This window comes from Sutcliffiella halmapala, from assembly GCF_050107295.1.
Lineage (GTDB): Bacteria > Bacillota > Bacilli > Bacillales > Bacillaceae_I > Sutcliffiella_A > Sutcliffiella_A halmapala_A.
In genome coordinates this window covers 632,542-718,026 of sequence record NZ_JBNIKR010000001.1, presented here as the reverse complement: position 1 = coordinate 718,026, position 85,485 = coordinate 632,542, and the positions used below count along the sequence as shown (strand labels likewise).

Genomic DNA, 85,485 nt, shown 5'->3' with positions numbered 1-85,485 from the left:
CAGTCCCAGTGTGGCCGATCACCCTCTCAGGTCGGCTACGCATCGTCGCCTTGGTGAGCCGTTACCTCACCAACTAGCTAATGCGCCGCGGGCCCATCCTTAAGTGATAGCCGAAACCATCTTTCAATAAGGAACCAGGAGGTTCCTTATATTATCCGGTATTAGCTCCGGTTTCCCGAAGTTATCCCAGTCTCAAGGGCAGGTTGCCCACGTGTTACTCACCCGTCCGCCGCTAACTTACAAAAGCAAGCTTTTGTAAGTCCGCTCGACTTGCATGTATTAGGCACGCCGCCAGCGTTCATCCTGAGCCAGGATCAAACTCTCCAATAAAGAGTTTGAGCTTATGCTCAAATGTTGACTAGCTTATGTTACTTTTTCGTTCTTTGTTAATCCCTATAAGATTAACGTGGACGCTGTTGTTTTGTTTAGTTTTCAAAGATCATTTCAATCAGTTAATCGCTCAGAAGCGACTTTATTAATATAACATGTTTGATCATTTTAAGTCAACATGTTTTTTAACTTTTTTTCTTTCGTGTGTCTCGCAAGATGTTTTCTCTTGCGGCGACGAATACTAATATAACATGGATTCTTTATACCCGTCAATAACACTTTTAAACTTTTTTAAAATAATTTTTCAGAGCCCCTTTTCACAGTGAAACTCCAGAAGTATTCTCCATTTTATAATATGTGCTCAATAAGTGGTACTTCTGGAGTTCTTAGCTTGGAATAACTATATCATTATCCTACTACCTTATATTTTCGGTGGTACACGCCCTTGCCCTTCGTTTCGACCTGTTCTACTTCGATGTACCCTTTTTCAACCAGATAGCCAACAAGAACACTTAGATCTACAGAGTACTTGGAAAGCTCGGGATGATGCAACAGCTCATGGTAGGACCAGGAGTCCTCTTTTTCAACCATTGCCTCAAACAGGTGCTTGGCCCCTGTTTTGGTTCTGGAATAGATAAGAAACTCACTTGCCAGGAAAAGAAGCTCCAGCCTTTTATCAATTGGTTCCTCTCCTGCTATTAATTCTTCATATAGTTTATATATTTCCGGCTCGATTTTTTTAACCTGGCTCCAGACAGTAAGCTCCGGATGGAAACCATGATCGATTACTGCAAGCCTTGCGAGATGATGCAAGGAATGCACGATATGGTTATAGGCATCCAGGTAGTGCTTGGAATCAAAGAAATCCTTCCCTTCCAGATATCTTCTGATCAGTTTTGAAAATTCGATGCCGATTTTCAATTTTCTATCCTCTAAGGGAAAATCAAGAAGCTTGCCGCGAAGTAGATGGATATATTCATTTCGGTCAAACAGGACCTTACCATTGATGATCCAGTCTATCACACGACGGTTGGTTCCAATGGTAATCCATTCGTGAAGTTGTTCACTCGTGGCTATATAGAGGGCAGCCTTTTTATCTTGCATTTCATAGTGCTTTACAAACAAAGGAACCTCTTGCTCACGGACGATCATGAAAAGGATGACATCAAATTTATCTGTATTGGGACTGATTGGGTTTTTCTTTTCTATCATTAAGATTCCTTGAGTATTCGCTTGGCTTGCACGTTCTTGGTATATGGGACGAAGTAAATCTTCCATGATTAGACCTCCATTTAATAAGAGTTTCCCCCTACTATTCGACACTTTTTATAAAAAACCTTCTATATAAATGTAATCCAGAACTTTCTGTTAACTGCATTGTCATAAATCTGTTGGATATATGTAGAAGGTTGCCATCTACTTTTTGTCCTTTTTTGTGATATTATAGTGATTTAGGAGGTTATGTAGATGGCAGGTAAATATTCCAATAAAATAAATAGAATTAGAACCTTCGCATTAAGCCTTGTTTTCATCGGATTTTTCGTCATGTATATCGGGATTTTCTTTAAAACGAATATGCTTGTGATGACTTTGTTTATGATTCTGGGCTTATTATGTATTATTGGTTCAACCGCAGTATATTTATGGATCGGTATCATTTCGACAAAGGCGGTCCAAGTAGTTTGTCCGAGTTGCGGGAAGGTTACCAAAGTACTTGGAAGAGTGGATATGTGCATGTTTTGCAACGAGCCGCTTACGATGGATCCGAGCCTGGCTGGTAAGGAGTTTGACGAAAGCTATAACCACAAAAAAGAAAGCTGATAGGGATTCCTATCAGCTATTTTTATTTAGTTGAAAATCAGCTTTAATGCGCGCCTTTATCGCATTCAGGACATACACCGTAAATCTCCATTCGATGGCGACTTACCTTGAATCCTGTTACGTGGGCCGCAAGAGCTTCCACTTCATCGAGACCCGGATAGTGAAAATCGACAATCTTGCCGCAGTCATCACAGATCAGATGGTAGTGATCGGTTGTCACATAATCGAAACGACTAGAGTTATCTCCGTATGTTAGTTCTTTTACCAAACCAACCTCACGAAACACGCGTAAATTGTTATAAACGGTAGCGACACTCATGTTAGGGAATTTCCCTTCAAGTGCCTTATATATATCATCAGCTGTTGGGTGAGACATAGATTGAATAAGATACTCTAAAATCGCATGACGCTGTGGAGTGATTCGAACTCCAGTTTGCTTCAATGTCTCGAGCGCTTCCTTTAATTGTTCGTTTGCCACAGTCATGCACCTCACTTTTCATAAAGATTCTTACTTTATAATATTTATAATTAGTGTACCTCGGAATTCATCTTTTTGTCAATCTCCTTCTATACTATTGTTATTATGACAACTCAGGTTTTAGTATAGGTTCTTCCTGTTTCAACTGGTTATTGACGTACCTTGCAACCACAAAAAGGTAGTCGGAAAGACGATTCAGATAGGCAAGGACATTCGGGGAAAGCTCTCCACTCAGGCTGACCGCCGATCTCTCAGCTCTTCTTACGATGGTTCTTGCACAATGCAGGGCAGCACCGGCTTTTGTTCCACCAGGCAAAATGAAGTTTTTTAGTGACGGCAGTGTAGCATCCAACACATCCAGCTCTTCTTCGAGCTTCGCAACATGTTCCTCTTTCAGCTTCCAGCGAACTTCCTTCCCTGATGGTGTAGCAAGCTCCGCTCCAACATGGAATAAGATGGTTTGAATCGTTTGGAATGATTGAAGCAGTTCATCCTTCTTATCGAATTTTTCCTCCCTTAAATAAGAGACTGCCAATCCAATCATGGAGTTCGCTTCATCGCAAGTACCGTAGGCTTCCACTCTGTCGTGATTTTTGTCCACTCGCTGTCCATATACTAGAGAGGTCTGCCCTTTGTCACCGGTTTTCGTGTAGATTTTCATGTTTAGTATCCCCTTTTCACATCAATTATGTTTTGATAATCGGAACCACTATGCAAAAACACATGTAAGTTATGCTCGAATATTTCAAGTGCACGCGTCTGATAGCCTTTTGTTCTGCTTGATAAGTGAGGTGTAACGGTTACATTTTCCATCTTCCAGAAAGGGTGGTCCTGCGGCAATGGCTCCACTTCAAATACATCAAGGATGGCATGTGCTATTTCACCACTTTCTAATGCATGTATCAACACGTCTTCGTCCACTAGATCTCCACGACCGACGTTAAGAAATACTGCACTATTTTTCATCATGGAAAAGTGCTTATCTTGAAGGATTCTTTTCGTTTCTGTTGTGCTGGGCAGCACGCTGACGACAAAGTCGGCTTGAGGCAACACAACTTCAAGCTCGGTCAAGGTGTACATTTCATCTATGAACGGAACAGAACGGCCACTGCTATTTACGCCTAGGGTTCGCATGGAAAAGGCGGATGCCAATCGGGCAATTTCTCCGCCGATGGCCCCGGCACCCAATATCGCTATTGTCCTTCCATGGAGTTCGGATATCGGTGTGTTCCGATCCCATTTTCCTATCGCTTCATTTTCAATCAGCTTTTTGGTGCTGCGTGCAGTTTGAAGCATCATGGATAAGGTATACTCAGCCATCGGTATTTTATGTATGCCTTTTGCATTGGTCACCAATATGTTTCGTTCGTCCAATTCTTTAAGAGGCATGAGTTCCATTCCGGCTGAAGTGACCATGATCCATTTGAGGGCGGAAGCTTCGTGAATATGGTGCGGAGCCATATCCTCCCCGTAGGTTATCAATACTTCGGCGGAAGCCCAATCCTTGGAAGGGACTAGATCTATATTTTCATAAAAAGAAAAGGTGACAGCAGGAAATCGGTTTTCCAACCTCTCAATCAGCTCCTGTTGTTCTGGTACAAATGTGGATACAACTAGCATGTCTCCATCCTCCATAAAAAAGTGCTTTTCTTTTATATAAACAAAAAACCGCCTGCATGTCCAAAGACAAGCAAGCGGTTTTTGATTTATTTTATCCTACATAGTCAATCGGAGCGTTCGGTCCAATTGGAAGACCTGTCAGCATCCAGATGATCAGCATTGCCACCCATACGATGGTAAAGAACACAGAGTATGGAATCATTGTAGAAATCAATGTTCCGATTCCCACTTTTTTATCGTATTTCTGCGCGAACGCGATCACGATTGCAAAGTAAGGCATCAAAGGTGAAATGATGTTTGTTGTAGAGTCAGCTACACGATAAGCCAATTGAGTCAGCTCAGGTGAATAGCCAAGACCCATCATCATCGGTACGAATACCGGTGCCATGATCGCCCATTTTGCTGATGCACTACCAATGAACAGGTTAATGAATCCTGTTACGACGATGAATGCAAGGATAAGGAGAATACCCATAAATTTATTTTCGCTATCAAAGCCAAGACTTTGAATCAGTTCCGCACCGTTTACAGCAAGGACGATTCCCAGCTTTGTTTCATTGAAGTAAGCGACAAATTGACCTGCTACGAAGGCAAGCACGATATAAGCACCCATTGTTGCCATCGTGTCGGACATTTGGTTTGCTACATCCTTGTCATTCTTGATCGATTTTGTAATCAATCCATAAACAAGACCTGGAATAAAGAACATGATAAGAATGACTGGTACTAGCGTGTGGAAGAATGGCGCTTCAAGAATAGTTCCATCACCACGTAATGGTCCCCAAGACGGAACAACCAATAATGCCAATACTGCAATAGTTGCTACAAAAGCAAAAAGTGCAGCCCATAAACCTTTCTTTTCTTCAGGTTTCAGATAGTTGACATCACCTTGGTATGCACCTTTGTATTCGCCAAGGCGCGGCTCGACAATCTTGTCTGTTACAAATGTACCTACAATAGTAAGCACAAACACGGAAATGAACATGAAGTAGAAGTTCATCATATAGTTCATGTTTTCCGCGTACTCTGGGTTAACTGTAGCAGCTGCTTCTTGTGTAAGTGATCCTAATAGTGGATCCAGGGAAGTCAAAAGAAGGTTCGCACTGAATCCAGCGGAAACCCCGGCAAATGCTGCAGCTAAACCAGCTAAAGGATGACGCCCAAGGCCGGCAAAAAGAACAGCCCCAAGCGGAGTCAATACAACATAACCTGCATCTGCAGCCATGGAAGACATGATACCACCGAATACAAGAGCAGCAGTCATAAGCTGTCTAGGTACAGACGTTACAAGCCCTCGCAATCCTGCGCTGATCAGTCCTGATCTTTCAGCAAGTCCGATACCGATCATTGTTACAAGAACCGTTCCAAGCGGAGCAAATCCTGTAAAGTTGGTTACGGCACTTTCAAAAATATACTTGATTCCTTCAGCGCTAAGTAAGTTCTTAACCTGTAGAACCTCGCCTTCGTTTACCGGATCATCTACTTGTACACCCATGGCGGAAAATACGCCGGAAAGCACAATGATCATAAGCGCAAAGATGGCGAATAATGTTACCGGGTGTGGAAGCTTGTTACCGGCACGTTCGATCATATCCAACGCACGCATAACAAATCCACGTTTCTTTGTTGTTGATTCCATTGTGTGATACCCCTTTCTCAATCTAGCAAATTTTCAAAAAACGATGAATAAAAACCAGATTTCAGTATAATAAATTTCTTTTACGGATGGAAGGGTTCTTGGAAATCGCGGAAAATAACCAATTTTAGAAATAATTAGTATGTTTGTCAAATCACCATCTCAGTGCCGATTCAATACGGGTGGAAATCTTCCTCGTAAAATTGATATATCCACGAAAATTTCCATATATCAACGAATTGGGACCGGATATCAACGAAAATAAAGATATATCAACGGTTTCTCCCATATATCCACGAAAACGCACCGCATATTGATAAACCGCACATTTCGACAATTTCCACAGACACATTTGTGCATTCACAAACACATGCCTGACGATTAAAAAAACCAACAAAAAAAGGAGTGCAAGCTATGATCGCTTGCACTCTCTATACACGTCAACTTTTGAGGAGGTATGCCCTACACTATAAGGTACTCCGAGGACAGCCTGTTGGAATTAGACGTTTGCCTTATTTATGAAAAAATAGGCTAAACTCAGTTCAGGTTTTCCTTAATATAGGTCAACGCTTCCTCCACGTGCCCCTTCACCTTTACTTTTCTCCATTCCTTAGCAAGCTGGCCTTCTTTGTCAATGATGAAAGTGCTACGCTCGATTCCCATATATTCTTTTCCAAAATTCTTCTTTAACTTCCATACTTCAAAAAGCTCAGCAACCTTGTGGTCCTCATCGACAAGCAGCAAAAACGGCAGACCGTGCTTTTCGATAAACTTTTCGTGCTTGGCCTGCGGATCTGGGCTTACTCCCAGTATGACTGTATCCAATTCGGAGAAATCTTCATGCTTGTCCCGGAAATCACATGCCTGCGTTGTACACCCGGGCGTCATGTCCTTCGGGTAAAAATAAAGGACTATATTCTTCCCCTTGTAATCGGATAACTTGATTTCTTGTCCTGTATTGGCGAGCAAAGAAAAGTCAGGTGCTTTTTTCCCTGTTTCCACTGTCATATAAATTCGTCCTCCTTGATATAATTCTTCTATGTAATAGTAGCGTATCGAATTCCATAGCCCTTTTCAACTTTTCAGCCATCCGAAACTCTCTACCTACTCCTGTACGGCCACGAATGTATCATTTCTTCTTCGCCTCCCTTCCGTCCATATGCAGCACCACGCGAACAACAAATGCTGCCGGCATCACAAAGCCGATCAGTGCTTCCGCCATCGCGATGACACGCCCTATTCCGATTGGTGTGACGTCCCCGTACCCCACCGTCAATATCGTCACCGCACTGAAATAGACGGAATGAGTAAAAATCGTAAAGTAGTCCCCAGTCAGCTCGACCCCATTTTCCACCAGGACCGGAATTCCTTCGATATGCAGCACTGTATATAAAAGTCCAAATGAAATGAGCAAAGTAAAATAAATCAGAAGTAACAGAAGCAGTGTTTCCTTGGACACATAAGGCATACTTCTGCTGTCGGAAGCGAAAACATTCGAAAAGCTTATGCTGATTGCAACAAAAATAAAGAGAATCACCAATAAATAGAGCATCCTACTCCCCCAATTTGCGGACATGCCATCATTACAATATACGCAACGGATGTGGAGGTATGCTTTTTAAATTTATTTATAGAGTGGGAGGAAATTTTATAGAAGCTCTTTTTCATGTTAGAATAACGTATTATGCGTATTTGAAGCTTAGGAGGATACATATGAATTACACAAAATCAGAACAAATACATGAAGAAGCATTGAAGCATATCGTCGGCGGGGTAAACAGCCCATCAAGATCCTATAAGGCAGTGGGAGGCGGGGCTCCTGTTGTCATGGAGCGAGGCGAAGGCGCCTATTTCTGGGATGTGGACGGCAATAAATACATCGATTATCTCGCTGCATACGGACCTATCATTACCGGTCATGCGCATCCGCATATCACCGAAGCAATCGGACGCGCGGCGAAGAACGGGGTCCTCTTCGGAACTCCGACTCCCCATGAAGTAAAGTTCGCCAAAATGCTTAAGGAAGCGATGCCTGCAATGGACAAGGTCCGCTTTGTCAACTCCGGAACCGAGGCCGTCATGACAACGATCCGCGTTGCACGTGCATATACAGGGCGTGATAAAATCATTAAATTTGCAGGCTGCTATCACGGGCATTCTGATCTTGTACTGGTTGCAGCGGGGTCTGGCCCCTCTACTCTAGGTACACCGGATTCCGCTGGTGTCCCTAAAAGCATCGCAAACGAAGTGATCACGGTTCCATTCAATGATATTGAGCCATATAAGGAAGCGCTAGCTAAATGGGGCGACCAGATCGCAGCAGTTCTTGTGGAACCGATTGTCGGCAATTTCGGGATCGTGGAGCCGATGCCAGGCTTCCTTGAGCAGGTCAATGAACTGACACATGAAGCTGGTGCGCTTGTCATCTATGATGAAGTCATTACAGCTTTCCGTTTCATGTATGGTGGTGCACAGGATATGCTCGGAGTGAAACCTGACTTGACTGCACTTGGCAAAATCATCGGCGGCGGACTTCCTATCGGGGCATACGGCGGACGAAAAGAAATCATGGAAAAGGTAGCACCGCTCGGTCCTGCGTATCAGGCAGGAACAATGGCCGGCAACCCTGCCTCCATCCTTTCCGGAATTGCATGCCTGGAGGTCCTGAAGCAGGAGGGCGTGTATGAGCATCTTGATCATATCGGAAGCCTGTTGGAAAAAGGAATTCTTGCGCGAGCGGAAAAATACGGGATCACCATTACCATCAACCGCTTAAAAGGTGCACTTACCATCTACTTTACTGATGAAAAAGTCGTGAATTATGAACAGGCAGAGAACACTGATGGCGAGAAATTCGCGAAGTTCTTCAAGCTGATGCTGAACAAGGGCATCAACCTGGCACCTTCGAAATATGAGGCATGGTTTGTGACAACTGCCCATACAACAGAGGATGTTGCGGTTACTCTTGATGCAGTCGAGCACGCATTCAAGGAATTGGCGAATGCATAAATATACATCGAGGAGTGTACAAGAACACTCCTCTTTTTTTACGAAAACTATTGAAAACGCTTACAAATAAGCGCTTTTTTCAATCATCAAAACTAGGCCTCCCCTCCCCTTCTTTGTATAAAAAATTGATTTTTCCGTAAGGAAGTGATAGTATATAGATTAAAGTCTGAAAATTCCCTTTTTTGACAAATATATGTCCATTCGGAATATTAGACAACCGCAACCTAATCAGCGCATTGCAATTGCGCTCCCGCATTTCTACTATATACTACAGGAGGTGAATGGCTAGTTAGGGTCCCCTCTTATATCCCTAGTTTACAGCCAAGTAATTATGACAAATTGGAGTCCAAGTACATTCAAAGATTTTCACAATGCCGAGCATGATGCATGTGGGATCGTATCCGCTATCGAAAAGAAAAAAATCCCTACAAAGAAAAATATCGATGATTGCATAGATGCACTAGTGAAGATGAACCACCGTGCCGGTTTCATTAATGGTGAAGGTGACGGTGTAGGCATTCACATCGATATCCCACGCGACTTGTGGAAACAGAAGCTAGAAAAAAGTGACCAGGATCCTTCTCTCGCAGACAGAGAAGATTTCATTGTTGGCCACTTTTTTATTAACCACCACGTGGATGTGGATGCAGTCAAAAACGAGATTACCAGTCTATTGGAAAAAGAGTCTTTCAAACTGGTCTTTTCATCCGACACCGTGACTTCCTCCGAAGCTCTTGGTCCGATTGCCGTTATCCAGGATCCGGTATTTTGGCAGGTGGCAGCCGTTTCTACAAAAGAAGTATGCACACAGGAACAGCTTTTCCAATGTGCCATTGATATCGAGAAAAATGATGATGTTCATGTTGCTTCCCTATCAAACTACCATGCCGTCTACAAGGTAATGGGTGCCGGGGATATTCTACCGAAGTTTTACCATGACCTTGCCAACCCGTTGGTTGCGTCCTCGATGACGCTTGGGCATAACCGCTATTCCACCAATACACTTTCGAACTTTTTTCGTGTGCAGCCATTTAGCGTCCTTGGCCACAACGGAGAAATCAACACGATTGCAAAGCTTCGTGACGAGGCAACCATGCTTGACGTCCCTCTCACAAAAGGCGGAAGTGATTCACAGGATTTAAATAGAACGATTGAAACATTGATTGCCAGAGACGGCTTTACCCTCTTCGAAGCGCTGGATATTGTGTTTCCACCAATCATTAATGAAATCAAGAGCTATCCATCCCACCTACAGAACCTGTATGCCTACATCCGTGAAACATGGGGGCACTTCTCCCAAGGACCTGCCGGGATCATTTCCCGCAACAAGGATGAGGCGGTATTCGGACTCGATGCTCTGGGATTGCGTCCTCTCTGGATGCTTCAGACCGAAACTTCCTATTATTTCTCATCAGAACCTGGGATTATTCCAACCAGCGAGTATACAGCTGAACCGAAGCCTTTCTCCCCCGGGGAAAAGGTCGGGATGAAGTGGCATGGTGAAGAAATCAAGGTGTATGACTATCACGCCTACCAGGAGGAAGTCTACACACGCTTCAGCGATAAGTTTGAAGTGAAAAATTTTGCCGCAAGATTGCAGACACCACAATTGGAGCCGATTGTCACTGTTTCTCCGCTTCCAAAGGTCCATAACGGACATTACGCTGCATTCGGCTGGGATCGCGAGCATATTCAGCTTGTGGAACAGATGGCGGAAAAAGGTGCAGAACCGATCCGTTCCCTCGGACATGATGTGCCACTTGCTGCGATGAACCCTGGTAGAAACAATATAGCAGACTTTATCAAGGAAAGTGTGGCTGTTGTCACAAACCCTGCCATAGATCGTGATCGTGAGACGGAACACTTCTCCACCAGAACGGTCCTTGGTGCAAGACCCCTTTTACGAAAAGATGACGAGGTACCGAACGATTATACATTGGAGCTTCTCTCTCCATTAATGATCGAAGGACAGGTTGGCGCAGATTGCGTGCATGCCTTGGAGCAGCCATCCTATGACCAGGTTGTGCACCAGTTCCAGACCAGAAAATTAACCTATTATCTAAATGCAACCTGTTTGGATGGCGAAGAGATCTCCTCTGCTTTAGTTCGTCTTAAATCAGAAGCAGTCGATGCGGTGAAAAACGGAAAGACGCTTCTTGTAATCGACGACGCTCAGGCGCATAAGGATGGCCAGTTATGGCTCGATCCTCATCTTGTAACTGCTGTCGTGAACCAGGAGCTGGTAGATCAGCAATTCCGCCGCCAATGTGCACTCGTTCTTCGCTCAGGTGCCATCCGCTCCCTGCATGATGTGATGGTGGCCTTGGGACTGGGAGCAAACGCGATCAGCCCTTACCTCCTATTCGGAACGGTAAGTGATGAAACAGCCACTCCAGTCGTGAATCTATTCCAGGCTTTAACAAAAGGAATGGAAAAGGTCATTTCCACCATTGGAATTCATGAGCTGCGCGGCTATGGCCGTCTGTTCTCCGCGATCGGCTTACATGTGGAGTTGGAAAAAGCTTTAGGAATCGTCAACTTCCTCGGCTCCGATCAGCTTGGCTACAATTTTGCAAAAATGAAAGAAGATGCAATAGAGCGTGCAAAGGAATTTGAAGACGAGAAATCACGCCCTGGCAAATCGTTCCACCTCTTCCCTCGTATCTGGAAGGCAATTGGGGATGTTGCAAAAAATGGGACCTACGATGACTATCGCGAAAAGCTGAACGAACAGGAAACAACCAATCCCATTACCATCCGTCATCTTACCGACTTGAAGGTATCCGATAAAAAACTGCCTAAGGAAAAGGTGAATATCGGGGTGGGTGCACATAGTCTGCCATTTGTGATTGCATCGATGTCATTCGGTTCACAAAATGAGGTGGCTTTCAGAGCCTATGCCGAAGCGGCGGATCGATTGAATATGATCAGCCTCAATGGAGAAGGCGGGGAAATCAAGGATATGCTGGGTAAATATCCGAAAACCCGCGGACAACAGGTCGCATCCGGGCGTTTCGGTGTCAATGCGGAGCTCCTGAACTCCTCGAACCTTCTGGAGATAAAAATAGGTCAAGGGGCAAAGCCTGGTGAGGGCGGACACTTGCCAGGATCAAAAGTAACGGCGAAAATCGCAGAGGCACGTAATGCAACAATCGGTTCCGACCTGATCTCGCCATCGAATAACCATGACATCTATTCAATAGAAGATTTGGCACAGATGATCGCCGAATTGAAGACTGCCAATGACCAGGCGAAGGTCGCTGTAAAAGTTCCTGTTGTGCCGAACATTGGAACAATCGCAGTCGGTATCGCAAAAGCAGGTGCAGACATTATTACGATCAGCGGTTTTGACGGAGGAACAGGTGCTGCGAGAATTCACGCCCTGCAGTATGTTGGTCTTCCTGTGGAAATCGGCGTAAAGGCAGCGCACAATGCGTTAATCGAATCCGGCTTGCGTAACAAAGTGGAAATCTGGGCGGACGGTGGAATCAAGAGTGCACTTGATGTCATGAAAGTAATGCTGCTTGGTGCAAACCGCATCGGCTTCGGCACCCTTTCCATGATTGCCATCGGCTGTACGACTTGCCGCGGCTGTCATCTGGATACATGCCACGTCGGGATTGCGACTCAGATTGAAACGGAAGCACAGGCAAAGGATCATGGCCTGCGCCGCTTCGTACCACGCCAATCCGATCTTGCAGTACAAGGGCTGATGAACCTTTTCACTGCCTTTGGCGACGAGCTGAAAGCACTGACAGGTTCACTCGGCTTCAACAACCTGCAGGATATTGTGGGCCGCTCCGACCTGCTTGAGCAGGTACGTGGAACAGAAGCACTCGACTTATCTAACCTTCTGCACACATTGAATGTACCGCAGATGGCACAAAAAGAAGTCGCAGCAAGCATGGAAAAAGAAAAGCTGTTGGTTGCTGCTGGAGCAGAGTACCTCGATTATCAAGAGGATCAGCTGCACCAATCCAGACAGTTTGACGCTGTAACAGCAGAGCAGCGCGTACTTGGCAGCAGAGTTTCCTGCCACCGTGTCCGAGGTCGCTTGGACGGCTCCTACCTGCAGCTTCCGGATGTGGAGCTGAGCTACAGAAAAGGATCGATTCCAGGTAACGGCCTTGGCGCCTACAACTCCAGCGGCATCAACATCGTTGTCGAGGGTGGCGCACAGGATGGAATCGGTAAAACTGCCTTTGGCGGAAGCATTTCCGTCTTTAAATACAAAGGCAAGGACGGTACCCTCTATAACGGCTCTGTCGGAAAAGGCTTTGGCTATGGCGCCCAAAAAGGCGCGCTTGTGGTTCAAGGGAATGCAGATGCCCGTGCAGGAATCCGCCTTTCCGGTGCCGACATGATCATTGGCGGGAAAGTGACAACGCCGATTCCAGCAAAAGAGCACGGTAACCTTGGAGTCAACGCCAATATCAAAGGCTTTGCTTTTGAATATATGACAAATGGCCGTGGGCTTGTCATGGGAGACCCTGGTCCTTGGATCTGTGCCGGTATGACAGGCGGCGCCGTCTATCTTCGCCACCAGCCGGAAATGGGCTTAACAAAAGATGCCCTACAGCGCAGAATTGCCAAGGGGGCAAAGGTAAGCATCGAACCATTGAATGTAACAGGTAAAAAAGATGTAGCCGAGCTCCTCTCCATCTACCATGATTCCCTGCTCAAGCAAGGGCAGTTCGAGGAGGCAGATGAAGTGAAGCAGATGCTCGAAGATCCAGGCAGCTACTTCCTTCAAGTGAATCCGATGAAAGAACAGGCAGATCCGGCAGTTTCGACGGAATAATAAATTTGATGAGGTCAGTCACCAATTTGGTGCTGACCTTTTCTATTTTTGTTGAGCATTTGGATAAATCATCACTTGGAATGGGATAGTAAGAAAGATTACTTATTTAAGGCGGTTGATACAAGTGGAGAAATTGATGATTCGCGGTCTATTATTATTATGTGTTTCCCTCTTCCCTTTTGCTGTAAAAACTCCCAAGTATAAAGAAATGCTTATTGTTTTCTTTTCCAAAGGTGTAATCTCTATTTTGCTTGATACATACGTGGTGAATACAGGCAGAGTAAAATACCCGATACGGCCTATGCCAAAAATCTTTAGCACCAATATTCTTTACGATCTATTTTTTTTTCCTTTACTCAGTATCTTTTGGGTGAGGCAGACCTATCATGATAAACTTCCATACATATTATTGAAAAGTCTGACTTGGAGTGTACCTATGAGCATCCTGCAATGGTTCATGGAGAAAAAGACCGATCTGTTTGAATGGAAAAAATGGAGCATCCTCCATACTTTTGCAACTGTAAATTTCACCCTGTTCACGATACGAGCTCTTGTTGGTCTTGTTAAGAAATTCAGCAGGTACTCTAGATCGGAAGAACCTATCACATTGGAATAAAATCGGTAGTAAAAACAGAACGTTGGATTTTTTCGGCGATCTGTTTTTTTATGGCGATTTTCTCAGAAATTGTTGCTTTGACGAATACAACATCAACACATAATTTTACTTAACATCGTGCTCTTTTCATCGTAATAGTACTTCACTTTTTAAATAATGCTTAGTTTATTTCGGTAAAAAATCCAAAAGCCTATTTTTTACGGTCATAAGCAATAAACTTTACGAAAAGAGCTTTTTTATTTTCCATTAACTTATTGCAGGACACATGGAAACCGTGTATAGTACATTAGTGTTCTAGGGACACAATCAAATTTTCCGAAAATCTTACATAAAGTTTGAACTGAACTAAAGAAGGTTATATTATTCGGAAGAACAGGAAAGGAATTACTTTACCATGAAACTTGGTGCCAGAATAGTCAAGACCGGTATAGCTATCACGCTCGCATTGTTCGTAGCGCAATGGCTAGACGTACCAACCCCGTTCTTTGCGGGAATTGCGGCGATCTTTGCTATCCAACCATCAATCTACAAGTCCTACCAATCCATTATTGAACACGTGCAGGCAAATCTGATTGGAGCCTTTTTAGCAATCATTTTCGGTTTGATCTTCGGACACGACCCGTTCATCATTGGATTGACCGCAATTTTTGTTATCGGAATCAATTTAAAGTTGAAAATAGAAAACACCATTCCATTGGCATTGGTGACTGTTATCGCGATCATGGAAAGCCCCGGCGAGAATTTTTTGGAATTCTCGTTAATCCGCTTCTCCACTGTCATGATCGGTATCCTTTGCGCATTTCTCGTGAACCTGATCTTCCTGCCACCAAAGTATGAAACAAGGCTATACTATAAAGTGAAGGAAACAACCGAGGATATTTTAAAATGGATCCGTATAAGTATGCGTCACGCATCCGAACACAATCTACTTAAAACAGACATTGAAACGCTCCGCCAGCGACTATCAAAATTAGAGCAGTTATTCCTACTATATAAAGAAGAAAGAACGTATTTCCCAACAAGTAAAAGTGCAAGCTCGAAGGCTCGTAAGCTTGTCATTTTCCGGCAGTTGATCTTGACGAGCAACCGTGCGCTTCATACATTGAAAATGCTGCATCGTTTGGAAAACGAGCTTCACCACATGCCAAGCGATTATCAGCATTATCTAAAAGCCGAGCTTGATCACCTGGTCAATCTGCATGAACAGATTTTGCTTAAATTTATAGGGAAAATCAAGCTTCACAATACATCCGAAATGTACGAAGAGGAATTATTCAATAAACAGCAGTTCATTGATGAATTTATGCTTCATAAAGAGGAATATCAAGGGTGTGAGGAAAAGTGCGACGTCTGGTATCACCTGTTCCCTCTTGTTTCCAAAATCATCGATTACAACGACCAGCTATTGCATTTAAATAAGCTGATCGACAGCTTCCAGATCTATCATAAGTCCGAAAATGAATTTGAAATCGGGCAGCGTGAAGAGGAATAGGTTAAACGAGGCACTTCCCATGGCGTTGGGGAGTGTTTTTTTATGGTTTGAAGGGTGTTGGTGGGTAGCCGCGGTGAGTTCGTGCCGAACGCCCCTTAGTTGATGCCAAACTGAGGCAAGTTCGTGCCGAACCGGGGCAAGTTCGTGCGAAACTGCATTGAGTTCGTGCCGAACGCCCCCTAGTTGTTGTTGACCAACACATTGCTCATTCCTCGGTCGGAATAAAAAAACCCCCGGCAACAAAACGTCGCCAAGGGCATTCACACTACATTTTAAATTATACAATCTCCTGAATATTGAACAGATGATAATAGTTACCCTGCTTTTTCATCAATTCCTCATGGCTGCCGATCTCGACGATTTCTCCATGCTCCAGCAGTACGATTCTGCTTGCATGTGTAATTGTCGACAATCGGTGTGCCACAACAAAAGTCGTCCGGTTAGCCGCAAGACGCTCAAGCGATTCCTGGATCAGATGCTCGCTTTCCAGATCCAGTGCAGAGGTCGCCTCATCCATCACAAGGATCGGAGGATTTTTCAAGAATACCCGGGCGATCGCTACACGTTGCTTCTGCCCGCCTGAGAGCTTCACTCCCCGCTCTCCCACCTTCGTTTCATAGCCCTCAGGCAGGTTGGAGATGAAGTCGTGGGCATTGGCTGCTTTTGCTGCTTCTATGATTTCTTCCATTGTCGCATCCGGCTTCCCGAGTGCGATGTTTTCACGCACTGAATCACTGAATAGGATATTATCCTGGAGAACAATTCCGATCTGTTTACGAAGAGACTGGACCGTTACATCGCGAATATCCACTCCATCGAGCTTTATGGAACCCTCCGTCACATCGTAGAATCTCGGAAGCAGACTGACCAGGGTCGACTTTCCGCCGCCGCTCATGCCGACAAGGGCGATTGTTTCCCCTTCATCGACCTGCAAGTTGATATCCTTCAAAACATAAGGCTCCTTTTCCTCATATCTAAAGGACACATTTTCAAAGCGGACATCCCCTCGTGCTGTCTGGCTTTCTTTTGCATCGGTCTTATTGGTGATGTCATATTTTTCATCCGCGAATTCAAAGACACGATCCATTGAAGCTAGTGACTGGGTTAATGTCGTCGACGAGTTGATGAGACGTCTTAATGGATTGTAAAGGCGGTCAATATATGCCACAAACATGACCATCTCCCCGACTGTCAATCCTCCGTTGATTACCTGATAACCCGCATAGCCGATTACCAAAAGTGGTGCAATATCGGTGATCGTATTGACTACAGCAAATGTTTTGGCATTCCAGCTTGTATGCACAAGGGCTTTTGTCAGGAAATTACTGTTTTGCTTTTGAAATTGCTCTTGTTCATAATCCTCGATGGCCATGCTTTGAATGACAGGCATCCCTTGGACCCGTTCATGCAGATGCCCTTGAACCTCGGCCAATGCCTGTGAACGGACACGGGTCAATTCCCTTAGGCGGCTATAAAAGTACTTTATGGAAAAGCCGTACAAAGGGAATAGGATGATAGACACAAGTGTCAGGGTAAAGTCGACCTGGAACATGATGATGATGACGACAAGGATGGTAGCAAGGTCTAGCCAAAAGTTCATCAATCCCGTAATGACAAAGTTCTTTGTTTGTTCCACATCGTGAATGACACGTGAAATGATCTCACCTGCACGATTGTTTGAATAGAATCGCAGGCTTAGTCGCTGTATGTGATCAAACAGCTTGTCCCGCAAGTCATATAGGATTTTGCTCGCTGTCCATTGGGCGAAATACTGTCTGTAATATTCAATCGGTGGTCGTAGTACAAGGAAGACAGCAAAGATCGATCCCATTATCAGGAGCAGTTCATTTGTTTTTTCCGTTGCGGATCTGCCATCTGTAAGTAAAATGTCGTCCACAATATATTTCAATAATAAAGGTATCAATAAGGGCAAACCGAATTTCATTAAACCTATAAGGATGGTACCGACAATTTGCCACCGATACGGTTTGACAAATTTCATGTACCGTTTTACACTGCTCAAAGGTATTTCTCCTCCTTGAAAAAGCTCTTTCTATCTAGTTTTTTCTATTGTAATCAATTCATCCAAATAAACACAAAAAAGGCCTGGCAAGTGCAAAAAAACTTGTACCAGCCGCCTTTTCTTTCCCGCCATGCCTATTTATCCACGGTACGTTAAATAGCGCTCATACCATAGGTCGATAAAGTCTGGTGCAAAAGGACCTTTTCTCTGACGTATCCACGAAATCAATGTGTTTACATTTGTTTTAAGGATCTTGTCGATGACATCTGGATATTTCATTTCACTGCGGTGCTTTTCATATTCATCCTCATCGAGCAAAATAAACGTCATATCCGGGAATACTTTAATATCCAGGTCATAATCAATATATTTAACCGCTTCATCATCTGCTATGAATGGTGAGCTGATATTGCAATAATAATACACACCATCTTCTCTGATCATGCCAATGATGTTAAACCAATGTCTAGCATGGAAATAACAAATAGCAGGCTCCCTTGTCACCCAAGTTCTCCCGTCTGATTCCGTAACAATTGTTTTATCGTTTCCACCAATAACAAGGTTTTGCGTCCCTTTTAACACAGTAGTCTCATCCCACACCCTGTGAATGAGTCCGTTGTGCTTGTAACTATGTATTTGAATCGTTTCTCCTTCTTTGGGACAACCCATCCTTCTCCCCTTCTTTCATTTGTGCCGCCTCATCTCTAAAAAGCAACCTTTTCTATTATTATAACGGTAACTACCAGATTTTAAAACAAAAGAGCCATCTTTCTGTGAGAGAAGATGCCCCTTTTTGAATATTATTCACGCTTTTCATAGAAATTTTACAGATTTGAGCCACGATTTCAGCTTGATTGCTGAAACTGGTAGGATTTTATCGCTTCCTCTGTCTGGTTTTCAAATACCAACTGAATGTCACTCAAATCCTTTTTCATCTGCGCAATATCATCTTTGAGCTCCCTCAGCTTATTGGCCGCCTCCTGAATTTCATTAAGCTGACGCTCCACCTTCTGGCACCGCTCTATCTCAGACTGCAAATACAGCAGCCTATCCATCGTCTTCAACTGCTCCGCCACCGCCAAATCAAACCTATCCATACACATGCCTCCCACCATAATTCTCCTCCTATGTATCATTCTTCCCCCACCCCTCAAACCCTTTGACAACATCTGTAGACACATCAGAACTTTTGTCGATAGAGAAAAAAATATATAAATTTCAAATAGGGGCCAGACCCCGGCAGGAATTTCCCCCTCCATCACGAAGAAAGGCACTCCCCATCGGTATGATAAGGAGTGCCTTGTTGTTACATATTAAGAGTTTTGTTGGTTTTGTTGGTTTTTTTGAGCTTGAGATTGAGCGTTTTGTTGTCTTACTTGTTGAGCGTTAGTTTCGCTCGCGAACTCAGCACCATACTGTTGTTGTTGGTTTTGAGAAGCGTTTTGTTGTTTTACATGTTGTACGCTTGTACCAGATGCAGTTTTACCTGCTTGATTTTGTTGGTTGTTGTTTGCCATTGTTTATCACCTCCACGAAATTTAAGATAACCAAGAGATGATAAAACTATGACAAAAAATTTAAAAATTCTTTTGGTATATTTTTAGACGAGTAGGGACCTACCGCCATCCACTATAATTGTCTGGCCACGGATCATGCTTGCCTGATCGGATAAAAGGAACAACACGGTGTTTACCAGATCTTCAGGCTCCACCATTCTTCCAGCAGGTGTATTTTTCTTAGCATCTTCCAGTAATTCTTCACGGTTCGGGAAATGCTTCAGCGCATCCGTATCCACCGCTCCACCGGAAACAGCATTGACTACAATATTCTTGTCTGCCAATTCAACCGCCAGGTAACGAGTCAGCGCTTCGATTGCCGCTTTGGACACACCAACAGTCGTATAGTTCTTCAAATAACGGATGGAACCCAATGAACTGATGCTGACGATTTTCCCGCCTCCAACAACCTCCATGCGCTTAGCAGCTTCCTGTGCAAGGAAAAGGAGTGCCTTGGAGTTGATATTCATAGTCCAATCCCAGTGAGATTCCTCCAATTCCATCACATGACGAAGAACGCCGGACGCGGCATTGCTCACCAATAAGTCGAGGCGGCCAAACTCCTCATCGATCTTTACAAACATTTCCTTTATTTTCTCCGGCTGTCCAACGTTCGCTTTGACAATCAGCGTTTTCACACCCAACTGCTCAATTTCCGTAGCCGTTTCCTGTGCAGCCGTTTTGCTTCGATTATAGTTGATCACAATGTTATAGCCCTGCTTTGCGAGCTCAAGGGCAATCTTTTTCCCAATTCCTCTACTGCTTCCTGTAACTAAGGCAACTTTTTCAGTCATATACCATGCACTCCTTTATGTAAAAAAACTTACGTAATATCTTTCAGTATAGTCTTATTTGTTTCATCGAACAATAAAGGGGTAAATTTTTAATAAAGATCAACTTGAAAAATTCTTATCTAATAGAGGAGGGGCAAACCATGTACGTAGGCAGAGACATGACCGAATTATCCATGATGGCAAAAAAGGAATGGAAGGACAGCGAGTTGGCATATTTCCATCACTCCCTACAGCAAATGGTTCCATATCTGAATGTGGAAGGACAGAGCATTCATCGCGAGATCGTTGAAGAAATCGAAGCACGCGGCGGTTTGACTCGGAATGAAGCGGATTATACGCATGGAACGAGAATGAGCTACGATTGAGCAGCTTATGGGCAGATTTCGGCGGGCATAAATTGTTTCCAATGAGTGTTCGCCGTGCCACCTTTACGTCTTCTAGCGATTCCACTTCCCCCATCAAAAAAAGACCCGCCCCATCAAAAGGCAGATCCTCATAAAATCACTTCTTATATTCTTTCCACATGTTCTGATGTGAGACCGGGAAGGCATATTCCAGCATCGCTTCCTCTGTAACGAGCACGATATCCTTGCGATCCGTTGGCGGGGTACCATGAAACTTGCCAACATACACGTTGATATCCCACACTAGATGGGTAAAGACATGGCGGATATCACAGAGATAGTCTCCCATCTCCACATCGAGACCATACTCCGTCTTCATCAAACTCTCAAGTTGTTGTTTGGAAGTACCCAGTTCGTCCAATTTAATAAAGTTCGGAAACACCCATAAGTTAGCAAGCAGCCCTTCACTCGGCCTTTTATGAATCAAATATTGACCGTCTTCATTTTTGAATATTCCAGCTACGAGGGAAACCTGCTTCGCTGATTTTTTCTTGGACTTAATCGGTAGCTCCCTCTGAACTCCCTCATGAAATGCCCGGCAATGCTCCTGCACCGGACAGAGCATACAGGACGGCGATGTCGGCGTACAAACGATCGCTCCGAGCTCCATCAGCCCCTGGTTGAAGAATGAAGGATTATCGCGGGAAATCATGTCCCTGATCACCGCTTCAAACAGCTTTCGCGTTTTCGGCTTGGCGATATCCTCCCTGATGTGCAGCACACGCGAAAGCACCCTCATGACATTACCATCAACAGCCGGCTCCGGTACACCATAAGCGATGCTCAATATTGCACCTGTCGTATATGGTCCCACACCTTTTAAGCTTGAAATTTCCGACGCATTATTCGGGACGATACCACCGTAGCGCTCGTGGACCTCCCGAACCGCACTCTGCAGATTTCTCGCGCGCGAGTAGTATCCTAGCCCCTCCCAAGCCTTAAGCACCTTATCCTCAGCTGCATACGCTAAACTTTCAATGTTTGGGAACTGCTCAATAAAGGAATTAAAATAAGGAATGACTGTATCTACCTTTGTTTGCTGGAGCATGATTTCGGATACCCATACTTTATAGGGATCCTGATCCTTTCTCCATGGCAGATCACGTTGTTCCTGAATGAACCAATTGATTAAATCGTTGCGAAAGCCTTCAATTTCAAAACCCTTAAGCAACTCGTGTTGTGTTTGTTTGTTATCCAAAATAAACCTCCGGGATTAGCTGATAATTTTTAAACCGATGTATTGTATCGCACCTCTTCTCGTATCCATACATTGTGAGAGGTCATGGAATACACCATCACTTGCCGAAGCCCTCAGCTCCTTCATTGCAAAATAATGGGACTCGGTCGGCAATAAAAAAGTTTCCGTATAATAAGTGTTACCGCTGTTCTTGTATGATATTTTCGTCCAGCGAATCTCTTTTGCACCAAGTTCTTTCATGACACCTATGACATTTTTCATCGTCGCTTCATATTTTTGTATGACAGTATCCTTTATAGGATATTCGATGAAAATTTGCAACGGTTTTGTTACCATGTTTGAAAACACCCCTTTTGTTTAACAATAACAAGAAAAGAAAGTTCGTACAGCAAGGAGAAAAGTCACACTATAAAGGAGGCCGACCATTGGATACTGGAACACATGTGGTGATGGGAATAGCACTTGGATCCATGGCGACCATCGATCCTTATGTTGCTAGCAATCCCGAAACCGCTACAGCGATAATGATTGGAGCTATCATCGGATCTCAAGCTCCTGACATGGATACCATCCTAAAATTGAAAAACAATGCAAAATATATACGAAATCACCGCGGCATCACACATTCCATTCCGGCAGTTTGCCTTTGGCCGCTCGGAATTACTGCTGGAATCTATGCATTCCTCCCACAAGCCGATTTGCTCTATCTATGGATTTGGACATTTATAGCCGTTATCCTGCATGTTTTTGTCGACATTTTCAACGCTTATGGGACACAGGCGCTCCGTCCTTTTACACACAAATGGGTGGCGCTTGGAATCATCAATACATTTGACCCGATAATCTTCGGTCTGCATATTGTAGGATTTATTCTGTGGGGATTCGGTTTTCATCCAGGCTACACCTTCCTGGTGATTTACATCATCCTTGTCGGGTATTATGTGCTTAGGTATTGGATGCAGCAAAGGGTGATCCAGCAGGTGCGGAAAGTGATTCCTAACATGACGAATACCATTATCTCGCCTACACTTTATTTCAATCAATGGCATTTGGCGATTACTGCAAAAGAAAGCTTCTATGTGGCCCGTGCGGTGAAGAATCAAATTATCATCCATGATACATTTGAAAAAGTCCCTTTACCGGAGACGGCCGTCATCGAGGCGGCAAAATTCGATGACAATGTCTCTGCCTTTCTATCCTTTTCCCCTGTTTATCGTTGGGAGATGGAAGAATTCTCGGATCATTACGAAGTCCGCTTTATCGATCTTCGCTATCGGAGTAAGGACTACTATCCTTTCGTTGCAGTGGTACAGCTCGACTTGAATCTGCATATCGTCAGCTCCTACACAGGTTGGATATTCAGTGAGGATAAGCTTAGAGAAAAATTGGAGATTATCCCAAATTAAAAAGAATGACCCGATCCTACTCTTTCCAGGATCGGGTATTTATTAATGGGAAATCGAATCTCCCTCGTCCTCGAGCAAATGCTTGTATTTCGGATTTGTCGAAAGGAATTCATGAAGTGTCTCACCGTGACGTTCAATGATGCCCGCCACCATTCTTTCTGTCATTTCTTTTCCTTTATATTCGTAACCGGCCTTTGCATAAGTGCTTTCAAAATCCTCCCACAAAAGCTCGACCCACGTACGGGCCTTTTCATACGTCAACGCAGGATTCTTCGCCAAAAGCTGCTCTGCCAGGCGCTCAAAATATACTTCCAATAAAAACACCTCTTCTGGTTTCATTTGACTGTCCCTATCATCACATATTTCGGGGGTGAAAATCCAATATTAATGATAGGGGCCTGACCCTCACCGCTTTAAAGCGCTAAGAGGGTCTGGCCCCTATCTAAAGGGAGGCGATACGATTGAGGAACAAAGCGAGGAACTTTCCTAACCCGAATGACAATAAGTTTGAAGGGGAAGGCAGAGCAAAAGCGGAGTTTGCATCTAAACGCGCGAACGGGACGATCAACACACATCCTCAAGAGAGAATGCGTGCGTCTGGCGCAAGGGAAGATGGCACCTATTAGATTTCTTCTATCCTAGGAGGGACTTAGCATGGGCAAACAATCAGGTAGAGCCTTTTACAACAATCAATCCGCAACAAAAGCAAATCCGTTTCCACAGCCTTTTGCGAGCGTGAAGCATGCGTATAACCAAGTGAACGGCCAGACAACACAGGCCCAAAATACGCAGATCCTGGAAGTTCAGACCCGCAAAAGATCTTAACAGTAGGCTCTTTTCTTAAAGTTAGTTGCTTTTGTCCTTGTTATAAGAACAAAAAATTCAAATAAGAAAAAAGCGAGCAAACCGGAAAAGAGCACGAAAGTAAAGTAGGTTGCGTGTGTATGTTGCATACGTCAAAAGCACAATGTATGCGAAAACATCTTAACAGGAAAGAGTAGCAATAGGGGCAAATCCCCTCTTTGCTACTCTTTTTTCATTAACATCGAAATTGGAAGTCCCTCTTCTTCCCTGCTGACCACATTTCCTCGAACTCTGTGTCCCCATGCAAACACACCGTTCATATATTCTATTTCAAAGTATACACCCGGATCTCCTTCGATTTCGTACATTTCTCCAGTCTTGTAGTCATCCGGATTAAGCATATATGCCTTTGCCATTGTGATCTTTCGTTCGAGTACGGCAAATTCATTGACTATGCCGAGTTGCTCAGCTTTTCTCGCCTTTTCCTTCAATGTTGAAATCTCCTGATGCAGTTCATGCGGTGTCATTTGACTATAGCGTTTATCCTGTTCCACTTGCTTTCCCCCTACGTTTTCTATATAAAGTAAGAATAGCACGCTTAATAGGCAAAACAAAGCTAAATTGCCTAAGAAGGATTTTACATAGAGGAGTGTTGCACAAAATGAAAACCATTCTTATTACAGGTTCCGGGACAGGCCTCGGGAAAGAGCTGGCCCTTGGATATGCAAAAAAAGGGCATAAAATCATCCTGACTGGAAGACGGATCGCACCTTTAAAAGAAGTACAACAGCTTATCCATCAAGAGGGCGGCCATGCGGAGGTATTCACCCTTGACCTGACCAAGCATGAAAATGTCCACAAGACAGTTTCCACCATCATAAAAAATCACTCTGTATCCTATCTTATCAATAATGCCGGCGCCGGCTGCTTTGGTCCTTTATCGGAGCTTTCAATAGAAGACATCGACCTTGCCTTACAGACCAATGTTCTCGGCACCATCTACCTGACAAAAGCACTTCTTCCTCACCTATTGGAACAGAACGAGCCGAAGATCATGAACATCATCTCGACTGCCGGGCAAAAAGGAAAGGTCAATGAAAGCGTATATGTGGCAAGTAAGTTTGCTGTACGCGGCTTTACCGAAAGTCTTCAAAAGGAACTTGAAGGCAAGGTTACCGTTATAGCCACTTATATGGGAGGCATGGACACACCATTCTGGGATGAAACAGACCACATCAAGGACAAGTCACGCCTGAAATCACCACAACAGGTGGCCGATATCATCATAGGTCAGGACAGTCAGTTGGAGATTAATGTGTAAGGAATCTTGAAATCCCTATCATTACAAAGAGGTCTTTATCGATGAGATGAAGACCTTCTAGCAATTATTCAGCCGCTTCATTTTCCTCCAGCCATCTATCAATCAAATCAATTGTGAAGCCCTTGCGGTAGAGGGCTCCCTTCATTTTCATCTTATACTCATAGCCCTCAAGCTTCGCGTATTTGCGATGATATTTTTCCGCCTGTTTGCTTATCGCATCCCACTCTTCCGAATCATCCTCTGCGAGGGCAGCTTCCTCTATGGCCACCTTGATGACTGAAAAAGAATAGCCCTTTCTCATTAATGCCTGCTCAACCTTTTGTATCATAATTTTAAAGGCATCATTTTTGTATTTCGGGCTGTATTTATGAACCAATTTTATCGCATGCTCAAGCTCCTCTTCTTCCCTGTATTCCATCAAGGCGTCTTCTATCGTATTTTTCGCTACACCTTTTTCCACCAATTCCTGTGAAATGACCTGTCTTCCCTTTAAAGTTGTCTGGACCTGGGTCCGGACATAGGCAACGGCAAACTCTGCATCATTCAAATAGCTCTGCTCCTTCAGCTTGACGATGATTTCCTTTATGACAAACGGTTCGATTTCCTTTTCCTTCAGATACACCTCTATCTCCTTCTCCGTTCTCATGCGGAAGGAAAGATAATGTACAGCTGACAGATAGGCCTTATTGATCTGATCGCTGTACAGGATTTCTTCTATATCAAGCTCATCAAGTTCTTTCCCTTTTACAAGCTGGAACTTCAGTAAGGTCGACTCGTATACGGCAAATGCGTATGCTCCATCGAGGAAAATATTGAAGCGTTCCTTGTTTTTTTGCTGAACCGATATTTTTGTTATTTTTTGCATAAGGTTCACCTCGTTTTGGTATGTAGCACATTGGTACGTATTGAATAAAGGATATTTAGGGAAAAGAACTAATAGTATAAGTAAGATATTTTCACGAGAGGATGAATAACATGAAGATCGCGATTGCAGGCGGAACTGGCCTTGTAGGATCAGCCTTGACGGACTATTTAGTGGAAAAGGGACATCATCTATATATTTTAACGCGAAACAGCTCGAATAAAAAGCAAAAACCTAAAGTACAATTTGTGGAATGGCTGAAAGATGGCACCACTCCGGAAAAAGAATTGGAAGGAGTCGAGGCTTTTGTCAATCTGGCTGGTGAATCCATCAACAGTGGACGCTGGACCGATGAACAAAAGCGCAAAATTCTCGAGAGCAGAATCAACTCCACCAAGGAAATCAACCGGATAATCGAATCACTTGGCGAGAAACCGGGAGTCTTGGTCAACGCAAGTGCCATCGGTTATTACGGAAACAGCGATGACAAAACTTTTACAGAAAGTGATACCACGCCAGGATCCGGCTTTTTGGCGTCAACTGTTCTTGCGTGGGAAAAGGAAGCGGAGCATGCCAGGCAGCTTGGAGTCAGAACCGTCTTTACCCGATTCGGGATAGTGCTGGATAAAGAGGAAGGCGCGCTTCCGAAAATGCTGCTCCCCTATAAAATGTTTGTTGGCGGAAAAATCGGAACCGGTGAGCAATGGATGTCATGGGTGCACATCCAGGATGTTGTCGGTGCGATTGCTTTCTGTCTTGAAAACAAGGAAGTGGATGGCCCCGTCAATGTTACGGCTCCCACCCCGTTGAAAATGAAGGATTTCGGGAAAATACTTGGTGGAGTGCTTGGCCGTCCGCATTGGTTCCCTACTCCTGGCTTCGCTCTTAAAATCGCTTTAGGAGAGATGAGTGAGCTTGTGTTGGAGGGACAGAAGGTACTGCCGGTAAAACTGGAGCAGCACGGCTATAAATTCTTTTATATTCATCTTGATGAAGCTCTGTCCGACATATTAAAATCAAAGTAACGACAAAAAGTAGGAGTTTCATAATGAGTATAGTTATTTTTAAGCATGCGACCGTCTATCCGATCACTTCACCGCCTCTATACGATGCAGATGTGAGAGTCGAAAACGGTAAGATAATGGAGATAGGAATCGGTTTACCGGTTCCGCCTGAAGGGGTAGTTATTGATTGTAAGGGGAAGTATCTGTTCCCCGGCTTCATTGATGTCCATACACATCTTGGCCTTTATGATGAAGGAACGGGGTGGGCCGGCAATGATGCCAATGAGACCATCGAGCCGCTTACTCCCCATATTCGGGCATTGGACGGGGTTCATCCACTTGATCAAGGGTTCCAGGACGCGATCCAGGCAGGCGTGACGACCGTTCACATCATGCCGGGTAGCGCCAATGTAATCGGCGGCACCACCTCTGTCATCAAGACTCGGGGTGTTAATATTCAAAAGATGCTGATGAGGGAGACTGCCGGGTTGAAGATCGCTTTTGGGGAAAATCCAAAACGCATCCACAGCCATGGGAACAAGGATTCCATCACAAGAATGGGTATTATGGGTATGCTTCGGGAAGCTTTCCATCAGGCAAGGCACTACGATAATACGGATAACCTGCGCGTCAAGCCAATCATTATGGCATTGGAACGCAAGATTCCTGTAAAAATTCATGCACATAGAGCGGATGACATCATCTCTGGTATCCGTTTTGCAGAGGAATTCGATCTCAGATTTACGATTGAGCATTGTACAGAAGGGCATTTGATTGTAAATGAACTCAAAGACAGAAACTTGAGGGTCTGTGTCGGACCTACCCTTACCCGCAAGTCCAAGATCGAGCTGAAAAATAAAAGCTGGAAGACCTATCAAAGCCTTGCGGACAATGGTGTCGAGGTTTCCATTACCACCGACCATCCATATACTCCGGTTCAGTACTTGAATGTCTGTGCCGCCCTGGCAGTGAGAGAGGGCCTAGATGAGCAAAAAGCACTGGAAGGAATTACGATCACGGCTGCCAAAAACATTGGTGTAGAGGATCGGGTCGGGAGCATCGAAATTGGCAAGGATGCCGATTTGGTCCTATGGTCCCATCACCCCTTCCAATTCCTCGCAAAGCCTGTCGTGACAATGGTTCAAGGTGAAATAATTTACCAAAAATTTTAACAAAAAAGTAGTATCTTTTTCATATCAAATCGAGTATGATACGTAGGTAAACAAAATTAAATCAACTAACAATTTGTTTCTAAAATGTTAGGGAAGGCAAATGGTGCGCCACCAGTTTTATCTGGTTCTAGTGGGTTCGATTCCCACCCCGAAATTTTTTGTAATTTAAAAAATTTCGAGGGTGGGCCAGTCTTCACGTTACGTGACATTTCTGCCCTCAATTGGAGGGAAAAGACATGCTTAAAAAACGTGATACTCACGAATCTCAGGCTCTTTATGAGTTGATGGTGCACCCTGAAGTCTTCCCTTTTGTGCGTCAAAAAGCGTATTCCCACGATGAGTTTGTGTTCTTGACAAAGCAGACAATCGAAGCGGAAGAGCGCGGAGAATTGATTTCACGTACCATTCTTGATGAATGGGGCACTCCAATTGGGACAATCAATTTATTCGATGTACAGGACGGAGCAGGATTTCTTGGCACTTGGCTCGGCAAGCCATACCACGGTAAAGGCTACAATCAGATTGCAAAGGATCAGTTCTTTGATGAATTGTTCTATGAACTGGACATCCAATCCATTTTCATGCGCATCCGCAAAGTGAACATCCGATCCATGAAAGCTGCGGAAAAGCTACCCTATGTAGTCCTGGCTAACGAAACACGCCAAAGCCTCCTCGACGAAATCAACGGCGGCGAAGACATTTACAACCTATACGAAATCTCAAAAGATCTCTATACCCTACACAAAATGCGTACGCATCACGAAGTTGTCGAAGAGCACCAGCTTCGCGAAGCTTAAAGTTAACCATAACGGGGCCTGACCCTCATCGCTTTAAAGCGGTGAGGGTCAGGCCCCATTTTTAATTTTTTAGTATATTTTCCCACAATTTAGAGGAAACTGTAGGTAGTACATATTCAAAGGAGGGTTTTGAAATGGTTGAGAAGAAACGCAAGGAAAGAGTGAAAAACTCATTGAGCAGCATGCAGGAAGTGACCTACTCCAGAGAATTCAAAGCGGCTGATCGCGTTGGCGGCTATTCGCAGAAGCGGCGTTAAAACAAGTTAAGAACCATTAACTCCCTCTTATCACGACAAGGATTATTGGTGAAGCTACAGTGGAGGACATGTAGGAATCTTCATATGTCCATCACCGTCTCTGGAGGGATTCGAATGGGCCGTTCACGTGGACACAAATCAGGTGGAAGGAACAAATCTTCTCTTCCACAAGTACCAAAAAACATGAAGACTGCAAACCAAGATGTCGAATTTGCAAAAGAACACGGTGCAGATAACGAGATTTTGGAAGCTCAGGCCCGTGCAGCAGCTGCAGGCATTAAGCGCAACAGTAAAAAGGATACATTCAAATAGGCAAGACAAAGACACCACCCAACGATTTGGGTGGTGTCTTTTTATTTAATGGGTGGTCACGTGTTTGTGGTTAATGGTATGATCCTTATTCTTTCGGCGATCTCCCATTTTTTCCTTCAGTACACGGATTGCAAATCTATCTACACCGTAGAAGTGAGCCGCTGTACCTGCCGCCAGTAGAAGGATAGCTGCAGTGTAAAGGATTGGGTTCGTGCTTACGGTACCGGCCAACAGGAAGTTCAAGTTCATGAATGCTGCTGCAATCAATGCCGGTACGGTCGCTAGGCCAAGGATGAGTGCTATTCCGACTAATACTTCTCCCCATGGGATGAGAATGTTGAATAAGGCTACATTTGGCAGTGCAACATTTTCAAGGAATCCAGCATACCATCCTTGTACTGCTGGGTGTGCTCCCTCCGCCTTTGCAATGGCACCGTGTAAGAATCCTTCAGCATCAAAGCTGCCGATCTTCGGTAGTCCTGCCTTCAACCATTGAATACCAAGCCAAACTCTCAATACTGTCCATAGAATTGCCATTTGGGGTCCTCTTAACCATTTCATAATTCATTCCTCCTAAGGATTTATATGTGAATGTTTTCACATATACCCGTAAAAAAATATGAAGTTGGTGATTAGCCGGCTAGCTGATTATTTACTCTAGAAAGTTTGTGAAGTTTTTCACTTACTTTCTATCTTTACTATATTCCTTTTTTTCTGTTCTTACAATGGGTTTGAGCAATAGTTCACAAATAGTTCAAAATATTTATTTTTGTTAACAAGTGTTGTCCACACTATTGTGGATAGTGTTAATAAATTGGATAAGACCTATTATATCAATATATAATAAAATTATGATTGTGAATAATATTTTGTGGAAAACAGCACTCCATCCTGTTGATAATGTGGATAAACGTGTGTATATCTTATTTCCCAGCACATATGCTTGTTGATAACTTAAAGAAACGCTGATAATGACCAAATTCACCTCTTTCTCCAATGCTACTTTTTACCTATTTCGCAATAATTATAAATTTTCTAACTATTTTCCAGTCATACTAAAAATATATCAGTCAAACAAAGAGAGAGATTGCCCAATTTAAGGTAAAATAGGAGTATCAATTGAAATTGCAAACGGAGTGTAACTATGAGCAGATTTATGATCGGACTAGATATCGGAACAACCACCGCAAGCGCAGTTATTTTCACCCCACAGGGCGAGGTCGTTTCGGAATATGAATGCGCCTATTCCACCTATCATCCTAAGCCCAGCTGGTCGGAGCAAAACCCTTTGGAAGTGGAGAAAGCGGCACGTGAAGCCATTACCAATTCAATGAGGCAGAACAAACTCATTGCCTCTGACATTATCGGATTAAGCATATCAAGTTCCATGCATTCTTTATTATGTATAAATGAAAAAAACGAACCTATTTCTCCATTGATGATCTGGTCTGACAGCAGAAGCTATCCTCAGGCTGCCATTATGAATGAGACCTATGGAAAAGGGATATATGAAAATACAGGCACACCCGTTCACCCAATGTCTCCTTTCGTCAAACTGATCTGGATGAAAGAATCGCAGTATGTGCCATATTATGAAGCAAGCCGATTCGCATCCATTAAAGAATATATTATATACAAATGGTGCGGACAATGGAAGGTAGATTATTCCATCGCTTCTGCAACCGGTTTATTTAATATTCATACTTTAGAGTGGGACAGCGAGGCCCTGGCGATCGCAGGCGTCCATCCGAACCAGCTTTCAACAGTCGTTCCTTGCACAGAACAGGTTGGCCCATTAGCGGCAAAGGTTGCAGATGAGTTGATGCTTAGGTCGGAAACACCCATTATCATCGGCTCCAGTGGCGGTGTATTAGCCAATATCGGAATCGGGGCCATTCATGATGCTGAAACAGCCCTGACAATCGGATCAAGCGGAGCGATAAGAAGATTTACAACAGAACGCAAAACTGATAATCACCAGCGCACCTTTCAATATGTTTTCACAAAAGAGCACAGTATAATTGGTGGTGCTTCGAACAATGGAACTGTTGCCCTAAAATGGCTTGCACGACAATTTTCCACCCTTACCAAAAGGGATACCATAGAGACGATTGACCTGGAGGCGCTGGCTGCCACATCAAGTGCTGGTTCAAACGGACTTTTCTTTATGCCCTATCTCGCTGGGGAGCGCGCACCAAAATGGAATGCCAAAGCAAAAGGCGGCTGGATCGGGCTGACTCTTTCCCATAACAGTGCCGATATGATCCGAAGCGTGATGGAAAGTGTCATTTTCAATATGTATGAGATACAGGAAGCGTTAACAGAGAAAGCAGGACCAACCAAGAAACTTCTCATCAGCGGCAGCTTTGTCCGCTCCCCGCTATGGGTGCAGATGACAGCCGACATCTTTCATAAAACCGTGCTGCTTCCAAAAAGCGACCACGCAATCGAATGGGGAGCAGCATGGCTCGGGCTCTATGCGCTCGGGAAGGTGAACTCCATGGATGAAATAAAGCAGTACATTCCTATCTGGCAGGAGGTTCTACCTTCTGTAAAAAACGTCGTCATCTACGAGGAACATTATCACCTTTTCAAGGAGCTTTATGTGAAAAATAAACCGTTGTTTGCGGATTTGGATCGCTTGCAGCAATAGAGAATAGTCCATATTTCATTTTATAAAAAGGCTGTTTTCGCATAAATTGTTGCTTTTGACGTACTCAAAATTAACACGTTATATAACTAGTCCTCGTGCTCTTTTCTGTGTAGTAGATTCTTTATCACTTTGAATAATATGGAAATAAATGCTGTAAAAAATCCAAATGCCGATTTTTTACGGGCGTAAAGCAACAAATTTTAAGAAAAGAGCCTATAAAAAAAATCGTATCAAACCGCCTCCATGAGACTGTTCGATACGATTTCCCCGACCTATATTATGCCTCTTCAACTTGCTCGCGCTTTTTGATACTGATTCCCGTAAATCCATAAAACACGCTAATCAACGGACTGAGCAGACAGAAGAATGCAAACGGCAGGTATTCCAACACCGGCACTCCAAGTACTCCTGCCATGAATACGCCGCTGACTCCATAAGGGATCAGGGGATTGATGACCGTTCCAGCATCCTCTAAAACCCGGGCGAGATTCTTTTTGGAGATTCCCTGCTTTTCAAATTCCTTTTCAAAGGCATGGCCTGTCAATATGATGGACATGTATTGCTCGCCAATTGTGACATTCACTCCGATTGCGGTCGCAATAGCCGCGAAGACCAGCTTTCCTGTTGAGGAAATGAAGGATTGCATCATCAGCATCACCTTGTTGATAATACCAAGCTTCTGAATCAGTCCGCCCATGCTCAATGTCAATAGCACCAGGGAAACGGACCACATCATACTTTGGATCCCTCCGCGGGAAAGGATGCTATCGATGCTTTCCTCCCCTATTTCACTCTTGTAGCCATTTTGCATCACATTCATGAGCTGCGTGATCGTCGTTTCAGGCTGCAGAATAAATGCCACTACCGTTCCAGCCAGAATACCAAGGATCATGACAAAGATTGCCGGTACTCTTTTCATGGCAAGACCGAACATGATAACTGCCGGCAGCAAGGCAAGCGGATGAACCAATCCGGCTGCTTTCAGTTTTTGTGGAAGCTCGGAAATCTCTCCCACTGCCCCGATCTCAGCGGGTTTCCCGATAAAGCTGAACAGTACAACACAAATAATAAATGCAGGAACCGTCGTCCACAGCATATGCTTGATATGGTCGAACAGGTCCACCTTGCAGACCGCGGATGCGATATTCGTTGTATCCGATAATGGGGACATTTTATCTCCTAGAAATGCTCCTGAGATAATGGCACCAGCCACAATGGCCGGATTAAAGCCCATTGCCGTACCAAGTGCAATAAAAGCAACACCAATAGTCGATGCAGTCGTAAAGGCACTGCCGATACAGGTCCCGATGATTGCAGTCACGATAAACACGCTTGGTAAAAAGAAATCCACCGAAATGATTTGACTGCCGAAGAAAATGAAAGTCGGAATGGTGCCGGACAGCATCCAGACCCCTATCAATATTCCAATCAGAATAAAAAGGAAAATCGGAATGAGCCCTTCCTTCACCCCGCTTTTCAATCCCTCTTCAATAAAGGCCCAGGACTGCTTCTTAATCAAAGCGTATACCATCAGCACGATGATGGCCACAAAGATGGGAATGTGCGGCTCCGCTTTAAATGAAAATAATGATATCCCGATTATGAATAGAATAAGTGCAATAATGCCTACCGCCTCAAAACGGCGGATACGAAATGCTGTATGATGCTGTTCCATGTTGAATCCTCCAGTTAGAATAAAAATAGTTTGTCCTACATCTATAAGTTCACTCACATGATCATGCCAATAAAAAAAGCCCCTCCATCCCTAGAAAATAAGGGACGAAGAAGCTCCGCGGTACCACCCTAATTAGCAAAAATACTTTGCTCACTCAGTAAAATCGATAGCTCGTGAAAACTATGTACGGTAATTCATCCATCACTGGCCTAGATTCACACTACCCATCTAGTCTCTGTCCGCTGCCCACATGATAGACTACTAAATACAAACGCTATCTTCCTATATTCCATTGCTCTACTCGGCTCAACTAATCTCTGAAAAAAGTTCACTAACACACTTAAACGCTTAAACGCTTTTAGGTGTTAAAGTATATGTTTAAAGATAGTATAGATTTTCGGGGTTGTCAATGGGGAATTTTAAATAGGGGCCTGACCCGCTCTGCGTTAAAGCACTAAAGCTGCGTGCTTCTCGCAAGAAGTGGTTTCCAATATAGCAGTTGATTTTTCGGTATAAAAAAAGGGCTGATCGATCAGCCCTTTCTTGCTTTTAGTATTATTTTTATGACCTTGGCGAAAAGAGCATCACAGATACTCCGATCAGACAGATACCTGCTCCGATCCAATCGTAGAGGTCAGGGGCCTTTCTGTCAATTCCCCATCCCCATAATACGGAGAGAACGATAAATACCCCACCATATGCAGCATAGACCCGTCCGAATGTCGGAAAGGCCTGATAGGTTGCAATTATTCCATATAGGACAAGGGCTCCGCCACCAAAAACGGCCCAATACCATGGCTTGCCTTCCCGGAGTGTGAGCCAGATCAGGTATCCCCCTCCTATTTCCGCTAATCCTGCTAATAAAAATAAAATAATGGCGCTCAGCAAATACCAACACTTCCTCTATCTAAGTTCAAACCTTCACTAACACCGGTACCTTTACAACAAAGCTTGTCTGTTCTTCCGTGGAATGGCAATAGATCTCCCCTTCATGCTTCTCAATCAGTTTTTTGCAGATATAGAGCCCTATTCCTGTTCCAAGGTCCTTTGTTGTAAAAAACGGCTCAAAGATGGCATGAATGACATCTTCTGTTATTTTCGGGCCATTGTTGATAATTTTCAATTCAATATCATGTTGCACTGCCTTACATTCCACTTTAATCACCCGTAGATCTTTCTTTTGCTGAAGCGCATCGATGCTATTCATGATAAGGTTCAAAAAAACCTGTCTGAGTTCATCCTTGTTGCCGTTGATGGTCAGCGTCGGATCGGCATCTAACTGAAGGGTAACGTCCCCACTCAATAGACTCGGATATAAAAACTCTGTCAGCTCCTGCAGCAAGAAGGACAGGTTGACTTCCTCCTTCCTGCTTTCAATCAAGTCTTTACGTGAAACGTGCAGAAATTGGGAAATTCGATAGTTCAATTGATCCAGCTCATGCTGCATGATGTCCAGATAAGGCACATGAGGATAGTCATTCTGAAGTAGCTTTGTAAATCCGATAATGGCTGTTAGGGGATTTCGGAATTCATGAACAAAGCTGGAGCTCATCTGTCCTAGTATCGTGAGGCGCTCCTTGTGGGTCTGATGGATATAGGAATCCTTTTCCTGGAGCTGCTGTTCCTTGATTTCTGTATATTTCTTCACAGTATGATAGGAAAATTCATCAAATAGCGTATTGATTTTCTCAAAAAGCGGACGCAAATCGTGGAGGTCGATTCCAGAATTTCCTACCCATCTGATAATCTCACTTTTTCCAATATTAACGTTATAGACAAACTCACTGATATTAACATTCGCCTCTACCCGTTCCCTTGCCAGTTTATAGGCAAGCTGCTTCATTTCCTCCTCTTTCAAAGGCTTTTTAAGCGCCAGTTTAACAAGCTGAAACATTTGGATACCGTTTCGAATCACTTCTTCCCGATACGGATCATCTTCGGAAATAACACTTTTTTTGCGCCAATTATGTATAAATTCTTCCGCATTCTGTTCTAAAAATAATGTTAATTTTTCCGAAGCATCCATCATCAACCAGTCACCCTTTTTTATTATTTTCTTTCTTACATCATAACAGAATTCGTGAAAAATATAGGACTTTTGTGTGTTGCTTCCCTACTTTTCTCCTTGAAAATTTCAGGAGTTTTGAATCATGATGAATTATTTGTAAAATTCCCAACTTTATGCTTGACGATAGAGCTCGGATATATTATTCTATATTCATAGCAGAAGAATTTTCGCTGCGCTAACTATAATACTCCAAAGGGGAGTAGCTTACAGTTATGTCGACAATACGTGATTAATAATCACCGGCCTAACTGGCAACCTAAACGTTGTTTGCGAGACCTTTGCCAATAATGGTAAAGGGATAACACTGTACTTTTCAAACCTTTACCAGCATCTTGGTAAAGGTTTTTTGTCGTCTATAAGGAGGAGAAAAAAGATCTAGAAACCATCCAAAGCGGGTATTTAACTATTAATCTATCTACCATTACACTAAAGGAGAAAATGAACTAATTGACCATCGATTTGCAAAAAAGATTACTAGTTTGGTTGACATTTATCGTCACAATAAAATTGTTCCTTGTTTCAATGATAACATTGGAGGCGCATAACCCGCCAAGAAACCTGTCCTTACATTCGCCTACTAGTTAAATGAACCTTGTTTTACATGATATGCAAAAATAAACCACTATAAATGGAGGTACTTTTTACATGATAAAAAAAGTGATGAGCTATATAAGAGGCGGTTCCCCGAACGTGGACCTGATCTTGAAAAAAAGTGAAATGAAACCTGGCGAAACCGTGACCGGCGCATTCCACGTGGAAAACGGATGGAACAGGCAAGAAATCAAAAGATTGGAATGTGACTTGGTGAAGGAATTGCAAGGAGACAAGGTGGTAACTGTGGATTCTGTCACGACCATCCTGATGTCCGAGACTATGGAAGCAAAGGAAAAGACAGAATATCCTTTTAGCTATAGGCTGCCTGAAGACCTGCCCCCTACATCAGAAGGGCTCACTTATCGCTTAAATACCAGACTTGTGTTAGAAGATGATATTAAGAGAAACGACCATGATGAAATTGTCGTACTTGGCTAAAAAACAATTAGGAGGAAGATAGATGGACATTGGATTATTATTGGAATATGGATGGGTGCTGCTCATCCTTATCGGGTTGGAAGGAATTCTTGCTGCAGATAATGCACTTGTCATCGCAACGATGGTAAAGCATCTGCCGGAGAAACAACGAAAAAAAGCTTTGTTCTATGGATTGGCCGGGGCTTTCCTGTTCCGCTTCGGATCTCTATTCATCATCTCGTACCTTGTGCACATTTGGCAGGTGCAGGCGGTTGGTGCACTATACCTGTTGGGAATCGCCATTTACCATATTTTGAAAAAGCATGTTCTTCAGCCGAAGCTTATGAAAGCGGCTGGAAAGAATAAAGGATCGGGCTTCTGGATGACGGTTGTAAAAGTCGAGCTTGCAGACATCGCCTTTGCTATAGACTCCATTCTAGCTGCAGTTGCCCTTGCGGTTATGCTACCTGAAACCGGACTTCCTACTGTCGGTGGATTGGACGGCGGCCACTTTGCAGTCATCCTTGCAGGTGGAATCATCGGACTTGTCATTATGAGATTTGCCGCCGGCTTTTTCGTTGAATTGCTCGACAAAAGGCCTGGCCTCGAAACAGCAGCCTTCTTCATCGTAGGATGGGTAGGTGTGAAGCTTGCCATATATGCCTTGTCCCATCCCGAGCTTGCTATCCTTTCAGAAGGATTTGCCAAAGGGGCACCTTGGAAGATCACCTTCTGGTCAGTACTTCTTCTCATCGGTGTCACCGGCTGGTTCCTATCGAAGGAAAAGCCGAAAGACTCCGGTGAAGTCAAGCAAGTTGTTTAACCTATTATCGTATGATTGCGATTAAAAGAGGGCCAGACCCCATCCAATTGGGGTCTGGCCCTTCTCTATCTATTACTTCCCATGATGGAAAGGGCATTTCCCCTCCATCGGCTTCGAGTCATCCCCGATGAAGTACATCTTCCATTCGCGGTGCTCCGGGTCGCCGTAGTGACTGATGTTAGGGTGTTTGGGCAGCTGATCCCATTTTTCTACGCGCTCCCTCACTTTTTCACGGGACATGGCGCCTCCTTGGGAAGTACCTTCCAAGCCTTCAAAAATACGTCTTGGTTGAAAACCGAGAACCAGGCTGTTGCCAAGGTCCCTTGTTTTACGCTGCTTATATGCCGGAGCGTTTCCGAACACAAAGTATGGCTCACCAGCGAAGGAAAAGGCCCACAGATAATGATCAGGGTCAGTAGGATAATCCTTTGGCCATGGCATGTCATCCTGTTGATGCAGATATTGCAGGATATCCCAGAAATATTGTCGATAATGCGGAATGGATTTTTCTTCATTTTCCGGCTCCACAAATAAAAACAGACCATGCCTGATGAGCGGTTTATCGGGATCGAATAACGCATTAAACTCCTTCAGCGTTTCAGGGAGATGCTTCCGATCATCGTGTGTAATATACGAATAACGCAATTCCCCCTTCTTCTCTCCAGCCATTCCGAAATAGCATGGAAAGGTTTTGTCAGTTACAACTTCATGGAAATTCCTATATTCACGAATGACCCAATCGGGTACAAGACCCGGGTCTGTCATATTTTCTTTTGTTAATAGTTTACCTTTCGTCCCTTGAACTGCCGCTTCCATTTCATCACCTCAGGATTTAAATTTATAGATATATAGATACCTACGAAAATACCCTGAAGGAAAATATGCTAAACATCCATAAGCATTCCAAATTAGATAAAGCCATAAACTTAAGGTAAAATGAAACGGAGGAAAGTTTTACTAATTTTATAGAATGAAAATGGTTTACCTGAGTCTCTGACAGGGTATTAATAGTGAGGGCTATTCCGTTACAAATAATAGAATACATAGATACAGTAGAGGAGAAAACATACATGGGCATTTTAATTGTGGATGACAATCAGGTGAATCTGTTTGTCATAGAAAATATATTAAAAAGAGCCGGCTATAAAGACTATCAATCTTTCACCTCTGCCAAAGAGATGTTCGATTATTTGAAGATTGATAGTTCGGGACCATTGGAAAAGCCGGTCGATATCATTTTAATGGATATTATGATGCCTGAGATCGATGGAATCGAGGCATGTCGCAGGCTCCAGCAAATACCCCATCTAAAAGACATTCCGGTTGTTTTTGTCACCGCATTGGAGGACTCCAATAAAGTGGCGGAGGCGTTGGATGCGGGAGGGCTGGATTATGTCATGAAGCCCATCAACAAGACCGAGCTGCTCGCACGTATGCGTGTGGTGCTCCGGCTTAAGCATGAAAAGGACAAGAACAAGAAGCAGGCGGAGAAAATCAGGAACCAGTTGGATCTCTCCATGCAGGTTCAAAACAGCCTGCTGAGCGAGCCTATTTTCGAGGATCACCTGACCGTCAGAGCTTCCTATATCCCAGCCTATAAGCTGGCCGGAGATATGTATTACTGGTATAAAATTGATGATTCCAAATATGCTGTGATGATATTGGATATGATGGGACATGGAATATCCGCATCTCTTGTCTGTATGTTCATCTCTTCTGTTCTCCGCGACTCCATCCGGAATTGTGCAGACCCCGAATATGTGATGAGTGAGCTGAATCGGTGGATGTATGCACTGAATACTCGAAACCAGCAAATCCCTTACTATTTCACCGCCATTTATCTCGTGATTGATACGAAAGAGAAAACGATGGAATATGTAAATGCCGGACATCCCGCCGGATTCGCCCTGGTGGATGAGGATGAAGTGGTGGAGCTATCCAACCGGACATGTGCTGTCGGCTTTTTCGAAAAGGTGGAAATCACCAAAACGACTATTTCCTACCGGGATTCCGTCCAGGTCCTTCTTTATACAGATGGTGTGGTGGAGACCATGGAAAAAGTCGGGATCAACCAATATCCGCAGTTCCTGAAATCGGCCTCGAAGTTGTGGGATCTTCCCAATATCAAGGAGCCTATTAATCTAATTCTTTCAGAGGAACTGCAGTCAGAAGCGGCTGATGACATGTGTGTTGTGTTTATACAGGCGAAGTGACCATTACATAACCAAAAAGCTGAGAGCTAAGGGAACAACCCCTTAGCTCTCAGCTTTTTTTCGATAGATTTTATCCATGGTATCAAACTCCTCAAAGCTCGGATGAACATCGGTCCTGAGGACTTCCTTGCTGCCAAGGCCAAGGAATCCGTCAGGACTCAGGCTGTCCCGGAAAAGCTCGATGACGTTAAACTGCAGGTCCAGGTTGAAATAGATCAGGACGTTGCGGCAGACAATAATATGAAACTCGTTGAAAGAACGGTCTGTGACCAGGTTGTGCTGGGCAAAGACAATTTTACTTAACAGTTCCGGATGGAAATAGGCAAATTGATGATCGGTATGATAATACTCAGAGAAGGAATTCTTCCCCCCTGCTTGCATATAGTTTTTCGTATAGGCCTGCATTTTGGAAAGCGGGATGACGCCTTTTTTTGCCTTATCCAGTATTTTCTCGTTCATATCGGTCGCATAGATTTTTGTTTTATGACCCAGCCCTTCTTCATGCAGGAGTATGGCCATGGAATAGGCTTCTTCGCCTGAGGAACAGCCTGCGTGCCATACCCGTATTTCCGTCAACTCTCTTAGTCTCGGAATCACTCTTTCCCTGAATGCCAAAAAGAATGATGGATCTCGGAACATTTCGGTCACGTTGATGGAGAAGTCATCAAGCACTTTGTTCAAATAGGTTTCATGATGGATAACTTTTTCAGTAAGCTGGCTGATATTGTCCAATCCTTCAAGACGGAGACGGTTCTCGATTCTTCTTGAGATGGATGAAAGCATATATTTTCTAAAATCGAAGCCTGACAATTTGTAGACGGCCTGCAGAAACAACTCAAGTTCTAAATCCTCTTTGTTCACGTTTTTTCCTCCAAAAAGCTCAATTCTTGCAAAAAGGAAACGGCTACCTCATCCAAAGATTTGTAACCGTTCCCTCGTATTTATACCTAATTTTTTGCAACCCAAACGCGCATCGCGGAAAGAAGCTGATCTAATTTCAACGGTTTGCTGATATAATCGGAAGCGCCAACTTCCAAGCACTTCTCTCGATCACCTTTCATCGCTTTCGCAGTAAGGGCAATTATTGGAACGTCTTTATGTTTTTCCAGGTTGCGGATGGTCTTGATCGCTTTGTATCCATCCATCACCGGCATCATGATATCCATCAGGATGATGTCCACACGCTCTGTTTCATGCAGGATATCCAGACACTGCAAGCCATTTTCAGCTGTCAGGATGTTCATATCCTCTTTATTCAATGCATTGTTCAGCGCATAGACATTTCGATGGTCATCGTCCACCACAATGACCGTCTTTCCTTTCAGAATATTAGACAGGTCTTCCTCTGCAGGCACGTAGCTTTGAGCTTTGACTTCCTCCGCTCCAAATGCCATATTCATGAGCCTGTTTTCTTCTTCTAGAAGTTCAGTGTCGCTACCCGCTGCCACTTCCTGCCAAGCTGCCTCCACTTCCTCCATTTGGGGCATTCCGTTTGGAAGGCTCGGTATAACAAGTGTGAAGGTACTTCCTTCGTCCTCTTCACTTTCCACTTGCACCACTCCGCCAAGAAGAGTAGAGAATTCCTTGGAGATGGATAATCCCAGGCCAGTTCCGCCATATTTCCTCATCGTAGCTCCATCCCCTTGATGGAACGCTTCAAAGATCAGTCCAAGCTTATCCTCGGATATTCCTATACCGGTATCAGTTACAGAGATTTTCAACCATGTCTCTGCTTCGACCGGAACTTTTGCCCGTAGCAAGTCCCGTCTGTTCGCCTTTTCAATCTCTACTGTCACTTTTCCTTTTTCAGTAAACTTGAAGGCATTCGATAGCAGGTTCTTCACAATCTGTTGAAGGCGCTGCTCATCCGTATAGAAAACGTCCGGCAGGTTTTCCCCTTGGATTATTTCGTAGTCCAATTTCTTATGCTTGGCGATATGAGTGAACTGAAGCTCCAAACGGTTCACAAACTCCATCACGTTCACTTCACCAAACATGACCTCAAGCTTCTTCACCTCCACTTTGGAAAGATCTAAAATATCATTAATCAGGTTCAACAGGTCCTGTCCTGAGGAATTGATGACTCTCGAGAATTCCTTTTGTTCTTCTGTCAGATTCTCATCGATGTCTTCAGCCAGCATCTCGGATAACAGCAGAATACTGTTCAATGGCGTTCGCAGCTCGTGGGACATATTTGCCAGGAACTCGGATTTATATTTGGAGCTGAGCTGCAGCTGCTTCGCTTTTTCCTCAAGCTCCGTTTTCGCCTTCTGCAGGTCGGTTGATTTCTGTTCCGCATCACGTGAGCGCTCTTCCAATTGCTCATTGATCATGCGCAGTTCTTCCGCCTGTGTCTGAAGCTCCTCGGATTGAGCCTGAAGCTCCTCGGACTGGGACTGCAACTCTTCTGTTTGTGCCTGCGATTCAAGAAGCAGTCGCTCTACTTCCATTCTTCCTAAAATATTGGTAATGGCGATGCCGAGTGTTTCAAGTACTTTCTTTAACAGATTCTTGTGTGTTTCGCTGAACTCTCTCAAGCTCGCCATCTCGATGACAGCAATGACTTCATCCTTTATGATGACCGGAGCAATGATGATGCTCTTCGGTTTTGTATTCCCAAGGCCGGTCGTAATTAATGAATAGCCTTCCGGAACATCTTCAAGCAGGATGGTCTTTTTATCCCAAGCGCATTGTCCTACCAGTCCTTCACGCAGCTTGAATGCCTCTCCACCAACATCCTCGGCACCATCTGCATAGGTTGCCACTTTATTAAATGTCGAATGCTTGCCCTCCCCATTCGACAGATAGAAAGCTCCAAGCTTCGCATCCATTAACGGAGTCAATGTGCTGATGAACTTCTCGGCGAGCGAGTCGATCGAGACATTTCGGTGATATAAATTGATGATGTCACCGGAATTCGTCTGCACCCAATTCTGTCTGCTGATTTCCTCAGTGTATTGTTTTTCTTTTACATGATAGTTTTCAATGGAGGATGCCATCGTGTTGAATGCATTCGAGATCTCCCCTATTTCATCCTTGATCGTGGTATCCAATCTTGGCAGGGAGGAAAGATTGTCATAGTCTATGTTTGTAATCCCGGATTTCACTTCATCCAGGCGTTTGTTTGTACTGCGAATGACCCACAATGTCGTACCGACTATCACTATCAAGGAAACTAGCACTGTTAGGAGTAGTGAGCCAATGAGTTGTTCATAAGTTGTATTCGCCTCTTCCAGATTGGCTTCCATAATGCCTTCCTGCAGCTCTTTGAATTCAGAAATACTCTCTAATAGAACTTGTCTGCTTTCAAGTTGACCGTTATAAATAGCTTGAACTTCGCTGTTGGATGCCCCGGCATTAATTTCGGCAACAATGCTTCGTTCCATTTCCCAAAATGTATCATAGCTCCCTTGAATCTCTGCTAGAAGCACCTTCGTATCGTTTCTATCCAGTGTAGCACCAAGCTCTGTGATTTGCTGCCTTACTTCTGTTCTGTCATTTTCCAGGTTTGTAAGGTTTTCCTCAATATCTTCATTTTCATCTCTATTAATCACATACAATAGCTGTCTATCGGTCTGGTAGAATAGCTGTCTTATTTCCATTGCCTTACTTACCTTATAATAGCGGTCCTCCACTATCTCGAGCATATTTGTTTTCATGGAATTGGCCATAATAATAATTACAGATAATAGAAATACAAGAAAAAAGACCGTTATCCCTAATCCAACAAATTGCTTTTTCCTAAAGCTCACCGTAACGCCTTCTCTCATCATTTATTTCAAGTCATGTTCATATGTCTCCATGTTCCTAATATAACAGGTGTTGGTAAATGGTGCTAATTTAAATGGGCTATTATTTTGTTTTGGGGTAGTTTATTATTTCTGTTCGGTTATGATGAGCTTTTTCATAGATTTCGAGGTGCGAAAAGCTCATCATCTGCTTTATGATGAGCTTTTTCACTGATTCCGGAAGGCAAAAAGCCCTTCATCGACGTTATGATGAGCTTTTCAATAGATTTCGAGCTGCAAAAAGCCCTTCATCGGAGCCATGATGAGCTTTTCCACTGATTTCGAGCTGCAAAAAGCCCTTCATCGATGCCAGGATGAGCTTTTCCACTGATTTCCGTAGACAAAACACGCTTAATCGACGCTATTCCACTCGTCCCTCCACTTCCACCTTATCCAAATAATAAACAGCGAGCTCTCTATTCAACTCGAGCTCCAGCTTCCCTTTTTCGCTTATCGTATAGGTCCCCCTCTTCACCCTCTCAAACCAGCGATAGTAATTTTTGGTCAGGATCGAAGAGGTTTTGTCCCCTGTGCCCATTTCTTTGAGTTTCTTGGGTGACAAGGGGCCGTATTGTTCAAGGTAGCAGGCGATCCTGATGCAGTTTTCCTTGTAGGCGGTCATGATTTTCGTTTTGTTGCTGCCGCCGATATTCGAATCCGAGCTGCGCCCATCCATTTCTTTCAGGAGCGCTTCTCTTTTCTTTTTGTTTTGGCGCATACTTTTTCCCCTGTCAAAAGGAGTGGGATGAAAAACGATTTCCGTTGTCTTGCGGTTACCGGAAAAGGAAACAATGATCAACCCGAGCTCCAGACGACGGATAAGGTGGCATAGATCTGTCCACCTCTTCGTTCTTCGGTTGATATTTGGCTTTGGAATGGCGATATAAACAAGGTCTGTCAGCTTTTGCCGTTTGGTCGCCTGGATGAGCAGGTTCACATTCAGTGTGAGCTTCAGTTCCACCACAACGACCTCATCCCCCTTTACCATGGCGATATCGCAATCGTTCACTTCCCCGTACACCTGATAGCCTTCTTTTACAAAAAGTTTTTGGATCGGTTTGTATAGATCTGCTTCATAGATTTTTTTCTTTTCTGCCATTTCTAACACCTGCCAACCTTCTATATCTTAAGAATTTCTCGAATATCCTCTTCTGTCAAAGTCGAGGACACCTTCTCCCCGGGGTCTATGATTTCTTCCACAAGATGTCTCTTTTTGTCTTGCAGTTCATTTATCTTTTCTTCAATCGTGCCGTGGGAAACAAGCTTGATGACCTGGACTACATTGGTCTGGCCGATACGGTGTGCCCTGTCTGCAGCCTGCTCCTCAACAGCAGGGTTCCACCATAGGTCATAAAGAATGACGGTGTCAGCACCTGTCAGATTGAGGCCAGTCCCTCCCGCTTTCAAGGAAATCAGAAAATAATCGCGTTCTCCCTGGTTGAACCGCTGGCACGTTTCCACCCGTTCCTCCGAAGGTGTCTGCCCATCTAGGTAAAAATAGGGAACCCCTTGATAGGCCAATTCCCTGCCGATCAGCTCCAGCATTTTCGTGAACTGAGAAAAGATCAGTACCCTTCTGCCGGACAGCTTGGATTCCTCTAAGATCCGCAAGAGCATATCAAATTTTGCCGACCCGCCTGAGTAACCATCCACAAACAGGCCAGGATGGCAGCAAATCTGTCTTAGTCGGGTCAATCCTGCCAGTATCCGGATCTTGTTTTTCCGAAGCGTGTCCTTGTTCAGATGCTTCAACGTATCTTCGCGGAGCTTGGCCAAGTATGCTGCATACAGTTTTTTCTGTTCCGGAAGAAGCTCTACGGATTCGATGCTCTCCAGTTTTTCAGGAAGTTCAGCCAGCACGTCCTCTTTCAGCCTTCGCAGCATAAACGGACGAATGCGTCTGGCAATCTGTTTCCGCGTAAGATTGCTGTAATCACGCAGTCCCATGAATAACTCCGGAAAAACCACATGAAAGATTGACCATAGTTCCTCTATCGTGTTTTCCACTGGTGTCCCTGTCAATGCAAAACGATGATCCGCCTGAAGCCTTTTCACCGCACGCGCGGTCTGGGTGACAGGATTCTTGAATGCCTGCGCCTCATCAAAAAACACTGTATGAAAGCTCATGGTTTCAAACCACTTCGTATCCCTTCTTAGCAACGGATAGGAAATGATGACGACATCCATTTCCTCCACCTTTTTCAGAAGCTCATCTCGTTCTTTTTTCACGCCGTCGATGACAATTGCTTGGATCTGCGGGGCAAATTTCATCAGTTCGGCGAGCCAGTTGTAAGTTAGCGAGGACGGGCACACAATGAGTACGGGATGCTTCCTCTTACGGATATTGACGAGCTCCGATTGGATGAAGGTGATGCTCTGGACAGTCTTCCCAAGCCCCATATCATCAGCAAGTATCCCGCCAAACCCATAGTGCGCCAATGTTTTCAGCCATTTATAGCCTTGAACCTGATAGTCTCGTAAAATGGATTCAAGTTGCTCTGGCACCTCAAAATCCATGCTGCCGGGGTTACGGATTTCCTCCAGGAATTGACGAAAGGATGATTCCGCCTTAAAGATACTCTGGTCATCAACAGTTTCAAGCAGCTTCAAGCCTTGGATGACCGGAACATTCAAGCCGCTTTCCAGGTCCTCCTCCTGTACGGGGACAGCGTGAAGAAAACGCTGGATCTCCTCTATTTCCCTCGTTTCAAGTGACATGAGGGAACCGTTTTTCATCCGGTAATACTTTCGCTTCTCTTCAATGGCGTGAAGCAGCTCCTTGATTTGTGACTGCGGAATGCCGTCTATATCAAACTTGAATTCCAGCCAGTTCGTCCGTTCCTTTTTGACACGCACCCGGATCTTGGGTTTTGCAGGCTCACGGGCAATCCGATTTCTGACTGCAGTTGTCGCATAGATCTGCACCAGCTTTTGAACTTTCGGCAGTTCATGATAGAGGAATTCATATTCAAGCTCTTCATTATGCAAGAAGAAACCTTCCTCGGTCTTCGCAAATTCACCTTCTTCGAAGAATTGTAGGATTCTTTCCTCTTTCTCCTTATCACGCACTATTTTAGCGGCCCCAATGGGATCACGGGTTTCCAAAGGATTGACGATGATGTTGTCGTAATGAAATTCCAGTCCTGCGAGCAGGCGGTTTTTCACACGGTCCAAATACAGTTTGGCCACGAGCTTCGTCTTGGCAAGCTTTTGTAAAATGCTATCTGAAAACTGTACCGTTCCAAGCTTACGCAGTCCAGGTACCACCTTTTCCAGAAACATCTTCAGTTGATCCTCGTGTATCGGGATGTGATTGGTGCCAGAGGCATCTAGCAGCTGCTTCAGCTCGAAAAGCCGCTTGCATTCATCAGTCTTCACCCTTATCAGCTTTCCGTAAAGTGAGAGAATCATGTCGTATGCGGGCAGCACAACCATCGTCTTCAAGCCAGTGACGGACAGCCGGTAGCCACCTCCGTCTTTTTCTGTAAAAACAAAATGCAATGAAAGGGCTTCATTCGTTACATAAAGTTCGTCATAAATCTGACCGTCCTGATCCAGCTTTACGCTAGGAGCTTTTTGGAGATGAGGGAGCATTCTTTCCCATGCAGAACCTTTAATCGAGAGACCTTCACCGCTCTGCTCCTTATCTTCCTCTGCAAGCTGAATAAGACATTGTAATACAGCGTCCGTTTCATTATCAAAGCAATGCATACTCGGATCATAATTTACTGCTGGAAATGGAATACCTTTTTCCACACTATGTAAAAATTCCCGGATGTTCTTCACAGGTGTTCCACCCAGTTTCAGCTCCATCGCAAATAAACGCTGTTCCACCAGCTTGCAAACAAACGTCACCTCGAACATTTCCCTTTTTTCAAAATGACGCTGATGCCCGCTTTTCGGTTTAGGATTCTCCTGAAATAGCGTAAACACTCCTTCTGTCAGCGAATTCCGGAAAGTGGTCTCCTGCCCCTGTTCGCCAATCGCAAGCAGTACAGCGGCAACATGCTGACAGTCCTTTTTCACCGAAGCAAGTTTAGGGCAGCTGCATGTTGCAACAAAGCCACCGTCCACCTTGCCTTCGATTGACACATGGAAATCCTCCACTCCACTTACAGTCGCTTCACATCGTTCGGGACTGTAGTATTCAATTGAAACCTTATCTGCCCGGTAAAAGGCTTCGCCTCTCTTGAAGGAGACGTTCCCGCACCGATTCTGGATAATCTTTTTCGTTAATGTAATATTCAACCGTCTTGCCCCTTCTTCCATTTCGTACATGTCATTAGTACGATTGTAACATAGAGAGGAATTTTCTTATTAGTGTGTGCAGAAGAAAATTCTCTCACAGATTATATAGAAAAATATGTTAAAATGGATAAATATAGATATCGAGGGGGAATTGGATGGATAAATGGCAGCGGTTAGGTTTGTATGCTGGTTTTCTTGTTTTCTTTGCGGTGATCTTAATTGTCGGTTTAAGGTACCAAACTTACTTGTATTCCCAAACAAAAGAGTATTACGATATACTCCCATTCTATCGATTCCGCACCTTTTTCTTTGTAACCATTGGCATGATGCTCGCCCTCCCCCACCTTTTTAGGACTCGCTCCATGTCCGGAAGCTGGAGCTTTGATTGGCTGAAGCTAACCGTATTTGGGTTACCTTTATTCTATGCCTGGGTGGTTCCACTGTTATTTTTTAATGAGTGGGCACCTAGCGTAAAACTGCCATTCGCCTCTTTTCTTACAGGAGGGTATTTCGGCACAGTAGTTTCCACCTCCTTTGAAACCATCATCGGAGTGTTGTTGGGATATGTGATAGTGACTAGTGTGATTAAAAGAAAGAAGTTTTAAATCTGTTTGTTTAATAGACATATTAAAAAAAAGAAAGTGAGCCACATGTCTCACTTTCTCTTTTTCTATAATTCCTTTGATGTAAAAGGGAGAAACAGCTTGATTCCCCGCTTATTGAACGGCAAAATTTTCAGGTCTGCCACCAGATGACTGGTATAGGCTGCCAGACACGTATAGAAGACCCCTTCAAATTGCAGGGAGGCCTCCAAATGATAGGCGATGAATCCGAAGAACACTGTCCCTAAAATGGAATGTGTGTAGCTTCGATGCGAAACAAAGGAAGCGATGATGATGTATGCGCCAAACAGGATCATCCATAGCTCCTGCAGGGACACTCCCCCTATCAGCACACCGATTCCGGAGATGGTGAGCATATGCTTCTGTTTGATAAAAGAAGAGATAATCAGCATCAACGCACCGATCCCGATTCCCCTCAAACGCTCCAAATAGGTTCCTTCGTATAGACTATACAATATCATCAGTACTCCGATTACCTGTGCAACTGTCCGCGTCACCTTATGAGATAACGTAATTCTTCCACGCAATGTCCCGTCGATATCCAGATCGGGAATCAAACCCACAACTCCGCCCAGTCCCACCAGAATGAGTGTTTCCATGGAAGTCGGTTCGAATTGATAGGTATTGGCTACCACAAACCCTGCTGCCGCTCCAATTGCTGTATGTGCTGTACCATTCACGTTTGTGTCCACCTTTAAAGAAAATAGTTATCAGTTTATTTTACACCAAAACATTTGTTCTGTTTAGGGATGTAGAGGGAAATGGCACTATAGTCCTTCTAAATTTTTCGATACTTTTTCAACGCAGCCACATTCACCGCGCATAGTACTAACGCAATCGCTACCAATACTAACAGATCAAACTGGATCGCTTCCAATCCCTGGCCGCGGATCATAACCGCCTTCAAGGCATCTCCCCCGTAGTATAGCGGCATGATTTTCGCAATGACTTGGAGCCATCCCTGCAGGGCATCCACCGGAAGCAAACCGGCAAAGAAAATTTGCGGAACCACGACAACCGGAATGAACTGCACCATCTGCAGTTCGGAATCGGCGAAGGTGGAAAGCAATAATCCCAAACTTAATGCAACGAAAGCGATAAGTCCATTTGTCAAAAATACATACCAGATGCTTCCGGCTATTTGAATATCGAGCACATACGTACTGTAGGTGACAACAAGCAATGTCTGGAGGACGGCAAAAATCCCGTAACCCAACAGATAGCCGAGCACGATTTCATAACGTTGTATCGGGGTGGCAAGCAACCGGTCCAGCGTCCCTGTTGTCCGCTCCCGTAAAAGGGAAATCCCTGAGATCAGGAAGACAAAGAAAAATACAAAAAATCCGATGAGAAACGGGCTGATCGTGTCAAAAAAAGTGGTATCCTCCGATCCATGAACATAGGATTCATCCAGATCAAATGGTGCTGGAATATCCTCAGGCGATACCGCTCCCTGAGCAACTGCCTGCCCAAGCACTTCCTTCACCTCTATCATGAACCCTTGCTGCTGAATGCCGCGCAGCTTTGCTTTTATTGCCCCGACTGTGGTGGTGGCCGTTGCATCATAGGTGACAAGCAGCTTCGAACCGTCCCACACAAGGAAAGCATCGAGTTCATCCTCTATGATCCGTTCTTTGATATCCTTTGAATTCTCGTACTCTACAACCTTCATATCCATCTCTTCCATCTGATCTACAAGGATCTCAGGCAAGGAAGTTGCACCAACGGTCGCTTCATTGTCAGCGTTCGTTTGAAAAAGGAAATAGACGAGCGTCAGAATCAGTAGTGGTGCCAATAGCATCAAGGCTAGTGTTCGTTTATCGCGAATCAGCTGCTGCATGATCCGTCCTCCGATGGCAAAAGTACGCATCAGCCTTCACTTCCTTTCTTTTGCAGGAAAATGGCCTCAATGGAATCCGTTTGAAATCTTTCCTTCAACTCAGTTGGTGACCCTGACGCTAAAACTGTACCATCAAGCAAAAGCACAAGCCGGTCGCATCGTTCCGCTTCATCCATTACATGTGTCGTAACCAGAATGGACTTTCCCTGCTCCTTCAGGGACGTCAGCTCTGCCCATATTTCTTTTCGCAGTCGTGGATCAATGCCGACGGTGGGTTCATCAAGTACAAGCAAATCCGGATTCTGCAGCAGAGCCATGGCAAGACTAAGCCTGCGTTTCATCCCACCAGAGTAGTTCATCACGCGCTTTTTCATTTCTTTTTCCAAGTCAACCAACTTCATGGCAGCAAGGATCCGGTCCTTCCTTTCGTTCTTCGGAACCTTGTATAGCTTCGCAAAAAACATCATCTGCTGCTCTGCACTCAGCTCCAGGTATAACGCATCGGATTGGGCCATATACCCGATTCTGCCCAGCACTTCCCGGTTGGGCATCTCTTTATCAAAGACGGAAACATTACCAGCATCCACCTTCTCCATACCGATGATCGACTTGACTAGTGTCGTTTTGCCAGATCCTGATGGTCCAATCAGGCCGACAATCTCCCCCTGATTCATTTGAAAAGTTATATCGTGAAGCACGACTGTTTTGCCAAAAGATTTACCAACATCATTTATTTGAATAACACCCAATTTACATCCCTCACCTTCCTGGCTTTGTAAAAAAAGGAACACTTGCTTATTCAACACTCTGTTCATTAATATTATAGGTAGAGTTGCAAAAGTCCTTCAATATGTAGTTTTATGAGTTCTGTTGATTAATAGACATTCAGTAGATTATTGTTCATTAAAGGTGGAGATAACGTGGAGGAAAAACAGGATTTGAGAGTGGTAAAAACAAGACGGGCTATTCGGGAAGCGCTCCTTAAGCTTGTAAAAGAAAAGAGTTTCGCCAAGGTAAGTGTACGCGATCTTTGTGTCTATGCAGAAATTAATCGGGGCACCTTCTATCTTCACTACCAGGATAAATTTGATTTACTCGAACGCATCGAGCAGGAGCTGCTTGATACCCTTAGGGACCTGATGATAAAACGAATGGCAAACAAAATGGAACATTTCGTCAGCCATCCGGATTTTTTGCTTCGGTTTGCGACCGAGCTCTTTCGGTATGTAGATAACGAGGCAGAGGTTTTCAGTATGTTGCTTCTTGACTCTGTCAGTCCAATGTTTCCAAACAAACTGAAAGATCTTATACGCGAGAATTTTCTTCGTGCCCAAAAGAAAGAGTTCGACCCGGCCACTCTGCCTATCCCTTTTGACTATCTCATGGCATATGCCACAAGTGCCAACGTCGGCCTGATGCAGCAATGGCTGGCAGAAGGAAGAAAAAATCCGCCGGAAAAGATGGCGGAGGTGCTGGTAACTATCACGTTGATGGGGCCTGTTCGGGCAATGGGGGTTAAATAAACTTTTAAAAAGTCTTCAAACTCAAATAATCCAAGGTCTCATTGATGCTTTGCATGTCATAGATGCCTCTTTCCAAAAAGAAGCGGATTGCCAGGTCATATCTTTCGCTTCCAGAAAGGGAGTAGCCAGCAGCGTTCAGGAATCCTTCCGCGTCATCGGGATCAAGTTCCAAGGCCAAAGCAAGCGCAATGATCGTCGTTTTTCTGGGTTTGTAGTCTGGGTTGGATCGAATTTTCGAGAAATGCTTGCGGTCCATTCCAGCTTTTTTATAAACATCAGCATCCTTCAGCTCCCTGTCGTCGATGTATTGAAAGAGGAGCTCCTGCAGGGCAGGCTTTTTATGTTTATTTATAAAATCATCTATTTCAAAAGAATGGCATTCCTCTAGTATCGGCTCCGAATACTTGAAGCTAGATTCATATACCTCGAGATGCATATGCAAATCAAGATATTCCTTCAGTTCCTCCAGCAGTTTATGGTCGATCATTTTCTGCCCCTCCAAAATGTCGCTTTGCAGGCGACCAAATTATGGATATCTCACGCTATTATTATAGCATGATGAATCTTAGGAGGATGAAAAATATGAAAAACAATTTAACGGAGATTATTTTCTTACTGGACAGAAGCGGGTCAATGTCAGGCCTTGAGCAGGATACAATAGGAGGGTTCAACACATTCATCAAAAAACAGTGCGAGCATGAAGGAGAGACGATTCTGACCACCGTCCTGTTTGACAGTCAATACGAAATATTGTGGAACGGAGTGGACGCAAAAAAGGTAATACTGAACGAAGAGGACTACTTTGTAAGGGGGTCGACTGCCCTGCTTGATGCTGTCGGGAAAACCATACTTGATGTAGGGCATCGCCTTGCCAATACTAAAGCGGAGGATCGACCAAATAACGTAATCTTTGTCATCACAACTGACGGCGAGGAAAATTCCAGTCGCGAATTCACCTATGCAAAGGTACGGAATCTGATCCACCATCAGCAGGAAAAATACAGCTGGGAGTTCATCTTCATGGGAGCAAACATCGACTCCGAAAGGGAAGCCGGCAACCTCGGAATACGCAAAGAACAGGCATACAGCTTTGACGCGACAGAAAAGGGCATGGAAGTCATGTATGAATCGATTTGTGAGATGGTGTCGGAGAAACGTTTGAAAAATTAGTTGATTCATTTTAAAAGCCTCCCTAATGAGTGGTTTAGGGAGGCAGGTTGATATTACTCTAATTAACCTTTTTTATCTATCTAGAATATATGAATAAGATTTATTAGTAATTAAACGATTCATTCGCAAACACTAGATCTACCAATGCAGGTGTTGCTGAATGTTTGTAGATTATTTTAATTTTTGCTCCTGAAATAATATCATAATTGGTCGCAGTTCCATATGCCACCCTCAAGACAATCGGTACTTTTTCTCCATCTAATAATAACTCTATCGATTTGTTATCTACTATCCCTGTAATGACAGCATGGGATTTGACCAGTCCCGTGCCTTTAATTTTCAATCTTTGTCCAATTATTACATGTTCTGATTTTAAATTGTTATCATTCTTAATCTTTATTGCGGATGTATGAAACCTTTTTGCAATGCCCCAAAGTGTATCGCCAGGAGCAACCGTATAATACGCTTCTGAAACAGCCTCGGCTTTTGGCGTTGCGCTTGTTACTTGCTCCTGATTTTTTGAAGGAATGGTCAATCTCTTGCCAACATAGATTTTGTCTGATGTCATCTTATTCAATTTCTTGATTTTTTCTAGGGATACTCCAAACTTGTTGCCTATGGAGTAAAGCGTGTCTCCTGAAGTGACCAGATATGTATTATTCAACGAAATGTCATTTGATATGGTCAGATTTTGTCCAATCATTATACGATCCGTTTGTAAACCATTTAATTTTTTCAGAGCGGCGACAGTAATTCCATACTTCCGAGCAATGCTAGATAACGTCTCTCCAGAAACCACTTTATGAGACATCCCCTCCACGTAATTTGAACCAGGACTTTTTTCCTTTGGTATTAATAACTCTTGTCCGACTTTTATAAGGTCAGACTTTAGACCATTGGCTTCTTTCATCCCTTTAATGGTTACCCCATACTTTATAGCTAGTGAATACAAAGTATCCCCACTCTGCACTCTATGAACCAGGACATTTGCAGCCTCTTTTCCAGTAACATTCACTGTTACAAAGGCACTAGTAGCAAGCGTACCTGCAATGACATAGCTAGCAAATTTAAGCTTTTTCTTTTGTTTCAGCATTACCCTGTGTTCCTCAATTCTTTGTTTTCTCGTCTTAAACCTAGATGCCCTCACCATAATTCCCCCTATAATTTCCATGTATTGCATCAGTTAGCAAGTTTTGTCGAAATCACTAATTACTTCGTTGCTAGTTGATATTTTAGTAGGGTGAATTTTTTAAATGAGAAATCAGTCTGAGTCATTGTATTATTTAGTAAAAATATTAAGTAAATAGATTCATCAGATATGAGAAGAAGAACAGAAAGGTTTTTCACATAAAAAAACACCTCTTTTCAGAAGCGTTTTAAGGGTAATTCCTGCTTTCTTGATAATAATCATATTGTTAATGGATATTCCTCTTCTTAAACTGCCCACCCTTTACATCATGCACATTCGCAATGGCGAGAAAAGCATTTTCATCAATTCCATCAACGATACTTTTAAGTTTCGCTTCCTCAAGCCTGGTGATAATAGAGAAGATGACACGGCGGTCTTCTTGGGAGTAGGCTCCTTGTCCGTCCAAAAAAGTCACCGCTCTGCCTAATCGGTCCATGATGGCTTGGGCAATTTCCTCATACTCGTCACTGATGATAAGAACGGATTTTGTTTCGCTCATTCCTTGCACCACGACGTCGATAGTTTTGGAAGCTATGTAATACGTGATAAGGGAGTACATGGCGGACGTCCAGCCAAATACAAAGCCCGCACTTGATAAAATAAATAAATTGATGAACATGACGATGTTGCCTACAGAAAATGGCGTCTTGGAGCTGATCAGGATCGAAAGGATTTCGGTTCCATCCAAGCTTCCGGAATTACGCAATACGATTCCGACACCGATCCCAATGATGATACCGCCGAAAACGGCAGCCAATAAAGGATCTGTAGTGGCAGGTGTAGAATGATGGAAAATTACCGTAAAAATTGACGCGGCTACTATTCCATACGCACTTTGAAAGGCAAATGTCTTTCCTATTTGCTTATATCCTAAAAATATAAAAGGAAGATTTAATAATACAAGGAAGAGGCCAAGCTTTAGATCTGTAATCTCAGCCATCATAATGGAAACACCTACTATACCACCATCCACCATCTGGTTAGGAATGAGGAATTTCTCGATCGCCACTGCAAGAAGCAAGGCGCCTAAAGTGATCAGAACATAATTTTTCAGTATCTTTGCTGCTTGTACCCATTTGGATTTTTTCGTATGAGGCAAAAGTGCTTCCCACCTTTCTTTAAAGCGGGGCCAGACCCTCACATCATTAAAGCCCGTGAGGATAGACCCCTCCATTATACTGCACTCTCTAAAGCATACATTTATTCTGCACATTTTCCCATAAATCCGACTCCTCCAGAAAATGTGCCATCTGTAAAAGCAGGTCCTCTCTGCCCATTGCAGCCATAAACTGAACTCCTAGCGGCAGGCCTGCTTTTGTTATGTGCAAGGGCACAGACATTGCTGGCTGTCCTGTCAGATTGGCCAGTTGAGTGAACGGTACACGTTTGAGGCTATTTTCTACCATCTGATCAATGATGCCCATTTTCTTTAGCAGGCTGGCTGAACCCATCTTCCCTGTTACTTGAAGAGCAAGCTTTTCAAAAGACTTCAGAGCATGCTCCCCTATTTTTGCAGGGGGATATGCTGTTGTAGGCGTGATGTAGAAATCATACTCATCATGAAAGGACTCCATTGCATATCCAGCAATGTCCCATTCTCTCATACTTAAAACAAAGTCCTGGGCAGAAATGGCTTTACCTAACAAACCCATCATATACGTCGTAGGCTCCACATCCCTATAAGAAGCTTTCCTTCCAAGAACCGTTTCCATACTTGCAAGAGTGGCGCTGACCTCGGCGAAATACATTGTAAGAAAGCTGTTGGCAATTTTCTTCCCATCAACAGGAGCATCCACTTCTTCTACTTGAAAACCGCATCTTTCCAGATAACCAACTGTCTTCTTTACAGCTTCCACACATTCAGGATCGACATGTGTACCAATCGGTGACTTCACCGAAAAAGCAATTTTCCTCTGTTTATTAAGTGGTTTATCCAAAATCTGCAGATAGCTTTCATCAAACTGAGGTGCTGTGAACGCTGCCCCTTTTTCCATAGCCTTCAGCTGATCCAGGACAGCCGCACTATCCCTAACCGAACGGGTTAGTACATGTTCTACCGCTGCCCCCTGCAGAAACCTGGCAAATCTCGGCCCAACTGGTGTACGTCCTCTTGAAGGCTTTAAACCAAACAGCCCACAATACGCTGCCGGTATCCTTATCGATCCCCCTCCATCATTGGCTCCTGCAATTGGCACCATTCCGGAAGCAACCGCAGCACCAGACCCTCCACTGGAACCTCCCGGAGTAAAATCGTGATTCCAAGGATTTCGGGTAGGTCCATATTCAGCTGGCTCTGTATACGCAGTAATGGCTAGCTCTGGCACATTGGTTTGTCCTAGAAAAAGAAAACCGCTCTCTCTCAAACGGATCACATACTCTGAGTCTGACTCAGATCTAAAATTGCGAAGAGCTTTGGAACCACCTGATTTTGGTTCGCCTTTCAATTCTTGTGAGAAATCTTTCAGTAGCATGGGCACACCGGCAAATGGACCTTTGAAATCCTCTGCTGCCGACATTTTAGCCTGTTCGTACATCGTGTGGATAACTGCGTTGATTTTGGGGTTATACTTATCAATTTGCGAGATTGCAAGATCGACCAATTCTTCTGGAGTAACTTCCTTTGCTTTTACTAATTCAGCTAGACCAAGGCCGTCATATTTAACATATTCCTCAGTATTCAAAGCTCTCACCTCTATACATACTATTCTGTGGAAGAGGTGGGTAAACCTGCTTTTTTAAGACTAACACTACATTCGAAGCTGGAGCTCTTTCAAGAATGATCTACTGGCTCCCCACCAATCCCAAAATCACCAGAATGGCACCAATCACTTGAATCCAGGATGCAATCATCAAAATATGGTTTCCCCGCTGTTCCGATCCTTTCAAAGCGAAAAGTGTACCTATGGAATCCAATAATGCACCAAGAGAGATGGCACCATATCCAAGACCCTCCAAATCATTTTCCATCAAGACTAGTGTGGCGTTCGCTTCAAGCGCTGCACCGAATGATTGAATGCCGCTTCCAAAAACATTCAGCTTTTGTCCTTCGGTTAACTCTCCGTCTAGCTCTAAGTAAGTCGCAGTAGCATTTGTCGCATTTCCGCCTGCCTGGAGCCAGCTTCCTGTGATGCCCTGAGTTTTCTCCTCTCCACCCTGCACAGACTGCCTATCTCGCGCAATAGCTTGAAGCGAATTTCCAAACGCTTCAATACCGTTTCCTTTTATTATAAATCTCTTCCAATCTTCCATAGAAGTTACAGTGAAATTCGTCTGCCCATAGGCAGTGAAAAGGGTTCCTGCAAGTACAACGACAGCTCCGGCAACTAGCAGTTCTTCAGCATTAGTATCCAAGACCCTCACCTACTCTTCACGTTTTTACCAGTGTATTCAAAAGAGACTCTTTGCGCTAAGGTAATCAATCTTCCACCATTATTTCCGCCCTCCCTACACCACAGCCCATCCCCAAACATACCCTACTATACCAAGATTCATATTTTCAGCTTGGACTTCCGGTCTTAGAAAGGAGCTTGTATAGATGGAACTTACAGCGGCGCATTGGATGTATCTCGTGGGTACGATAGTCATTATTTTCACGATGCTCTTCCGGCAAAATGTCGTAGTACCCGCCATCGTCGTCACGTTTTTGGTGGGGTGGATTTTCAGTGGTTCGTTCTCATTCGGTCTTCAGACAATATTCAACGCCAGCTTGATCGCGGCAGGAGAGCTATTCAACATATTCCTGATCATTGCGATTATGACCGCCCTGCTTCATTCGTTAAAATCATTGGGTACGGATGAACAGATGATCACCCCGTTTCAGAAGGTCATGAAAAATGGCCATATTTCCTTTTGGGTAATCGTTTTTGTCACTTACTCCATCTCCCTGTTTTTCTGGCCGACGCCTGCCGTCCCTCTCGTTGGCGCATTGCTGATCCCTGTGGCAATAAGAGCTGGTCTTCCACCAATCGGTGCAGCAGTAGCCATATCACTCGCAGGTCAAGGGATGGCACTGTCCTCGGACTATATCATTCAAATCGCCCCTTCCTTGACTGCAAAAGCAGCAGGGGTCGACCTGGCTTCTGTGGCTGACAAAGCATTTATACTATCGCTGATCACTGGATTGACCGCCATTGTTCTTGCTTACTTGGTCATTCGCAAATTGATTTCCAGTCCTTCCAATGATCATCTTCTAAAATGGAACAGCATAGAAAGCACCTCAAAAGGTTCCGAAAATGATTCTGATTCCACTACGGTAACAAGAAGCAAATACAGTACACTTTTTGCTATCCTTGTTCCTGGAACATTTCTCACAATCATTGTCTATATGATTCTCGCAAAATTTTCCGACGTCCTTCCATCACTTGAGGGGGGCGCAGGTGCAGCACTGATTGGGGGAGCATCCTTCATCCTCCTGATAGGGGCCACCTTCTTCAAACAGGCACGAACCTCACTCACAAGCGTAAGCGACCACCTAGTCAAAGGCTTCGTGTTCGCATTCAAAGCCATGGGTCCCGTCATCCCGATCGCTGGATTCTTCTTCATCGGCAGTGGCGAATTGGCAGCAAAAATTTTTGGAACGCCGGCAGAAGAGACCCCGTCCTTCCTATTTGACCTGATTCTAGCAGGTCAATCCTATATACCCGAGAATGCATTTATCGCGGGATTTGGCATTCTTCTAGTCGGAATGATCACCGGTTTGGATGGCTCCGGTTTCTCAGGCCTTCCACTTGTAGGCGCACTATCCGGTGCACTTGGTGACAGTGTCGGCGTCGACCCTGCCACCTTAGCCGCTATCGGTCAGATGGGTGCTATCTGGGTCGGAGGCGGAACACTGATTGCCTGGTCTTCCCTCGTGGCTGTTGCAGGATTCGCGAAGGTTCCGGTGATGGAGCTAGTAAGGCGGAGCTTTGTACCGGTTATTGTAGGGTTGGTTGTGGCTACTGTGTTGGGGTTGTGGATGTTTTAGGGACAAAAAAGAGGCCATCTTCCTACTACTTAGTAGCATGGGGAAGATGGCCATAAATGTTTTCATTCATATAAATGGCATGCCACATAATGCTTCTCTTCTACCTCTATCCAGGATGGTTCCTTCTGAGCACAGATATCCATTGCCTTTGGACAGCGTGAATAGAACCTGCAGCCAGCTGGAATGTCTGTGGGACTTGGGACATCACCATGTAGGATTATTCTTTTACGCTGCCGTTCAAGGTTGGGATCAGGGAGGGGTATTGCTGATAATAGTGCCTCTGTGTAAGGATGAAGCGGATTGTCATATAAGCTTTCACTGTCCGCCAACTCCAACATTTTCCCCAAATACATGACCGCAATTCTATCACTGATATGCTTGACCATGGATAGATCATGGGCAATGAATAGATAGGTTAGCCCTTTCTCTTCCTGAAGCTGTTTTAATAGATTTACAATTTGCGCCTGTATGGAAACATCAAGTGCTGCAATCGGTTCATCTGCAACAATAAAATCAGGATTCACGGAGAGCGCCCGGGCTATCCCGATACGCTGCCTTTGTCCCCCGCTGAATTCATGTGGATAGCGATCCGCGTGTTTACGATTCAATCCGACTTGTTCCAATAGGTCTGTTACTTGTTTTCTGCGCTGTTCTTTCGTCATTTCCGGTTGATGGATCAATAGCCCCTCTGATATGATTTCCTCTACAGTCAACCTGGGGTTTAAGGAAGAATATGGGTCTTGAAAAATCATCTGCATCTTTTTTCTGTATTTTTTCCCATTTGATTTTGACATCTTTTTATGTAGATTTTCATTTTCAAAGAGGATCTGGCCTCTAGTCGGGGAATAGAGCTGAACCATGGTACGGCCAACAGTTGATTTGCCGCAGCCGGATTCCCCGACCAATCCAAGTGTCTCCCCTTTGTAGATGGAAAAGGTCAAACCATCTATCGCTCTTAATACCCTATCTTTACCGACTTTGAAATGCTTCTCCAGTTCTTTTACATCAATTAATACTTCCTTGGTACTCATGAATGTTTCCCCCCTACTGCTTCAAGTGCCAAGTCTTCAGGTACCCGCTGATCCTGTAGCCAGCAGGAAACTGTGTGAGAATCAGATATGGAAGCAGGTTTAGGGTTGAAGTAATGACAAACCTTCATAGTATATGGACATCTCGCAGCAAATGGACACCCTGTTCCCAAATGGGCCAAATCCGGTGGAGAGCCGGGTATTGGTATTAAAGCTTCCGATCGGCCAACATGGAGCTTTGGCATGGATTTTATCAATCCCATTGTGTATGGATGCTGGGCGTTGTAAAAAACCTCATCCACTGTCCCCATTTCTACGATTTCACCTGCATACATCACTGCCACCCGGTCCGCCATATTTGCAACTACTCCAAGATCATGGGTTATAAGAATGATGGCCGTACCAGTCTTTTGCTGCAGATCACTCATTAAATCCAATATTTGTGCTTGTATCGTTACATCAAGGGCAGTTGTTGGTTCATCCGCAATCAGTATTTTGGGATTGCATGCCAATGCCATGGCAATGACCACACGCTGTCTCATCCCTCCCGAAAACTGGTGGGGATAGGAATCGATTCGCTCATCCGGATTAGGAATGCCTACCAATCTAAGCATATCAATGGCTCGTCGCTTCGCTTCCCTCTTAGAGACGTTATGATGTTTCTGCAGCCCTTCAATAATTTGCTTTCCTATTTTCATCGTAGGATTCAAGGAAGTCATCGGGTCCTGGAATACCATGGAGATTTCAGACCCACGGATGCTTTGCATTTCCCGAACCGATAAGTTTAAGAGATTTTTATCTTCATAGAAAATCTCACCTTGTGGAATTTTCGCATTATGTTTTGGCAGTAAACGCATAATCGACTTCGCTGTAACGGATTTTCCGGAACCGGATTCGCCTACAATGGCTAATGTCTCTCCTTTATGCAGGGAGAACCCGACACCTCTGACAGCCTGTACGTCACTTTTCTTAGTGCGGAATGAAACTTGCAAGTTGTTCACTGTAAGAATTGGCTTTGTCATATGTTCCTCCCTATTTTCTCATTTTCGGATCAAGTGCGTCTCTTAGTCCATCTCCTAGCAGGTTAAAACAGATCATGATCGCTGATATGATGATTGCCGGGAAAAATAATTTATACGCAAAGAATCGCATTGCTTTGTATCCATCCTCGATCAACACTCCCAAAGAAGCAAGCGGGGCCTGCAAACCAAGTCCGATAAAGCTTAAGAAAGCTTCAAAGAAGATAGCAGTCGGGATGGTAAACATGATCGTAACAATGATTGGTCCCAAGACATTTGGAAATAGATGCTTCCAGATCAATCTTGTATTTGAAGCCCCTAACGTACGGGATGCCAGCACGAATTCCTGACTTTTAAGCTGCAGAATCTGCCCACGGACAACACGAGCCATCCCTACCCACCCAGTTATCACCATAGCAAGAATAATGGAGGTGATCCCTGGTTCCAATATAAGGATGAAAAGGATGATCACAATTAGATTCGGGATACCGACAAGTACTTCAATGATCCGTTGCATGACAGTATCAACCCGGCCCCCGTAGAAAGCAGATAGCCCCCCATATAAAACTCCTATCACTAAATCAAGGAATGCTGCAACCAAAGCAATATATAGGGAAATTTGAGTCCCTTTCCACACCCTTGTCCAAAGATCTCGTCCAAATTCATCGGTGCCGAACCAATAATTTGTCGTAATATTTCTCGATTCATATTGATTGACACCATTCACATCCTCCCCATCGAAACCTAACCATTCCAAACCAGGCATTTTTGGCGGCAAGTTCGTATGGGCGATATTTATGTCTTTGTAGGAAAATTCATTCAAGGAAGGACCTATGATTGCCATAACAGAAATAAAAAGAAGGAGAATGACGGCAATAATTGCTCCCCTATTTTTTAGTAATCGATGAAACGCTTCTCTCCAGAAGGTTACAGGTGGTGCGGCAATTTCCTCCTGTTTGCTTGGATCAAGCGGTGCTCGTACAAATAGGTCGTCCGTAATTTCCTTTGGTACAACATCAAATCTTTGCAAGGTGCTTTTATTTGGTGCAACAGGAGTGGGCGAATTGGTATTCCTTTCTATCTTCATGCTTGTTCCCCCTTCCCTAAGCTGATTCTAGGGTCAAGGATTCCATATAGAATGTCCACGATGAATACGACAAAAATAAATAAAGCGCTATAGAATAAGGTGATCCCCATAATGACACTATAATCCAGAACCAGAATCGATAAAGTAAATTGTTCTCCCAGTCCGGGAACTGCAAAGATTTTTTCGATCACAAGTGTTCCGGTCATGATACTGACAGCTAGGGGTCCAAGCATGGTCACAACAGGAATCAGCGCATTACGTACCACATGTTTTGCGACGATACTTGCTTCGCTTATTCCTTTTGCCCTCGCTGTAATAACATAATCCTGACCGATCACTTCGAGCATTTCACTTCTGATAAATCGTGCTACAGTCGCAATAACTGTCACCGATAAAGCCAATGAAGGCAGCAGCGTGTATTCATAGCTCTCCCACAGTGCAGGAGGCAGCCAACCAAGCTTCACCCCTATGTAATACTGAAGCAATGCTGCAAAGACGAAGGAAGGTATCGACATACCAAGGACTGCAACTGTTACAGAACCATAATCCAAAATGGTATTGTGCCTTAATGCGGAGACAATGCCAAGAATCAAACCTGTTATGGTTCCGAAAATAAGTGCCTGGAATCCGATAAGTGCAGAAGGCCCGATTCTATCGATGATCATACTGTTTACAGTACGCCCTTGATATTGAAAGGACATACCTAAATCCCCTTGAACCAGATTCCCTAAATAGCGGATGTACTGGAGGGCAACCGGCTGATCCAATCCATATTTGGCATTCAATACAGCAAGCTGGTGATCTGTTAACTTTTCCGGATTACTGTACGGTGTTCCCGGAAGGAATTTCACAAGAAAAAAAGTGGCAGTAACAACGACAAATAGTGTGATAAGCATATAAATCATTCTTTGGAAGAAAAATCTTTTCATTTTTAACCACTCATTTCTTTACATACTTTTATGATTGAAAGGATCATATAAGAGCTTAATAGAGTTGATCTTCATCTATAAAAAAGGATAGGATGCATAAGAATATACACCCTACCCCTCTCCTGCTCTATACTGGATGACTATTCAATGTAAGCCCATTTGTATGTGAAGTCAGGACCACTAGGATGCTTGATAAGACCTTTGATCTTACTGCGCTGCAGGATTGCTTCACCACGCTGATAAAGCGGAACCAATGCGGCGTCTTCTTCAAGCAGCAATTTCTCAATATCCAAAAGCATCTCATAGCGTGCACTTAAATCCGTTTCCAATCTCGCTTGACTAACGAGTTCATCCAAATCAGGGTTATGGTAGTCCATGCGGTTAGCTGAGCTTCCTTTTACCCACATATCCAGATAGGTCATTGGATCACTGTAGTCAGGTCCCCATGTAGATAAGGAAATATCATACTCCACCGCTTTTTCAATTTCGAGGCGTTGTGCAAATGGCACAGCCTTCAATTCCAATGTAAAGCCTGGCAGATTGTCTTGGAGCTGGGCCTGGATATACTCTGCAGTTTTCTTCATTTCTTCCGAATCGGCAATATTGATGGAAACCGTCAGATCTTCTATTCCAACCTCTTCAAGTCCTTGCTTGAAGAGCTCTTGTGCTTCCTCTGCAGTTCCCGTATTAAAATCACCATTCAATTCCCGGTAATCTTTTTTATCCGGTGAGAAATAGAATCCTTCCGGAACAACTCCATATAAGGGAGAAGAACCATCTTTTAAAATCACATCCGTTAAGCCTTGACGATCGATCGCCATGCTGATCGCTTTTCGGATACTTTTAATTTTCAGTGCCTCGTGATTATGATTAAAGCGAAGGAACACTATTCCCGCCTGCTTTGTAATCTTGAACTCTTCGCTATCCTTATATTGATCTACAAACGAGGTGGAGAGCTTCACACGGTCAATTGTGTTACTCTCATAAAGATTGGCAGCAGTTGTCGAATCTTTTACCACATAAACATTGATGGTATCGAGCTTTACACTGTCAGCATCATGGTAATCAGGATTCTTTTCAAATTTCCAGCTTTGCTCTTGTTTCCACTCCACTAATTTGAAAGGACCATTTGATAGGATATTTTCAGCTTCCAAAGCGTATTGGTCACCTTGCTCTTCCACAAATTTCTGGTTTTGGGGAAGGAAGGTCGGAAACGTCAATAATGTTTCAAACAAAGGGTTCGGATTCTCAAGTGTTACTTCAAGGGTCTTCTCATCAACAGCTTTTACTCCCAGCTGGTCTGCAGCCATTTCTTCATTCATGATCGCTTCCGCATTTTTCACACTCGCAGTCACAAACATAAAATTGTATGGGCCGGCTGTTTCGAATACTCTTTTCCATGCAAATTCGAAATCCTGTGCCGTGACAGGCTCCCCATTACTCCAAGTCGCATCACGCAGTGTAAAAGTATGTACAATTCCGTCGTCACTCACGTCATGCTTTTCGGCAATTGCAAGGATTGGTTGGTGGTTTTCATCTTGTCGATATAAACCTTCGTTGTTATTATTCAATACATCAAACGCAATTGCATCATGGGCCTGGGTAGAATCAAGGGTCGGGATATCAGCAGTGGCACTGATATTGAGCACCTGTTCACTGGCACTTGCATTTTCACCATCTTTCTCATTTTCTGTTCCCGCATTATTTGAAGAGCCGAAATTACAGCCTGCGAGAATAGTAGAAAGCATAAATACGAAAAGGATAATCGGTAAAAGGCCTCTCTGTTTCATCTTCTTCCCCCTATTTTAAAATTGTAGAATATACTATTCTATATAGAGTAGTTTACTTTATTCTGGTATTTCGGACAACTAAATATCTTAATTTTCTAAATAATTTAAATATTAGGATAATATACCTAGACCTAAGGAGCTATAAAATGGGATTAAAAAAAATATTGTTTTGGCTATTTTCATTACCTTTATCTTATTTCGCTGTTTCTCTTTTCTACCAATCTCATTATCTGTTGAAGTGGGTCGACTTTCTTTTCATTTTTGGTTTAGTCCTATTAGTCACAGGGTGCTTGATGTATGTAGTCGCAGGAGGCTTTTTCTCCTCCTTCATTCACAGCTGCAAGGTATTCTTTGCCTCGATCAGTAAAAAAGAACAAATCATTTCAGAAATTGAAGGAAAGAAAGCTACGAGTAATATCAATTTCCAGAAATCCTTCTTTCCTTTCAAAATATTAATTAATTTTGGTCTTGGCTACTGTATCGTTAGTCTATTTTTGTCAATTTTGATTGCGAACAGTTGAAAACTTTGAACAATAGTCCAAGAAGTTTTGGTAGGCAAATCCTTTTACCATCTCTTCGGAGTAATGCATTAATAGGGCATTTATTAAATTTTGATACTTTGATGCGTCTTCTAGGTCTTTCACATACGTACTAATTCCATCAAAATCAGAGCCCAGGCCTATCTGTTTATTTCCACCCAGACTACATAGGTGGTCTATATGATTGATTAAATCGGATAGATTTGCATTCCCATCTTTTTTTACAAAAGGTGGACAATATACAACGTGAACCATTCCACCTTTTGTGAACATCGCTTTTGCTTGGTCGTCATATAGGTTTCTGGGGTGATCACAGATCGCTCTCGCATTGGAATGGCTCGCGATTGGATATTCGGCAAGTTCCATCACATCCCAAAAGGCTTTTTCGCTCAAATGGGAAACATCCGTAAGCACTCGGTTCTCATTATTGATCCGGACAATTTCTTTACCGAACATCGTTAACCCCGCACCCCGCGGTTCACCAGCACCATCTGCCGCCAAATTGGCATTATTCCAGGTCAAGCCTACCGAGCGTACCCCTAATTGATAGAGAATACTTAGTTTATGTAGATCGTTCCCGATCGCGTCCACTCCCTCAAGTGTCAGCACGGCACCGATTTCCCCTTCTTTTAACTTTGATATATCTTCCCATTGTTTGATGTGTTTCATTTCTGGATTCTTTGCAAGTACTTCACTATAGAAATAATCTATTTGATCAAGTGCCGCCTGGAATTTCTGTTCTGCTTTCATTTCCGGATAGACAAATACGGCATAGCATTGAACCCATACATCCCCTTTTTTCAAACGCTCTACATTTGTATCCAATTCCTCAGCATTTGAGTAGTTTAACCTGCCATTTGATTCCCACAACTTTAACAATGCATCACAGTGCAAATCGATAATTTTCATTTTCTTCTCTCCCTCCATTTGATTAACAGCTTTGGACAAATCGATTGAAAATATTTTTCGAGATACTATCACCATGGACAGCTAATGGCTCCGGATGCCATTGGACACCTAACACAAATGAATGCTCCACACTTTCAATGGCCTCAATGATACCATCCGATGAGCAAGCTGATACAATAAAAGGTTTAGGAACATGTCGAACTGCTTGGTGATGATAGGAATTAACTTTAAATTTGGATTGCCCTGCAATATCCGCTAGTAAACTATTTTCAGTGGCAATGACATAATGAGACAAATGGGTACGTGTAGCTTTTTGGGAGTGCTGTAGCAAAGATTCATCCTTTTGACTATAAATATCCTGATACATGTCTCCTCCAATGACAATATTGAGGATTTGAATACCGCGACAAATAGCAAGAATCGGCTTATTGGCAGCGAGCATTTTTTCTATAATCGTCATCTCAAAGCTATCTCTCCCAGGTGAAATCATTCCTAAATTAGGATGAGGCTCTTCACCAAACAACATGGGATCAATGTCTCCTCCCCCTGCCAAAACAAGCCCATCGATCTTATCTACCAGCTGAGCCACATCAGAATCGATCCCTATTGGCAAAATTATCGGTATCCCTCCTGCATGGATAATGGATTGAACATAATCATTTGAAAGACTGTGCTTGTAATCGAGCTCTACGTGAGAGGTAATTCCAATGATCGGTTTTTTCCTCATAATCAATCCTCTTCTCTTGTTTTAGTTAATCTTATTCGTTTTCGGAAGGTGCATGACCCCTCTCTTGCAGATCAGGCACGAATAATCTTCTTCATCACATGAAACTTCCTCGTAATCTCAAATCCATATTTCTTATATAGATGCCCCGCTGTCGTCTGCTCGCCCGTCCAGAGAAACCAGGCTGAGTGAAGACTTTCCGCTCGCATGCTTTGAAGACAGTCCGATAAAAGGATCTTCCCAAGCCCTTTCCCCTGCTGGTCCGGGTCGACGCCAAACGGGCCAAACCGGTCCGGCACCCCTTCATACCCGCCATACATACAGAAGCCGACTACCTGCCCATTATCCCGGGCAACGAGAATCCTATCCTGTGGCAGGCCTTGCAGAATCCCCTCGCGGATGGCCCGTCCCCAATCCGGATTGAACTTTTCATTGGCAAAATGAATCACTTCATAGAGGTCCTTGTCCTCTGCCTTTGTAAAAGTATATCCCTCTTCCTGCCTACATCGCTTCAATGCTTTAACAGATTCGGAAATCTCGTAGCCCAGCAAGCTTTTATCCATGGCAACAGGAGAATAGAGCATAGCAAATCCCTGACTCTTCAGAAAAACAAAAGCTTCCGGATAAGCCTCCTCATCGATTCCAGGTAAAATGTAATTTGGAGCATAGGAAGAAAAGAAAATATTGTAGCGTCCTTCATTTTTCAGAAAAGCGATCGCTTCCTCCATCAATCTCTTCCCAACACCTTTTCTCCGCACACCAGAATCGACAAAAAAGAACGGAATCCAGCCATTATCAGGTTCCAGGTCTTTTCCATACATCGGCAGCAATCTTCTTACCGCATACATACAGCCGACAAGCCGTTCCCCTTCAAAAGCTAAACGAAGGCCGCGCGGATCAAAGTTCGCATCCAGCAGCACCAGATTACGAAAACGTTTGGAGGTAATCGGGTCCTTTCCAAGACTTGCGTTCCACAGCTCTACAATCTGCTTTTCATCACCAGATTGATAGTACCGATAAGTTGTCATATTTATGCACTCCCCCTCATAGATCGAACCCCGGAATGGCAGGGCCTTTTCTTACGTTTAATCCAGATGGATATTTCAGTGTCTGAGCATACTTGGTCCGATTCACACAGCCTCGTACCGTACCAAGTGCCTGGTAGTAATCATAATAGCGGAACGACTTGGAATTCTTCACGAACCAATACTGGGACAGCGCTTCTAGATAAGTGTCGAACTCTTCCGAAACATCGATGAAAATATCCGGCACATATTCTTCCATGTCCTCCCAGTTTTCACTATGAAAATAGGTATAAAAATGGGCAGGCAATCCGTCGAGATCGAAACCCGGAAGCCCCGCCTTCAACTGTGCTGCCTGAACAATCTGCGCACACAGGTCGTGATCGGGATGAATACTGTTCTCCCAGTGGGTAATCACTGTTTTCGGCTTCAGCTCCCGCATCAGCTTCGCAACCCGTGTCACAATCTCATCATTAAAAGTAAGCTCGGCATCCCGGTAATCGAGCGTAATCGTATCCACTCCAAGCACCGCGGCAGCTTTCTCCGACTCTATGATTTTCTGCTCTCTGTAGTCTTCAATGGTGGTTTCCTGAGGATTCCCCTTTTCCCCTGCAGTCAAATGGACAAATGTAACCCTATGACCAGCCTTCGCATACTTGTACGCAATCGCACCCGCCTGAATTTCAGCGTCACCGCAATGCGCACCCAGAACGACTAGATTCATATTCAGCACTCTCCTTTTTTCCTTCGTTATACTAAATAATTCCTTGTAAAGGGGAAAATTCCTTTAATTAATACAAAGGGGCCTGACCCTCAACGCTTTAAAGCGTTGAGGGTCAGGCCCCACTTTTTGTCATTACTTTATCTCACAGGAAGCTCCATCACATAACTGCCAAACCCTTTCTCACTTACGCCATCATAGCGAATGGCGTTGCTTTCCGGAAGTGAATCTATAGCATCCATAGAAGAATCAAATGACACATTAACTTCTCCGGCCACTGGTGCGAATGTCCAGTTACCGTCTGCTGATGGGTCAATGGTTCCAAGCTCACGGATATAGTCGATCTTAGAATATGTAATAGTCATACACTTCTAATTATAGATAAGATTACTATTTACAAAATAATCAAATAGAACCGAATTAATTTTAATAATTAATGATTATCGCGGAAAAATAGGAATAGATGATTAGTTTTTCAAGGTACTCCATAATAAAAAAAGATGTTTTCTAAAGGAATATGTACAAACACTTCTTCGTCCAAATGAATAGCTTGTTAGTAGCTAAAGCGAAAGGAGTGGCAACATGATGAAAGCTTGGAGAGTAATGGGGGAAAAGAAGCTCGTTGCAGAAAAAGTGTTCGAACAAAGAGAAAGCAATAAGAAAACACCGAAGAAGAAAGTCTGGAAATGCAAGTTCCATTAACTTTTAGTGGTCCGAAAGTACAGCCTGACCCTATCGCTTGCTTTAAGGCGGTGTGGGCCAGGCTGCTTATCTACATCAATTTTCCGCTTAAGGCATCCACATATCTTTTCGCTGATCGCTGTACTGCTCCGTGGGCATCCTCCTTCACCACACCGTGGAAGGCATTGTATAATCTATCAAACTTCAATTCTTTCGTTTTAGCTGCTATCTTTTCCACTATTGCAGCGGGCAGTGGTATCAGGTTCGGGTAGCTGTACATGAAGCTGACCCAATTGCGATCTGCAACCACTTGAATGACATCGCCAGTAAGCAAGGTCCCTTTCTCATCATTTCCAGTTCTCCACTCAAGCACCGCTCCACCCTTAAAATGTCCACCTAAACGATTCAACGTAATCCCAGGTGCTAATTCCAGCGACTCTCCTGACCAGAAAACAATTCGTTCACTCGGTCGCATCACCCACTCTTTATCGTCCTCGTGAATATAGATTGGCACACCGAAGGTATCCGCCCACTCAACTTGGGTCGAATAATAATGGGGATGCGAAAGTGCAATGGCATTAAGCCCTCCAAGTGCTTCAATCTCTCTAACTGTTGCTTCATCCAAATAGGAGATGCAATCCCAAAGTACATTAAACCCATCGTGTAGCACGAGGAATGCCGTTTGTCCAATAGCAAATTCGGGTGAGGTTTTTATACTATATAAGCCTGTCTCTTCGACCTTAAGCACATTTTGATACCCTTTTATTTTCATTTCCTCCAAAGTTGTCCATGACTGTCCGTCTGGGCTGACATACTGCCTCTCTTCCGTACATATCTCACAAGAATCCGGTTGATGTAACGTCCCAGCGTACTGGACGCCACATGTTTCACATATTAAATTTGTCATAGCAGTTCCCACCTTTTTACGTTCTCTATAATTTTAGGATACGCGTGATGAACAGAAGTTACTTCCGTGAATAGTTTGAAATCTTTGTAAGACTTTCGATGTAGAAAAACAGGGGCCTGACCCTCAGCGCTTTAAAGCGCTGAGGGTCAGGCCCCTACAATTCTTATTTCTTTACTACCTTAACTCTGTCCTTATCTCCAAAACTTACTTTACCGTCCTTTATCTCAACTGCTTCGCCAGCTGCTAGATTGGTAAAGATGATCGGTGTGATGGTGGAAGTTGCTTCGCCTTTGATGATGCTTAGGTCAACTTTCAATAATGGTTGGCCTTGCTCGACTTTGTCGCCTTGTGCGATCAGGCTTTCAAAGCCGCGACCCTTCAGGTTGACGGTGTCGATTCCCACGTGAACGAGAATCTCCCTGCCCTCAGCAGTTTCAATTCCGATTGCGTGCTTTGTAGGGAATAGATTCACGATCGTTCCGGCAACCGGAGATACAACTGTTCCTTCCGTCGGCTCAATTGCAAAACCGTCACCCATCATTTTTTGAGAGAAAACTTTGTCAGGCACTTCCGAGATTGGCAAAAGTTTTCCGCTCATCGGCATCACGATTTCTGCATCACCCGTAGCAACTAAAGCCGGCTCAATTGCTGCAGCCACTTCTTCCTTCACCGGAGTTTTTCCGCTAAGGATATCCTGGATTTGTCCTTTGATGATTTCAGAACGAGGTCCGAAGATTGCCTGGATGTTTTTATCAATCTGCATGACGCCTGCAGCTCCAAGTTTCTTCAGTTGCTCTTTATCTACCTGATCGACGTCTCTTACACTTACGCGAAGACGTGTGATACACGCATCCAGGTTTGCAAGGTTCTCTTTTCCACCAAGTGCTTTCAGTACGCCGTATGGAAGATCCAAGGAACCGCCTGCTGCATTCTCTTCTGACTCTTCCACTTTTTCCTCACGACCTGGAGTCATCAGGTTGAACTTTTTGATTGCAAAGCGGAATCCGAAATAATAGATAACAGAGAACGCCAGTCCCACTGGAATCACTAGCCACCAAGCAGTCTGGTTAGGCAAAACTCCGAATAGGATATAGTCGATGACGCCCCCGGAGAAGGTCATCCCGATTTTCACGTCGAGTATGTGCATCACCATGAAGGAAAGTCCCGCAAACACTGCATGAATCCCGAATAGTACTGGTGCAACAAACAGGAAACTGAATTCAAGCGGTTCTGTGATACCGGTCAAAAATGATGTTAGGGCTGCGGAACCCATAATTCCTGCAACATATTTCTTTTGTTCAGGACGTGCACAGTGATAGATTGCCAGAGCTGCTGCCGGCAAACCGAACATCATGAACGGGAATTTACCTGTCATGAACGTACCCGCAGTAAGTTCCGCGCCGTCTTTTACCTGTTCCATGAAAATGCGCTGATCGCCACGCACAATTTCACCAGCCGCGTTTGTGTAAGAACCAAACTCAAACCAGAATGGCGAGTAGAAAATGTGGTGCAAGCCAAATGGAATCAAGGAACGTTCAATCACCCCGAAAATAAAGGCGGCCAACGTACGGTTTGATTCTGTCATAAAGTAAGAAAACGTATTAAGCCCTTCTTGTGCAAAAGGCCAGATGAAGTTCATCACAACACCCAATACTAATGCGGATGCCGCTGTAATGATAGGAACAAAACGCTTACCAGCGAAGAATCCCAAATAAGATGGCAATTCAATATTATAGAACTTATTGTACATATACGCTCCGAGCACCCCGGCTATAATACCGCCGAATACCCCGGTCTGCAGGGTTGGAATTCCAAGTACATTGGCAAGTGCCGGGTCGCTCCCCACCTGGTCTGCCGTTACGCCTGAGATGACACTCATCGTCACGTTCATGATCAGATACCCGATCATTGCCGCAAGTCCGGCAACGCCATCACCATTGGCGAGACCGATTGCCACCCCGATGGCAAATAACAATGGCAGGTTCGAGAAGACAATGCTACCTGCCTGCTCCATAATTTCTGCAAGTAAAATGATACCGTCCGCCTCTAAAAAAGAAAGACGGCTGACAAGATTCGGGTTTTGCATCGCATTACCGAATGCAAGCAGAATCCCCGCAGCTGGCAGCAAAGCAACTGGAAGCATCAATGCGCGACCGATTCGCTGCAGCAAACCGAATGATTTCTTAAACATAGCTTTATTCCTCCTAAGAATCTTCATGCATGACAGAAAAGGTCCGAACAACAAAAAAGGCATGAGAATCAAGAAAGTGTACACGAAAGCGGAGTAGACGTCTGGTCTACCACTCTCTGTACAACTTTTCTTCCTCTCATGCCTGCATCACCAGTAACACGTGAAAAAACGTTGTATATAGTTCTTATTCTATTGTTTAGAAAGCCTTTGCAAATGGAGAGTCAAATAGACGGCCTCTGCATCCGGCACAGACTTCTGCAATTTCTGCTGCATTATTTTTATCAATTTCCATGCTAGATTGTAGCATACGGGATATTCCTCCCGCAACACTTTTGCGAGGATTTCCTGCTGATCGGGACGGAACTGGTCCGTCTGCACCCGTTCGATCGACGCATGAAAATGGCGTACGAGGCGCAAATAATTTATATCAGTCCGGTCTATCTTCATTTTCAAGGAATCCTCGATCACTATCACCATATCATTGATCAGCTGAGTGTGGCGGTTGATTTCTGACAGGTCCCGGTTCGTCAGGGCACTATGGATGTGCAGGGTGATAAAGCCAATCTCCCCTTCCGGAATCGCAAGGTCTAGCTTTACCTTCAGCCATTCAACAATCTCCATCGCTGCCGCATATTCCCTCGGGTAAGCAAGCTCTGTTTCTTTTAAAAATGGATTCTTGATATCTAGACCCTGCTGAATTCTTTTCACAGCAAAATACAAGTGATCCGTCAGCCCGACATGGATATGCTCATTCAGTTTCACCTGAAATCTCGCTTCGACCATTTCCATGCATTCATTCATGAGTCCGATAAACGATTCATCTATATAATCAAGAAGCTGCTTATATTGGTTCTGCTCGTCCTCACTTTTGAGCACAAAAAACTTCTCTGCGCGGTCGACTGTTATATCCTCTCCCGCCTTCTTTCCGAACCCGATTCCCTTACCGGTAAGGATCACTTCACCGTACTCCGGGTGGGTCGCAATGAGGACGTTGTTGTTCAACACTTTTTTAACTTGCATCTTCATTCCTCCGGTGCAAAAAAACTCAATATTTATAAAGTTACGCTAGGATGGGACTAGAGTCAAGCTATCAATTTCTGGGATGAAAAATACATCCAAAATCCCTTTCGGAACGTTAGAAGAATAGAAGTCTTTTCTTCTTTATCACAGCCGTGCTGGGCTCTGCTTTTTTGTTTCTGCTGTTTGCGCTCCGTTAATAAGATTACTCCCTAATTTCATAAACCAATATATCAAATAATTCCCCGTCTACGTAAAGCAGGATTGCCCATTCCCCACGTTCTGGGATTTTCACCGAGGATGGAATATGCTGATATGCACCATAATTTTCTCCTCCTAATTCTGTAGTCCATTCATTACCATTTATTAAAAGTAAGTGTATGGTGCTGGTTTCCCGGTGAAACCCGACTACAGTCAATTCCTCCACACCAGTCCCCCAAAGATGCCACATCCATTTTTGTCTTTCCAGACTCGGCATATCCATTCCAATAACACCTGATTTATTTTCATTGCCCACCAAATTCCTGGCAAAAGGTTCAGCTTTTCTGTCCCAATCAATCCGATAGATCCATGACTTGAATGAGTTGATAGATTCCAAGTTTTCATATTGCTTATAACAAACGATAAAAACATCCTGCCACATCTTCAGCCATCTTCCAGTCTTTCACATACGTGTAAGCTAATTTTGTAAGGTTTCGTATTCATCCATGATTTCCTCAAACCACCTATTCCTATCATTCAGGAATAGGTCTTCTTTTCTTTCGAGATTACTCAAATTGTTCTCAATCCTTTTTTTTTGATACTAAGACGATTAAGTGGCGCTTAGGTTTCCTTTAATCTAGAAATATTTTTGGGGAAAAATGCAAAAAAGAAGCCTACCTTTTTACAGATAAGCTCCATTAACCGCAACCTCATTTCACCCGCACCAAACCAGCCCAAAGAAACTCCTCTCCGAACCTTCCGCTCTCCTGATCCATTTTCTTCATTTCCCTTAATTCGATCACTTGGAAATCGTTTGCGAATATCTCTTGCAATCTTTCCTTCGAATACCCAATTCCACCCTTCATGCTCTTTTCGGCATACACTTCCCAATCCGGGGTATCTGGTGCCCCTTTCGTATTGAAGCAAACGATGCCAAAGTGCCCGTCTTTCTTTAATGCTTTTTTCACGATCTCAAGGTAAGCTATACGGCGGTGCGGTGGCAAATGGTGAAGGAGTCCGCAATCGTAGATGAAATCATAGGAATACGGTTCAAATTCAAAATCAAAAACGGATGCACAATGGAAGTTGATCGCGACTTCTTCCGCCTCCGCCCGTTCCTTTGCCCAGCTGACGGCATTCTCCGAAATGTCCAATGCATCCACCCTGCTGCCCATCTTAGTCATGTAGATGGCATTTCTGCCTGGTCCACAACCAAGTTCCAGCACCCGCTCCGGCAGAAGACCATTCTCGTAATAGGATACTAGATTCTCGTCAGGCCCCTGGATTTTGAAGAACGGGATGTCCATGCTTCTATCTTCATAAAAGCCCTCCCAAAAAGACTTCGAATCCCTAAGGAACTCGTCCAGCATGCTGTACAGATCATCATTATTTAAAATAGCTTTCCCCATAAAATAACCCCTTTTCATACAATAACTTGATATGTAATATTGTACCAATATGCTGTCCTTCTATTGTTACAGGGGGGTTAAAGATAGATTATATAGAGGAAATTCCAGGGTACAATGTACCGTTAAATCAGCCTTCACAGAGGTTTGCTCGCTTACCATTCACATTTTTACGAGGCAGGATACTTATAAGTACGTAAATCAAATTAGATTGAATAAGAAGTGCTGTACGAGCGTAGAAGAAGTTAGCACTTTCCAAGTTTATTTATCACTGTAATATTCGTAACAATTTTGTAATCTATATATCATTAGTTCTCTCTTATAAAACCAATAACCCCAAAAATCAATCCAGTAAACAACATGATATATTCAAATCCAGCCAATCTAGTGTTTTCATCTAATATTAAAACTCCACCCACTAATATAATGCTGATTCCCATTAACATAAACTTCATCCCTGATATTTTACTTGTGGTAGCAAGGATTAAAATGAGTAATCCTATTATTACAAGTAATGGGTAAGTCACTAGCGCCGACATAGCACTACCCCTCCAATCATTATTTAACTTCCAGCTTGGATAAGGTCCGATAAGAATGAATCCACATCATCCTTTAATACAACCCCATGCCCCGTACAAAGATACTTGGCATCAAACCTCCGAAGTATCTGCAACCCATTCATAAATAAAACAAAATTATGCTTAACTCTCATCTCCTCGTTATTAGCCCACTCCGAGATGAACTTTACATATTTATCTTTCATTTCTTTTCCGTTGCTTGTCACTTTTTCATCCAGTAATGGCTCACCAAAGAAACAAAGATGGTCTCCACAAAAAAGAACACCACTTTCTTGATGAAAAAGGGCGACAGAGCCAGGAGTATGGTGACCAAGGAGAATACACTCCAAACCGCTGATAGACGGACCATTATCTGGGAGCGTTCCTGTAAGATTGGCTTTCAGCTTTTCCGGCATTAGACTGAGATCTTCACTATGAATATAACTTTCTGCCTTTTCTAAAAAGGAAAGTCCGCCTATGTGGTCTATGTGACCGTGCGTAGCAATGAATGCGGAAATCTCACCTTTTTCTTTCAAGGCAGCTTCGAGATATTCGAAATGCTTCTCCTTACCCGAATCAATAAGTGTACAGCCATTCTCACCCATTAGTAAATAGCAGTTATTATAGGAATTCCATGATTCATCCCATAAGAGAAATCCGTACACATGGTCTGTTATCTTTTCAAAGAAGTATTTCAACAAATTCCCCTCCCTGCTGCCGATTAGCGACCGTCTAACAATCTCTTAATAGCACGTATCACCACATCAGGCGCATCATTCTGTATGTAATGGGCACTATTTTCCGCCATCACAAGCTCACCATTGGTAGAAATGTCAACTAGTTCCCTTTGCATCGCATTCCATAATTCCTGAGATTCCTTCGAATAATGTGCTTTCTTCCCGGCAGCCAATACCATGACAGGAACCTCTAATTTTCTATTGCATCCTTTAAGCTGATTCAAGCTTTTCATAAATTCATCATAGTTTCCTTCATGGGTGAATTGTTGGTTATATGCTGCCTGGAACTCCTCGGACATGGTTGGAAGAAACCGCTCCCTGTATTCCTCCGGGGTAGTATCAACAAGGACCATTCCAGCAACATCTTCAGGAAAATGCTCGGCAAAAATTCGAACATTCACGCCGCCAAAGGAATGGCCGACCAGGATATATGGAGGCTTAATGTCCAGTTTAGTTAATAGTTCCTTCAACTCTCCCACCATATGAATACTTGTTCTAGGGTTGGTGCTTTTTGTGCTTTTTGCGCTTTTGCCCAGTCCAGCTCTATCATATACGAGAACCTGCGTAGCCTTGGAGATGTCAGGTATGATTGGTTCCCATGCTTTCGAATAGTCTCCATATCCGGCATCCATGATGACTGTCGGGTTATTTGTTCTTTCTCCATAAAGTTTTGTGTATAAACTGGACTCTCCAACCTGAACAAAGGTTTCTTTGCCGGCTGATAGCCTCGATTTTTCTATAGGTTTCATCCAATTCCTCCTGTTAGTGTAAAAACATCCCGTAGCTTTCAACCACTTTCCTCGCTCGCTTTCCGCAACCTTTCATACTCCCGCCAATCTATCTCTTTAACCTTCCGATTCTCTCTGCCGCAGCTTTTGCAGGCATAGTTACCGGGGACGATAAACGGAAGCCAGCATATCAGGAACCCATAAGGGACGATAGCCAAAATAACGGCAATCGGTATTTTGAAGGCCAAGAAATTCTTTTTTTCTATCAAATCTGATTCACAATTAAGGCAAAGCTTCATTTGGCAGTCACCCCTGACGATAGGTCATTATTTGTTTGACACTGACTTAACTTTGTTAAACTCACTGCCGAAGCATCCAACAAATGAAACAACAAACCCAAAGAATGAAATACCGAGTCCGAATGTGGTTGCTGAGCCACTTGATGTCAAAATCAGTGCAATACCAAATAGAATAATAGAAATTCCCAAAAGTGAAAAACGCATTTTACATTTCTCCTTTTTTGAATAGAATTTTCCCCTTATAAATCCTGAACCAGACGAACCATGTCCCTGCACTGTATCCCATTTTCATAGATAGCTTCGGGATAGTGTTTGATAAAAAAGTCCTGATCCACACCGACAATCCGGAATCCACATTTCTGATAGAGGGCCAACTGTCCGATGCTTGAATTCCCTGTGCCAATATCAATGGTTTTGTAACCTTTGGACCTGGCTGCTTCAACCGCATCCATCACCAGTTGCCTTCCTATTCCTTTGCCATGATGATCCTCGGAAACTGCTACATTTACCAGCTCCACCGTTTCAGGTCGGGTTAGTAGAAGAACATAAACACCAATAATACGTTCTTCCAGTTCCGCTACGAAACATTCACCTCTTGTTATGTATTCTTTCACCATCGCTTCTGAAGGATCGGCCAAAAGCAGTAATTCCATGGGAGGTTGTTCGCCTTGTTTTAGTTTTCTTATGTTCATGTTATTCTCCTAACCAGGCTTGCTTTCGCCTCACACCATTTCGTCTTTTAATCATTTAGCGCTTCCCTCTTTTCCTCTTAAAATACCAAACCAGTAATCCCAGAGGTAGAACTGAAGCAGCATAGGGATACCAGCTTTGCCCTAAGGTTGCAGATGAGTAGTCCAGGTGCTTCTTCAAATAGTCTTGCAGGTATTCCAATTCCTCAAATACTTCTGGGGCAATTTCGTCTCTATTCAACACGTCAGAATCAATGTACTCTTCCCAATAGATGATATTCAGCGGAACGATTGCTTTCGGAGTGATGGGGTGATAATAGCCATCTCGCTCTTCTAGGAAAAACAGAATATCCTCGACTTCGGTTTTTAATTCTTCTTCCATGGATATGATCATTTCATCCAATAGATAGTCAGATGAACGGTAGCGGAAATGAGCGTCGGAAACATCGGTTTCCCCTTTTATTCCTGGTGTGGTTACTATCATAAAGTCACCTTGGGGCTCGCCTTTCAGGTAGGAGGTAACATCAATCTTCCAATCCGTAAAACCCAAATAGAATTCTTCTTTGACTTCAGGTTCTTCTACTCTCTCCGTTCGCTCTTCAAATGCTCCGTTAATTTTCCCGACAATTATCAGGTCGGCCCGCTCGACCATTATTTCGTAAGGGATATCTTCATATAAGGCGCCATATGCTTGGGGGATGGCGAGAACAAGAAAGCAGAAGAGGAGGGCAATTGTTTTTTGGTACATTGAATACATTCTGTTTCTCCTCCTTCCTATTATTAAATATTGTCGCTCGATGAACGAATATTACTTTGCAGTTGGCATAAAAAGGGTATATAGCACAATTCTAACATATTTTCCCTTTGTGGAATCCAATTATTTTCGGCTGCCCTGGGTGGTAGGCTCGGTGCATTTTGTCGAATTATGCGTTTTATCGATATCGACCTTGTTTTCGTTGATAAACAAAAATTCTCGTTGATATATGAAACTTTTCGTTGATATGGGAATTCCAACCGCTGGCACAAAATAAAAAACCCCCTATCTTGACGAGTTTAACACCTGGAATATCTCTATACGTAGCTCCCTGTACCATCTGATTCTTTTTGTACGGTCATTTTACTTCTTTTTTCCTCAGCTTTTCCACCAATTCTTCCTTTTGCAGCAAGTGATGGCGAAAATGCATACCTACGAGGTCGTACCATTCCCTAGCATTGAGCCATCCGAATCCACCATGTTGCACTTTATAGTTCGGGTTAACACCATCTACTTTCGTTTCCCACAGTCTCATCTTCTGCATAACCTCGTCTAGCCGGCTCATTAGTTCTTCCTTTGTATCTGAATTGTTCGGCGGAGCATTCAATTCGTCCGGTAGTTTGATTTTGATTGGAGGAAATCCACCATTTTCAAAAAGACGCTTCCCAAACTCCGTTTTACCGAGCGTTTGCTCTTCCTCTGATACTGCACAAGCCTCCATATCATTCAGGTACTCATGGGCAACGAGAATCACATGGTCATACATCTGACCGATCGACCAAACCCCTTCTGACGATATATGCCTTAGTTGTTCTGAGGAATAGTCCTGCAGTTCACTTTTGTAAGTTTCAATAAGCTTTAATTCATTCATTTGATTCCACTCCTTAACTCTTGGAAGACTTTTCTTCACAGCTTATATAATAGAATTCAACAAAAAAGAGCATTAACCCTTTTTGGATTAACGCCCGCTTTATTCCATCTATTTTGTTTAAAGAACTCCCTCAGCCAACTGACGCATAGAATTCAACTTCGAAGAGAGCTCATGGAACCATTCTTCATCCCCTGTAGATAATGCCAGGTCTATTTGAAAGAGGATTTGTTCTCTGTTAGTCACTAAGGAATCTGGCAGTTTCTTCACCCGTTTGCTTAACATTTGAATGGTTTTTCCAACAGTTTCTTTATTGTCGCTTGTGACCACGGTTACGTTCACTGCGCCGTCAAAGAGCGGTGATTCAATGTAACCGATCACCAATTCTCCGTCCCGTGATTCCCCCTTAATCCAATCACCAGTTTTTATAATGGAAGTATTATTGGATAACATCCTATTCACCTTCTTGAATTAGTTTTGGTATTCTGTAACTTTTTTCATTACATTTAAATCAAGAAAAAGCACACTTAACAGCCGCTTTGTTCTTCATTGACAAGATTGACTATTTCTTTAATGGTATAGTCCTTTAAATATTCGCCAAGGTATTTTTCAGCACCCATGAATATGGAAAACAAGACTTTATGCATATTTGCACCTACAATGCACTGTTCGTTCGATTCAGGGCATTTCGGCTGAAGCGCACCTTCAGAAGTAATGTTATATATATCATAGAGATTAACTTCACTTAATTCTAATGCAAAGATAAATCCGCCACCCGTTCCTTCTTTGGATTTGATAATTCCGTGTCTTTTTAACAAGCTTAATACTTTACGAATGCGGACTGGGTGAACTCCTGCACTCTCTGCGATGGCGTCACTTGTAGACATGCGGTCCGGCTGCAGCGCCAGAAGAGTTAAACTGTGAATGGCAAGGGTAAAATCACTGTTCATGACCTGCCTCCTAAGGAATGAAAACTTTACTGTTTTTTCTAAGATTATATGCTACAAAAAATCGTGTCAAGGAAAATAGGCGAAGCCATGGTTATGCAGGAAAAAACTAATTGTTCACCACGTTTTTCAGAGATCCATCCGGACTAATGCTTACAAATGTACGAAGCTTACGTGGCAGAAAACTGCGAATTTCTTCCTCGTTGTATCCAACTTGCAATCTTTTTTCATCCTGGATGATCGGTCTGCGCAGCATTTGCGGATTGTTCCTAATTAACCCATACAATTCTTTAAGTGGAAGTGATTCAATATTCACATTCAACTTCTGAAACGTTTTTGATTTAGTGGAAATAATCTCATCTGTCCCGTCTTCTGTCATTCGAAGAATAGATTTAATCTCATCGATTGTAAGCGGGTCAGATAATATATTTCTTTCCACATAGTCGATATGATGTTCTTCCAACCAAGCTTTTGCTTTTCGGCAAGAAGTACAGCTTGGTGTAGTATATAAATTGACCATATATTTACACGCTCCTTACATATTTTTATGAAACGGTGCTCGTCATTAAAATGAAATAAAAAAAATTACAGTTCAGTTAAAAAATATTGGTTACTATGATTGTTCATTAACACGATAACCTTCTCATACTGTAATTTTAATAGTTACAGTAAATAAAGTCAAATGTAATTTTTTGTATCATTTAATTCTTTAATTACAAAAGGTACCTCCGCAAGATCGTCCACGATATGATCCGCTTCAACATCGTTCCAGTGATCATCCCTTTTCCAAATCCCCTTCATACCAACCTGTTGAGCAGCTTTCACATCGTTATCAGGATGGTCCCCGATAAATACACTCTCTTCGGATTGAAGTTGAAGTTTCATTAATGCCCTTTGGAATATTTGCGAATCTGGCTTCTTCATTCCTTCCCATTCGGATACAAAAATAAGGTCCATATACATTTCAATTCCCAACGCCTTAACGTTATCCATTTGAAACTGCCCATAACCATTTGTGATGATACCAAGACGAAGATTGTTCCTTTTCAAATCCTCCAACATACTAATAAGATGGGGAAAAGGAACACAATGATTTCTAAACTCTTTAATGTAATCCTCAAGCAGATCTTCCCACGCCATCTTAATATTCAATTCCTTCACCAACTGCTGGTACACCTTATCCTTCCACACATACCCGCGGCTATCCAATTCAATGAATCTTTCCATATAATTTTCTTTCGGTATGTGACCCACCAACTCATATATGCGGTCATATTGCCGATTAATGAACAGTTTAACGGACGCATCTCTATTAAGAAGCGTTCCATCCAAGTCGAACAAAGCAGCTTTTATTCCCATTTTCATGCACGCTCCAATTGAAAAAGAGTTAACCCTCCTGGATCAACGCAAGCATATTATATTCAGCGTAAAATGAATGGTGTGAAATGTCAATGCGCACTATATACCCGATCCTGCACAAAGATATAGTCTTCTACGTCCAAATCCTTTATAGAATAAATAGCAGATCCTTTTCTTGCTAGGGTAGCTTCACCATTTTCCAACTGATATCCGGGATTGTTGCTTTCCTCACTGCCAACTACCGTAAAAGTGATGTTCCCCAGTTCCTCATCCAGATCATCTTCTGTAATATCAGCTGTCTTTTCTTCATCCAACTGATATTTCACGTCATTCCAAACCACCACATCAGCCCAATCAACAGAGGTGTGGATGACATTGTCTACGCCCAGTCCTTCTTCGTCATTCCCTTGCTCGTCGATGGCACAACCCATTGAAAGGATAAGTAAACCGATTATTACTATGGAAAGGAATTTGTTCATACTACTGCCCCTCTACTTATATTTCACAGCTAAATCTTGCAACGTATTAATGGCATTTAATGTTACAATTCTCTTTTCATTATTGTTTCCTGTTATCTCCAACATATTAAAGATATCGTGAAATTTCCTTATCAGAAGGATGTCTGCTTGATACCTCCAATTATAATTCGCAACAGAAAGAAAGTGGCTTTATCTTTTTGAAACGTTTTTCACACTGGCTCGTATTTAATAGGAATGAAACGGGAGGGATAAATCAATGGACATCAGTTTTTTCTGGATAGGGATTGGTCTAGCTGCATTAGGCTATTTTATTGGAGATGGTTTAAAAAACTTCAAAAATCAAAAAAATGCACCTAGCTACCCGACTTTGATTAAAAAGAGCGACTTGCACCTGTACTTAAATCTTACAAAGAATGAAGTGGAAGACTTGCTGTCAAAGCATCCGCATGCTCCTAAAATCGAGTTGAACGGAACAACCTATTTTCCGTACCAACAGTTTATGGAGTGGCTGGCTTCAAATGAAATTTACAAGAGTTGATTGTGTAAGTGGACAAGCAATCAAATAAAAAAGAGGTTGTCCGAATTATAAAAATTACAACCTCTTTTTTGACTTACTTGCTAACTTTCAAATTTTACCTTTTGGGCGAATTAGTGTGATATGATACTATTGATTAAAATTATTTTGGAGAGGATGATTAGTATGGAAAACGAATTGCTGAAACAGATATTGCAAGGGATTAATGAATTAAAAACTGATGTTTCGGTTTTAAAAGCAGACGGCATTGAAATTAAATCTGATATTAGTGGTTTAAAGGAAGGCCAAACAAGTTTACAGCAAGGTCAAACAAGACTCGAGCAAGATTTTGCCGCATTTAAACACGAATACAGAAAAGATATACAGAGAATTGAATTAAGACTTAATGGCACAAATGAAAGATTAGATTCCTTCAAATTTGACACAGATCTAATAATCGAAAAAGAAGCAAAGTTAGAATTTAGAGTAAACAATTTAGAAAAACATTTAAAATAACTTCTACTTTTCCTCTTGATTTTCTTGCTCTATCAAATGCAGACTTGTTAAACTCAGCATTTGATAAGACCATACCACTTAAGCCTATGTTCCTTTAAGCACTCTTACTCGACACAACAGCCCTTTTCATCCGCAGTCCCTTCGTCAATGTCACCGTATATAAAACCAACGCCAGCCAGATACACGTAAAGGCAACTAAGTGCACACCAGTAAATGGTTCGTGAAACAGATAGACACCGATAATCAGTTTGATGGTCGGTGCAATGTATTGAAGCAGCCCGATCATGGAAAGTGGGATACGCCTTGCTCCGCTAGCAAAAAGCAGCAACGGAATGGCTGTCACCACGCCGGCTCCCAGCAGCAAAAACGTGATACCTATACTTCCACCTAATGCTCCCTCGCCATTTCCGTGAACAACTGCTAAAAACAGGAGTGCAAAAGGGGTGATAAGCAAGGTCTCTATTGCCAGGCCGACCAACGCCCCTAGCTGGATCATCTTTTTGATCAAGCCATAGAAAGCGAAGCTAACCGCAAGCATGATGGCAACCCATGGAAACGAACCGAAATTCACTGTTAATACCAGTACTCCAATACCGGCTAGGATAATGGAAAGGGTCTGTAGCACGGACAGTTTTTCTTTTAGCACGATGACAGCCAAAAGAATGCTCACCAACGGATTGATATAATACCCTAAGCTCGCCTCGATAATGCGATCCTCATTCACTGCCCATATATACAGTCCCCAGTTGATGCTGATGAACACGGATGCACAGGCAACACCGAGAAACCGTTTCCTGTTCGTTACAAGTGCCTTCAGTTCAGTGAAAAAGCTCGAAAACTTATTTAGCAGAAGCAGAATCACTAACATGAAGACCAGTGACCACACAATTCGATGCGCCAATATCTCACTGGCCGGTACATCATCGACCAATTTCCAAAATAACGGGAGAATTCCCCATAGCATATAGGATAATGCTGCAAAAACAATCCCAAGATTAAGCTCTTTATTTGCTGATTGATTCATGGAAGCAACCTCTTTTTCTGATTGTATTTGTACCTAGTTTAGAGTGGCTTCGCGAATTTTGCAACGGAAATCTTTCGACTTACGAAGATTTTTGAATTACCAGTCCATTATTGCATTGACGTGCTTTGCCTGTCTTTTTGTAACTGAAACCATAAAAAAGCAGGAATCCCACGTGAAGATCCTGCTCTTTCTGTTCTATACTCGATTTTATTCCCCCAAAAAATCCTGAATCGCCTTTTTATTCGTTTCAATATCAGCCGCAAGCACCAGACCGGCATGTTCATAGCGGTCATCAGTGAATGTGCCGTCCATTGGTATTCTCAGGGATTCCATCTCACTC

General features: G+C 43.5%; 90 protein-coding genes and 1 rRNA gene (1 of these 91 only partly in view). 26 read left to right on the top strand and 65 right to left on the bottom strand.

From position 1 onward, the window contains the following. Together ACQCT5_RS03565 and ACQCT5_RS03560 are read right to left on the bottom strand one after the other, a co-directional pair. Positions 1-330, bottom strand: a 16S ribosomal RNA gene (locus tag ACQCT5_RS03565); the annotation flags it as partial. Between the two features lie 408 nt (positions 331-738). Next, positions 739-1,608 carry a nucleotidyltransferase-like protein gene (locus ACQCT5_RS03560; RefSeq protein ID WP_499639054.1) on the bottom strand — a complete coding sequence of 290 codons (870 nt, stop codon included), beginning with the start codon at positions 1,606-1,608 and terminating at the stop codon, positions 739-741. Positions 1,609-1,797: 189 nt separating this feature from the next. Between ACQCT5_RS03560 and ACQCT5_RS03555 the strand changes: the two genes are divergently transcribed. After that, complete coding sequence (locus ACQCT5_RS03555) at positions 1,798-2,151, top strand: YgzB family protein (RefSeq protein ID WP_499639052.1); 354 nt, start codon at positions 1,798-1,800, stop codon at positions 2,149-2,151. A gap of 43 nt (positions 2,152-2,194) precedes the next feature. On the opposite strand, the gene perR is transcribed toward ACQCT5_RS03555, so the two are convergent. From perR to ACQCT5_RS03525, 6 genes are all read right to left on the bottom strand, one after another. After that, positions 2,195-2,629 (bottom strand): peroxide-responsive transcriptional repressor PerR, encoded by a 435-nt coding sequence (gene perR, locus ACQCT5_RS03550; RefSeq protein ID WP_204415488.1) that lies wholly within the window; start codon positions 2,627-2,629, stop codon positions 2,195-2,197. Positions 2,630-2,732: 103 nt separating this feature from the next. Then, positions 2,733-3,290 (bottom strand): cob(I)yrinic acid a,c-diamide adenosyltransferase, encoded by a 558-nt coding sequence (locus ACQCT5_RS03545; protein WP_499639050.1) that lies wholly within the window; start codon positions 3,288-3,290, stop codon positions 2,733-2,735. A gap of 2 nt (positions 3,291-3,292) precedes the next feature. Continuing rightward, positions 3,293-4,249, bottom strand: coding sequence for a D-2-hydroxyacid dehydrogenase (locus ACQCT5_RS03540; protein ID WP_499639048.1), 957 nt, complete (start codon positions 4,247-4,249; stop codon positions 3,293-3,295). A 91-nt stretch (positions 4,250-4,340) separates the two neighbouring features. Further along, a complete protein-coding gene (locus ACQCT5_RS03535; protein WP_499639046.1) occupies positions 4,341-5,888 on the bottom strand; it encodes an AbgT family transporter in 1,548 nt (515 codons plus the stop codon). Positions 5,889-6,422: 534 nt separating this feature from the next. Beyond that, the gene (bcp, locus tag ACQCT5_RS03530) at positions 6,423-6,893 is read right to left on the bottom strand and encodes a thioredoxin-dependent thiol peroxidase (protein ID WP_499639044.1); all 471 of its coding nucleotides are present in this window, start codon (positions 6,891-6,893) and stop codon (positions 6,423-6,425) included. A 121-nt stretch (positions 6,894-7,014) separates the two neighbouring features. Then, entirely contained in the window at positions 7,015-7,437 is a 423-nt protein-coding gene (locus ACQCT5_RS03525; RefSeq protein ID WP_499639042.1) for a potassium channel family protein, read from the bottom strand. A 161-nt stretch (positions 7,438-7,598) separates the two neighbouring features. Here ACQCT5_RS03525 and ACQCT5_RS03520 point away from each other — a divergent pair, with 161 nt between their 5' ends. The 4 genes from ACQCT5_RS03520 to ACQCT5_RS03505 all read left to right on the top strand — a co-directional run bounded on the left by ACQCT5_RS03520 (position 7,599) and on the right by ACQCT5_RS03505 (position 15,803). Beyond that, a complete protein-coding gene (locus tag ACQCT5_RS03520; RefSeq protein ID WP_499639040.1) occupies positions 7,599-8,894 on the top strand; it encodes a glutamate-1-semialdehyde 2,1-aminomutase in 1,296 nt (431 codons plus the stop codon). A 331-nt stretch (positions 8,895-9,225) separates the two neighbouring features. Further along, positions 9,226-13,695 carry a glutamate synthase-related protein gene (locus ACQCT5_RS03515; protein ID WP_499639038.1) on the top strand — a complete coding sequence of 1,490 codons (4,470 nt, stop codon included), beginning with the start codon at positions 9,226-9,228 and terminating at the stop codon, positions 13,693-13,695. Between the two features lie 124 nt (positions 13,696-13,819). Beyond that, positions 13,820-14,311, top strand: coding sequence for a CBO0543 family protein (locus ACQCT5_RS03510; RefSeq protein ID WP_499639036.1), 492 nt, complete (start codon positions 13,820-13,822; stop codon positions 14,309-14,311). A gap of 394 nt (positions 14,312-14,705) precedes the next feature. Beyond that, entirely contained in the window at positions 14,706-15,803 is a 1,098-nt protein-coding gene (locus ACQCT5_RS03505) for an FUSC family protein (RefSeq protein ID WP_499639034.1), read from the top strand. Between the two features lie 277 nt (positions 15,804-16,080). On the opposite strand, the gene ACQCT5_RS03500 is transcribed toward ACQCT5_RS03505, so the two are convergent. From ACQCT5_RS03500 to fabL, 5 genes are all read right to left on the bottom strand, one after another. Beyond that, complete coding sequence (locus ACQCT5_RS03500; RefSeq protein WP_499639032.1) at positions 16,081-17,826, bottom strand: ABC transporter ATP-binding protein; 1,746 nt, start codon at positions 17,824-17,826, stop codon at positions 16,081-16,083. A gap of 138 nt (positions 17,827-17,964) precedes the next feature. Then, positions 17,965-18,495, bottom strand: a complete 531-nt coding sequence (gene ntdP / locus ACQCT5_RS03495) for a nucleoside tri-diphosphate phosphatase (protein WP_499639030.1) — start codon at positions 18,493-18,495, stop codon at positions 17,965-17,967. A gap of 176 nt (positions 18,496-18,671) precedes the next feature. Next, entirely contained in the window at positions 18,672-18,923 is a 252-nt protein-coding gene (locus tag ACQCT5_RS03490) for a YgaB family protein (RefSeq protein ID WP_499639028.1), read from the bottom strand. A gap of 216 nt (positions 18,924-19,139) precedes the next feature. Next, positions 19,140-19,343 (bottom strand): gamma-type small acid-soluble spore protein, encoded by a 204-nt coding sequence (locus ACQCT5_RS03485; RefSeq protein ID WP_386643492.1) that lies wholly within the window; start codon positions 19,341-19,343, stop codon positions 19,140-19,142. Positions 19,344-19,426: 83 nt separating this feature from the next. After that, complete coding sequence (gene fabL / locus ACQCT5_RS03480; RefSeq protein ID WP_499639025.1) at positions 19,427-20,176, bottom strand: enoyl-[acyl-carrier-protein] reductase FabL; 750 nt, start codon at positions 20,174-20,176, stop codon at positions 19,427-19,429. A gap of 140 nt (positions 20,177-20,316) precedes the next feature. On the opposite strand from fabL, the gene yfhS reads away from it, so the two are divergent. After that, complete coding sequence (yfhS, locus tag ACQCT5_RS03475) at positions 20,317-20,541, top strand: mother cell protein YfhS (protein WP_417897592.1); 225 nt, start codon at positions 20,317-20,319, stop codon at positions 20,539-20,541. 136 nt (positions 20,542-20,677) lie between these two features. Here the strand turns inward: yfhS and mutY are convergent, their stop codons facing one another. Both mutY and ACQCT5_RS03465 read right to left on the bottom strand, forming a co-directional pair. Then, entirely contained in the window at positions 20,678-21,778 is a 1,101-nt protein-coding gene (gene mutY, locus ACQCT5_RS03470) for an A/G-specific adenine glycosylase (protein ID WP_499639023.1), read from the bottom strand. Positions 21,779-21,793: 15 nt separating this feature from the next. Further along, the gene (locus ACQCT5_RS03465; protein WP_499639021.1) at positions 21,794-22,114 is read right to left on the bottom strand and encodes a hypothetical protein; all 321 of its coding nucleotides are present in this window, start codon (positions 22,112-22,114) and stop codon (positions 21,794-21,796) included. A gap of 89 nt (positions 22,115-22,203) precedes the next feature. On the opposite strand from ACQCT5_RS03465, the gene ACQCT5_RS03460 reads away from it, so the two are divergent. Continuing rightward, the gene (locus ACQCT5_RS03460; protein WP_499639019.1) at positions 22,204-23,184 is read left to right on the top strand and encodes a metal-dependent hydrolase; all 981 of its coding nucleotides are present in this window, start codon (positions 22,204-22,206) and stop codon (positions 23,182-23,184) included. Positions 23,185-23,226: 42 nt separating this feature from the next. Here the strand turns inward: ACQCT5_RS03460 and ACQCT5_RS03455 are convergent, their stop codons facing one another. Next, entirely contained in the window at positions 23,227-23,523 is a 297-nt protein-coding gene (locus ACQCT5_RS03455) for a YfhJ family protein (protein ID WP_499639017.1), read from the bottom strand. A 122-nt stretch (positions 23,524-23,645) separates the two neighbouring features. Here ACQCT5_RS03455 and ACQCT5_RS03450 point away from each other — a divergent pair, with 122 nt between their 5' ends. Beyond that, the gene (locus ACQCT5_RS03450; RefSeq protein ID WP_417897597.1) at positions 23,646-23,810 is read left to right on the top strand and encodes a small, acid-soluble spore protein K; all 165 of its coding nucleotides are present in this window, start codon (positions 23,646-23,648) and stop codon (positions 23,808-23,810) included. A gap of 28 nt (positions 23,811-23,838) precedes the next feature. After that, on the top strand, positions 23,839-24,009 hold the full coding sequence (locus ACQCT5_RS03445) for a YpzG family protein (protein WP_204414752.1): 171 nt from the start codon (positions 23,839-23,841) through the stop codon (positions 24,007-24,009). Between the two features lie 200 nt (positions 24,010-24,209). On the opposite strand, the gene ACQCT5_RS03440 is transcribed toward ACQCT5_RS03445, so the two are convergent. Further along, a complete protein-coding gene (locus ACQCT5_RS03440) occupies positions 24,210-24,542 on the bottom strand; it encodes a YfhH family protein (protein ID WP_499639014.1) in 333 nt (110 codons plus the stop codon). A 107-nt stretch (positions 24,543-24,649) separates the two neighbouring features. On the opposite strand from ACQCT5_RS03440, the gene ACQCT5_RS03435 reads away from it, so the two are divergent. Beyond that, positions 24,650-25,309 carry an SDR family NAD(P)-dependent oxidoreductase gene (locus ACQCT5_RS03435; protein ID WP_499639012.1) on the top strand — a complete coding sequence of 220 codons (660 nt, stop codon included), beginning with the start codon at positions 24,650-24,652 and terminating at the stop codon, positions 25,307-25,309. 64 nt (positions 25,310-25,373) lie between these two features. Here ACQCT5_RS03435 and recX read toward each other — a convergent pair whose 3' ends face one another. Beyond that, positions 25,374-26,174: a recombination regulator RecX gene (recX, locus tag ACQCT5_RS03430; RefSeq protein ID WP_499639010.1), complete on the bottom strand. Its 801-nt coding sequence runs from the start codon at positions 26,172-26,174 to the stop codon at positions 25,374-25,376. Positions 26,175-26,284: 110 nt separating this feature from the next. On the opposite strand from recX, the gene ACQCT5_RS03425 reads away from it, so the two are divergent. From ACQCT5_RS03425 to ACQCT5_RS03405, 5 genes are all read left to right on the top strand, one after another. Then, positions 26,285-27,196 carry a TIGR01777 family oxidoreductase gene (locus ACQCT5_RS03425; RefSeq protein ID WP_499639008.1) on the top strand — a complete coding sequence of 304 codons (912 nt, stop codon included), beginning with the start codon at positions 26,285-26,287 and terminating at the stop codon, positions 27,194-27,196. 23 nt (positions 27,197-27,219) lie between these two features. After that, on the top strand, positions 27,220-28,347 hold the full coding sequence (locus tag ACQCT5_RS03420) for an amidohydrolase (RefSeq protein ID WP_499639006.1): 1,128 nt from the start codon (positions 27,220-27,222) through the stop codon (positions 28,345-28,347). Between the two features lie 236 nt (positions 28,348-28,583). Further along, entirely contained in the window at positions 28,584-29,144 is a 561-nt protein-coding gene (locus ACQCT5_RS03415) for a GNAT family N-acetyltransferase (protein ID WP_499639004.1), read from the top strand. A gap of 134 nt (positions 29,145-29,278) precedes the next feature. Beyond that, positions 29,279-29,401: a YfhE family protein gene (locus ACQCT5_RS03410; protein WP_386643456.1), complete on the top strand. Its 123-nt coding sequence runs from the start codon at positions 29,279-29,281 to the stop codon at positions 29,399-29,401. Positions 29,402-29,515: 114 nt separating this feature from the next. Next, positions 29,516-29,713 carry a YfhD family protein gene (locus ACQCT5_RS03405; RefSeq protein WP_499639002.1) on the top strand — a complete coding sequence of 66 codons (198 nt, stop codon included), beginning with the start codon at positions 29,516-29,518 and terminating at the stop codon, positions 29,711-29,713. 45 nt (positions 29,714-29,758) lie between these two features. Here ACQCT5_RS03405 and ACQCT5_RS03400 read toward each other — a convergent pair whose 3' ends face one another. Next, positions 29,759-30,274, bottom strand: a complete 516-nt coding sequence (locus ACQCT5_RS03400) for a DoxX family membrane protein (RefSeq protein WP_499639001.1) — start codon at positions 30,272-30,274, stop codon at positions 29,759-29,761. A gap of 583 nt (positions 30,275-30,857) precedes the next feature. On the opposite strand from ACQCT5_RS03400, the gene ACQCT5_RS03395 reads away from it, so the two are divergent. Continuing rightward, positions 30,858-32,366, top strand: coding sequence for a gluconokinase (locus tag ACQCT5_RS03395; RefSeq protein WP_499638999.1), 1,509 nt, complete (start codon positions 30,858-30,860; stop codon positions 32,364-32,366). A 277-nt stretch (positions 32,367-32,643) separates the two neighbouring features. Here ACQCT5_RS03395 and nhaC read toward each other — a convergent pair whose 3' ends face one another. From nhaC to ACQCT5_RS03380, 3 genes are all read right to left on the bottom strand, one after another. Continuing rightward, positions 32,644-34,041: a Na+/H+ antiporter NhaC gene (gene nhaC, locus ACQCT5_RS03390; protein ID WP_499638997.1), complete on the bottom strand. Its 1,398-nt coding sequence runs from the start codon at positions 34,039-34,041 to the stop codon at positions 32,644-32,646. Between the two features lie 561 nt (positions 34,042-34,602). Then, the gene (locus ACQCT5_RS03385) at positions 34,603-34,929 is read right to left on the bottom strand and encodes a YnfA family protein (protein WP_499638995.1); all 327 of its coding nucleotides are present in this window, start codon (positions 34,927-34,929) and stop codon (positions 34,603-34,605) included. Positions 34,930-34,954: 25 nt separating this feature from the next. After that, on the bottom strand, positions 34,955-36,070 hold the full coding sequence (locus ACQCT5_RS03380; RefSeq protein ID WP_499638993.1) for a histidine kinase N-terminal domain-containing protein: 1,116 nt from the start codon (positions 36,068-36,070) through the stop codon (positions 34,955-34,957). Positions 36,071-36,754: 684 nt separating this feature from the next. On the opposite strand from ACQCT5_RS03380, the gene ACQCT5_RS03375 reads away from it, so the two are divergent. Continuing rightward, positions 36,755-37,141, top strand: a complete 387-nt coding sequence (locus tag ACQCT5_RS03375) for a sporulation protein (RefSeq protein WP_499638991.1) — start codon at positions 36,755-36,757, stop codon at positions 37,139-37,141. Between the two features lie 22 nt (positions 37,142-37,163). After that, on the top strand, positions 37,164-37,943 hold the full coding sequence (locus ACQCT5_RS03370) for a TerC family protein (RefSeq protein ID WP_499638989.1): 780 nt from the start codon (positions 37,164-37,166) through the stop codon (positions 37,941-37,943). Between the two features lie 72 nt (positions 37,944-38,015). On the opposite strand, the gene ACQCT5_RS03365 is transcribed toward ACQCT5_RS03370, so the two are convergent. Further along, positions 38,016-38,759: a YqcI/YcgG family protein gene (locus tag ACQCT5_RS03365; RefSeq protein WP_499638987.1), complete on the bottom strand. Its 744-nt coding sequence runs from the start codon at positions 38,757-38,759 to the stop codon at positions 38,016-38,018. A gap of 254 nt (positions 38,760-39,013) precedes the next feature. On the opposite strand from ACQCT5_RS03365, the gene ACQCT5_RS03360 reads away from it, so the two are divergent. After that, on the top strand, positions 39,014-40,156 hold the full coding sequence (locus ACQCT5_RS03360; protein ID WP_499638985.1) for a SpoIIE family protein phosphatase: 1,143 nt from the start codon (positions 39,014-39,016) through the stop codon (positions 40,154-40,156). A 42-nt stretch (positions 40,157-40,198) separates the two neighbouring features. Here ACQCT5_RS03360 and ACQCT5_RS03355 read toward each other — a convergent pair whose 3' ends face one another. The 4 genes from ACQCT5_RS03355 to ACQCT5_RS03340 form a co-directional block, all read right to left on the bottom strand. Beyond that, positions 40,199-41,017 carry a CheR family methyltransferase gene (locus tag ACQCT5_RS03355; protein WP_499638983.1) on the bottom strand — a complete coding sequence of 273 codons (819 nt, stop codon included), beginning with the start codon at positions 41,015-41,017 and terminating at the stop codon, positions 40,199-40,201. Positions 41,018-41,103: 86 nt separating this feature from the next. After that, complete coding sequence (locus ACQCT5_RS03350; RefSeq protein WP_499638981.1) at positions 41,104-43,908, bottom strand: ATP-binding protein; 2,805 nt, start codon at positions 43,906-43,908, stop codon at positions 41,104-41,106. Between the two features lie 397 nt (positions 43,909-44,305). Continuing rightward, positions 44,306-45,043, bottom strand: a complete 738-nt coding sequence (locus ACQCT5_RS03345) for a DUF2161 domain-containing phosphodiesterase (protein WP_499638979.1) — start codon at positions 45,041-45,043, stop codon at positions 44,306-44,308. A 20-nt stretch (positions 45,044-45,063) separates the two neighbouring features. Beyond that, on the bottom strand, positions 45,064-48,192 hold the full coding sequence (locus ACQCT5_RS03340) for a DEAD/DEAH box helicase (RefSeq protein ID WP_499638977.1): 3,129 nt from the start codon (positions 48,190-48,192) through the stop codon (positions 45,064-45,066). A 155-nt stretch (positions 48,193-48,347) separates the two neighbouring features. Between ACQCT5_RS03340 and ACQCT5_RS03335 the strand changes: the two genes are divergently transcribed. Then, entirely contained in the window at positions 48,348-48,797 is a 450-nt protein-coding gene (locus ACQCT5_RS03335; protein ID WP_499638975.1) for a hypothetical protein, read from the top strand. A 65-nt stretch (positions 48,798-48,862) separates the two neighbouring features. Here the strand turns inward: ACQCT5_RS03335 and ACQCT5_RS03330 are convergent, their stop codons facing one another. The 3 genes from ACQCT5_RS03330 to ACQCT5_RS03320 all read right to left on the bottom strand — a co-directional run bounded on the left by ACQCT5_RS03330 (position 48,863) and on the right by ACQCT5_RS03320 (position 51,404). Continuing rightward, entirely contained in the window at positions 48,863-49,495 is a 633-nt protein-coding gene (locus ACQCT5_RS03330) for a metal-dependent hydrolase (protein WP_499638974.1), read from the bottom strand. A 98-nt stretch (positions 49,496-49,593) separates the two neighbouring features. Continuing rightward, complete coding sequence (locus ACQCT5_RS03325) at positions 49,594-50,685, bottom strand: ABC transporter permease (RefSeq protein WP_499638972.1); 1,092 nt, start codon at positions 50,683-50,685, stop codon at positions 49,594-49,596. Beyond that, a complete protein-coding gene (locus ACQCT5_RS03320) occupies positions 50,685-51,404 on the bottom strand; it encodes an ABC transporter ATP-binding protein (RefSeq protein ID WP_499638970.1) in 720 nt (239 codons plus the stop codon). The genes ACQCT5_RS03325 and ACQCT5_RS03320 overlap by 1 nt, the downstream gene beginning before the upstream one ends. 171 nt (positions 51,405-51,575) lie before the next feature. Here ACQCT5_RS03320 and ACQCT5_RS03315 point away from each other — a divergent pair, with 171 nt between their 5' ends. Further along, on the top strand, positions 51,576-52,178 hold the full coding sequence (locus ACQCT5_RS03315; RefSeq protein ID WP_499638968.1) for a TetR/AcrR family transcriptional regulator: 603 nt from the start codon (positions 51,576-51,578) through the stop codon (positions 52,176-52,178). A 4-nt stretch (positions 52,179-52,182) separates the two neighbouring features. Here ACQCT5_RS03315 and ACQCT5_RS03310 read toward each other — a convergent pair whose 3' ends face one another. Beyond that, positions 52,183-52,665 carry a helix-turn-helix domain-containing protein gene (locus tag ACQCT5_RS03310; RefSeq protein WP_499638966.1) on the bottom strand — a complete coding sequence of 161 codons (483 nt, stop codon included), beginning with the start codon at positions 52,663-52,665 and terminating at the stop codon, positions 52,183-52,185. Positions 52,666-52,760: 95 nt separating this feature from the next. Between ACQCT5_RS03310 and ACQCT5_RS03305 the strand changes: the two genes are divergently transcribed. Next, positions 52,761-53,348 carry a vWA domain-containing protein gene (locus ACQCT5_RS03305; RefSeq protein WP_499638964.1) on the top strand — a complete coding sequence of 196 codons (588 nt, stop codon included), beginning with the start codon at positions 52,761-52,763 and terminating at the stop codon, positions 53,346-53,348. A 103-nt stretch (positions 53,349-53,451) separates the two neighbouring features. On the opposite strand, the gene ACQCT5_RS03300 is transcribed toward ACQCT5_RS03305, so the two are convergent. From ACQCT5_RS03300 to ACQCT5_RS03285, 4 genes are all read right to left on the bottom strand, one after another. After that, entirely contained in the window at positions 53,452-54,441 is a 990-nt protein-coding gene (locus tag ACQCT5_RS03300) for a LysM peptidoglycan-binding domain-containing protein (RefSeq protein ID WP_499638962.1), read from the bottom strand. A gap of 322 nt (positions 54,442-54,763) precedes the next feature. Beyond that, complete coding sequence (locus tag ACQCT5_RS03295; RefSeq protein ID WP_499638960.1) at positions 54,764-55,636, bottom strand: YitT family protein; 873 nt, start codon at positions 55,634-55,636, stop codon at positions 54,764-54,766. An 88-nt stretch (positions 55,637-55,724) separates the two neighbouring features. Then, positions 55,725-57,218, bottom strand: a complete 1,494-nt coding sequence (locus ACQCT5_RS03290; protein WP_499638958.1) for an amidase — start codon at positions 57,216-57,218, stop codon at positions 55,725-55,727. Between the two features lie 100 nt (positions 57,219-57,318). After that, complete coding sequence (locus ACQCT5_RS03285) at positions 57,319-57,888, bottom strand: DUF6944 family repetitive protein (protein ID WP_499638956.1); 570 nt, start codon at positions 57,886-57,888, stop codon at positions 57,319-57,321. 184 nt (positions 57,889-58,072) lie between these two features. On the opposite strand from ACQCT5_RS03285, the gene ACQCT5_RS03280 reads away from it, so the two are divergent. Further along, complete coding sequence (locus tag ACQCT5_RS03280; protein WP_499638954.1) at positions 58,073-59,503, top strand: hypothetical protein; 1,431 nt, start codon at positions 58,073-58,075, stop codon at positions 59,501-59,503. A gap of 62 nt (positions 59,504-59,565) precedes the next feature. Here ACQCT5_RS03280 and ACQCT5_RS03275 read toward each other — a convergent pair whose 3' ends face one another. From ACQCT5_RS03275 to ACQCT5_RS03255, 5 genes are all read right to left on the bottom strand, one after another. Continuing rightward, the gene (locus ACQCT5_RS03275; RefSeq protein ID WP_499638952.1) at positions 59,566-60,534 is read right to left on the bottom strand and encodes an ABC transporter ATP-binding protein; all 969 of its coding nucleotides are present in this window, start codon (positions 60,532-60,534) and stop codon (positions 59,566-59,568) included. Then, a complete protein-coding gene (locus ACQCT5_RS03270; protein WP_499638951.1) occupies positions 60,531-61,553 on the bottom strand; it encodes an ABC transporter ATP-binding protein in 1,023 nt (340 codons plus the stop codon). Before ACQCT5_RS03270 ends, ACQCT5_RS03275 begins: the two co-directional genes overlap by 4 nt. A 10-nt stretch (positions 61,554-61,563) precedes the next feature. After that, on the bottom strand, positions 61,564-62,637 hold the full coding sequence (opp3C, locus tag ACQCT5_RS03265; protein ID WP_499638949.1) for an oligopeptide ABC transporter permease: 1,074 nt from the start codon (positions 62,635-62,637) through the stop codon (positions 61,564-61,566). Continuing rightward, a complete protein-coding gene (locus tag ACQCT5_RS03260) occupies positions 62,634-63,566 on the bottom strand; it encodes an ABC transporter permease (protein WP_499638947.1) in 933 nt (310 codons plus the stop codon). Before ACQCT5_RS03260 ends, opp3C begins: the two co-directional genes overlap by 4 nt. 140 nt (positions 63,567-63,706) lie before the next feature. Beyond that, positions 63,707-65,356 carry a peptide ABC transporter substrate-binding protein gene (locus tag ACQCT5_RS03255; protein WP_499638945.1) on the bottom strand — a complete coding sequence of 550 codons (1,650 nt, stop codon included), beginning with the start codon at positions 65,354-65,356 and terminating at the stop codon, positions 63,707-63,709. 146 nt (positions 65,357-65,502) lie between these two features. Between ACQCT5_RS03255 and ACQCT5_RS03250 the strand changes: the two genes are divergently transcribed. Further along, the gene (locus ACQCT5_RS03250) at positions 65,503-65,877 is read left to right on the top strand and encodes a DUF3899 domain-containing protein (protein ID WP_499638943.1); all 375 of its coding nucleotides are present in this window, start codon (positions 65,503-65,505) and stop codon (positions 65,875-65,877) included. On the opposite strand, the gene ACQCT5_RS03245 is transcribed toward ACQCT5_RS03250, so the two are convergent. The 23 genes from ACQCT5_RS03245 to ACQCT5_RS03135 form a co-directional block, all read right to left on the bottom strand. Further along, complete coding sequence (locus ACQCT5_RS03245) at positions 65,854-66,804, bottom strand: dipeptidase (RefSeq protein ID WP_499638941.1); 951 nt, start codon at positions 66,802-66,804, stop codon at positions 65,854-65,856. The genes ACQCT5_RS03250 and ACQCT5_RS03245 overlap by 24 nt on opposite strands. A gap of 22 nt (positions 66,805-66,826) precedes the next feature. Beyond that, entirely contained in the window at positions 66,827-67,531 is a 705-nt protein-coding gene (locus tag ACQCT5_RS03240; protein WP_499638939.1) for a gamma-glutamyl-gamma-aminobutyrate hydrolase family protein, read from the bottom strand. A gap of 71 nt (positions 67,532-67,602) precedes the next feature. Continuing rightward, positions 67,603-68,556, bottom strand: a complete 954-nt coding sequence (locus ACQCT5_RS03235) for a GNAT family N-acetyltransferase (protein WP_499638937.1) — start codon at positions 68,554-68,556, stop codon at positions 67,603-67,605. Between the two features lie 16 nt (positions 68,557-68,572). After that, on the bottom strand, positions 68,573-69,274 hold the full coding sequence (locus tag ACQCT5_RS03230) for a PIG-L deacetylase family protein (protein ID WP_499638935.1): 702 nt from the start codon (positions 69,272-69,274) through the stop codon (positions 68,573-68,575). 137 nt (positions 69,275-69,411) lie between these two features. Further along, positions 69,412-69,636, bottom strand: coding sequence for a hypothetical protein (locus ACQCT5_RS03225; RefSeq protein WP_499638933.1), 225 nt, complete (start codon positions 69,634-69,636; stop codon positions 69,412-69,414). Positions 69,637-70,043: 407 nt separating this feature from the next. Next, on the bottom strand, positions 70,044-70,859 hold the full coding sequence (locus tag ACQCT5_RS03220; protein WP_499638931.1) for an MBL fold metallo-hydrolase: 816 nt from the start codon (positions 70,857-70,859) through the stop codon (positions 70,044-70,046). A 163-nt stretch (positions 70,860-71,022) separates the two neighbouring features. Beyond that, a complete protein-coding gene (gene ptsG / locus ACQCT5_RS03215) occupies positions 71,023-73,050 on the bottom strand; it encodes a glucose-specific PTS transporter subunit IIBC (protein ID WP_499638929.1) in 2,028 nt (675 codons plus the stop codon). A 189-nt stretch (positions 73,051-73,239) separates the two neighbouring features. Beyond that, complete coding sequence (gene glcT / locus ACQCT5_RS03210; protein WP_499638927.1) at positions 73,240-74,070, bottom strand: glucose PTS transporter transcription antiterminator GlcT; 831 nt, start codon at positions 74,068-74,070, stop codon at positions 73,240-73,242. A gap of 202 nt (positions 74,071-74,272) precedes the next feature. Further along, positions 74,273-74,710, bottom strand: a complete 438-nt coding sequence (locus ACQCT5_RS03205) for a DUF4871 domain-containing protein (protein ID WP_499638925.1) — start codon at positions 74,708-74,710, stop codon at positions 74,273-74,275. Between the two features lie 268 nt (positions 74,711-74,978). Next, positions 74,979-75,677 (bottom strand): class I SAM-dependent methyltransferase, encoded by a 699-nt coding sequence (locus ACQCT5_RS03200; protein ID WP_499638923.1) that lies wholly within the window; start codon positions 75,675-75,677, stop codon positions 74,979-74,981. Positions 75,678-75,982: 305 nt separating this feature from the next. Further along, positions 75,983-76,213, bottom strand: a complete 231-nt coding sequence (locus ACQCT5_RS03195; RefSeq protein WP_499638921.1) for a hypothetical protein — start codon at positions 76,211-76,213, stop codon at positions 75,983-75,985. 23 nt (positions 76,214-76,236) lie between these two features. Beyond that, entirely contained in the window at positions 76,237-76,929 is a 693-nt protein-coding gene (locus ACQCT5_RS03190; protein WP_499638919.1) for an MBL fold metallo-hydrolase, read from the bottom strand. Between the two features lie 23 nt (positions 76,930-76,952). Next, positions 76,953-77,717: an alpha/beta fold hydrolase gene (locus ACQCT5_RS03185; RefSeq protein ID WP_499638917.1), complete on the bottom strand. Its 765-nt coding sequence runs from the start codon at positions 77,715-77,717 to the stop codon at positions 76,953-76,955. A gap of 38 nt (positions 77,718-77,755) precedes the next feature. Further along, the gene (locus ACQCT5_RS03180; RefSeq protein WP_499638915.1) at positions 77,756-77,995 is read right to left on the bottom strand and encodes a hypothetical protein; all 240 of its coding nucleotides are present in this window, start codon (positions 77,993-77,995) and stop codon (positions 77,756-77,758) included. A 27-nt stretch (positions 77,996-78,022) separates the two neighbouring features. Further along, positions 78,023-78,199, bottom strand: coding sequence for a hypothetical protein (locus ACQCT5_RS03175; protein WP_499638913.1), 177 nt, complete (start codon positions 78,197-78,199; stop codon positions 78,023-78,025). 35 nt (positions 78,200-78,234) lie between these two features. Beyond that, positions 78,235-78,687, bottom strand: a complete 453-nt coding sequence (locus ACQCT5_RS03170; protein WP_499638911.1) for a GNAT family N-acetyltransferase — start codon at positions 78,685-78,687, stop codon at positions 78,235-78,237. 55 nt (positions 78,688-78,742) lie between these two features. Beyond that, positions 78,743-79,441, bottom strand: coding sequence for a hypothetical protein (locus ACQCT5_RS03165; RefSeq protein ID WP_499638909.1), 699 nt, complete (start codon positions 79,439-79,441; stop codon positions 78,743-78,745). 355 nt (positions 79,442-79,796) lie between these two features. Then, positions 79,797-80,309 carry a DinB family protein gene (locus ACQCT5_RS03160; RefSeq protein WP_499638907.1) on the bottom strand — a complete coding sequence of 171 codons (513 nt, stop codon included), beginning with the start codon at positions 80,307-80,309 and terminating at the stop codon, positions 79,797-79,799. A 117-nt stretch (positions 80,310-80,426) separates the two neighbouring features. Then, positions 80,427-80,759: an IDEAL domain-containing protein gene (locus ACQCT5_RS03155; protein WP_499638905.1), complete on the bottom strand. Its 333-nt coding sequence runs from the start codon at positions 80,757-80,759 to the stop codon at positions 80,427-80,429. Between the two features lie 74 nt (positions 80,760-80,833). Then, on the bottom strand, positions 80,834-81,256 hold the full coding sequence (locus ACQCT5_RS03150; RefSeq protein ID WP_499638903.1) for an RrF2 family transcriptional regulator: 423 nt from the start codon (positions 81,254-81,256) through the stop codon (positions 80,834-80,836). Positions 81,257-81,362: 106 nt separating this feature from the next. Further along, entirely contained in the window at positions 81,363-81,773 is a 411-nt protein-coding gene (gene spxA, locus ACQCT5_RS03145; protein ID WP_499638902.1) for a transcriptional regulator SpxA, read from the bottom strand. Positions 81,774-81,931: 158 nt separating this feature from the next. Continuing rightward, on the bottom strand, positions 81,932-82,612 hold the full coding sequence (locus ACQCT5_RS03140; RefSeq protein WP_499638901.1) for an HAD family hydrolase: 681 nt from the start codon (positions 82,610-82,612) through the stop codon (positions 81,932-81,934). An 89-nt stretch (positions 82,613-82,701) separates the two neighbouring features. Next, positions 82,702-83,091, bottom strand: coding sequence for a hypothetical protein (locus ACQCT5_RS03135; RefSeq protein WP_499638899.1), 390 nt, complete (start codon positions 83,089-83,091; stop codon positions 82,702-82,704). A 256-nt stretch (positions 83,092-83,347) separates the two neighbouring features. Between ACQCT5_RS03135 and ACQCT5_RS03130 the strand changes: the two genes are divergently transcribed. Together ACQCT5_RS03130 and ACQCT5_RS03125 are read left to right on the top strand one after the other, a co-directional pair. Next, complete coding sequence (locus tag ACQCT5_RS03130; RefSeq protein ID WP_499638897.1) at positions 83,348-83,629, top strand: DNA-binding protein; 282 nt, start codon at positions 83,348-83,350, stop codon at positions 83,627-83,629. 162 nt (positions 83,630-83,791) lie between these two features. Further along, positions 83,792-84,121, top strand: a complete 330-nt coding sequence (locus tag ACQCT5_RS03125; RefSeq protein ID WP_499638896.1) for a hypothetical protein — start codon at positions 83,792-83,794, stop codon at positions 84,119-84,121. Positions 84,122-84,215: 94 nt separating this feature from the next. Here ACQCT5_RS03125 and rarD read toward each other — a convergent pair whose 3' ends face one another. Further along, on the bottom strand, positions 84,216-85,145 hold the full coding sequence (gene rarD / locus ACQCT5_RS03120; protein WP_499638894.1) for an EamA family transporter RarD: 930 nt from the start codon (positions 85,143-85,145) through the stop codon (positions 84,216-84,218). Positions 85,146-85,352: 207 nt separating this feature from the next. Further along, on the bottom strand, positions 85,353-85,485 hold the end of the coding sequence (locus tag ACQCT5_RS03115; RefSeq protein WP_499638892.1) for an LCP family protein. The gene runs 812 nt beyond the window's last position; only the last 133 of its 945 coding nucleotides appear in the window; its start codon lies off the right edge, out of view — the gene reads right to left on this strand; it ends in the stop codon at positions 85,353-85,355.

Excerpts from the sequence above, each read along its gene's own strand:
- ACQCT5_RS03560 (WP_499639054.1), bottom strand. The coding sequence starts at position 1,608 with ATGGAAGATTTACTTCGTCCCATATACCAAGAACGTGCAAGCCAAGCG.
- ACQCT5_RS03555 (WP_499639052.1), top strand. The coding sequence starts at position 1,798 with ATGGCAGGTAAATATTCCAATAAAATAAATAGAATTAGAACCTTCGCA.
- ACQCT5_RS03545 (WP_499639050.1), bottom strand. The coding sequence starts at position 3,290 with ATGAAAATCTACACGAAAACCGGTGACAAAGGGCAGACCTCTCTAGTA.
- ACQCT5_RS03540 (WP_499639048.1), bottom strand. The coding sequence starts at position 4,249 with ATGCTAGTTGTATCCACATTTGTACCAGAACAACAGGAGCTGATTGAG.
- ACQCT5_RS03535 (WP_499639046.1), bottom strand. The coding sequence starts at position 5,888 with ATGGAATCAACAACAAAGAAACGTGGATTTGTTATGCGTGCGTTGGAT.
- bcp (WP_499639044.1), bottom strand. The coding sequence starts at position 6,893 with ATGACAGTGGAAACAGGGAAAAAAGCACCTGACTTTTCTTTGCTCGCC.
- ACQCT5_RS03525 (WP_499639042.1), bottom strand. The coding sequence starts at position 7,437 with ATGCTCTATTTATTGGTGATTCTCTTTATTTTTGTTGCAATCAGCATA.
- ACQCT5_RS03520 (WP_499639040.1), top strand. The coding sequence starts at position 7,599 with ATGAATTACACAAAATCAGAACAAATACATGAAGAAGCATTGAAGCAT.
- ACQCT5_RS03515 (WP_499639038.1), top strand. The coding sequence starts at position 9,226 with ATGACAAATTGGAGTCCAAGTACATTCAAAGATTTTCACAATGCCGAG.
- ACQCT5_RS03505 (WP_499639034.1), top strand. The coding sequence starts at position 14,706 with ATGAAACTTGGTGCCAGAATAGTCAAGACCGGTATAGCTATCACGCTC.
- ntdP (WP_499639030.1), bottom strand. The coding sequence starts at position 18,495 with ATGGGTTGTCCCAAAGAAGGAGAAACGATTCAAATACATAGTTACAAG.
- ACQCT5_RS03490 (WP_499639028.1), bottom strand. The coding sequence starts at position 18,923 with ATGGATAGGTTTGATTTGGCGGTGGCGGAGCAGTTGAAGACGATGGAT.
- ACQCT5_RS03485 (WP_386643492.1), bottom strand. The coding sequence starts at position 19,343 with ATGGCAAACAACAACCAACAAAATCAAGCAGGTAAAACTGCATCTGGT.
- fabL (WP_499639025.1), bottom strand. The coding sequence starts at position 20,176 with ATGACTGAAAAAGTTGCCTTAGTTACAGGAAGCAGTAGAGGAATTGGG.
- yfhS (WP_417897592.1), top strand. The coding sequence starts at position 20,317 with ATGTACGTAGGCAGAGACATGACCGAATTATCCATGATGGCAAAAAAG.
- ACQCT5_RS03465 (WP_499639021.1), bottom strand. The coding sequence starts at position 22,114 with ATGGTAACAAAACCGTTGCAAATTTTCATCGAATATCCTATAAAGGAT.
- ACQCT5_RS03455 (WP_499639017.1), bottom strand. The coding sequence starts at position 23,523 with ATGAAACCAGAAGAGGTGTTTTTATTGGAAGTATATTTTGAGCGCCTG.
- ACQCT5_RS03445 (WP_204414752.1), top strand. The coding sequence starts at position 23,839 with ATGGGCAAACAATCAGGTAGAGCCTTTTACAACAATCAATCCGCAACA.
- ACQCT5_RS03435 (WP_499639012.1), top strand. The coding sequence starts at position 24,650 with ATGAAAACCATTCTTATTACAGGTTCCGGGACAGGCCTCGGGAAAGAG.
- recX (WP_499639010.1), bottom strand. The coding sequence starts at position 26,174 with ATGCAAAAAATAACAAAAATATCGGTTCAGCAAAAAAACAAGGAACGC.
- ACQCT5_RS03425 (WP_499639008.1), top strand. The coding sequence starts at position 26,285 with ATGAAGATCGCGATTGCAGGCGGAACTGGCCTTGTAGGATCAGCCTTG.
- ACQCT5_RS03420 (WP_499639006.1), top strand. The coding sequence starts at position 27,220 with ATGAGTATAGTTATTTTTAAGCATGCGACCGTCTATCCGATCACTTCA.
- ACQCT5_RS03415 (WP_499639004.1), top strand. The coding sequence starts at position 28,584 with ATGCTTAAAAAACGTGATACTCACGAATCTCAGGCTCTTTATGAGTTG.
- ACQCT5_RS03410 (WP_386643456.1), top strand. The coding sequence starts at position 29,279 with ATGGTTGAGAAGAAACGCAAGGAAAGAGTGAAAAACTCATTGAGCAGC.
- ACQCT5_RS03405 (WP_499639002.1), top strand. The coding sequence starts at position 29,516 with ATGGGCCGTTCACGTGGACACAAATCAGGTGGAAGGAACAAATCTTCT.
- ACQCT5_RS03400 (WP_499639001.1), bottom strand. The coding sequence starts at position 30,274 with ATGAAATGGTTAAGAGGACCCCAAATGGCAATTCTATGGACAGTATTG.
- ACQCT5_RS03395 (WP_499638999.1), top strand. The coding sequence starts at position 30,858 with ATGAGCAGATTTATGATCGGACTAGATATCGGAACAACCACCGCAAGC.
- nhaC (WP_499638997.1), bottom strand. The coding sequence starts at position 34,041 with ATGGAACAGCATCATACAGCATTTCGTATCCGCCGTTTTGAGGCGGTA.
- ACQCT5_RS03380 (WP_499638993.1), bottom strand. The coding sequence starts at position 36,070 with ATGATGGATGCTTCGGAAAAATTAACATTATTTTTAGAACAGAATGCG.
- ACQCT5_RS03375 (WP_499638991.1), top strand. The coding sequence starts at position 36,755 with ATGATAAAAAAAGTGATGAGCTATATAAGAGGCGGTTCCCCGAACGTG.
- ACQCT5_RS03370 (WP_499638989.1), top strand. The coding sequence starts at position 37,164 with ATGGACATTGGATTATTATTGGAATATGGATGGGTGCTGCTCATCCTT.
- ACQCT5_RS03365 (WP_499638987.1), bottom strand. The coding sequence starts at position 38,759 with ATGGAAGCGGCAGTTCAAGGGACGAAAGGTAAACTATTAACAAAAGAA.
- ACQCT5_RS03360 (WP_499638985.1), top strand. The coding sequence starts at position 39,014 with ATGGGCATTTTAATTGTGGATGACAATCAGGTGAATCTGTTTGTCATA.
- ACQCT5_RS03345 (WP_499638979.1), bottom strand. The coding sequence starts at position 45,043 with ATGGCAGAAAAGAAAAAAATCTATGAAGCAGATCTATACAAACCGATC.
- ACQCT5_RS03335 (WP_499638975.1), top strand. The coding sequence starts at position 48,348 with ATGGATAAATGGCAGCGGTTAGGTTTGTATGCTGGTTTTCTTGTTTTC.
- ACQCT5_RS03325 (WP_499638972.1), bottom strand. The coding sequence starts at position 50,685 with ATGCGTACTTTTGCCATCGGAGGACGGATCATGCAGCAGCTGATTCGC.
- ACQCT5_RS03310 (WP_499638966.1), bottom strand. The coding sequence starts at position 52,665 with ATGATCGACCATAAACTGCTGGAGGAACTGAAGGAATATCTTGATTTG.
- ACQCT5_RS03305 (WP_499638964.1), top strand. The coding sequence starts at position 52,761 with ATGAAAAACAATTTAACGGAGATTATTTTCTTACTGGACAGAAGCGGG.
- ACQCT5_RS03300 (WP_499638962.1), bottom strand. The coding sequence starts at position 54,441 with ATGCTGAAACAAAAGAAAAAGCTTAAATTTGCTAGCTATGTCATTGCA.
- ACQCT5_RS03280 (WP_499638954.1), top strand. The coding sequence starts at position 58,073 with ATGGAACTTACAGCGGCGCATTGGATGTATCTCGTGGGTACGATAGTC.
- ACQCT5_RS03275 (WP_499638952.1), bottom strand. The coding sequence starts at position 60,534 with ATGAGTACCAAGGAAGTATTAATTGATGTAAAAGAACTGGAGAAGCAT.
- ACQCT5_RS03270 (WP_499638951.1), bottom strand. The coding sequence starts at position 61,553 with ATGACAAAGCCAATTCTTACAGTGAACAACTTGCAAGTTTCATTCCGC.
- opp3C (WP_499638949.1), bottom strand. The coding sequence starts at position 62,637 with ATGAAGATAGAAAGGAATACCAATTCGCCCACTCCTGTTGCACCAAAT.
- ACQCT5_RS03260 (WP_499638947.1), bottom strand. The coding sequence starts at position 63,566 with ATGAAAAGATTTTTCTTCCAAAGAATGATTTATATGCTTATCACACTA.
- ACQCT5_RS03255 (WP_499638945.1), bottom strand. The coding sequence starts at position 65,356 with ATGAAACAGAGAGGCCTTTTACCGATTATCCTTTTCGTATTTATGCTT.
- ACQCT5_RS03250 (WP_499638943.1), top strand. The coding sequence starts at position 65,503 with ATGGGATTAAAAAAAATATTGTTTTGGCTATTTTCATTACCTTTATCT.
- ACQCT5_RS03245 (WP_499638941.1), bottom strand. The coding sequence starts at position 66,804 with ATGAAAATTATCGATTTGCACTGTGATGCATTGTTAAAGTTGTGGGAA.
- ACQCT5_RS03240 (WP_499638939.1), bottom strand. The coding sequence starts at position 67,531 with ATGAGGAAAAAACCGATCATTGGAATTACCTCTCACGTAGAGCTCGAT.
- ACQCT5_RS03235 (WP_499638937.1), bottom strand. The coding sequence starts at position 68,556 with ATGACAACTTATCGGTACTATCAATCTGGTGATGAAAAGCAGATTGTA.
- ACQCT5_RS03230 (WP_499638935.1), bottom strand. The coding sequence starts at position 69,274 with ATGAATCTAGTCGTTCTGGGTGCGCATTGCGGTGACGCTGAAATTCAG.
- ACQCT5_RS03225 (WP_499638933.1), bottom strand. The coding sequence starts at position 69,636 with ATGACTATTACATATTCTAAGATCGACTATATCCGTGAGCTTGGAACC.
- ACQCT5_RS03220 (WP_499638931.1), bottom strand. The coding sequence starts at position 70,859 with ATGACAAATTTAATATGTGAAACATGTGGCGTCCAGTACGCTGGGACG.
- ptsG (WP_499638929.1), bottom strand. The coding sequence starts at position 73,050 with ATGTTTAAGAAATCATTCGGTTTGCTGCAGCGAATCGGTCGCGCATTG.
- glcT (WP_499638927.1), bottom strand. The coding sequence starts at position 74,070 with ATGCAAGTTAAAAAAGTGTTGAACAACAACGTCCTCATTGCGACCCAC.
- ACQCT5_RS03205 (WP_499638925.1), bottom strand. The coding sequence starts at position 74,710 with ATGTGGCAGGATGTTTTTATCGTTTGTTATAAGCAATATGAAAACTTG.
- ACQCT5_RS03200 (WP_499638923.1), bottom strand. The coding sequence starts at position 75,677 with ATGGGGAAAGCTATTTTAAATAATGATGATCTGTACAGCATGCTGGAC.
- ACQCT5_RS03195 (WP_499638921.1), bottom strand. The coding sequence starts at position 76,213 with ATGTCGGCGCTAGTGACTTACCCATTACTTGTAATAATAGGATTACTC.
- ACQCT5_RS03185 (WP_499638917.1), bottom strand. The coding sequence starts at position 77,717 with ATGAAACCTATAGAAAAATCGAGGCTATCAGCCGGCAAAGAAACCTTT.
- ACQCT5_RS03180 (WP_499638915.1), bottom strand. The coding sequence starts at position 77,995 with ATGAAGCTTTGCCTTAATTGTGAATCAGATTTGATAGAAAAAAAGAAT.
- ACQCT5_RS03175 (WP_499638913.1), bottom strand. The coding sequence starts at position 78,199 with ATGCGTTTTTCACTTTTGGGAATTTCTATTATTCTATTTGGTATTGCA.
- ACQCT5_RS03170 (WP_499638911.1), bottom strand. The coding sequence starts at position 78,687 with ATGAACATAAGAAAACTAAAACAAGGCGAACAACCTCCCATGGAATTA.
- ACQCT5_RS03165 (WP_499638909.1), bottom strand. The coding sequence starts at position 79,441 with ATGTATTCAATGTACCAAAAAACAATTGCCCTCCTCTTCTGCTTTCTT.
- ACQCT5_RS03160 (WP_499638907.1), bottom strand. The coding sequence starts at position 80,309 with ATGAATGAATTAAAGCTTATTGAAACTTACAAAAGTGAACTGCAGGAC.
- ACQCT5_RS03155 (WP_499638905.1), bottom strand. The coding sequence starts at position 80,759 with ATGTTATCCAATAATACTTCCATTATAAAAACTGGTGATTGGATTAAG.
- ACQCT5_RS03150 (WP_499638903.1), bottom strand. The coding sequence starts at position 81,256 with ATGAACAGTGATTTTACCCTTGCCATTCACAGTTTAACTCTTCTGGCG.
- spxA (WP_499638902.1), bottom strand. The coding sequence starts at position 81,773 with ATGGTCAATTTATATACTACACCAAGCTGTACTTCTTGCCGAAAAGCA.
- ACQCT5_RS03140 (WP_499638901.1), bottom strand. The coding sequence starts at position 82,612 with ATGGGAATAAAAGCTGCTTTGTTCGACTTGGATGGAACGCTTCTTAAT.
- ACQCT5_RS03135 (WP_499638899.1), bottom strand. The coding sequence starts at position 83,091 with ATGAACAAATTCCTTTCCATAGTAATAATCGGTTTACTTATCCTTTCA.
- ACQCT5_RS03130 (WP_499638897.1), top strand. The coding sequence starts at position 83,348 with ATGGACATCAGTTTTTTCTGGATAGGGATTGGTCTAGCTGCATTAGGC.
- ACQCT5_RS03125 (WP_499638896.1), top strand. The coding sequence starts at position 83,792 with ATGGAAAACGAATTGCTGAAACAGATATTGCAAGGGATTAATGAATTA.
- rarD (WP_499638894.1), bottom strand. The coding sequence starts at position 85,145 with ATGAATCAATCAGCAAATAAAGAGCTTAATCTTGGGATTGTTTTTGCA.